This is a genomic window from Aquimarina latercula DSM 2041 (genome assembly GCF_000430645.1).
In the GTDB taxonomy this organism is placed as follows: Bacteria; Bacteroidota; Bacteroidia; order Flavobacteriales; family Flavobacteriaceae; genus Aquimarina; species Aquimarina latercula.
In genome coordinates this window covers 576715-684544 of the sequence record NZ_AUMK01000004.1, presented here as the reverse complement: position 1 = coordinate 684544, position 107830 = coordinate 576715, and the positions used below count along the sequence as shown (strand labels likewise).

General features: G+C 31.8%; 97 protein-coding genes and 1 tRNA gene (1 of these 98 cut by a window edge). 49 read left to right on the top strand and 49 right to left on the bottom strand.

What is annotated here, in order from left to right:
- The 9 genes from H526_RS0107085 to H526_RS0107045 form a co-directional block, all read left to right on the top strand.
- The coding region (locus H526_RS0107085) for a DUF7507 domain-containing protein (RefSeq protein ID WP_027392360.1) at positions 1 to 1078 on the top strand (1078 nt) is incomplete at its 5' end.
- Positions 1079 to 1133: 55 nt separating this feature from the next.
- Positions 1134 to 2093: a PorP/SprF family type IX secretion system membrane protein gene (locus tag H526_RS0107080; protein WP_027392359.1), complete on the top strand. Its 960-nt coding sequence runs from the start codon at positions 1134 to 1136 to the stop codon at positions 2091 to 2093.
- 80 nt (positions 2094 to 2173) lie between these two features.
- Positions 2174 to 4132: an OmpA family protein gene (locus H526_RS0107075; protein WP_027392358.1), complete on the top strand. Its 1959-nt coding sequence runs from the start codon at positions 2174 to 2176 to the stop codon at positions 4130 to 4132.
- 170 nt (positions 4133 to 4302) lie between these two features.
- Entirely contained in the window at positions 4303 to 4821 is a 519-nt protein-coding gene (gene idi, locus H526_RS0107070) for an isopentenyl-diphosphate Delta-isomerase (RefSeq protein WP_027392357.1), read from the top strand.
- Complete coding sequence (locus H526_RS0107065; RefSeq protein WP_027392356.1) at positions 4818 to 5228, top strand: 6-pyruvoyl trahydropterin synthase family protein; 411 nt, start codon at positions 4818 to 4820, stop codon at positions 5226 to 5228. The genes idi and H526_RS0107065 overlap by 4 nt, the downstream gene beginning before the upstream one ends.
- Positions 5229 to 5236: 8 nt before the next feature.
- Positions 5237 to 5698 carry a peroxiredoxin gene (locus tag H526_RS0107060; RefSeq protein WP_027392355.1) on the top strand — a complete coding sequence of 154 codons (462 nt, stop codon included), beginning with the start codon at positions 5237 to 5239 and terminating at the stop codon, positions 5696 to 5698.
- Positions 5691 to 6668, top strand: a complete 978-nt coding sequence (locus H526_RS0107055) for a type I phosphomannose isomerase catalytic subunit (RefSeq protein ID WP_027392354.1) — start codon at positions 5691 to 5693, stop codon at positions 6666 to 6668. Before H526_RS0107060 ends, H526_RS0107055 begins: the two co-directional genes overlap by 8 nt.
- A 59-nt stretch (positions 6669 to 6727) precedes the next feature.
- The gene (locus tag H526_RS0107050; RefSeq protein WP_027392353.1) at positions 6728 to 6994 is read left to right on the top strand and encodes a hypothetical protein; all 267 of its coding nucleotides are present in this window, start codon (positions 6728 to 6730) and stop codon (positions 6992 to 6994) included.
- Between the two features lie 57 nt (positions 6995 to 7051).
- Positions 7052 to 7125, top strand: a tRNA-Thr gene (locus tag H526_RS0107045).
- 221 nt (positions 7126 to 7346) lie between these two features.
- Here H526_RS0107045 and H526_RS0107040 read toward each other — a convergent pair.
- The 6 genes from H526_RS0107040 to H526_RS0107015 all read right to left on the bottom strand — a co-directional run bounded on the left by H526_RS0107040 (position 7347) and on the right by H526_RS0107015 (position 13575).
- Positions 7347 to 7592, bottom strand: a complete 246-nt coding sequence (locus H526_RS0107040; RefSeq protein WP_027392352.1) for a hypothetical protein — start codon at positions 7590 to 7592, stop codon at positions 7347 to 7349.
- 124 nt (positions 7593 to 7716) lie between these two features.
- Positions 7717 to 8451 carry a DUF4369 domain-containing protein gene (locus H526_RS0107035; RefSeq protein WP_027392351.1) on the bottom strand — a complete coding sequence of 245 codons (735 nt, stop codon included), beginning with the start codon at positions 8449 to 8451 and terminating at the stop codon, positions 7717 to 7719.
- Between the two features lie 60 nt (positions 8452 to 8511).
- A complete protein-coding gene (locus tag H526_RS0107030) occupies positions 8512 to 9816 on the bottom strand; it encodes a DUF819 family protein (protein ID WP_027392350.1) in 1305 nt (434 codons plus the stop codon).
- Positions 9817 to 9895: 79 nt separating this feature from the next.
- Entirely contained in the window at positions 9896 to 11791 is a 1896-nt protein-coding gene (locus H526_RS0107025) for a M61 family metallopeptidase (protein ID WP_051336027.1), read from the bottom strand.
- Between the two features lie 5 nt (positions 11792 to 11796).
- The gene (locus tag H526_RS0107020; protein WP_027392348.1) at positions 11797 to 12603 is read right to left on the bottom strand and encodes a Cof-type HAD-IIB family hydrolase; all 807 of its coding nucleotides are present in this window, start codon (positions 12601 to 12603) and stop codon (positions 11797 to 11799) included.
- Positions 12604 to 12639: 36 nt separating this feature from the next.
- Complete coding sequence (locus H526_RS0107015; protein ID WP_027392347.1) at positions 12640 to 13575, bottom strand: alpha/beta hydrolase; 936 nt, start codon at positions 13573 to 13575, stop codon at positions 12640 to 12642.
- Positions 13576 to 13730: 155 nt separating this feature from the next.
- Between H526_RS0107015 and H526_RS0107010 the strand changes: the two genes are divergently transcribed.
- Positions 13731 to 14513, top strand: a complete 783-nt coding sequence (locus H526_RS0107010; RefSeq protein WP_035084640.1) for a S1/P1 nuclease — start codon at positions 13731 to 13733, stop codon at positions 14511 to 14513.
- Positions 14514 to 14527: 14 nt separating this feature from the next.
- Here the strand turns inward: H526_RS0107010 and H526_RS0107005 are convergent, their stop codons facing one another.
- Positions 14528 to 15388: a helix-turn-helix domain-containing protein gene (locus H526_RS0107005; RefSeq protein ID WP_027392345.1), complete on the bottom strand. Its 861-nt coding sequence runs from the start codon at positions 15386 to 15388 to the stop codon at positions 14528 to 14530.
- A 207-nt stretch (positions 15389 to 15595) separates the two neighbouring features.
- Here H526_RS0107005 and H526_RS0107000 point away from each other — a divergent pair, with 207 nt between their 5' ends.
- Positions 15596 to 16009: a DoxX family membrane protein gene (locus H526_RS0107000; protein ID WP_027392344.1), complete on the top strand. Its 414-nt coding sequence runs from the start codon at positions 15596 to 15598 to the stop codon at positions 16007 to 16009.
- A 34-nt stretch (positions 16010 to 16043) separates the two neighbouring features.
- On the opposite strand, the gene H526_RS0106995 is transcribed toward H526_RS0107000, so the two are convergent.
- From H526_RS0106995 to H526_RS0106985, 3 genes are read right to left on the bottom strand one after another with little or no spacing between them, the layout of a single operon-like run.
- Positions 16044 to 16646, bottom strand: coding sequence for an alpha-ketoglutarate-dependent dioxygenase AlkB family protein (locus H526_RS0106995; protein WP_027392343.1), 603 nt, complete (start codon positions 16644 to 16646; stop codon positions 16044 to 16046).
- Between the two features lie 12 nt (positions 16647 to 16658).
- Positions 16659 to 17006 carry a DoxX family protein gene (locus H526_RS0106990; protein WP_027392342.1) on the bottom strand — a complete coding sequence of 116 codons (348 nt, stop codon included), beginning with the start codon at positions 17004 to 17006 and terminating at the stop codon, positions 16659 to 16661.
- Positions 17006 to 17467, bottom strand: coding sequence for a hypothetical protein (locus H526_RS0106985; RefSeq protein WP_027392341.1), 462 nt, complete (start codon positions 17465 to 17467; stop codon positions 17006 to 17008). Before H526_RS0106985 ends, H526_RS0106990 begins: the two co-directional genes overlap by 1 nt.
- A gap of 281 nt (positions 17468 to 17748) precedes the next feature.
- Here H526_RS0106985 and H526_RS28545 point away from each other — a divergent pair, with 281 nt between their 5' ends.
- The gene (locus H526_RS28545; RefSeq protein WP_245591191.1) at positions 17749 to 18906 is read left to right on the top strand and encodes a M12 family metallopeptidase; all 1158 of its coding nucleotides are present in this window, start codon (positions 17749 to 17751) and stop codon (positions 18904 to 18906) included.
- 68 nt (positions 18907 to 18974) lie between these two features.
- Here the strand turns inward: H526_RS28545 and H526_RS0106970 are convergent, their stop codons facing one another.
- The 8 genes from H526_RS0106970 to htpG all read right to left on the bottom strand — a co-directional run bounded on the left by H526_RS0106970 (position 18975) and on the right by htpG (position 28582).
- Positions 18975 to 19823: a DUF6503 family protein gene (locus tag H526_RS0106970; protein ID WP_027392339.1), complete on the bottom strand. Its 849-nt coding sequence runs from the start codon at positions 19821 to 19823 to the stop codon at positions 18975 to 18977.
- A gap of 233 nt (positions 19824 to 20056) precedes the next feature.
- On the bottom strand, positions 20057 to 20662 hold the full coding sequence (locus H526_RS0106965; protein ID WP_027392338.1) for a MarR family winged helix-turn-helix transcriptional regulator: 606 nt from the start codon (positions 20660 to 20662) through the stop codon (positions 20057 to 20059).
- A gap of 68 nt (positions 20663 to 20730) precedes the next feature.
- On the bottom strand, positions 20731 to 20994 hold the full coding sequence (locus H526_RS0106960) for a DUF2024 family protein (protein ID WP_027392337.1): 264 nt from the start codon (positions 20992 to 20994) through the stop codon (positions 20731 to 20733).
- 7 nt (positions 20995 to 21001) lie between these two features.
- On the bottom strand, positions 21002 to 21724 hold the full coding sequence (locus tag H526_RS0106955; protein WP_027392336.1) for a hypothetical protein: 723 nt from the start codon (positions 21722 to 21724) through the stop codon (positions 21002 to 21004).
- A gap of 70 nt (positions 21725 to 21794) precedes the next feature.
- Positions 21795 to 22028, bottom strand: a complete 234-nt coding sequence (locus H526_RS0106950) for a thioredoxin domain-containing protein (protein ID WP_027392335.1) — start codon at positions 22026 to 22028, stop codon at positions 21795 to 21797.
- A 172-nt stretch (positions 22029 to 22200) separates the two neighbouring features.
- The gene (locus H526_RS28540; RefSeq protein ID WP_035084636.1) at positions 22201 to 25464 is read right to left on the bottom strand and encodes a protein O-mannosyl-transferase family; all 3264 of its coding nucleotides are present in this window, start codon (positions 25462 to 25464) and stop codon (positions 22201 to 22203) included.
- Between the two features lie 99 nt (positions 25465 to 25563).
- Entirely contained in the window at positions 25564 to 26544 is a 981-nt protein-coding gene (locus H526_RS30695; protein ID WP_051336026.1) for a response regulator transcription factor, read from the bottom strand.
- A gap of 151 nt (positions 26545 to 26695) precedes the next feature.
- On the bottom strand, positions 26696 to 28582 hold the full coding sequence (htpG, locus tag H526_RS0106935; protein WP_027392334.1) for a molecular chaperone HtpG: 1887 nt from the start codon (positions 28580 to 28582) through the stop codon (positions 26696 to 26698).
- 257 nt (positions 28583 to 28839) lie between these two features.
- On the opposite strand from htpG, the gene H526_RS0106930 reads away from it, so the two are divergent.
- The 4 genes from H526_RS0106930 to H526_RS0106915 all read left to right on the top strand — a co-directional run bounded on the left by H526_RS0106930 (position 28840) and on the right by H526_RS0106915 (position 33710).
- Complete coding sequence (locus H526_RS0106930; RefSeq protein ID WP_027392333.1) at positions 28840 to 29505, top strand: TetR family transcriptional regulator C-terminal domain-containing protein; 666 nt, start codon at positions 28840 to 28842, stop codon at positions 29503 to 29505.
- A gap of 35 nt (positions 29506 to 29540) precedes the next feature.
- Positions 29541 to 30848 carry an ABC1 kinase family protein gene (locus H526_RS0106925; protein WP_027392332.1) on the top strand — a complete coding sequence of 436 codons (1308 nt, stop codon included), beginning with the start codon at positions 29541 to 29543 and terminating at the stop codon, positions 30846 to 30848.
- 1348 nt (positions 30849 to 32196) lie between these two features.
- Positions 32197 to 32478 (top strand): T9SS type A sorting domain-containing protein, encoded by a 282-nt coding sequence (locus H526_RS0106920; protein ID WP_027392331.1) that lies wholly within the window; start codon positions 32197 to 32199, stop codon positions 32476 to 32478.
- Positions 32479 to 32699: 221 nt separating this feature from the next.
- Positions 32700 to 33710: a 3-oxoacyl-ACP synthase III family protein gene (locus H526_RS0106915; RefSeq protein ID WP_027392330.1), complete on the top strand. Its 1011-nt coding sequence runs from the start codon at positions 32700 to 32702 to the stop codon at positions 33708 to 33710.
- A 265-nt stretch (positions 33711 to 33975) separates the two neighbouring features.
- Here H526_RS0106915 and H526_RS0106910 read toward each other — a convergent pair whose 3' ends face one another.
- A complete protein-coding gene (locus H526_RS0106910; RefSeq protein WP_051336025.1) occupies positions 33976 to 36396 on the bottom strand; it encodes a TonB-dependent receptor in 2421 nt (806 codons plus the stop codon).
- A 424-nt stretch (positions 36397 to 36820) separates the two neighbouring features.
- Here H526_RS0106910 and H526_RS0106905 point away from each other — a divergent pair, with 424 nt between their 5' ends.
- Positions 36821 to 37186, top strand: coding sequence for a CoA-binding protein (locus H526_RS0106905; protein ID WP_027392328.1), 366 nt, complete (start codon positions 36821 to 36823; stop codon positions 37184 to 37186).
- Here H526_RS0106905 and H526_RS0106900 read toward each other — a convergent pair.
- The 4 genes from H526_RS0106900 to H526_RS0106885 all read right to left on the bottom strand — a co-directional run bounded on the left by H526_RS0106900 (position 37163) and on the right by H526_RS0106885 (position 41906).
- Positions 37163 to 38620 carry a sodium:solute symporter gene (locus H526_RS0106900; protein WP_027392327.1) on the bottom strand — a complete coding sequence of 486 codons (1458 nt, stop codon included), beginning with the start codon at positions 38618 to 38620 and terminating at the stop codon, positions 37163 to 37165. The genes H526_RS0106905 and H526_RS0106900 overlap by 24 nt on opposite strands.
- Positions 38621 to 38691: 71 nt before the next feature.
- Positions 38692 to 39378, bottom strand: coding sequence for an ABC transporter ATP-binding protein (locus tag H526_RS0106895; protein ID WP_027392326.1), 687 nt, complete (start codon positions 39376 to 39378; stop codon positions 38692 to 38694).
- Between the two features lie 65 nt (positions 39379 to 39443).
- Complete coding sequence (locus H526_RS32315) at positions 39444 to 39983, bottom strand: hypothetical protein (RefSeq protein WP_027392325.1); 540 nt, start codon at positions 39981 to 39983, stop codon at positions 39444 to 39446.
- Positions 39984 to 40040: 57 nt separating this feature from the next.
- Entirely contained in the window at positions 40041 to 41906 is a 1866-nt protein-coding gene (locus tag H526_RS0106885) for an ABC-F family ATP-binding cassette domain-containing protein (RefSeq protein ID WP_027392324.1), read from the bottom strand.
- Positions 41907 to 42062: 156 nt separating this feature from the next.
- On the opposite strand from H526_RS0106885, the gene H526_RS30690 reads away from it, so the two are divergent.
- Positions 42063 to 43538: a C-type lectin-like domain-containing protein gene (locus tag H526_RS30690; RefSeq protein WP_155839633.1), complete on the top strand. Its 1476-nt coding sequence runs from the start codon at positions 42063 to 42065 to the stop codon at positions 43536 to 43538.
- A 40-nt stretch (positions 43539 to 43578) separates the two neighbouring features.
- On the opposite strand, the gene lnt is transcribed toward H526_RS30690, so the two are convergent.
- Both lnt and H526_RS0106870 read right to left on the bottom strand, forming a co-directional pair.
- Positions 43579 to 45165, bottom strand: coding sequence for an apolipoprotein N-acyltransferase (lnt, locus tag H526_RS0106875; RefSeq protein ID WP_027392323.1), 1587 nt, complete (start codon positions 45163 to 45165; stop codon positions 43579 to 43581).
- Positions 45166 to 45261: 96 nt separating this feature from the next.
- Positions 45262 to 46350 (bottom strand): putative type IX sorting system protein PorV2, encoded by a 1089-nt coding sequence (locus tag H526_RS0106870; RefSeq protein WP_027392322.1) that lies wholly within the window; start codon positions 46348 to 46350, stop codon positions 45262 to 45264.
- A 127-nt stretch (positions 46351 to 46477) separates the two neighbouring features.
- Between H526_RS0106870 and H526_RS0106865 the strand changes: the two genes are divergently transcribed.
- From H526_RS0106865 to H526_RS28525, 4 genes are read left to right on the top strand one after another with little or no spacing between them, the layout of a single operon-like run.
- Positions 46478 to 47257, top strand: a complete 780-nt coding sequence (locus tag H526_RS0106865; RefSeq protein WP_027392321.1) for a CDP-alcohol phosphatidyltransferase family protein — start codon at positions 46478 to 46480, stop codon at positions 47255 to 47257.
- An 8-nt stretch (positions 47258 to 47265) separates the two neighbouring features.
- Positions 47266 to 47814: a hypothetical protein gene (locus H526_RS0106860; protein WP_211237827.1), complete on the top strand. Its 549-nt coding sequence runs from the start codon at positions 47266 to 47268 to the stop codon at positions 47812 to 47814.
- A 12-nt stretch (positions 47815 to 47826) separates the two neighbouring features.
- Positions 47827 to 50298, top strand: a complete 2472-nt coding sequence (locus H526_RS0106855; RefSeq protein ID WP_051336023.1) for a DUF3160 domain-containing protein — start codon at positions 47827 to 47829, stop codon at positions 50296 to 50298.
- Complete coding sequence (locus H526_RS28525; protein WP_051336022.1) at positions 50292 to 51260, top strand: CapA family protein; 969 nt, start codon at positions 50292 to 50294, stop codon at positions 51258 to 51260. Before H526_RS0106855 ends, H526_RS28525 begins: the two co-directional genes overlap by 7 nt.
- 12 nt (positions 51261 to 51272) lie before the next feature.
- Here H526_RS28525 and lptB read toward each other — a convergent pair whose 3' ends face one another.
- The 4 genes from lptB to H526_RS0106830 form a co-directional block, all read right to left on the bottom strand.
- On the bottom strand, positions 51273 to 52013 hold the full coding sequence (gene lptB, locus H526_RS0106845) for an LPS export ABC transporter ATP-binding protein (RefSeq protein ID WP_027392318.1): 741 nt from the start codon (positions 52011 to 52013) through the stop codon (positions 51273 to 51275).
- Between the two features lie 73 nt (positions 52014 to 52086).
- Positions 52087 to 52443 (bottom strand): carboxymuconolactone decarboxylase family protein, encoded by a 357-nt coding sequence (locus tag H526_RS0106840; RefSeq protein WP_027392317.1) that lies wholly within the window; start codon positions 52441 to 52443, stop codon positions 52087 to 52089.
- On the bottom strand, positions 52440 to 53282 hold the full coding sequence (tatC, locus tag H526_RS0106835; protein ID WP_027392316.1) for a twin-arginine translocase subunit TatC: 843 nt from the start codon (positions 53280 to 53282) through the stop codon (positions 52440 to 52442). Before tatC ends, H526_RS0106840 begins: the two co-directional genes overlap by 4 nt.
- The gene (locus tag H526_RS0106830; RefSeq protein WP_027392315.1) at positions 53282 to 54247 is read right to left on the bottom strand and encodes a KpsF/GutQ family sugar-phosphate isomerase; all 966 of its coding nucleotides are present in this window, start codon (positions 54245 to 54247) and stop codon (positions 53282 to 53284) included. The genes tatC and H526_RS0106830 overlap by 1 nt, the downstream gene beginning before the upstream one ends.
- A gap of 230 nt (positions 54248 to 54477) precedes the next feature.
- On the opposite strand from H526_RS0106830, the gene H526_RS0106825 reads away from it, so the two are divergent.
- Complete coding sequence (locus tag H526_RS0106825; RefSeq protein WP_027392314.1) at positions 54478 to 56685, top strand: RecQ family ATP-dependent DNA helicase; 2208 nt, start codon at positions 54478 to 54480, stop codon at positions 56683 to 56685.
- 64 nt (positions 56686 to 56749) lie between these two features.
- Here H526_RS0106825 and H526_RS0106820 read toward each other — a convergent pair whose 3' ends face one another.
- From H526_RS0106820 to H526_RS0106795, 6 genes are all read right to left on the bottom strand, one after another.
- A complete protein-coding gene (locus H526_RS0106820) occupies positions 56750 to 56929 on the bottom strand; it encodes a hypothetical protein (protein ID WP_027392313.1) in 180 nt (59 codons plus the stop codon).
- 170 nt (positions 56930 to 57099) lie between these two features.
- On the bottom strand, positions 57100 to 58305 hold the full coding sequence (locus H526_RS0106815) for a hypothetical protein (RefSeq protein WP_027392312.1): 1206 nt from the start codon (positions 58303 to 58305) through the stop codon (positions 57100 to 57102).
- 147 nt (positions 58306 to 58452) lie between these two features.
- Positions 58453 to 58638 carry a hypothetical protein gene (locus tag H526_RS0106810; RefSeq protein WP_027392311.1) on the bottom strand — a complete coding sequence of 62 codons (186 nt, stop codon included), beginning with the start codon at positions 58636 to 58638 and terminating at the stop codon, positions 58453 to 58455.
- A gap of 186 nt (positions 58639 to 58824) precedes the next feature.
- Entirely contained in the window at positions 58825 to 59022 is a 198-nt protein-coding gene (locus H526_RS0106805; protein WP_027392310.1) for a hypothetical protein, read from the bottom strand.
- Positions 59023 to 59258: 236 nt separating this feature from the next.
- On the bottom strand, positions 59259 to 59447 hold the full coding sequence (locus tag H526_RS0106800) for a hypothetical protein (RefSeq protein WP_027392309.1): 189 nt from the start codon (positions 59445 to 59447) through the stop codon (positions 59259 to 59261).
- Between the two features lie 248 nt (positions 59448 to 59695).
- Positions 59696 to 60436, bottom strand: coding sequence for a LytR/AlgR family response regulator transcription factor (locus tag H526_RS0106795; protein WP_027392308.1), 741 nt, complete (start codon positions 60434 to 60436; stop codon positions 59696 to 59698).
- Positions 60437 to 60534: 98 nt separating this feature from the next.
- On the opposite strand from H526_RS0106795, the gene H526_RS0106790 reads away from it, so the two are divergent.
- Entirely contained in the window at positions 60535 to 62418 is a 1884-nt protein-coding gene (locus H526_RS0106790) for a tetratricopeptide repeat-containing sensor histidine kinase (protein ID WP_027392307.1), read from the top strand.
- On the opposite strand, the gene H526_RS0106785 is transcribed toward H526_RS0106790, so the two are convergent.
- Both H526_RS0106785 and H526_RS0106780 read right to left on the bottom strand, forming a co-directional pair.
- Positions 62415 to 65198 carry a CHAT domain-containing protein gene (locus H526_RS0106785; RefSeq protein ID WP_027392306.1) on the bottom strand — a complete coding sequence of 928 codons (2784 nt, stop codon included), beginning with the start codon at positions 65196 to 65198 and terminating at the stop codon, positions 62415 to 62417. The two genes, H526_RS0106790 and H526_RS0106785, sit on opposite strands and share 4 nt — an antisense overlap.
- Before the next feature lie 3 nt (positions 65199 to 65201).
- Positions 65202 to 65663: a hypothetical protein gene (locus H526_RS0106780; RefSeq protein ID WP_027392305.1), complete on the bottom strand. Its 462-nt coding sequence runs from the start codon at positions 65661 to 65663 to the stop codon at positions 65202 to 65204.
- 103 nt (positions 65664 to 65766) lie between these two features.
- Here H526_RS0106780 and H526_RS0106775 point away from each other — a divergent pair, with 103 nt between their 5' ends.
- From H526_RS0106775 to H526_RS0106755, 5 genes are all read left to right on the top strand, one after another.
- Entirely contained in the window at positions 65767 to 66333 is a 567-nt protein-coding gene (locus H526_RS0106775) for an RNA polymerase sigma factor (RefSeq protein ID WP_035084626.1), read from the top strand.
- Entirely contained in the window at positions 66330 to 67127 is a 798-nt protein-coding gene (locus H526_RS0106770; protein ID WP_027392303.1) for a tetratricopeptide repeat protein, read from the top strand. The genes H526_RS0106775 and H526_RS0106770 overlap by 4 nt, the downstream gene beginning before the upstream one ends.
- Before the next feature lie 149 nt (positions 67128 to 67276).
- Complete coding sequence (locus tag H526_RS0106765; RefSeq protein WP_027392302.1) at positions 67277 to 68209, top strand: peptidylprolyl isomerase; 933 nt, start codon at positions 67277 to 67279, stop codon at positions 68207 to 68209.
- 254 nt (positions 68210 to 68463) lie between these two features.
- Complete coding sequence (locus H526_RS0106760) at positions 68464 to 69264, top strand: hypothetical protein (protein WP_027392301.1); 801 nt, start codon at positions 68464 to 68466, stop codon at positions 69262 to 69264.
- Positions 69265 to 69273: 9 nt separating this feature from the next.
- Positions 69274 to 69795, top strand: coding sequence for a YfiT family bacillithiol transferase (locus H526_RS0106755; protein WP_027392300.1), 522 nt, complete (start codon positions 69274 to 69276; stop codon positions 69793 to 69795).
- Positions 69796 to 69809: 14 nt separating this feature from the next.
- Here the strand turns inward: H526_RS0106755 and H526_RS0106750 are convergent, their stop codons facing one another.
- The gene (locus H526_RS0106750; RefSeq protein ID WP_027392299.1) at positions 69810 to 70367 is read right to left on the bottom strand and encodes a thioredoxin family protein; all 558 of its coding nucleotides are present in this window, start codon (positions 70365 to 70367) and stop codon (positions 69810 to 69812) included.
- 90 nt (positions 70368 to 70457) lie between these two features.
- On the opposite strand from H526_RS0106750, the gene H526_RS0106745 reads away from it, so the two are divergent.
- A complete protein-coding gene (locus tag H526_RS0106745; RefSeq protein ID WP_027392298.1) occupies positions 70458 to 70922 on the top strand; it encodes an Mpo1 family 2-hydroxy fatty acid dioxygenase in 465 nt (154 codons plus the stop codon).
- A complete protein-coding gene (locus tag H526_RS0106740; protein WP_211237826.1) occupies positions 70909 to 71793 on the top strand; it encodes an alpha/beta fold hydrolase in 885 nt (294 codons plus the stop codon). The genes H526_RS0106745 and H526_RS0106740 overlap by 14 nt, the downstream gene beginning before the upstream one ends.
- 44 nt (positions 71794 to 71837) lie before the next feature.
- Here the strand turns inward: H526_RS0106740 and H526_RS0106735 are convergent, their stop codons facing one another.
- From H526_RS0106735 to H526_RS0106720, 4 genes are all read right to left on the bottom strand, one after another.
- Positions 71838 to 72488, bottom strand: coding sequence for a hypothetical protein (locus tag H526_RS0106735; RefSeq protein ID WP_035084620.1), 651 nt, complete (start codon positions 72486 to 72488; stop codon positions 71838 to 71840).
- 85 nt (positions 72489 to 72573) lie between these two features.
- Positions 72574 to 75087: a M14 family metallopeptidase gene (locus tag H526_RS0106730; RefSeq protein ID WP_027392295.1), complete on the bottom strand. Its 2514-nt coding sequence runs from the start codon at positions 75085 to 75087 to the stop codon at positions 72574 to 72576.
- Positions 75088 to 75192: 105 nt separating this feature from the next.
- Positions 75193 to 75588, bottom strand: a complete 396-nt coding sequence (locus tag H526_RS0106725) for a PUR family DNA/RNA-binding protein (RefSeq protein ID WP_027392294.1) — start codon at positions 75586 to 75588, stop codon at positions 75193 to 75195.
- Positions 75589 to 75666: 78 nt separating this feature from the next.
- On the bottom strand, positions 75667 to 77424 hold the full coding sequence (locus H526_RS0106720) for an ABC transporter ATP-binding protein (RefSeq protein ID WP_027392293.1): 1758 nt from the start codon (positions 77422 to 77424) through the stop codon (positions 75667 to 75669).
- Between the two features lie 141 nt (positions 77425 to 77565).
- Here H526_RS0106720 and H526_RS0106715 point away from each other — a divergent pair, with 141 nt between their 5' ends.
- The 4 genes from H526_RS0106715 to yajC all read left to right on the top strand — a co-directional run bounded on the left by H526_RS0106715 (position 77566) and on the right by yajC (position 80569).
- Positions 77566 to 78660 (top strand): Leu/Phe/Val dehydrogenase, encoded by a 1095-nt coding sequence (locus tag H526_RS0106715; RefSeq protein ID WP_027392292.1) that lies wholly within the window; start codon positions 77566 to 77568, stop codon positions 78658 to 78660.
- 163 nt (positions 78661 to 78823) lie between these two features.
- The gene (nusB, locus tag H526_RS0106710) at positions 78824 to 79735 is read left to right on the top strand and encodes a transcription antitermination factor NusB (protein ID WP_035084617.1); all 912 of its coding nucleotides are present in this window, start codon (positions 78824 to 78826) and stop codon (positions 79733 to 79735) included.
- Between the two features lie 49 nt (positions 79736 to 79784).
- Positions 79785 to 80264: a DUF1573 domain-containing protein gene (locus tag H526_RS0106705; RefSeq protein ID WP_027392290.1), complete on the top strand. Its 480-nt coding sequence runs from the start codon at positions 79785 to 79787 to the stop codon at positions 80262 to 80264.
- Positions 80265 to 80269: 5 nt separating this feature from the next.
- A complete protein-coding gene (gene yajC / locus H526_RS0106700; protein ID WP_027392289.1) occupies positions 80270 to 80569 on the top strand; it encodes a preprotein translocase subunit YajC in 300 nt (99 codons plus the stop codon).
- A gap of 78 nt (positions 80570 to 80647) precedes the next feature.
- On the opposite strand, the gene H526_RS0106695 is transcribed toward yajC, so the two are convergent.
- From H526_RS0106695 to H526_RS0106680, 4 genes are all read right to left on the bottom strand, one after another.
- Positions 80648 to 81526 carry a mechanosensitive ion channel family protein gene (locus H526_RS0106695; RefSeq protein ID WP_051336021.1) on the bottom strand — a complete coding sequence of 293 codons (879 nt, stop codon included), beginning with the start codon at positions 81524 to 81526 and terminating at the stop codon, positions 80648 to 80650.
- 130 nt (positions 81527 to 81656) lie between these two features.
- On the bottom strand, positions 81657 to 82892 hold the full coding sequence (pepT, locus tag H526_RS0106690) for a peptidase T (protein ID WP_027392287.1): 1236 nt from the start codon (positions 82890 to 82892) through the stop codon (positions 81657 to 81659).
- A gap of 159 nt (positions 82893 to 83051) precedes the next feature.
- The gene (locus tag H526_RS28520) at positions 83052 to 83798 is read right to left on the bottom strand and encodes an HmuY family protein (protein WP_027392286.1); all 747 of its coding nucleotides are present in this window, start codon (positions 83796 to 83798) and stop codon (positions 83052 to 83054) included.
- Between the two features lie 11 nt (positions 83799 to 83809).
- A complete protein-coding gene (locus H526_RS0106680; RefSeq protein WP_027392285.1) occupies positions 83810 to 85969 on the bottom strand; it encodes a TonB-dependent receptor plug domain-containing protein in 2160 nt (719 codons plus the stop codon).
- A 117-nt stretch (positions 85970 to 86086) separates the two neighbouring features.
- Here H526_RS0106680 and H526_RS0106675 point away from each other — a divergent pair, with 117 nt between their 5' ends.
- The 5 genes from H526_RS0106675 (at position 86087) to H526_RS0106655 (ending at position 92364) form a co-directional block, all read left to right on the top strand.
- Positions 86087 to 86998, top strand: a complete 912-nt coding sequence (locus H526_RS0106675) for a DUF6607 family protein (protein WP_027392284.1) — start codon at positions 86087 to 86089, stop codon at positions 86996 to 86998.
- 1 nt (position 86999) lies between these two features.
- On the top strand, positions 87000 to 88502 hold the full coding sequence (locus H526_RS0106670; RefSeq protein ID WP_027392283.1) for an ankyrin repeat domain-containing protein: 1503 nt from the start codon (positions 87000 to 87002) through the stop codon (positions 88500 to 88502).
- A 27-nt stretch (positions 88503 to 88529) separates the two neighbouring features.
- Positions 88530 to 89018: a DUF2271 domain-containing protein gene (locus H526_RS0106665; protein WP_027392282.1), complete on the top strand. Its 489-nt coding sequence runs from the start codon at positions 88530 to 88532 to the stop codon at positions 89016 to 89018.
- Positions 89019 to 89031: 13 nt separating this feature from the next.
- Positions 89032 to 91230 carry a PepSY domain-containing protein gene (locus H526_RS0106660; RefSeq protein ID WP_027392281.1) on the top strand — a complete coding sequence of 733 codons (2199 nt, stop codon included), beginning with the start codon at positions 89032 to 89034 and terminating at the stop codon, positions 91228 to 91230.
- Between the two features lie 96 nt (positions 91231 to 91326).
- Positions 91327 to 92364, top strand: a complete 1038-nt coding sequence (locus H526_RS0106655) for a quinone-dependent dihydroorotate dehydrogenase (RefSeq protein ID WP_027392280.1) — start codon at positions 91327 to 91329, stop codon at positions 92362 to 92364.
- Position 92365: 1 nt separating this feature from the next.
- Here the strand turns inward: H526_RS0106655 and H526_RS0106650 are convergent, their stop codons facing one another.
- Complete coding sequence (locus H526_RS0106650) at positions 92366 to 93277, bottom strand: spondin domain-containing protein (protein WP_027392279.1); 912 nt, start codon at positions 93275 to 93277, stop codon at positions 92366 to 92368.
- Between the two features lie 160 nt (positions 93278 to 93437).
- Between H526_RS0106650 and H526_RS0106645 the strand changes: the two genes are divergently transcribed.
- The 8 genes from H526_RS0106645 (at position 93438) to H526_RS0106610 (ending at position 102542) form a co-directional block, all read left to right on the top strand.
- Positions 93438 to 94064 carry a LysE family translocator gene (locus H526_RS0106645; protein ID WP_027392278.1) on the top strand — a complete coding sequence of 209 codons (627 nt, stop codon included), beginning with the start codon at positions 93438 to 93440 and terminating at the stop codon, positions 94062 to 94064.
- 49 nt (positions 94065 to 94113) lie between these two features.
- Positions 94114 to 94980 (top strand): hydroxymethylglutaryl-CoA lyase, encoded by an 867-nt coding sequence (locus tag H526_RS0106640; protein ID WP_027392277.1) that lies wholly within the window; start codon positions 94114 to 94116, stop codon positions 94978 to 94980.
- Positions 94981 to 94997: 17 nt separating this feature from the next.
- Positions 94998 to 95456: a heme-binding domain-containing protein gene (locus tag H526_RS0106635; RefSeq protein WP_027392276.1), complete on the top strand. Its 459-nt coding sequence runs from the start codon at positions 94998 to 95000 to the stop codon at positions 95454 to 95456.
- Between the two features lie 197 nt (positions 95457 to 95653).
- Positions 95654 to 96880, top strand: a complete 1227-nt coding sequence (locus tag H526_RS0106630) for a DUF4856 domain-containing protein (RefSeq protein ID WP_027392275.1) — start codon at positions 95654 to 95656, stop codon at positions 96878 to 96880.
- Positions 96881 to 96985: 105 nt separating this feature from the next.
- Entirely contained in the window at positions 96986 to 98101 is a 1116-nt protein-coding gene (locus H526_RS0106625) for an imelysin family protein (protein WP_027392274.1), read from the top strand.
- 18 nt (positions 98102 to 98119) lie between these two features.
- Positions 98120 to 99481, top strand: a complete 1362-nt coding sequence (locus tag H526_RS0106620; protein ID WP_027392273.1) for an HTTM domain-containing protein — start codon at positions 98120 to 98122, stop codon at positions 99479 to 99481.
- Entirely contained in the window at positions 99462 to 101933 is a 2472-nt protein-coding gene (locus tag H526_RS0106615; RefSeq protein ID WP_027392272.1) for a TonB-dependent receptor domain-containing protein, read from the top strand. The genes H526_RS0106620 and H526_RS0106615 overlap by 20 nt, the downstream gene beginning before the upstream one ends.
- Positions 101934 to 102029: 96 nt before the next feature.
- On the top strand, positions 102030 to 102542 hold the full coding sequence (locus tag H526_RS0106610; RefSeq protein WP_027392271.1) for a PAS domain-containing protein: 513 nt from the start codon (positions 102030 to 102032) through the stop codon (positions 102540 to 102542).
- A gap of 148 nt (positions 102543 to 102690) precedes the next feature.
- Here the strand turns inward: H526_RS0106610 and H526_RS0106605 are convergent, their stop codons facing one another.
- On the bottom strand, positions 102691 to 105939 hold the full coding sequence (locus H526_RS0106605; protein WP_027392270.1) for a S41 family peptidase: 3249 nt from the start codon (positions 105937 to 105939) through the stop codon (positions 102691 to 102693).
- Between the two features lie 320 nt (positions 105940 to 106259).
- On the opposite strand from H526_RS0106605, the gene H526_RS0106600 reads away from it, so the two are divergent.
- Complete coding sequence (locus H526_RS0106600; protein ID WP_027392269.1) at positions 106260 to 106592, top strand: hypothetical protein; 333 nt, start codon at positions 106260 to 106262, stop codon at positions 106590 to 106592.
- A 60-nt stretch (positions 106593 to 106652) separates the two neighbouring features.
- On the opposite strand, the gene H526_RS0106595 is transcribed toward H526_RS0106600, so the two are convergent.
- Positions 106653 to 107830 carry the 3' portion of a class I SAM-dependent methyltransferase gene (locus H526_RS0106595; protein WP_027392268.1) on the bottom strand. Its footprint extends 430 nt past the window's final position, so the window shows 1178 of its 1608 coding nt (coding positions 431–1608); the start codon falls outside the window, past its right edge; it ends in the stop codon at positions 106653 to 106655.

Sequence of the window (107830 nt, the reverse complement as noted above, 5' to 3'; positions counted from 1 at the left end):
TAGTGGTTCTAATGTAGGAGATGTTATTACATACACTTTTACAGTTACTAATACAGGAAATGTAACAATTGATAATATCTTCATAGATGATATGCTAACAGGAAGTATTAATCTACCAGTGACACCATCTATTTTAGCTCCAGGAGAAACAGGAACGGCAACTGCTACTTATGCAATTTCACAAGCTGATATTAACAATGGAGAAGTGATCAATAGTGCAACTGTAATTGGAGATGATCTTGATGATAATGATGTTATCGATATATCTGATAATGGAGATGAGACTGTTGATGATAATGGAGATAATGACCCTACAAATGATGAGACGATTACGGATATTGAACAGCTACCTAATTTAGCTTTAACTAAGACAGGTTTCTATGTTGATGTTAATGGTGATGATTTGCCAAATGTAGGCGATGAGATTCAGTATACCTTTACGGTAGAGAACACAGGTAATGTTGATGTTACTAATATTATTCTTACAGATCCATTACCAGGTATTGTTGTTACTGGAGGTCCAATAGATCTAGCAGTTGGTGAGATAGATATGACCACATTCACTGCTACTTATGTATTAACGGCAGAGGATATTCTATTAGGAGAAGTTATAAATCAAGCTACAGTGACTGGTCAGGATCCAAATGGAGATGATGTTATTGATCTTTCTGATGATCCTACAGATACAACAGATGTAGATCTTGATAATGATGGAGATGCAGAAGATGAAACGGTAACAATTATCGAAGGAGTATTTACAGATCCTGATGATCCAATCATAATCTATACTGGTATAACTCCTAATGGAGATGGAATCAATGATGATTTCAGGATTGTAGGGTTAAGAAACTTCCCAGATAATACATTACGAATTTATAACAGATGGGGAGTTCAGGTGTTTGAAGAAGATGGTTATGAACAACCAGGTGTAGAATTGTTTGCAGGAATAAGTAATGGAAGAGTTACTATTTCGCAGAATAATAAATTACCTGTAGGTACCTATTATTATGTTTTAGAATACATAAATGCTAGAGGAGTAAATACGTATAAAGCAGGTTACTTATATATTAACAGATAAATTTATATTTGGAATAGTATATATTTGTTATTCCCTAAATCAAATTATAATACTTATGAATAGACTATTAACAATATTTATGCTGATTGCGTGTAGCTTAATTTCCAATTATGCTGTTGCCCAACAAGACGCTCAGTATACTCAGTATATGTATAATACAATTAGTGTAAATCCTGCTTATGCGGGTAGTCGAGGAGTTATGAGTATAATGGGTTTACATCGTAGTCAATGGGTAGGACTTGATGGAGCTCCACGTACTCAAACATTAACTCTAAATACACCTATAGGAGATAATAATCGAGTTGGATTAGGTTTGTCAATTGTAAATGACGAGATTGGACCAACTGATGAAACATATTTTGATATTGATTTTTCTTATACGATTCCTACTTCGGATACCGGGAAATTAAGTTTTGGAATAAAAGCAGGGGGACATTTATTAAATGTGGATTTTGATCGATTGTCACAGTTCGATACTGGAGATCCTCTTTTTAATAATGGAAATATAGATAACAAATTCAGTCCTAATGTGGGTGCCGGTATTTATTATCATACAGATAAGTTTTATTTAGGATTAAGTGCCCCTAATTTATTAGAGACAGATCATTTTGATGAAAGTGCAGCGATAGATAGTAACGGGAACTCCTCATTTATAGCAGAAGAACGAATTAATTATTATTTAATAGCGGGTCATGTTTTTGATCTAAGTGATACCGTAAAATTTAAACCAGCTATTCTAAGTAAGTTAGTTTTTGGAGCTCCTCTGCAAGTAGATTTATCGGCTAACTTCTTGTTGTATGATAAACTTACTCTTGGAGTAGGATATAGATGGAGTGCAGCATTTAGTGCGATGGCTGGGTTCCAGGTATCAGATTCTTTAATGATCGGGTTTGCATATGATAAGGAGTCTACAGAATTAGGTAGAACACAGTTTAATGATGGAAGTTATGAAGTTATGTTACGTTTTGAATTATTTAGAAAATATAACAGAATGCTAACTCCTCGTTTCTTTTAATTAGAATTAATAGTTTTTCTGATTAATCATAGAGTTTAGATTAGTTATTTTTATAGTATACAATATATAGCCAAAATAAAATGAAGGGATTATTACACAAGTTAGTGTTTGTTTTTGTTGTGTTTTTCTTTGTAGGTGCTACATTTTCTCAAGAAAGAAAATTGAAGACCGCTCAAAGTCAATATGATAAATATGAATATATTAATGCGCAAGAGACATACCTTAAAGTAGTTAAGAAAGGATATAAAAGTGCAGATCTTTATAAGAATCTAGGGAATAGCTACTACTTTAATAGTCAATTCGAAGAAGCTTCTAAGTGGTATGAAGAATTGGTAAATTCCTATCCAAGCGAAGTAGAACCTGAATATTATTTCAGATATGCTCAAACGTTAAAATCTGTTGGAAGATATGATGATGCAGATGTATTTATGAATAAGTTTGTAGAAGCGAGTTCAGATGATCAAAGAGCGCAATTGTTTGAAGAAGAACCTAACTATCTTAAAAGAATAGATTTCCAATCAGGAAGGTTCGAAATTGAGAATTCTTCTATTAATTCTTCATATACTGATTTTGGTTCGGCTTTTTTCGGAAGATTTATAGTTTTTAGTTCCTCGAGAGATACTCTTTTATTTAAGAAAACGCTTCATCAATGGAATGAAGAACCATTTTTGGACCTTTATAGAGCAGAATATAACCCCACTAATGGAGAACTTTCTGAAATTGAAAAGTTTGATAGTAAGATAAATAGTAAATTTCACGAGTCTACACCTATTTTTTCTAAAGATGGTAATACTGTTTATTTTACTAGAAATAATTATGATGGTAGAAAATACGGTAGTGATAAGAAAGGAACGAATCGATTAAAAATTTATCGTTCTTATAAGAATACTCAAGGTAGTTGGACGACTCCACAAAATTTACCGTTTAATAGTGATCAATACTCCACAGCACATCCAACATTAAGTCTAGACGAGAAAACATTGTATTTTTCTTCAGATATGCCTGGAGGAGAAGGTCAATCAGACATTTACGAAATAGCGATTAATTCTGATGGGAGTTTTGGAGAACCTAAAAACTTAGGAAATAGAATTAATACAGAAGGAAAAGAAACTTTTCCCTTCGTTAGCATTAACAATGATTTATACTTTGCTTCGGATGGTCACATTGGACTTGGTGGTTTAGATGTTTATGTAACTCGATTAAATCCTCAAACAGATGAAGAAAAGTTAATTGTTAACATAGGTAAACCTGTGAACAGTCCTGATGACGATTTTGCTTTTATTGTAGATGATGAGTCTAAAAGAGGATATTTTTCTTCGAATAGAGAAGGAGGAAGAGGGAAAGATGATATTTATAGTTTTCTGCAGTTAGAAGATCTTAAAAGTTTCTGTGAGATTACTATTACAGGTGTTGTTAAGGATAAAGATACTCAAGAATTACTTTCCGGAGCGAAGGTTTCAATCTATGATAGTAGTAATAATTTATTAGAGAGTTTTATTGTCGGAGATGATGCATCATATAGTCATATAGTTAAATGTAGCTCTAACTACTTCGTACGTGCAGAAAAAGAAGAGTATTTAACATTAGAAAAGCTAGTGAGTACTCCAGGAAAAACAGAAACTTTAGATGTGCCATTATTGTTAGAGAAAAAGATCAAAACTGCTGATGTTGGAGATGATCTTGCTAAAGTATTATCGTTAAACCCTATTTACTTTGATTTTGATCAATATTATATTCGTCCTGATGCTGCTATAGAATTAGCAAAAGTTATCGAAGTAATGAATCAATATCCAGATATGAAAATCGATGTAAGATCTCATACCGATAGTCATGGAAATGATGATTACAACCTTTGGTTATCTGACGAAAGAGCAAAATCTACCGTAAAATATATGGTATCTAAAGGAATTGCAGCGAATAGATTAACCAGTAAAGGATATGGAGAAACACAACCTGTTAATGATTGTGGAAATGAATCTAATTGTAAAAAATCAGAATATCAGCTAAATAGACGAAGTGAATTTATAATCGTTAAATAATAGTATACTTACATAGATTACTAATAAAACTTAATTAAATTAAAAAAACACCTTTACGAGAGTAAGGTGTTTTTTTATTATACAGGTAAACAATTCTTTAATTTATGTCAAAAAATGCATAGATTATGAATTGCTATTACGATTTCGTAGCTTTGAGCCAATACAAAGCAATGAAAGAAGAAAAAGTCATTTTAGTTAACGAAAATGATGAGCAAATTGGGTTGATGCCTAAACTTGAAGCACACGAGAAAGCTATATTACATAGAGCATTTTCAGTATTTATTCTTAATGAAAAAAAAGAACTAATGTTGCAGCAAAGAGCTCATCACAAGTACCATTCGCCAGGTTTATGGACAAATACTTGTTGCAGTCATCAACGAGAAGGAGAAAGTAATATTCAGGCTGGAACAAGAAGATTAGAGGAAGAAATGGGATTTACTACACCTCTTAAAGAAACAATATCATTTATATATAAAGCACCTTTTGATAATGGACTTACAGAACATGAGTTGGATCATGTGTTAGTTGGTCAGTATGAAGAGGATCCTATTATTAATCCAGATGAAGTCTCGGATTGGAAATGGATGCATATAGAAGATGTTAAAAAGGATATTATTGAGAATCCTAATAGCTATACGGCTTGGTTTAAGATCATTTTTGATAAATTTTATGAACATATAGTAATATGAGAATAAAGGCTTGTAGAAAAGCGCATTTTAATGCCGCACATAGATTGTATAGGAAAGATTGGAGTGATGAAAAGAACACTCAAGTTTTCGGAAAATGCAGCAATCCTAGATATCATGGGCATAACTATGAATTAGTAGTAGCGGTTATAGGAGATGTAGATCCAGAAACAGGTTTCTTAATAGATTTGAAAATTTTAAAAGATTATATTAAGTCTGAAGTTGAAGATTATATGGATCATAAAAACCTTAATGAAGAGGTAAAAGAATTTGAAAAATTAAATCCAACTGCGGAAAATATCGCCTTTGTAATTTGGAATAGACTTCGTAAAAAGCTAGATTTAAGGTATGATATCGAGGTTACATTATTCGAAACTCCACGAAATTATGTAATATACGACGGTAAATAAAATCATTTATGGCCTTAGAATTAGGAAGCAAAATTCCCCAATTTTCAGCAATCAAAGATGATGGGGACGATTTTCATAGCGTTGATTATATTGGTAAAATTCCATTGGTAATTTATTTTTATCCCAAAAACTTCACTCCTGGTTGTATAAAAGAAGCTTGTGATTTTAGAGATAGTTACGAAGATTTTAAGAAAGAAGGAGTAGAAGTAATAGGGATAAGTGCAGATAATGTCAAATCTCACGAAAGATTTAAGACTAAATATAGTTTGCCTTTTATTTTTTTATCAGATACTGACGGTAGTTTAAGAAAGCTTTTTGGTGTTAAGTCAGGTTTGTTTGGAGTATTACCAGGAAGAGAAACATATGTTATAGATAAAGAAGGAGTGGTTAGGTTAAAATTTAATAGCATTAACGCTTCGAAACATTTAAAAGAAGCTATTAAAACTGTCAAAAAAATAATGAATGAGTAACGATTCACTTTACATGCTTAAGTTTCAGCCCATTTTAAAGGAAAAAATATGGGGAGGCTCCAAATTAAATAATCTTTTAGGAAAGAAGTCTGAGAGCTCTTTTGTTGGAGAAAGTTGGGAAATAAGTGATGTAGAAGGAGATTGTTCGGTTGTTATTAATGGTGAATTTGAAGGAAAAACACTAAAAGAACTTTTGGCTAATTATCAAGAAGAATTGATAGGACAAAAGAACTTTGATAGATTTGGAGCAAAATTTCCTTTACTAATAAAATTTATAGATGCTAAACAGGATCTTTCCGTACAGTTACATCCTGGTGACGAAATCGCTAAAGCGAAGCATAATTCTTTAGGTAAAACTGAGATGTGGTATATTACGCAAGCTGATAAAGAAGCAAACATTATAATAGGCTTTAATCAAAAAGTAAATTCTAAATTATATCAAAAACATGTTGCCGATAAGACCATCAAGGATATTTTACATTATGAGTCGGTTACCGAAGGAGACACCTTTTTTGTGTATTCAGGGTTGATACACGCAATAGGAAAAGGAGTGCTGTTAGCAGAAATACAGCAAACATCTGATATTACTTATCGAGTTTATGATTGGGATCGTAAAGATTCTGATGGTAACTACAGAGAATTACATCAACAAGATGCTTTAGAGGCAATTGATTTTAGTAATAATTCTGATTATAAAGTTGAGTATACTTCAAAAAAAAATCAAATAACTGATTTAGTTCAATGCCCACACTTTATTACGAACCTTGTAGAAGTGGATAAAGAAATTTCTATGTCACATACTAAACTAGATTCTTTTGTAATATATATGTGTGTAAAAGGTAAAGCTCAGTTAATAAATGGGCCTCAAAAAGTTACTATTGTTGTTGGAGAGACAATTTTAGTTCCCGCTTCGATAAAAGAAATTAATTTGATTTCTGAAGGGGCAAAACTACTACAAGTCTATATTTAAAAGTAAAACCGTTTGATAAATGGTTTAAAAGACTAATTTTGCATAAAATATTTTAGAAAATGGCAAATAAAAGAAATCTTAAGAAAGATATTAACTACGTATTAGGGGATATCATAGAAGAAGTATACATCTGGGAAGAGAATAATCCAGATAAAGATAAAAAGGCAGGAGAAGTTATTATAGATGAGGCAATCAATTCTTTTGATGCTTTTATGGCAAGAGTTAGTGATCGTAATGTAGAAAATGCGGCAAAGCACTTTAAATCTATCAAAGAAGATTTAGAAAAAACAGCGAAGTCTTTAGCTGAAAAAGTAAATTCATTATAATTTTTTTAAAAAAGTATTTGCAAATATGATTTCAGAAATTATATTTGCAACCGCTTTGCCGATGTAGCTCAGCTGGCTAGAGCAGCTGATTTGTAATCAGCAGGTCGTGGGTTCGAGTCCCTCCATCGGCTCTTAGTAGTGTAAGTCCCAATTCCTGAAGGAGTTGGGATTTTTTTTTATTGGATAAATTTCCAATTAGAATAGAAATTTAGTTCGAGTTAAATATCTTTCTTAATACGTTCTATTAAATAAACAACCCTAATCTTCTTTAGAAGTTTAGGGCTATTAATGTATTAAGTGATATCACTTACTATTTTTTATTAACGTTTAAAAAAAAATGTGAGATAACTTTTTAGATACAGCAGTTATAGTAAGGATAACTTGGTGTATTTGGATTAGCGGGATGAAAGTAACATCCAGGAATGTAAGTCGCTCCGCATGCTGGATTATTAACTAAGTCAGTAGTTGTACAACAAGACAATGAAGGATTACAGCATCCACCGCCTCCAGAACCAGGACGTCCTCCTCCAGAAATACCTTTTTGTTCTTTTCTATTTAATTGTTGAGCCCCTTTTAAGTTTAAAATTTTTTTTAACATAATTGTAGTTTAAAGAGTTAATTGTGAGTCAATTAAGTTAATAAAAATTGTTTTAAGTAGCTTGCGGTATTTCTGTCAATATTTTATGGTTAAATTCCGGTGTTATTGTTTTTAGAAAATATATTTACTGATCTTTTTCTACTCTTTCAGCTTCTTTTGTTTTTCTCTCTTTTAAGTAATCAGTTAGTTGTTTGCCATATATTGATTTTTTAACTTTTGGAGATAATGATTTTGCTACAGTATCTAGATATTTAATATTGGCGTCAAAAACTTCGTGAAGAGTTATGTATGGAGCTACTTCTAGTTTTCTATTATTGATGGCAAAATTGATAGTGTACAAATATTTTTGTCGAAGTAGATTTTTGTAAGCGATATCGTTTTTAGCTAATTTTTCATCATCATTCTGTTTCTTTGCCTCATAATCTTCTTTTATGATTCTTAGATTTCTTTCTTTGAATCTTTTATTCATTTTGTTGTACTCAATCAATTTAGTTTGATTTTTGCCACCGGCAATAATTGCCTCTTTTTCAAAACCATTCAGAGAAGTGTTGATCGTAATTACTCCAGGCTCTGCAAAAAAATCAATACGATCATTAAATTGAGTTCCATCATGTTTATCTAAAAATAAATAATGAATTTCAGGTTCTTGAACAGTAGTTTGAAATGTAAACTGAGGATCTCCATCGATAACTAAAGAATCTAAATTTATTAAGATAGTATCTTTAATTTTTTGAAGATATAATGTTCCTTTTTTAAGTCCTTTTACTGTTCCGTTTATAGAAACATTTCCTTCTTTTTTAGGAGAACTACAACTTAGGATGAGAGTAGATAACAATAATATGGTAAAAAATTGTCGCATTGATGGGTTTTTAATTTTGAAAAAATCGAATACAAAGATGCTATAAATTAGATTGAAAAACTAACTTCCAGAAGCAATTTGCATTAATATTGTACATAGAATTGCACCATAGGTTCCTACCACATAACCAAACACAGCTAAGAGTACGCCAACTGTTGCTAGTGATGGATGAAATGCTGCTGCCACGACTGGAGCTGATGCTGCTCCTCCTACATTGGCTTGGCTACCTACAGCAAGGAAAAAGTAGGGTGCCTTTATTAATTTAGCAACTCCAATTAAAAGAAGCGCATGTATGGTCATCCAAACCAACCCAATTCCAATTAATCCAGGATTTTCTAATATCATTTTCAAATCCATTTTCATTCCAATCGTTGCAACTAGAATGTAAATAAAAATACTACCGATTTTACTAGCTCCTGCTCCTTCATATTTTTTCGCTTTAGTGTATGATAATAGAATTCCAATAGCGGTTGCTATAGTAATCATCCAAAAGAATTGAGATGTAAAGGATGATAGGGCAGAGCTTTTGTCATTAAATACTTCGAAATTGTTCGATAAAAATCCAGACATTCCATTTGCTCCCCAATGTGCTAAGCCTACGGTTGTAAAAGCGATAGATAACATAATTATATAATCCGTTAACGTAGGGTTTCTATTAACGCTTTCTGCATAAGAGGATACCTTTTCTTTTAGTGATTCAATGGCACTACTATCCGCTTTTAGCCATTTGTCAATTTTTTTACTTTTTCCAATACCAATTAGTAAAATAGCCATCCAAAGGTTTGCTACTACGATATCTACTAGTACCATACCTCCATATTTATCAGGATTATATTCGTAAATTTCTAACATAGCGGCTTGATTAGCTCCTCCACCAATCCAACTACCAGCAAGTGTAGATAAGCCTCTCCAGACCGCATCAAAACCAGCACCTCCAACAGTTTCTGGAGAAATCAAAGAGATTAATAAAATAGCGATAGGTCCTCCTATTATAATACCTATAGTTCCTGTAGCGAACATAATTAAGGCTTTTGGTCCTAAATTAAAGATTGCTTTTAAATCTATACTAAGTGTCATTAATACTAGAGAAGCTGGTAATAAGTATCTACTGGCTATATAATATACATTGGATGATTTTTCGATAATCTCTCCGTCAGTACCTAGTTCTTTCCATTCAGGAGATATAATTCCTAAGGAGTTAAATATAGCTGGGAGTAAATAACAAAGTAATAGTGCAGGAACAAATTTATAAAACCCTTGCCAAAAACCTGTTTTAATTGATGAAGTGTAAAAAACAAGACCTAAGCATAGCATTAGAATTCCAAAAACAATGGTGTCATTGGCAAAAAAAGGAACATTTTCCATAGTGTGAGTTCATTATATTGTGAGATGCGTTGCAAAATACAATTTTTGGATTAAAATTAAATTAACTTCCTAATGTGAGTTAATCATTAATCCAGCTCTTTAAAATTTCTATCTGTCTTTCAGTAGCGTTAGGATTCTGTTTAAGAATTATTTTTTCTACTGCAGGGGGAATTACTTTAGAAGTAAGTTTTAAAATATTTTGATCTCGTTCGATTGTAAAAACAACATCATCACCAATATTCCATTTATTAGAATCACTAAAAAGATCATAAATGTTTTTTATGGTATATGTTTTACTATCTATGCTTAATAGAATATCTCCTCTTTTTATTCCTACTTTTTTTAGAAAGTTATTACGTTCTGCCCCAGCAGTAAAAACTACCTTTTTAGTAGTTTCAGAACCTTTTATAAAGGGTTCTTGTTCATGAATGAAATATTCAGAAGGAATTTCTACAGTATTGTATATCAATCCAGCTTTTTTTAAGTAATATCCATAATCGATAGGGGTATTATTAATAACATGAGATTTTAGAAAATCTGCTACTTCTGGATAAGAAAGTTCTTCTATCACCTTTATTAATTCATCATCTTTAAAAGGACTTTTATTTCCAAATCTTCCTGATAACCCTTTTATAAGATCAACAATACCATAAACTCCTTTACTTTTTTCTCGCATTATTATATCGATACACATGGAAATTAGAGCACCCTTTTCATAGACGTTGCCATAATTTTCTAAATATGGATCTTGTAATATGTTTTTACTCATTTCCGCAAAAGAAAAGCTTTGATCAAAATTTTTAGAATTATTTATTTTTTCTAAAATTCTTTCAAAAAATTCTTCTTTTTCAATGAGTGCTTGATTAATCTGAAATAATAAAGAAAAATATTCAACTGTACCCTCATACAACCATAAATGCTTTGACATTTTTGGATTATTGTAGTCAAAATCATGAATCTCTTCAGAGTGTATACTTAATGGAGTTATGATATGAAAAAACTCGTGCGAAACAACATCTGTCAGCGATTCATTCAGTTTTTGTAATGGTATCGATTCAGGAAGTACAACAACTGTAGAAGTATTATGTTCTAAGGCTCCAAAACCTTTAGCATCATCACTTTTAGAAGAAGAAAGGTAAAGTATAACACTATATTTTTTTGTCGTATTGATATATCCTAAAAAATTCTTTTGCGCTCTGATCATGCGTTCCATTTGTGGCATTAATTGCGCAGCACGATGAAGTTTGGTAGGAGAGTAAACACTTAATAAAACCTCAATTTCATTAATATTAAAAGTTATTTTGTCCGGAAAGGAATACATTATGGGAGAATCAGCTAAATCAGCATATCTCTTAAAAATAAAAACATCTGTATCATATAAAGCTCCTGCTTGAGGCTCTTTTGGTAGATATTCAGATAAAGAAGTTGAAGCTTCCATATCTATAGGATGTTTGATAAAAAGGTTGTACTTATTTTCTTTTTTGTTGTCAAAATATCCTACAAAAGCATATAGGTTAAGAACGAAATTTTTGTTTTGTAGAATATTTGTTCCTGTAGGAGAGAATATTTGATGGTCATTTTCTGTGTCAAAAGTATCGTTCACTAAATAAGTTATGGAACTTAATTGTTTTGCACTGTTTATTTTCCAGCGATTATCTCCGTGTTTTTTTACAGACAATTCATTGCCCTCATTATCGAAAGCTTTAAAATCTTCGATGTATTTTCCATAATTATTGTTTTGGTATGTTCCGGGAACAATTTTGGGCAGGTAATAACTGATTGTATCTGAGTTTATGCTATTGATTTTTAATTCTACCTTTACTTTATCATCTATTATATTTACTAAATCTAAGGATGCAATAATTGGTGTAGTATCTACTTTTATTGCAGATTTTGTTGGTTTGCAACCTGTAAAAGAGTAGATAATAAAAATGTGAAATATTAGAATTCTAATCAGAGTAATTTTTTTTAGCACAAGTATTAGATATTGTTTTTTATATATGTAGCAACACCATCTTCTTTTCCGGGTAGTGTTATTACATCAGCAATTTTTAATGTTTCAGGTTTCGCATTGGCAACAGCTACTCCGGTACCAACAGCTTTTATCATAGCAATATCGTTATAATTATCGCCAAAAGCTACTGCTTCAGATAGAGAAATTTTATAATACTTAGTAAGCAGTAATTCAATCGCAGTTAATTTTGAAATACTTTTATGAGCAATTTCAATATATGTAGGCTTTGATCTATATAAGTGTAATGTTTCGCTAAAATGTGTTTTTAAAAAAATAAATGCTTCTTCAATATATTTTTCATCCCCCATACACATGATCTTATGAGCTCCTTTATTTTCGACTTTCCATTCTTCTATAACTTTTTTTGTTGATTTTACAACTGGAGTTACTTTAGTATTTTGTGATTCTCTATTTGCCCAAAAATCCATTTCAGGAACAAACCAATCATCATTATGATATAAGCTTATATGAAATGAGTTCTTGTTATTAAAGTTGTTCAACTCCTGTATTATATCCGGATGTATAAAAGTAGAATGAATAGGTTTCTTGTCTACTAAAACTAACCCCCCATTATAACAAATTAGTGGAAGATGGGTAATATCCAATTCTTCTTGTAAATGTGTCATAGCACTTGGCATACGAGAAGAAATTAATATGACAGGGATAGTATCTTTTATTCGCTTTATTTCTGAAATAGTAAATTCAGAAAGTTCTCTTTCCGGGTTAAGAAGTGTTCCGTCAATATCAGAAAATACAATACGATGTGAATTCAATTAAATTAGCTTAGGGTTAATGATTCTTCTAATTGGTTAGTCTTTTACGAAGTTAACAATACTAGTGGTAACTTCTGGCATAATTTTAAGCCAGTATTCGTTATAAGATTTATGGTTTTCTAGTCTACTACCTTTTATTTCTCTAAGTATATGATTCATATTTTCTATGATCACATACTCCGCATTAGGAACAGCCTCTTTCAATTTTTCTGCTTCAGAGACTTCTACTTGTAGATCTTTATCACCTTGTAATATTAGAATTGGTATTTCTAGGTTCTGTATCTCTTCAGAAGGAGTATACTTAATCCAAGACTTCATAAAAGGCTGTAATTGATAACCAAATATAGATTCTAAAGCTGGATCGTAATCTGTAGCTCTTCCTTTTTCTTTTAATTCAGTAAAAGCTACCGCAGCACTTTTATCCAACCCAGGTGCTTGTTTTTCTAATTGTTGTATTACAATTTGGTCTACCGATTGTGCATTTCCAGCAATTGATATAAAACCATCAACGTTTTCCTGGCCAGCTACAATCCCGATTAAAGAACCTTGTCCATGACCCGCCAAAATGACCTTTGTGTAATTACCATTTTCCTTGAAGTATTTAACTATTGCTTGCGCATCTTGAATAAAATGTTCTAATAAAATTTCGTGCTCTCTAATTCCATAAGCATCAATTTTAAACAATCTTTTGTCATAACGATACGATGCTACGCCTTTCTTTGCTAGTGCTATAGCTAATAATTTAAAAGCATCATTTTTAGACATTCTGTCATTACCCTCTCTATTGATAGCTCCAGCATCCATAATAAAAATAACGAGAGGAACATTATCATCGGAGTATGGAGTTGTTAATGTACCTTCGATAAGACGGTTAACTCTAACGGTCGCAGAATTGTATTCTTTTTCTTCTTTCTCTTGAGCCAAACAAAATGTTGTAAAAGCAATCAGAAATAATGAAAATCTTATTTTCATATATATTGGGGTTTATAAGATATGTCTTTATGAAACGATAAATATGCTACCATATTTTTGATCTAAAATTCTTTAGGTAAAATATCTTTGTTAAAAATAACATTTAACGATTCACTAACATACCCTTTTTTATCTTTGCTTCAAAATATATACTAATGATTACTCGATACATTGCCTTTTTATTACTGTTTACTATTTCCTTTAATGCATTCTCATTTAATGATGATTGGGGTAAAACAGGTCATAGGGTTACAGGAGAGATAGCAGATAGCCACCTTACAGAAAAGGCAAAAAGAAATATTGCTAACATATTAAAAGGAAAAGGGTTAGCTTTTGTTTCAATTTATGCTGATGAAATAAAAAGTGATGATCGTTATAGAGGCTATAGTCCTTGGCATTATGTAAACTTTTCTTTTGATAAAAAATACGGAGAAGAAACTCCTAGTAAACATGGAGATTTAGTTCAAGGAATTCAAAAATGTGTAGAGGTTTTGAAAAGTGAGGATTCTTCTGAAGAAGATAAAGAATTTTATCTTAAAATGTTAGTTCATTTTATTGGTGATTTACATCAGCCTTTACATGTAGGAAGAGGAGAGGATAAAGGAGGGAATGATATCCAGGTACGTTGGTTTAGAGATGGGTCTAATTTACATAGAGTTTGGGATAGTGAAATGCTTGATTATTATGGAATGAGCTATACAGAATTAGCCAATAATACAGACGAATTATCATTATCAGAAATAGAAGCTATAAAAAAAGGTGAAGTATTAGATTGGATTTATGAGTCGCAAAGCCTTGCGAAAAAAGTATATGCCTCTGCAAATGTAGGAGAGAAGTTGGGGTACAAGTATATGTATAATAATTTTCCAATTGTAAGAGCTCAATTACAAAAGGGAGGAATACGTTTGGCTAAAGTATTGAATGATATTTTTGGTTAAAATAAAACAAGATTTTATTTACTAACTGTAAGATCCTTTCGATACTGCTTAGGAGACATAGAGAAATACTTTTTGAAGGTCTTAGTAAGATGACTCTCATCAGTGTATCCTAATTGATAGGCAATTTCTGCAATTGTAAATTCGGTATTCTGTAACCTATATTCTACGAGTTTCATTTTATATTTGGTTACATATTGATGTATAGATTCTCCCGTTGCTTTCTTAAAATAAGTGCTAATCGAACTCTGCGACATATTGAACTTATTAGCCATATAACTAATCTTGGTAAGGTCATTATCGTATACATGCTGTCTGATGTGACCTAGTATCTGATCTATCCTCGAATCACTTATTGAAACATTTCTATTATGAGAACTGTATTTGTCAGAAATATTACGGACTATAATACTTAATATAGTACTGATTGCATTCGAAATAATCTCTTGATAATATATCTTTTCGTTTTTAAATTCTTCCATAACTACATTATGGATATCCCAGATAATACTTCTATCTTCTTCATGTGAAATTACATCTCCAGGGATAATATTAGGATGATGTAGTAGTTGTTCAATTCGTTGTAACCAATATTTCCTATCGGGTAAGTTGACTTTACTAGAAAATAAAAGTTCGGTAAATTTAAAGTGTGTAAAACCAGAATGTTTTTCTATTTCAAAATGATGCGTGTCTTCTGGAGCAAGTAGAAAAATGTCATTTTTTTTATACCGAAATCGAATACCATTAATTGTGTGATAACCACTTCCTTTTTCAACAAAAATGATCTCAAAATAATTGTGATTATGAGGTTCCGCTTCCCATTTATCGAATGAATATTGATGTACAACAAAGGTCTCGTGTAAGGTATAACGATTCATAATCAATTTTTCTTTTGTTTTAAAGTTACAAAAATAAAATCAAACCTAATAACTGTTTTGTACAAGTGTTTTTGAATGTTTTTACTTTATTTAACTGATAATTAACTAATTATGTTTTAAAAGTACAAGTAGTTACTATAATTCTACAAGTAGACAGTAAGGAACACTTTATACTTTTGCCCTGCAAATTTTTCACACAAATCGGCAATGAAGTTTAGAGTTTATTTATATGCAGTGGTTCGGATACTGTTTGGAGGTTTTTTGGCACTACATAGTGCCTATAACGTAATTATTTATTCAGAATTTCTGAATGAAGTTGACACCTACTTTACAAAAACAACGGTATTTAAATACGACTTGGTTGAAGCATTAGCTCCGCTAGTTCCTTTTGAAGAGTTTGTTTTGGGGTTATTTCTAATTCTTGGTTATTTTACAAGAAAAGTCCTGATATGTGCATCGATTTTGTTTTTGTTTTTGGCACTTTTTTTATTAGACGTAAATTCAATAGGACTGTCGATATTACATATAGGATTATTTATCCTGACCCTAATATTATGGAAAAAAGATAATTACAATTTAAAATCTATGGATTATTCTCGAGATATGTATCTAATGATATAGATTTTATGTTTTATTCATAGGGATTAAAAGCCTTTTAATTAATAATCCTGAAGGTAAGATTAATTCGCGGATTTGTAATTCTCTTAGATTTTGGTAATTGATGTAACCAATTTTCTTGTGTTTTTCCACGCATTAGAAGTAGACTACCGTGTTGTAATAAAAGTTTTTGCTTTAGTTCTTTAGTTTTATGCTTAAAATGAAACCATCTTTCTTCGCCAAAACTTACAGATGCGATTATTGGTTCTGGACCAAGTTCTTTTTCATTATCAGAATGCCAACCATTACTATCTTGACCATTGCGATATAGATTTAGTAAACAAGTTGTAAAAATCTCCGAACTTACATCTTCTACCTTTTTTTTAATCTTTAATAAATTATCTGTAAATAAATGAGGTTGCATGGTGATATTAGAGTACGAATAGGTATTTTCATTATTAGCATATAAGGCAGTAAGGCGTGGCTGCTTATAGGTTTTACCAAAGACCTTTATGTCATCTTGTTGCCATTGAATAGACTCTTTTAATTGGTTAAATAATTGATCAGCTTCAACTTTTTCAAAAAGAAATGGATAATAATGTACATCTCCATCTGGCATTTTTAGCTGAATATGTTCGTTTTTAGAACTAAATAGATCCAATGATTTTGTTTTTTAAAGATATGATTGTGCCCAATAAACTAAGCCAAATTGAAGTAATAACCTAAATACTAGAATTGATTTTGGCAAATTTAAACCTGCTTTTTTATTTATAAGCATGTGTATATGAACTGGAAAAAATAAAATTAACATACATATAATAGACCAAACCGAAAAAAAACGTGTCTGAGTAAATAAAAGACCAATACCTGCAACAATTTCCGCGATACCACTTAGGTAGACCAGTTGCCTGTGATATGGAATATATAGCGGCATAATTCTCATAAATGCCTTTGGTTTAATAAGGTGAAAAATACCGGCGATTATAAAAACACCGGATAAAATATACAAATGCCAACTCATTAAATCCCAGTTGTTTTTACCTTACCAGCACTGCTGAGTGCAAAATCTTTACTTCTTTTCATATGTTTTATGAAACTTACTTTTCTAAAACGTAATGCACTCCAATCTTCATCAATAGCTACTTGTCTTACAGGCTCTAAGTTATAATCACCCAAAACTCCCCATCCATGATCTCTTGTGATCTCAGACTTATATTTTTTAGAACTTTTCTTAGGGTAAGCAAACCAAAGAATAGCATCACCAACTAATTTAGGAAAAATAGTTTCGATTCGGTTTTCGATTTGTTTTTGTTCCTTAACAAAGACTAATGCAAAATCAACTTCAGATACTTGTATCAAAGATTCTTTTACTATAACATCCTTTAGGCAATCTAGTTCTTTGCAAAATCCTTCCGGTTCATTCAATATTAATATCTCATCAAGTGATGGAGGTAGTTGTAATTTTTTGAATAATGGAGTCATGAGTTTGAATTTAAGTTTGGTTATCCTGTGTTTACTACAAGATACAAAAAATAGAGAAAGTATAATACAATTATCAAGTCCTTTTGCGCTGGGTAAACGAATACTTTTTTATATACGTCGTTTTTTAAAAGTTTTAAGGCACTTAGTATTTTCCATAAAATTAAAAGAAAAGTTATGGTTAATATAGTATTGTTTTTAAAGCCACACAAACTCACATTATGAATGATTATTTTAAAATTTTCAAACCCTTATGGATAGGATTGATGATAAGCATATTGCTAATGTCATGCGAATCGCAAGAATTACAGTCCGATGATCAACAAACTATATATGATGATTTTAGCTTAGAGCAGGCATATCCGAATGAAACAGGAGAATTATTGCAAATCATTTTAAATGGAAAAGAAATAAATGTTGAGAGTATTAATAAATATTACATTTTAGAAGGTGATATAAAAATAGAATTATCTGATACAAATAAAGGAGTAGGAAGAACTGGTGGGAGGTGGCCTAATAATATCGTGTATTATACTATCCAGAGTGGAATGCCTAATCAAGCTCGAATAACAAATGCAATAGCTCATTGGGAATCCAAAACAGCGTTAAGATTTGTACCACGTACAAACCAATCCAATTATGTGTATTTTAAAAATGGATCGGGGTGTTCTTCTTATGTTGGACGTATTGGAGGGCGCCAAGATATTACGTTGGCAAATGGATGTTCCACTGGTAATACAATTCATGAAATTGGTCATGCTATTGGATTATGGCATGAACAAAGTAGAAAGGATCGAGATCAATACATAAGAGTAGTTTTCGAAAATATTCAAAGCGGTAGAGAATTTAATTTTAAAACTTATATAGAACAAGATCAGGATGGTAATGAATACACTTCTGATCTGGATCTTGGGAGTATTATGATGTATGGATCATATGCTTTTTCTAAAAATGGTCAACCTACTATAACTCGGATTAATGGAGATACGTATAACGCTCAACGTAATGGTTTGTCTGATAGTGATGTTATTGGAATTAATAAAATGTATCCAGCGCAGGTTTCTAATAATATGATTGAACTAAAAGGGAGTAATGGTAAATATGTGAGCAGCGAAAATGGGAGTAAACCAATGAATTGTAATAGAACGAATCCACAAGTGTGGGAAAAATTTGAAATAGTAACACTGAGTGGTGGAAAAATAGCCATTAAAGGAAATAATGGAAAATATGTAAGCAGTGAGAACGGTGCTAAACCTATTACTTGTAATAGATCACAAATAGGATCTTGGGAACAATTTACATTAGTAAATAGAGGAGGAAGTACGTATGCATTAAAAGGTAATAATGGTAAGTACATTAGTTCAGAAGATGGCGGTCAACCAATGACTTGTAATAGAATATCAATAGGGAACTGGGAGGAATTCGTAATTTCGGGATTGTAAACTTTACTGAAGTTGTGAATAAAGAAAACACCGCTTTAAAAGCGGTGTTTTTTGTTTAATTAATATTTTTAGTCAATGATTTTAGAGTTTTCAGGATCATCAAATAGTTCGCCCTCGTTTTCCAAAAATGTAATATCACTAATAGTAGCTTCGCCTAACTTATCGGTCATTCCTTTTTCTGAAGTCCACCCATAAAACTCCCATCTTGTTGCAAAGGGGATAGAATCAATAGTAATAAAGTCTTTATAATGAATGGCATGCGGATCTGCCTCAGCGTTAGAAATATCACCATCACTTCCGAAAGTAACAATATAAGCAGCAGCTTGTAGTGATTTAGCAACTGGATCAGCATAAATTACATACCAATCATCAGGTGCATCTCCTGTTCCGGCTTCAAAAGTAAGTTTAGCAGTGCTGTGTATGGTATTATTAAGAGTTCTATCATCTTGCATTTCCCATTTCGTACCTGGATCACTTAATTTGTACGGTAACCCAAAGAAATAAGTCCAAGTAAACATATCGAAACGCGCTCCTTTATCATTTGCATCCGCAGGACAGAGATATACATTCTCCCCATCATAAATAAGCTTACTATCATCTTTTTTATCAATTCTTATTTTCGATGAATTTGTGAGCATCGTAACTTTACCCTCTAAATGCTCTTTTCCGTTGAAAAGAATTTTAATATAAAAACTAACTGCCTTGTGATTTAAAAACTTTTCTTTTTTATGCGCCTTTTCTATACTGCTAATAAAATGATCTGAGATTGATAAAGCTCCGTCACCTATTCCGCCATTAGGTTCCACAGGAATAGGGTCTTTAGTCTCAGTAACTTCTGGAGCAGGTTGTTTTTCTTTTTTATTTTGATTACAACTTAATATAGAGATAGTTAATAATATTATCAAGATTCTTTTCATAATGAGGTTATTTGTGTCAGTAAACTAAAATACTAAAAGCATAACTAGTGATGTAATCTTTATGAAAATTGTAACAGATAGATAACCTTATAAGGCTAGAATAGTAAAGTCATATTTGTTAAATACTAGAAATATAGTAACAAAAATCATTTATCGATTACTAATATATATATGCTTGTAGAGTAATGTATTATGTAGCAAAAACCTCCTGAAAACTTGGGTCAGGAGGTTTTTTATTTTTTTTCGAATTCAGGACAATCCAATCGGATATCGTTAGAACTTAAATCCTTTTGAATAAGATTACAGAAATCATTGGTTTCAGATTTCTTTTCATAAAATTTACACGCGAAACAGGTTCTCTGAACAGATAAAACACCAGATTTATTTAATTTATAGATTAAAGAACTAAGCGTTGAAAATAGCGATTGTTGCTCTTCAAAATTAAGGGTATCAATTTGTTTCCTAATTGGATTGGCAAAGTTCTCTGTTTCAGAAACACTCTTTTTTCCATTTAATGTTAAACTAATATGATAACTTCTGCTATCAGTGGATGTTTTGTTTTTGGAGATCAGTTTTTTTTGCTCCAAGACCTTAACAGCATCACTAATAGTAGGTTTGGTAAGATTAAATTCTTTAGCTAAATGACTAACTGTACATTGACTTTCCTTGTGATACGCTACAAAAATCAAGATTTGAATCTGTATAGGGCTTATTTTAAGTTCTTTAGAATATTCCCATAACAAAACACGGAAAATTTCAGAAATACGTTCTAAACCAATAACAATTTTAGCATTGATATCTTCATGTTGAAACGGTATATTGAAAATACTCTTATCCATATAAAACTAATAAGAAAGTTTTGCTTTCTTATTTGCAAAGTTAGTTATCCTAATTAGTTAATTCATTACTAATTACAATTTTCCATTTCGATTATAGCATAACCCTTAGTTTCTATAAGATTTACAATTTCTGGAGAAGCGGTTTCAATATGACAAAACCTACATTCTTTAGCAGTCAAACTAAGAGTTTTAAAAGTTTTAGTACTTAAGTACTTTTTTCCATATGCTAAAACCTGATCTTCATCCATGCTTTCATTTGAAACAAGGATGTCAAAATGCATTAGCAATCCATCTTTTCGATTTACATAAGTATCCCAAACAGCTATTTTCATTTTCTTTTTATTTGAATTCAACATTATACGGAAGTGAGAGATCGGTACTTAAAACACTATATACTTTATAAACACCGAGCATAGGAAACTCTTTTTTTTCAGTATTTACCTGCATATAAGCGGAAACTGCATCAAATTTGAAATTAGTTTGATTGCTTATTCGGTAATCGGGGATAACTACTTTGATTGAGTTTCCTTTAGTAATCACTTGAAAACCTGGAGAATCCATATACATTGGCATTCCCGGATTAGTAGGAGGAAGTTTAATAGTTTTATCATCTTTTTTAAATTGCTTTACTGATAATCCACCTTTGACTCTTTTGTCCGAATGCAGAACTACCCAATGTGGATGCCATACGATACCATCGTTATCATATCTCTTGTCAGAGTTTTCATCCCATAAAGGAGTGTCATCAAAATCGGGATGTGATGTTAATGCCAGGGCAATAATTCCTTCAGTACTACTAAAACCCACATCGGTAGGTTTTAATGTAGTTGGAAAAACATATCCCAAAACTGGAGCCCCATGAAGCTGCCCTACTGGTTCAGGAGTGGTTTCTCCTGCCTTTCCTTTTACTTTAATTTCCCAAATGGTACTGGATAGTTCCTCTAGATGAATAACACTAACTTCAATGATCTTTAAATTATCATTATCGTATTTTTTGCACTCGTCACAAGCAAATAATACATTACTTAATAGTATCAGTATTAAAAAAAACATATGTCTCATAATTTCTATTAGTTTTAGAATAGTTAGGATTCTTTTAATTAGGAATCCTAACTATGTAATTTAAATTTTTTTATTTTTTTACATCAGATAAAGATGCGCCAAAATTAATATGTAATACGTTGCCGTTAGCTGTCACTAGCGCTGGAACCGATTGAACACCTGCTTTTTCTGCGTTACTAATTAGTGATTGATCCTCTCCTAGATGAACAACTTCTACATTTGAAGCTCCGATTAGATGTATAAGGTCTTGTTCTGCACTTACACAAACGGGACATCCTGCATGATAAAAAATTGATTTACTCATTTTGATAATTTTTAAGGTTTAAAAAATTCTGAAACAAATATAGTAAGGAATCCTAATTAAATAATATTTTTTATAAATTTTAACATCAAAATAACTTTAGTCGTATCCATGATAAATAACGTATCGATGTTATAAAAGCATATTTTGTTATTAGTTTTAGTTTATTTATAAATCACCTAATTTCCTGTTCTGATTTTAATTCCTTTAATAAGTTTTCTTCATCTTCTAATGAAGGTTTTTCTCTTCTAGTAAAAAATCTTGGAAATAAGCCTATATACTTGTTAAATAAATCTATTTCTGTATCGATTAAGTCAGTATCTTCATTTTCAACAAGTGTGTCTATAAGATCTCTATAATATGTTACATTGTCCATAATACTTTCGAAATGTTCTTGTTGATTTTCATAGGATAGATTTGCAAAGTATTGTAATTGTTCCTGATATTTCTTAGCTACTTGTTTCCAAAGAGGCCTTGCTTTTTCATGCTTATTTATCTGATAATAACTATTTATAAAATCGTGTAAAGGAGTATAATATTCATAGAATTCCAAAGGCATTTTTTCTATTCCTAAATCCAAAATTTCTTCTGCTTTAATTAACTTATTTTCTTTTATTAATTGATTTGCGAGTCTACCTAAATTGGTCCTGTATGATATCCCATTTTTTCTAGTTTCGGGATCGTGATAAATCTCTGTACTATCTCCATTTCCCCAGTCCCAAGCTTTTACGTTTTGATACATAATATCCGTATTCACTCTTCCTAATTGATAAGGATTTTTTGGATTTACTTTTGTTTTAATAGGGACAAGTTTATAGGTCATTCCATCAAGCTGTAAATAATCTTTCATCCAGATGTAATCGTCATCGCCAAAACTACCTCCTGTAAAATAAATAGGACGTTCCCAGTTGTTATTCGCAATGATATCTAACATGACTAATCTATGTTTTGGGATGTAATTTCCTTTTAAATGAATATCTATATAAGGTACAATCTTATCGGCATCTTTTTCAGAAACGATACCATTTTTAAGGATTTTTTCTTTATCAACCGGAATCCTAATGTTTTTAGTAGGAAAGGTAGATACTGTTTTTCCATTCATAAGTTCACCCTTCGTTCTTGGATCATTAGAAGTTATCCATCTCATCCAGTTTTTAATATGCATGGTATCCTTTGTTACCTCTTTAAAGAAAACAGCATCGTTGTTTCCATATGCATAAAAATTGTGTTCTAATTGTGATGGTACAGGTTTGCCGTCATAGGCTGCCTTTTTCATTTGATCAACATACCAATCTGTAGCCAATAAATTCGTAATTAAAATTCGTATATCTGTCCGATAACCTTCTATCTCTTGTGTATACCATAATGGAAAGCTATCATTATCTCCAATAGAAAATAAAATAGCATCTTTCTGACAAGAAGATAGATACGTTTTTGCAGAAGATTGAGCAGTGTATCGATTGGATCGATCGTGATCATCCCAGTTTTGAGAAATTAATAATGAAGGTACTGCAAGTAATGAAATTGTAATAGCTAAATATGCAGCCTTTTTAGTATTAATCTGATTTTTTAAGATATCAAAAAGAGCATAGACTCCAAATGCAATCCAAATTGCAAATACATAAAAAGAACCCACCAAGGCGTAATCTCTTTCTCTTGGTTCAAAAGGTCTTTCATTAAGATATATTTTTAATGACAACCCCGTAAATAAAAAGAATACCAATAATACCCAGAAATTTTTTCTATCCATTTGGAAGTGAAAAACGAATCCTACTAACCCTAAAATTAAAGGAAGAAAGTAGTAGGTGTTTCTTGCTTTATTTTTTAATGTATCCGTTGGTAAATTGTTTTGAGAACCTAAACGAGATTCATCGATAATAGGAATTCCACTGAGCCAGTTTCCATGCAAAGAAGATAGTTTGCCTTGGACATCATCTTGTCTTCCAACGAAGTTCCACATAAAATACCTCCAATACATATAGTTGATTTGGTATTGAAATAAATAGGATACATTATCAAAGAAAGAGGGTGGTTTTATATCTAAAAACTGACCGAATGACTCTAAGAACTTGTGATAATCATCATAATCTAATTCGCCAGACGCATACTTTTTTCTAAAATCAATGACTGTGTCAATCAGTTCTTGTTGATCTTGATATTCATTTTTAACAGAGAACTCTAAAGGTCCACTGAATAACATATAATTACTAATATGTTCTGTGCTCCACATTCTTGGTAATAAAGTTTTATGAGTATTATCTAAGTTTTGTCGTGCATTTTTCCAATCATTAACAATCACATATTTTTTTGTATTTATGTCTTTTTCATATTTAGGTTTGTCGTCTAAATAGGGTTCTTGTTCATCTAAGTTTCCGTATATTTCAGAGAATTGAGGTCCGTAAAACAGATGAGTTTTTGGGTATTGTTCTAGATTGTAATAAGCTAATAATTCTCGAGCGTTATTTGGATTATTTTCATTTATAACAGTACCTGCATTTGCTCTAATCGGAATCATTAACCAACTAGAAAATCCTATTAGAATAAAAAGAATGCAGAGTAGAGAAGTATTCATCAAAGGATACCCTTTTTTTCTGGTATATCGAAGGCCCATATAAAAACAAATGATCAAGCTAATACCTGCTATTATAGTTCCTGAGTGAAAAGGCAATCCAATAGAATTTACAAAGAATATTTCCGAAGTTCCAAAAAATGCTAATGTGTAAGGTAGTAACATTTTAAAAATGAAAAGTAATGTAGCTACTACAATACTATTAGCAACAATAAAATTTTTGAACGTTACGGTTTTATAGTTTTTGAAATAATATAACAAACCTATTGCAGGAATAGAAAGCAATCCCATAAAATGAACACCAAAAGATAGCCCAATAATAAATGAAATTACAATGATCCATTTGTTTCCTTTAGGTGTATTCATATCCCGCTGCCATAAAAGCCCTAAATAGAACATAACTGATAGTATAAGAGTAGCCATGGCGTATACTTCGGCTTCTACTGCATTGAACCAAAAACTATCAGTAAAAGCAAATGTTAAGGAGCCAGTAAAGGCGCTACCTAGTATTGTTATGGCTGAGCTAGTTGTAAAACTTGATCTAGAAATTGCTAGATTTTTAAGAAGCAAGGTAATCGACCAAAACATAAATAATATAGTAAATGCACTTGCAATTCCAGAGGTAATATTTAAGGTGTATGCTATTTGCTCTGGAGCAGTAGCGAAAAGAGAAGCAAATGCACCGATCATCTGAAATAAAGGAGCACCTGGAGGATGTCCAATTTGCAGTTTAGAAGAAGCAGAAATGTATTCTCCTACATCCCAAAAACTATTTGTAGGTTCTGCAGTTATTATATATACTACCAAAGAAATAGTAAATACGGTCCAGCCAAGTACTAAATTCCATTTTTTAAAAAGAGAAATATTCATTCGTTTTGATTGCCTTTGTTTTGGTAATCAAAAGAAGTGTATATATTAAAAAAAGTGTGATTTTAGAAGTCGTAATAAAGTACTAGTACGGGTATGATTTTACTTTTTAACTAATAATTCTTTTCTACTACTTATATTTAACTTGCTGTAAATATTAGAGATATGAGTTTTTACTGTATTAATACTAATAAATAATTCATTAGCAATTTCCTTATTACTCTTTCCAGATATAATTAACTCCTTGATAGTGTTTTCTTGATTGCTTAATACTGTTATAGGAGTACTATTTCCTTTTTTTCGTTTTCTTATAATTAAAAAGATAAGTGTTAGTATAATTAACCCAGCAATCCCATTTAAGAACATACTTAAAGAATATTTTTTTTCGGTAATTCTTTTATCAACTAAAGAAAGCTTGTTCTCAAGATATATAAATAAAGAAGGATCAATTTCGCTAGATTTTAATTCTTTTAATAAGCTGTTATAATATGCAGTATTTTCTTTGATGTCTCTTTCTAGTAATTTTTTATCATCAAGTTTTTTAATACTGATTAATTTTACCAATAGTATTTGTAAAGAGTCTTTTATATATCCTTTTGTCCTCAGTAAGTATTCTTCAGTATCAAAGTTATCGTGTAAACTTTCAAATTTAGATTCAAATTTCTTTAACTGTTGCCATTCTTTATCAGCTTGGTTATTGGTAGAATAACTTGAAAATAATGTTTCTCCTTTTTCGAAATGAATAGAATCATTTTTTGATAAAATAAATAACTTTGAATTTTTAACTAATTCTTTATTTTTTGATTCTGATATAGGGTTGAGGTGGATTTTGTATATATGATCAGTAGTATTAAACCATTTTTGATCAAAAGCGAAGTATCCTTTTTCAGAAATATCTGATGACGCTATTGGAGTATATGTATAGCTGTTATTACTTTCATTTAATTCTACCTTACTTAGATATACTTCTTGTTCCCAATCTTTTGGGTTTTCTATATGTAAATAGCCTGACACGATTTCTTGTCCATTCGTATTAAAACCAATGCAGAGTATTAATATGAAAAGATAAATTTTAGTTCTCATTTTGTCTTATTATCTTAATAGAAAAGAGTGATGTTGTAAAAATAATAAAATATGTAATACATATATATATCAGAAATAAAAACCGCTTCTACTGATTAGACAGTGAAGCGGTGTTATAATCTATATTCTAAAAACGTTAGTATTTCTACAACTACTTTATCATATCAAAACTACGTTTGATGAATTCAGTTAATTCTTCACCTTTTAGTAAATTTTGAGAAAGTCTTGCTAAGTCAAGAGATTGCTTGATTAGGCGTTCTTTCTTTTTATCAGTTTTAGTGTCCTTTATTTCACTAATTAAATCATGATTAGTATTTACTATAAGGTTGTACATCTCCGGCATATTACCAAACATGTTCATTCCACCACCTCCAGTTTGTTGCATCTCTTTCATACGACGCATAAATTCTGGTTGTGTAATCATAAACGGCGAAGCATTACTATCCATAGCTTCTAGCTGTACTGTATACTTTTCAGCAGGAATAACCTTTTCCAAATCAGCCTTCAGGCTATCTTTTTCTTCATCAGATAATTTAGAGATAGTTTCTTCATCTTTTTTGATCAAATTATCAATATGATCACCATCTACACGAACAAAAGAAATATTCTCTTTGCTAGTTTCTAATTTTTGGATCAAATGAGAAACGATAGGAGAGTCTAGTAATAATACCTCATATCCTTTATCTTTTGCAGCCGATATGTACGCGTGTTGCTCATCTTTGTCAGATGCATATAAGACTACTAACTTATTATCCTTGTCTGTTTGACTATCTTTAATTTTCTCTTGTAATTCATCAAAAGTGAAAAAAGTATCATCAACAGTAGGATATAATGCAAATTTGTCTGCTTTTTCAAAGAATTTGTCTTCAGAAAGCATTCCATATTCTATAACTACTTTGATGTCATTCCATTTCTTTTCAAAATCTTCTCTATCATTTTTGAATAAAGAATTTAATTTGTCTGCTACCTTACGAGTAATGTAACTAGAAATCTTTTTTACAGCGCCATCAGCTTGTAGATATGATCTAGAAACGTTTAGAGGAATATCAGGAGAATCAATAACACCACGAAGCATCGTAAGGAATTCAGGAACGATACCTTCTACGTTATCCGTCACAAATACCTGATTTTGGTATAATTGAATTCTATCCTTCTGCATATTCATATCCTGACCAAGCTTAGGGAAATATAAAATCCCAGTAAGGTTAAATGGATAATCGACGTTAAGGTGAATATTAAATAAAGGTTCCTCGAACTGCATTGGATACAACTCTCTGTAGAATCCTTTATAATCTTCATCTTTTAATTCAGAAGGTTGTTTTGTCCAGGCTGGACTTGGATTGTTAATAATGTTGTCAACTTCTTCTGTAGGTGCAGGATCTTCTTCTTTTGCTCCTTCTGGTTTTGGTAAAGTCTCTGTTTTAGTTCCAAACTTAATCGGAACAGGCATAAACTTATTATATTTCACCAATAATTCACTGATTCTATTCTCTTCAAGAAACTCTGTATCTTCCTCTCCAATATGAAGTATAATTTCAGTACCTCTTTCGGTTTTGTCGTGAGCTTCTATAGTATAGGTAGGAGAACCATCACAAGTCCAATGAGCAGCTGGTTCATCCTTAAAAGACTTAGTAATGATTTCTACTTTTTCCGCAACCATAAACGCAGAGTAGAAACCAAGTCCAAAATGTCCTATTATACCAGAATCTTTGGCACTGTCTTTATACTTTTCTAAAAACTCTTCAGCGCCAGAAAAAGCAACTTGATTGATATATTTTTCAACTTCTTCGGCTGTCATACCGATTCCTTGATCAATAATATGTAATCGTTTATTTTCTTTATCTACTTTAACTTCAATCCTAGGATTACCATATTCTACTTTGGCTTCTCCTATATTAGTTAAGTGCTTTAATTTTAGCGTAGCATCTGTTGCGTTAGATATTAATTCTCTTAAAAAGATCTCATGATCCGAATACAAGAATTTTTTAATCAAAGGAAAAATGTTTTCTACCGATACATTAATACTTCCTGTTGCCATTTTTTTATGTTTTAGTTTTAATTATCACTATTGTGATTCTCTATAGTCAAAAAAAATACCAATTATATTTTGCTGACAAACTGACATTGAAATAAAATTGTGAATACAAAAACGTAAGTATATTAATACAATTTCGTCTATTAAAAAGAAAGGGAATTAAGTTTCATTTTTTATGAAACAACTTTAACAATTTTTTTGTTCAAGTTTTTTCTAAAAAAGTTAAACAATGATTATCTTTACTCTGTAAAATGAGAATTATGGCAGCATCTAATAAGAAACAAACTGTAGATAGTCAGTATATTATAACAAAGTACATGAACTATGTACTCGAACATGATATGTACCCTAAATCGGTATATAAATTTTGTAAAGAGTCAAAAATTAAGGAAGAAGAGTTTTATGAGTTTTTTGGTAGTTTAGATAGTGTAAATAAAGGAATTTGGAATACTTTTTTTAGTACTACTATAGATGCTATGAATGGAAATGAAGAATATGATTCTTTATCGAGTAAGGATAAAATGCTAACATTTTTCTTTACTTTTTTTGAATTACTAACGCTAAACAGGAGCTACGTTCTTTTAGTTTTGAAATATCATGAAATGCCGCTTAAAAATTTAGGGCAATTAAAAAGTTTGCGAAATCATATTAAAAGTTTTGCAAAGGAATTAATTGAGGTTGATAATGATGATAAAATGTTTAGGATAGCCAAAAATCCGGTGTCTATATATTCAGAGGGAGCTTGGTTACAATTTTTATTTCTATTAAAATTCTGGATGCAAGATGAATCTCCAGGATTCGAAAAAACGGATGTTGCTATAGAAAAATCGGTACATACAATTTTCGATTTATTCGATAATACACCTTTGAGTAGTGTGTTGGATTTTGGAAAGTTTCTATGGAAAGAAAAAACGATGTGGAACTAGATGTTTTAGAGTAAATTAAAGAATAGAAGAGGAATATGAAGACAATTGATAAAATACCTACATCAAAAATTGGACGAACTACCGAACTTGTAAAGACGGGAGTTAAAGTAGGTGGTAATTATCTAAAATATTATAGTAAAAAAGCGGTGAACCCTAATATAACAAGAGATCAATTAAATGAGAGTAATGCCGCTGATATCTATGATGGGTTAAAAAATTTAAAAGGTAGCGCGTTGAAAGTTGCGCAAATGCTTTCAATGGAAAAAAATATTTTACCAAGTGCGTATGTGGAGAAATTTTCGTTAGCACAGTTTAGCGTTCCTCCATTATCTGCGCCACTGGTAAGAAAAACATTTAAGAAATATCACGGAAAATATCCGGAAGAATTATATGATACGTTTGCAACTCAATCTGTTAATGCTGCCAGTATCGGACAGGTACATAAGGCATCTAAAGACGGGAAAAAACTTGCTGTGAAAATTCAATATCCTGGAGTTGCAGACAGTATAAGTTCTGATCTGGCGATGGTAAAGCCCATCGCCATCAGAATGTTTAATTTAAAAGGGAAAGATTCTGATAAATATTTTCAGGAATTAGAAGGTAAGCTACTAGAAGAAACCGATTACGTTTTAGAAGTACAGCAAAGCAAGGATATTACTGGTTCTTGTTCGCGGATTCCTAATTTAAGGTTCCCGAATTATTATGAAAATTTATCCAGTAAGCGGATCATCACTATGGATTGGATGGATGGTGTTCACTTAAGCGAATTTGCAAAAGAAAATACTGATCAAGAAAAAGCTGACAAAATTGGACAAGCACTTTGGGATTTTTATATGTATCAAATGCATGTACTGAAAGCCGTGCACGCCGATCCTCATCCAGGGAATTTTCTTGTAGATAAAGACGATAATTTAATAGCAATCGATTTCGGTTGTGTTAAAAAAGTTCCTTTAGAGTTTTATACTCCATATTTTGAGTTAGCTGATAAAGAAAATATCGAAAACCCAGATTTTTTTGCTCTAAAGATGTTCGAACTGGAAATACTCCGAGAAGATGATTCGGCAGAAGAGAAAGCATTTTTCTCGGAGTTGTTCTATGAAATGCTTAGTCTATTCACTAAACCTTTTAATGAAGAGGTTTATGATTTTGCGGATGAAGATTTTTGGAATAAAATAACAGATTTAAGTGAAAAATATTCAAAAGATACAGAGTTAAGAAAGATGAATGGTAATAGAGGAAGTAAGCATTTTTTGTATATCAATAGAACATTTTTCGGTTTATACAATTTATTGCACGATCTCAAGTCGACGATTCGTGTTAAAAATTTTGAAAATTACCTTTAGTCGGTCAATCGACTGACTTTGGTTTGTTTATTTATTGGTTAGGTTGTTAGAAAGGCATGCTGTGGTTGGCGTGCCTTTCGTTTTTTTTGGTATAAGATCAAGAATGATTCTGATATTTTTATAAAAAAAACCGGAAGCTATGGGGTTAGCTCCCGGAAAACACCTTTTAAAATTAAATTTGATGATTGTGTGTTAAGTTTAATTCAAAGATATTTTTTTGGTTGGGGACAAATTAAATCCGGAGGCTTATTATTTAATAATAGAAAACCTCCGGTAAAACGACAATACTAAATAACCCGCTGTGCACTTTAAAACACCAAAATAAAGTATTGCGTTTGTGATTTTTTAAAACCGGGAACTATTGTCTAGTTCCCGGAACCAATTCTGTGAAATATTGAAAATTGAGGCTGCTATCTTAACTAACAGATTTTCAGGGTTTACTAGATTGGTTTTTCTGTGTGTTATATATTAATGAATCATTATATGTGTTTTTAATCTTCTCTTAGTTTATTCTTAAAAAACTTGAAGAATGATGTAGACAATAAGTAAGACGATTATTAAGGCAATTAAGAATAAAGAGGTTTTGGTTAATACACGATGGAATTTATCAAATCTATTCATGATACATTCCATAGGATTGAATCCAGTGATTCCTGATTAAAATGGAATTGGATTTGCCTAAATAAAGATGGTAAAACTTTAATATAGTTTTCATAGTTTATGATTTAGAGTTGGTTGCTCTTTTTGAATTTTTACTATGATAACAGCCTCGGGTCAAATGTAGGAATTACACTTCGATAATAAATATGGTTTTACTTTAATTAAAATATGGTTTTAGCGTACTGTTATGTTTTTTAAATATTTTAATCACCTTTAATTAAGTTATTTAATGTGTAAAATTAACGATATTTTATATTTAATTTAACAAATAGTATTATGGGTTCAAACGGGGATTTTAACATTTTATAAACTCTTTTGTCGATATATCGTACTATTTGAAAGAAAGTAGTTTTGTGTTTCATAAGAGGTGTGAACTTTATTTCAAATTTTTAATGAGGGATTTTTCCAATGTTAGTATTATGATATGAAGTGTTTTATTAATTATCCTATTAGAAGCTAAAAATTATTTAATTTGTTTTTCTGTTTTTTTAGAAAAAGATAATTGAAGGTTGTTATTGATATACGTTTGTAGATTTTATTAGTCATTAGTCGAAAAAAGTGATTTTTCTAAAAAGTTTTCGCTCTTCTCAGATATTTTAAATCAGTAGTTTTAATCATGATGATTCTTAATATTAGTTCTGTTTAAAATACTAATAGTTATTGTTTTAAAACAAGAAAATAGTTTAATATGAATACACATTCTATATTTCAAAATGATTTAAAGGAAACTTTGGAGTATGCATTTTCGGTATATTTAGTTCAATCTTCCAATGCTATTTATATAGATTTAGATGAAGAGGATGCTAATGTTTCTTATGTTTTATATAATAAAGAAGGGCAAATTATAAAATCAAAAAATAATTTGTCTAGGAGATATAAATTGTCTTTAAGTCCTTTTCCTTCAGGAATGTATAGGGTTGAGGTTACTGATAATGTGAATAAAATATCGAAAGAAATATTAAAGTTTTGACTATTCTTTTTTGTGTTAGGTTTTGTCAATAAGCATATTATTTCCTGAGGCTACTTTTGATATATAAATGGAGAATATGGTGATTTTATTATGCGTGCATACAATAAGACTGCAGTTTCTTTTATCAAAAACATAAGAATACATATCTTGCTCTGCAGTTTTTTAGCAACTATAGTATTTAGCTATTATTGCACACAATACACACTCAATATTAAAAATATATGTATACTTCAAAAGTAACAGGATTAGGGAGCTATGTTCCTGAGAATGTTGTAACTAATGACGATCTTTCTAAAGTAATGGATACCAATGATGCTTGGATTCAGGAACGAACTGGAATAAAAGAAAGACGACATATCAAAAAAGGGGATGGAAATAGTACTTCTGTAATGGGAGTAAAAGCAGCTAAAATAGCTTTAGAAAGAGCAAAGTTGTCAAAAGATGATATTGATCTAATTATTTTTGCGACACTTAGTCCTGATATGTACTTTCCTGGAGGTGGAGTAAGAGTTCAGGATATGATGGATATGGGAACTGTACCGGCCTTAGATGTTCGTAATCAGTGTAGCGGATTTGTGTATGCATTATCTGTGGCTGATCAATTTATCAAAACAGGAATGTATAAAAATGTTTTGATTATAGGAAGTGAGAATCATAGTGGGGGATTGGATATGACTACTAGAGGTAGAGGAGTTTCTGTTATATTTGGTGATGGAGCAGGAGCAATGGTTTTATCTAGAAATGAAAAAGATGATGGAAGTGGCGTATTATCTACCCACTTACATAGTGAAGGAGCTCATGCTAAAGAACTTTCGTTAGAAGGTCCTAGTACTGATCATTGGGTACCAGAAATCATCGCAGAGAATGATCAAGAGAACATTCCTTATTATCCATATATGAATGGGCAATTCGTGTTTAAAAATGCAGTAGTTCGTTTTTCTGAAGTTATCAATGAAGGCTTACAAGAAAATAATCTTACTCCTTTGGATATTAATATGTTAATTCCACATCAGGCAAATCTCAGAATATCTCAGTTTGTTCAAAAACAGTTTAAATTATCTGATGACAAGGTTTATAATAATATTCAAAGATATGGAAATACTACTGCCGCTTCAATTCCAATTGCGTTAACGGAAGCTTGGGAAGAAGGTAAAATTAAAGAAGGTGATCTTGTAGTGTTAGCAGCTTTTGGAAGTGGATTTACTTGGGGGAGTGCTATTATTAAATGGTAGTATTATAAGGAAATATATAAAGTAAAAATCGCGAAACATCGTTTCGCGATTTTTTATATGTACTTGGGTTATTTTTTTTTAAAGGCTAATTCAAATAATTTATAACCAAATGGTACTACTATAATAGACGTAACAAATTGGATAGTGTTACAAAAACAGTACGTTTTTTAAGAATATTTAACTAACCAACGTTTTTTTAATTAATACTTAAATTTAACAAATATTATAGATATATTTTATGAATTTAACATATTAATTGATTTATTTAGAGGATTCCACCGCCACTTTTTTCATTTTTGTCTCTTCTCTTCCTTGAGACTTTTCTGTTTTTTCCACTACCAAAACGATAAGATAATCCAAGAAATATTGTTTGTGTCTCTCCTTGGAATTGTCCATTTTGTTCGAAAGGAAAATCACCTGAGAATCTAAAACGCATAGTGTTAAAAATATCATTGAAGTTTATACTTGCCGTTCCTTTCCCTTGTAAGAAATTGTATCTAGCACCAGTATTAATAAAATAGAAAGGTTTTGTCTTAAATTGGATACCTTCCTGTTCTCCGCGATAAAATCCGAATATTTGAAAAGTAAGGTTTTTGGTAGCTTTAAAATTATTATTCATTCTAAAATTATAGACAACAGCATCAACTTCACTAGCGACTTGTACAATCTCATCCATTCCATTTACTTCTACAATATCTTCCACAATTCCTTTTTGTGTTTGTGCGTATAAATCAAAACTAGCATTAAAATTCCACCATTTAGTAGGACGATAATTACTTGAAATTTCTATTCCATACGCAGAGTTATTGTCAAAATTTTCAAAAGTAAGTATCTGACCTTCTTCTACAGTTGGATCAGCTAGTAAGGTTTGATTAATTTCATCATTAATTAGACGATAAAATGTACCTGCTGTAATTGAGCCTCCAGTCAATTTACGTGTATAATTTAATTCGATTGAATTTGTAAATTGTGGATCTAATTCAGGGTTTCCTCTAGAGGTAATCCTTGGTGTACTCCATTCCCTTATAGGATTTACTTGATTAAGACCAGGACGATCCACTCGTCTACTATAACTTAATTGGTAACTGTTTTTTTCTCCAGGTGTATACGTTAAATATGCAGAAGGATATATTGTAAAAATATCATCTTCAAATACTTTTTCATTATTAAAAATTGCTTCTACTTGATAGTTTTCTAATCTAGCTCCCAATTGATATGACCACTTTTCATAATTTTTGCCATAAGTAGCATATATAGCGTGAATATCTCTATCATAACGATATTTAGAATCATCAAAAAGTGTAGAGCGATATTCATTGTCTGTACGTCTTAATCGCCCCTCATATCCTAGTTCTAATTTAGCTTTTTCTGATAAGGGATTTACATAATCAAGATTGATTGTTGTATTCGTTCTTTCATTGTCTAATATGTCATCATAATTGGGAGTTAATCCTCCTGCAAAATTAAAGTCATCATTGCTGTCACCTTCAAAAACATTATAATCAACTTCTAATTCTATATTATGCCCTTCTTTTTTAAAATCATGCTTATAATCAAAATTATAAGTAGATCCTAAATTGTCACTTTTATTAATTAGATCCTGAAAAATGTTATTTTCTGGGTTGTCAAAAAACAAAATGTCGGTGGTTCCAATAGTTTTTCCATCAAATATGTTTTGATTGGTGTATAATGATATGGTGTTTTTTTCATTTATATAATAATCAAAACCTACTTTGAATAAATGTGATTTGTTATTATCCTGAAAACGGAAATCGGTTCTATAATTTTGGTCACCTCTAAATACAAACCCTTGATTTAGATTTTTTGTAATATTTGCACCATAATTTCCATAGACATTTATTTTTCCACTTCGGTAATTTAGGTCTATAGAACTGTTAAATCTAGCATTTTTATCCCAGTTTACTCCAAGATTTATGTTTCCATTAAATCCAATATTAGCGTTTTTACGCAATACAATGTTGATGATTCCACTCATACCTTCTGGGTTATATTTAGCAGACGGATTCGTTATAAGTTCAACTGATTTAATAGAGGTTGATGGTATTTGTTTCAATAATTGAGTTGGCGAGATATTTGTTGGCTTGCCATCAATTAAAACTTGAACATTTGGGTTACCACGTAGTGCTATATTACCATCTTGATCTACGTTTACAGATGGGATATTTTGCATTATTTCTGCTGCGGTACCACCAGTAGTAGTTAGATCTTTTCCGATGTTAATTACTTTTCGATCTATTTTTTGTTCAATGGTTGTACGTTCAGCTATAATAGTTACGTCATCTAAAGCTTGTGCCTCTTCTTCTAATGAAACAGTGCCAACATTAATGTTTTTACTTTTCTTAGAAATTTCGATAGGTTGACTATGACTTTTATATCCTATGAACTGTATTTTTAAAATGTAATTTCCGTTGGGGATATCTGTAATTGAAAATGTGCCATCTTCTGTAGTGATACCTCCGCTGATTAATTTGTCAGCGCCGTCATTAATTATAATAGTCGCGTACGGTATAGGTTGGTTAAGATTTTTGTCAATTACTTTTCCTGAGATTGTTCCTAGTATTACATTATTACTGGGTTGCGCTATGACAAGAGAAAAGCAAAATAATAAAAATAATAAAATTGCTTTTTGGCCTGCCTGTTGGCTCGGTGGATTGATTGTTTTCATTTCGAACGTTTATTTGATTGATAATTATGCTAAGCATTGTACTTTGTATTGCATAATACAAAAGCATTTGTTTTCCCTGTTTTAAACACGTTGATTAATCGTGTGTTTGATATATGACGATTCATTCTAAATTCTGTTACACTAATATTTTTTTTTTAACAATAAATTATATAACCAAAAACCGCCCCTTAATTAGGGGCGGTCTTCTTATAATAATCAAATAGTAACACTAACCATCAACTATGAATAAAATTTGATTATTAAGTAACTAACTAACTAAATTTATGAAAAATCATATTTCTTTACCTATAAGACGTGAGTGGTAAGACTTATGTTACACCTGTTTTTTGTTTTTAACATTTTAGCCTTTATTTTTAACTTTTAATGGATAGATTAACTTTATTTTGCAATCAAATTAATACATATGACATCCAAAAAAACTTTAGTATTAGGTGCTTCTTTAAAATCCAATCGATATTCTAATTTGGCAATAAATAAGCTGGTGCGTTTTAATCATGATGTTATAGCAATTGGATTGCGTGAAGGGGAAGTATCAGGAGTTCAAATTGAAACAGATTTAGTAGATTTCGAAAATGTTGATACAGTTACTTTATATTTAAATCCTACCCGTCAGGAACAATACTATAAATATATAGTGGGCCTTAATCCAAAAAGAGTCATTTTTAATCCAGGAACTGAAAACCCAGAGCTTTATAAGGTTTTAAGACAAGCGAATATAGATATAGAAGTAGCTTGTACTTTGGTGTTACTTTCTACGAATCAGTATTAGTCCTAGAAATGTTAGTAATCCATTGAGCGGAAGTAATTCATAACCGATTTTATAACCACCAATGAATTCAGAAGGTATTTTCCATACTCCAATAATAATTAGAACAGATATTAAAGCTACAATCCACGTGTATTTATCTTTGATTTTATAATTAGTAAAAATTCCGAATGCGAATAAACCTAGAAGTGGACCATAAGTAAAAGTAGCTACGGTTAGTAAATTACTGATTACATTTTCCGTTAATACATGTTTAAAAACTATAATCACGATGATTAACAAGGCACTCATGGCAATATGAGTTTTTTTTCGAATCGCTACTTGATTTTGCTTTTCTTTTTTCTCGATACCTAAAAAGTCTACACAGAAAGAAGTTGTTAGTGATGTTAGAGCACTATCTGCGCTACTGTATGCAGCAGCAACTAATCCAAGTATAAATGCAATAGCTAATACGATGCCTAATCCGCCATTAATTGCGATTTCTGGAAACAACAAATCTGTTTTTACATTTCCATCTACAACTGGGGTGGCAATATTAAATTGATCAGCATATATGAATAATAAAGCGCCTAGTAAAAGAAAAATAAAGTTGACCACAATCAATACAAAACTAAAAGAAACCATGTTTTTCTGTGCTTCTTTTAAGTTACGACAGGTTAGATTTTTTTGCATCATATCTTGGTCTAATCCAGTCATACAGATGGCAATAAACATACCACCAATAAATGACTTGAAAAAATGATTCTTTTCTAAAAAGCTATCGAAGAAAAATATTTTATCATAATTTTTTAATTCCTCTGAAGAGAGAAATTCTGAAAAAGACCATCCTATTTGATTATTAATATAATAGATTGCGGTTCCTAAGGCGATTAACATAAATAATGTCTGTAACGTATCAGTCCAAACGATTGTTTTTATCCCTCCTCTAAAGGTATATATCCAGATTAATAGTATAGAAAGTATAACGGTAATTTCGAAAGGTACATTCCATTCGTCAAAAATATATTGTTGTAATACAATTGCCACAAGATAGAGTCTGAAAGAAGCACCTAAAACTCTAGATATAAAGAAAAAGAAAGCTCCTGTTTTATAACTTACTACTCCAAATCTTTCATCTAGATATTGATAAATAGAGGTGACGTTTAACTTATAGTAAATTGGCATTAAGATATATGCAATAACAAAATTACCAACCAGATATCCAAAAACTATCTGCATATAGCTAAACTGTGCCCCTTCAACCCATCCAGGAACAGAAATAAATGTAACTCCACTTAATGAAGCACCGATCATACCAAAAGCAACTACGTACCAAGGAGATTGTTTATTCGCTTTAAAAAAGGCTTCGTTTCCCGAACTTTTTCCTGTGAAATATGAAATTAAAAGTAATACACCAAAGTAAGCGGCGATTAAAAGTAGAATATGTATGGGTTGCATATAAAAATTCGAATTAGTAAAACACCAAAATACGAATTAATATTTTTACGATACCAACCTGAAATTATAAGTTATCTGTTTCTGGTATCACTCTCAATGACACCATCACGTAATCGTATTACACGATGCGCATGAGCAGCTACTTCTTCTTCATGAGTTACCAAAATTACAGTGTTACCAGCTCCGTGAATATCATCAAATAACTGCATGATTTCTAATGAAGTTTTAGAATCTAAATTTCCAGTAGGTTCATCTGCTAATATAATGGAAGGTTTGTTAACCAATGCACGACCAACCGCAACACGTTGTCGTTGACCACCAGAAAGTTGATTTGGTTTGTGGTCCATACGATCTGCTAAGCCTACATCTGTTAATACTTCTTCGGCTCTTGCATTTCTATCTTTTTTAGAGGTTCCAGCATAAACCATAGGCAGTGCTACGTTATCTAAGGCTGTAGTTCTTGGTAGAAGATTAAAAGTCTGAAATACAAAACCAATTTCTTTATTTCTAATATCTGCTAATTCGTCATCGGTCATTTTGCTAACATCATTTCCATTAAGGTTATAGGTCCCATCTGTTGGGGTGTCTAAACAACCTAAAAGATTCATAAGTGTAGATTTTCCAGATCCAGAAGGTCCCATGATAGCGATATAATCTCCTCGTTTTATTTCTAGATCAATGCCTTTAAGTACATACACTGTTTCTTGACCTAATTGAAAGTTTCTAATGATACCTTTAATATCGATAACGTTTTCCATGCGATGAATTAATTATAGCCGTAAGATACGATTTTAGCTTATATGACGCATCAATGAAGAAGTTGTTACACTCTAATTGTAAAATGTTCTTTTTCTTGTTCCTTTCTAAAAAAAATAAAGCCTAAATCAAAAGTGTCTATAGTAACTTTAACCTTGTAATGATCTTGTAATTTTTTCCAAAATAACTGATGTTCCTTCGATGAATGTATGGCCTGTAAAAGAAGTAGAGAATCATTATGAACTCTAGAGAATAATGTTTCTAAATATTCTGGATTTTCTTGCAGTTTGTTGATGTTTAGATATATGAAATCGTATTTTTTGTTGTTGGTTTCAGAATTAGAAATTGAAATGGAATTATTAAGGGTTAAAATCTCTGCAATATTATTAGAGGGTTTTTCAGGGATTAAACCTGATTTGTAATCTAGATACGGTATTAATCGGTTTATAAGTTTAGCATTTTTAAAATTTATATCAACAGTATTATTTTTAAGAATTAATTTTATTCTGGGATATGCGTCTTTTTTTTTTGAATCATAAAAACACTTGGTAACTAAATTATAAACAAAAGGGGAATGTACACCGTGTTGGTTAGTAGATTTAATCAAAAACCGAAAATATGACTTGATTTTAAAAAACATGAATGAAGTAATAAGTATAATTATTTATTCCATTTTTTCAGAAAGCTCTAACCATCGCATTTCTTTTTCTTCAATACTATCTATAATCTCTTTTAGCTTCGCAGACTCTTCATTAATTTTATCTCCTTCCAAAGAACCATTAGCGAAAAGTTTCTCTATATCTTTTTTCTGAATTTCTAATTTCTTTAGATCACGTTCGATACGGTTATATTCTTTTTGTTCATTATAAGACAAAGCAATCTTATTATCTTTTTTCCAAGATGTCTTTGTTTTTGGTTCCGTGTCAATCGATTTAGTTTTTTCTGGTGGTCGACTATTTTCGTAAATACGGTAATCGGAATAATTACCAGGGAAATCTTCTATTACTCCATTTCCTCTAAATACAAATAGATGATCTACTATTTTGTCCATAAAATATCGATCGTGTGATACTACAATTAGACAGCCAGGAAAATCTAATAAGAAGTTTTCCAAAACATTTAGAGTAACAATATCTAAATCATTCGTAGGTTCATCAAGTATTAAGAAATTAGGGTTCTGTATAAGAACAGTACATAGGTATAATCGTTTTCGCTCACCACCACTCAGTTTTTCTACAAAATCATATTGTTTTTTGCGGTCAAATAAAAAACGTTCTAATAGTTGTTGTGCAGAAATTTGCCTTCCTTTTTTTAAAGGGATATAATCACCAAATTCTCTGATCACTTCTATCACTTTTTGCCCTTCTTTGATAGTGATACCTTTTTGGGTGTAGTAACCAAATTTTACAGTGTCTCCAATTACTATTTTACCTTGATCAGGTTGGGTAGCTCCGGTAATCATATTTAGAAACGTTGACTTTCCGGTTCCGTTTTTACCAATAATTCCAACTCGTTCTCCTTTTCGAAAAACATATTCGTACTTGTCTAACAGAACAAGGTTTTCATAACTTTTAGAAACCTTATGAATTTCTAGGATTTTACTTCCTAGTCGTTCCATATTTATCTCTAATTGTATTTCGTGATCATTTCTTCTTTTATGAGCTCGTTCTTTTATTTCATAAAAATCATCAATTCTTGATTTTGATTTTGTAGTTCGAGCTTTAGGTTGTCTTCGCATCCAATCCAACTCCTTTTTATAAAGTTGTTTTGCTTTGTTGGTTTCAATTTCCTCATTAGCGACTCTAGCTTCTTTATTCTGAAGATAATAGGCGTAATTTCCTTTGTAGCTATATAGTTTTCCGTTTTCAAGCTCTACAATTTCATTACAAACGTTTTCTAGAAAATAACGATCGTGAGTCACCATAAAAAGAGTGAAGTTTTCTTTGGCAAAATACTCTTCAAGCCATTCAATCATTTCCAAATCTAAATGATTGGTTGGCTCATCCAGATATAATAGTTCAGGTTTACTGAGTAGAATATTAGCAAGTGCTAACCTTTTTTTTTGGCCTCCAGAAAGTAAACTTACTTTTTGATTTAGGTTTTCTAACTTTAGTTTAAAAAGAATTTGTTTGTATTGTGTTTCAAAATCCCATGCATTCAAAGCATCCATTTGCTCAAAAGCTTTTTGGTAAGCTTCAGTATCATCAGGATTTTGCAGCGCTTTTTCATAAGTGTTTATTACTCGTAACGTATCATTATCAGCAGCAAAAATAGTTTGCTCGATAGTAAGATTGGGGTCTAGATTAGGCTCCTGAGGTAAAAAAGCTACTTTTAGATTTTTTCTATATACGACTTGACCATTATCAGGCTCTTCATCACCAGCAACAATGTTGAGTAGAGATGTTTTTCCTGTTCCATTTTTTGCAATAAAACCTATTTTCTGACCTTCATTAATTCCAAAAGAGATATTCTGAAACAGTATGCGTTCTCCAAATGATTTAGCAATATTTTCTACTGATACGTAATTCACTTATTAATTTTAAAATTGACGCAAAGATAAATAGAAATAGATTCTATGAAAGGTTTTACTAGAGGTATAATATTTCTTTTGAATATAATTGAATATTCTTTTTTCTTTTTTTTTTTTGTATATTTTCAACCCCTAAGTCCAATTATAACTATGCCTATGAAGGAAAAACTACTTGTAATTCCCTTATTATTATTAAATATTCATTTCTTATTCGCTCAGGATACGTATCGTGATGAATTTAGTGCTGTTTCCTATGGTAATAACGATGGAAATTCCAATTGGGCGGCTAATTGGGATGAGAGTGATCCTTTTTCCGGTGGAGATAATATCCCTTCTAATGGTTTTGTGAGAGTAACAGGGAATAGATTACGATTTAGTTTCATGTTTGCTAATGAAGAACAAATTGAGAGAACTGCGAATCTTGCAGGATCAACTACAGCGACACTTTCTTTTGATTGGGAAACATCAAGCCTTGAGGCAGGAGAAATTATTAGTGTTCAGGTCTCTAGTACTGGAGGAGCTCCTTTTACTACGTTAGCTACTTTTGGGAATAATGTTAATACTACAGGTTCTTTTAGTCAAAATATTTCAACCTATATTTCGGCTAATACCACCATAAGGTTTATTAATGTTAATAATGATTGGAATCAAGGGAATGATCGCTTTTTTGTTGATAATATAGAAATAGAAGCTAATACTTTAGTAGATGACCCTCCGGTAATTACCGTTACAGGAGATAAACATTTTTGCCCTAATGGGTCAAATTCTATTCCAGTAGTAGAAACAGTTTCTATTACAGATCCTGATGATGTTAATTTGGAGCAACTTACTATTCAGATATCTACAGGATATCAAAATGGATCAGATTTATTAACATTGACAGGTGTACATCCTAATATTACGGATAGTTGGGATGTTACCGAAGGAAGATTAACATTAACTGGACCGGCTACTTTTGCAGAGTTTGAAGCTGCTGTTTTGGCTACAGTTTTTTCATCTACGCCTCCGATTGTTGCCGTTTTGAGAGAATTTTCTATTGTTTTGGGATCTCCTCTGTATTTGCCAGAAACAGGTCATTATTATGAGTTTATTCCGTCCTTAGGAATACGCTGGGATGATGCGAGAGATGAAGCAGAATTAAGAACCTTTTTTGGACTTCAAGGATATATGGCTACTCTGACAAGTAATATCGAAGCAACTTTTGCTGGAGATCAAATTACAGGAACAGGTTGGATTGGAGCTAGCGATAATTTTGGTTCGGGAGAAGGTGAATGGAGATGGGAAACAGGTCCAGAAGCTGGAACTATATTCTGGAATGGTGATGAAACAGGAACCGTGGTACCTGGCGAATTTGCTTTTTGGAATAATAATGAACCTAACGATTATCCTGACGATGCAATACCAGGTCAAGAAAATTATGCACATATAACGGATGATACAATTGGTATTCAGAATTCTTGGAATGATCTACCAATCACTGGAGGAGGAGGAGCTTATGTTGCTCAAGGATATATTGTGGAATATGGAGGCTTACCTGGTGATCCAGTACTTCAAATATCAGGAGTAACGAGATTGAGAATAAGTTGTACGGTTATTACTAACCGAAATAAAACATATAGGGTTAATTATTAGATTGGAAACGGTATGATTTCTTTTTTGACATCTTTACTTCCTAAAAAGTTATTTTTTTTCTTCGTCTGGTCATAGAAAATAGGAATATAAAGATCATCAGAAAAATAGCAACTCTTGCTAGGTAATCACCAGCTTTTACATAAAAAGTAATTTTTTCATTAGTTTTAAGACTTCCTTTTAGAACTCCTTGTTCATTGTACGCTAAAGAAGATACAATATTACCAGTCTGATCGATAATGGCGGAGATTCCAGTATTAGCACTTCTAGCGATACTTCTTCTGGTTTCGATTGCTCTCAATTTTGCATAGGCCAAATGTTGTTTATGTCCTTGTGTTACTCCCCACCAAGCATCATTAGTAATGATGGCAAGAAAATCAGCATCATTCCTTATATAACCAGTAACAAACTCACCATAAACGCTTTCATAACAAATGATTGGACCTGCGCCAAGACCTTCTTTAGTAAAGAAAACTTCTCGATCATCTTGTGTTGTTTTTTTGGCAACGGTACCTCCTAAATCTATCATGGCGTCGCCAACTAATGGTTTAAAAACACTTTGATAAGGAAAATTTTCTACTCCAACGACCAGTTTACTTTTGTTATAAATTTCTGTTGTTCCATCTTGTCTTACTAGGAAGGCAGAGTTGTAATCGTCATAGAATACACCACTTTTATGCTCATTTGTTTGTGGACGAACTTTAGCAGGATTTCTGAATACTTCTAATAGAGAAATTCCTGAAAGAAAATTAGCATTGGGATACTTATTAATAATACTACTAGCTGTTTTTCTTGCAATAGAGTTATTAAAATTCTTTAGTCTATTATTATCAGCAAAAACAGTTTCTGGAGCTATAATAAAATCTGTCTTTTGGGAAATTTCTTTAGCGGTAAGAGAGCTTAATAATGTGCCTACACGATCATCAGAAGTGTTATATTTTTCGGTATAAGGGTTTATGTTGGGTTGTAGTATAATAACTTCTACATCTTTACCTTCCTCCGTATAAGTTTTTAGAATTATAAATGAAATTACAATTGGAACAATTATAAGAAGTCCATTCTTTATCGCGGATCGATACAAAATAGACTTTTCTTTGTGTTCAATATAAAGTAAAACACTTTTATATAACCCAATATTTACTACCCAAATCCATAGTGTCCCTCCGAAAGTACCTGTGTATTCATACCATTGTATCCAAGAAGTGAAATTGGCAAATCCGTTACCCAGATTAAGCCAAGGCCAAGAAAACTGCCATTGCAGGTGTAGGTATTCAAAACTCATCCAAATGCATACTAAGAAGACTGCACCAATAGTAAATGATGATCTTCTGGCAATAATGTGATAGATAAGAAATACTAATGCCATTAATAATGTATTGACGATTTCTGCAAACCACATTCCAAAAGGAGTAGAGTTGTATATCCACCAAGTGGTAATCATATTCCATATAAAGAATGCTAGAAAAGCAAAGCCTAATACTTGAGTTTTATGACGTTTATTGTTACGTGTTTTGTATTCTATAATTAATAAAGGGACAAAGCCAAAAAATAGAAATAAAGGAAAACCATAGGTAGGCCATCCAATAGAAAGTAATAAACCAGATAAAATAGCAAGTAAAATGTTTTTCATACGGAGTGTTCTGTCTTAGTAACGAAATTAATCTTATTTCGTTACAAAACTTTAAGTCAAAGCTAAAAAAATGTTATGATTGAATATGTGATATTGTTATCTAAAAATACTCCAGTCTACTTTTATAGAAAATACATTAGAATAAATAGCGGCACTTTGATCTCCTATGTCTGTTAATGCATAATCTACTTGTATTCCTTTATATTGAAAACCAATACCAAAATTTGGTTGGAATCCTACGTTGTCAGAACCATCAAATTGTTCAATATTTTGAAAATTACCAACGCCTCCTCTCAGGTATACTATTTTAGAATAATCTAATTCAAAACCAAAAGCCGGGGTAATACTAATTGCAGATGAGGAAATGATATCGTTAGTCTCTGCAAAACGTACATTCATATCCAATTCAGTGTTTAAACCGAATTTTTTGCCTATGTCAAATTTTCTTGCAGCTCCAAATTGCAATTTGGGAATAGTAATTTCTGTTGTTTCCGGTAATTCTTGATCTCTAATTTGAGGTATTTGATCTTCATCAGGAATACCATCTCCGTTTAGATCACCAATAGCAAAATCTTCTACATTCCAAGCATTAAAAGTTGTAGTGATATCACGTACCATAATTCCAAATTGCCATTTGTTCCTTTGATATTGTAATGCTGCGTCAAAACCAAATCCCCAAGAAGAGGCAAAATCTCCAATAACCCTTCGTATTACCTTAGCATTCGCTCCATAACTCAACCCTTCTATAGGTAATTTTCTAGAATAAGAAAATGTAAAAGCATAATCTGCTGCAGAGAATAAATTGATTCTAGTGTAATCAATATTACCATCAGCATCTACAAGACTGGTTGTGTCTAAAATATCATCTACTCCAAAACGAATTAAGGAAAGAGCAATAGCGCTTTTTTCATCTAAAGGCATCGCAAAAGCTAAGTAGTCATAATTCGCAATATTTGCAAAATAAGCCGCGTGCATAAATGATACTTGGTTGTCTTCTAAATGGATTAATCCTGCAGGATTCCAATAGCCCGAGTTTACATCACCAGATGTTGCAACTACGGCATTCGCCATCCCTAAAGCACCAGCATCTACACCAATATTTAGAAATTCATTAGAATATTTTCTAGTTTGTGCCGAAGAAAACGATACAACTAAAAGTAGTAATGCAATTATAATTCTTTTCAATCCAAGCAATTTTTGACAAATATCTCACTATTTTTCAACATGATAAACTTTATTTGTGATTTCATATTGTGTAGCCTATGTTAATAGACGAAAATAGTTTGCTATTTTTACACAAAAATCAAATCATATGTGGCTTAAAAAGCAAATCCCTAATATTATTACATTACTTAATCTACTTTGTGGATGTATTGCAACCATCTTTGCAGTTCAGGGGGCTTTAGAATTAGCAGCACTTTTTGTGGCGCTTGGTATTGGTTTTGATTTTTTTGATGGCTTTGCTGCTAGAATTTTGAAAGTACAAAGCGAATTAGGGTTGCAGCTGGATTCTCTAGCGGATATGGTTACTAGTGGTTTAGTTCCGGGAATAGTGATGTTCCAGATGCTTGCTAAGATTTTTGGATACCCCTATCGGGGCGTTTCTGAAGGTTCTGGTCAAGTAATTTCTTATGACTTTATACTTAGTGATTTTGGGTTGAATTATTTGCCACTAGTAGGTTTGCTTATAACACTAGCTTCTGCATATAGATTGGCTAAATTTAATATCGATACACGTCAGACTACCTCGTTTATAGGTTTACCGACTCCTGCAAATGCGCTATTGATTTTAAGTTTACCATTAATCATCAGATATCAGACGCATCCATGGATGTCAGATGTTATTTTAAATCAATGGTTTTTGATCGGTTTAACTTTGATAAGTTGTTATTTATTAAATGCCGAAATTGGACTGTTTGCTCTTAAGTTTAAAACTTGGGGGTTTGCTGAAAATAAAGTCAGATATATTTTCTTATTGCTTACAATTGTTTTGTTTGTATTACTTCAGTTTATGGCAATACCTTGTGTTATCTTGTTGTATGTTTTGATGTCCCTAATTTTTAGGGAGAAAGATGTTGCGCAGAACAATTAATTAAGTAAATGAAAAATATTTGCAGAGTACTGTTTTCTATAGTTGGAATATCTTTTATGTTTTGCTGTTCTAGTAAAGTTAGAAATGAATCCATTGAATACGATAGTGGTATTACTTTAATCAAAAAACATGATTCTTTATTTTATATACAAATCAAATCAGATTCTTTAATAGATACTTGGGAGTTAAAATATCCAGTGTATCAATATATGATTGGAGACGTAGATGAAAATGGATCTAATGATATATTAGTAGGAGTTATTAAAACAACTCGATTTGATTCCATAAAAAGAAAACGACTTTTTATTTTTAAAAATTATGAAGGTTATGTCCGTCCACTATGGTTAGGTTCCAGGTTGGGTAAACCTTTGGTAGACTTTAATTTTATAAAAAATAAAGAAGGTAGTTTTATTAGAAGTGTTGAAAAAGAAAAGAGTGGAAAGGTATTAATAGCAGAATATAAATGGCGTAGATTTGGGTTGGAGTTCAAAAGGTATATACATAGAGAAATTGATAGTCTAAGGGCAACACGCATACTTAAAAACGAAAACATATAAATTAAAAGAATTATGAACAGACAAATACTATTTGCTAGTTTCTTTTTGTTTCTAATAGCTTGCGGAGGTGATAAAAAATCCGAAGAAAAAAAACAACTTGAAGTTTCTCCGGATATTGTAGAAGTAACTGAAAAGGATGATCAGATTATCGAGAATGTAGAGAATCCTGTTCTGATTGATGGAAAACTGGATATAGAACAGCTGGGAGAGGATATTAATTTAGAAATGGACATTTCTTCGTTTAGTCTTTATGAAATTAGGATTTTACGAAACAGTTTTGCTGCTAAACAAGGGTATTGCTTTATGAAAGGGGATCTTAGGTATACTTTTGGTGCTACTAGTTGGTATAACGAAAGAATGGAAAATCGATATTGGGCAGAAGAAGGAGGAAAGGATATAGCACCTATTTCGTATTCTGACCAAGAAACAGTCTTTATTGAGAAATTAAAGAAGAGAGAAGAAGAATTAAAATTAAAGAATTTAGTAAAAAAAGGTAATAGACAATTGGCGAACGTGAACAATGTTGTAAACCTTTTTCAATTAAATGATCCAGCACCCGAATTAATGAGTATGTTAAGTCAGAATGGGTTTGCTATAGTTCCTAATAATAATATTCAGTTATTTCATTTGTATGAACAAAATGATTATGCTGAGTTCCCAAATTTTGTAACTACCGATATGTATATGCAATTGTTTCATATGTATTTTGGTTACATACTTAGACAAATAGAAGAAGAACAATTTATTCCTATACTATCACAGATTTGTGAGTCTATGATAAAGGATATGCAAGAGATTGTAAAAACTACACCTAATGAATCAATAAAGGAAATAGCAAAATTTAATCATACCTATTATGCTATAGCCTATACTGTTTTAACTAACAAAAAAATAGAAGTGCCTTTGGGGTATGAACAACACTATGAAAATGAATTAGTTTCAATTAAAGGAGCAGAGGATAGTACTTCTAAATTTTTAGAATTTGAAGAAGTTAATTTTCCTTATAGCTTATTTAAACCGAGAGGACATTACACTCGTACAGAAACGTTAAAACGATATTTTAGTGCTATGATGTGGCTGCAATCTGCACCTTTTTGCCTCAATAATGATTTACAATTTAAAAGAGCTTTGGTTAATGCTTCTGTTTTAGGGAATAGTCCAAATTTTGAAAAAGAAACATTACGGAAATATAAAGCAATAATGGAACCTATTAATTTTATAATAGGTCAACCAGATAATGTGTCTTTTTTGGATTTAGTAGATTTAATTGAAAAGGAAGAGCTCCCTATAGAAGAGATTTTACAGAATACTACTGTTATTGAAAGCTTGAAAGAGGAAGTGAAAAAAATGGCAGAAATCAAAGATAAAATAAGATCAGGTGGCGGAAGTTGTAAAATTAAAATCAACTTTATTCCACAAAGATATTTATCAGATAATGATGTTCTTCAGAATTTAGTAGATTTAAAAAGTAAAGTTTCTAAACGCCCTTATCCTCAAGGTTTAGATGTCATGGCTGCTTTTGGGAGTGAATCTGCCGAAAATTTATTACTGAATGAATTGAAAGAAGGTGAGAAATGGAGTAAGTATCCGAAATTACTTTCTGATATGCAACAAGAAATGAAAGACTTAGACTGGAATGAAACTCTGTATACCAAATGGATACAAAGTTTATTAGAGTTGCAAAAGCCTGATGATAGTTATCCGTATTTTATGCAGACAACCGAATGGGATAAGAAAAACTTAAATGCATCATTAGCGTCTTGGGCAGAACTTAAACATGATTCTATTCTTTATGCAGAACAACCTATGGCAGCTGAGTGCGGATCTGGAGAAGAGGTACCTAGTCCATATACGGTTGGGTATGTAGAGCCTAATATTGGGTATTGGAATACGGTAATCGAATTAATAGATCTTACCAAATCTGTTTTAGAAAGAAATAAACTATTGAATTCTAACATTTCTAGAATTACAACAGGTTTAAGAGAAAATGCAGAGTTTTTGTTATCAGCTAGTACAAAAGAACTTGCTGGTAAAAAGTTATCTGTGCAAGAATATGGTCAGATAGAAATAATTGGGAGTACATTCGAATGGTTAACGTTGGATTTAGTCAAGCAAAAAGATCAATATCTTGATGGTTGGCATAATGTAAAAGGTGCAGATAAATCTGTTGCTGTTGTAGCGGATATTTATACCGCTAATGGCGAGAACAATCCAGATAAAGGAATCTTACACGTCGCAACAGGTAATGTAAATGATATATATGCAGTAGTAGAAATTGAAGGGTATTTATACATAACTAAAGGTGCGGTGTTTGGATATCATGAATTTCATTTACCAATGGGTAATCGTTTAACAGACGAAGAATGGCAAGAAATGCTAGAAAATAATGAAGCAACCGGAATACCAATTTGGATGAAAGATATTATTGTACCAATACCAGTTCCTAAAACGAATGAAAAAATATTCTACAGTTCCGGATGTTAACAGAATTTAGATATTACTTGATGTCTCAATATCGATTAGGTGCGTTTGTTTTTTATTTAATAACCTTTTTAATAGTAACCTCTTCTTGTAATACAGGTAGAGGAAAAACTGATGAAATTAGTATTGTTTTTGTTGGGGATTTATTGTTGGATAGAGGTGTACGGAATCGTATTGAACATTTGGGGATGAATAGCCTATTTCACTCATCCATAGATTCAGTTTTTCAAAAAAATGATATTGTTATAGCAAATTTAGAATGCCCGGCTACCGAGATAGAGGAGCCGATTAATAAAAAATTTATTTTTAGAGCAGAACCATCTTGGTTAAAGTCATTAAAAGATCATGGAATAACACATCTTAATATGGCTAATAATCATGCGATGGATCAAGGTAGAAACGGTCTCGTGGATACTAATAAAAATATAATAAACAATGGTTTGATTGCCTTGGGGTATGGAGAGAATACGGAAAAAGCCTGTCGACCGCAATTAATCGCTACTACTCCTAGGAATGTTTATGTGTTTTCTTCTCTTCAAGTTCCATCAGAAAATTGGACTTTTTTAGAAAACAAACCTTGTGTTTGCGAAGATTCTTTTGATGCTATTTCTTATAAGATTAAGGGGTTAAAAAGTAAAGAGCCTAATTCGGTAATTATAGTTCAGCTCCATTGGGGAGCAGAACATACTGTTGTTCCACTAACGTATCAAAAGCAACAAGCATATTTATTAATAGATGCTGGTGCTGACGGTATTATTGGGCACCATCCTCATACAATTCAGACGGTAGAGTCGTATAAACAAAAACCAATTTATTATAGTATTGGGAATTTTATTTTTGACCAAAATAAACCTATTAACTCTAAAGGGTTATTAGTGCAGTTACAAGTTCGCGAAAAAGATGTTGTTTTTAATCATTCAGAATTTAGCATAGAAAAATGTACACCAAAAATTTTAAACGACTAAGAAAAACTATATCTAAAAATCTAATTTCTTCTTTCTAAGTTCAAAATTCTGACCAAGATATACTTTACGAACCATTTCATCTTCTGCTAATTCCTCAGGAATACCTGCTTTAAGAATGCTTCCTTCGAACATTAAGTAGGTTCTGTCGGTAATAGCAAGCGTTTCTTGTACATTATGATCTGTAATCAGGATTCCAATATTTTTATTTTTTAGTTGTGCTACAATCCGTTGAATATCTTCTACAGCAACTGGATCTACTCCTGCGAATGGTTCATCAAGTAGAATGAAATTTGGATCAGTAGCTAGTGCTCTGGCAATTTCTGTACGTCTTCTCTCGCCACCACTAAGAAGATCACCACGGTTTTTTCTAATATGCCCTAATCCAAACTCTTCTATTAGAGATTCCATTTTATGAAGTTGTTCTTTTTTAGAAAGTTTTGTTAGCTGAAGAACACTTAGAATATTGTCTTCTATACTTAATTTTCTAAAAACGGAAGCTTCTTGAGCCAAATAACCAATACCATTCTGAGCACGTTTGTACATCGGGAATTTGGTGATATCGGTATTGTCCAAAGTGATTTTTCCACCGTTAGGTTTAACTAAACCTACAATCATATAAAAAGAAGTAGTTTTACCAGCTCCATTGGGCCCTAATAAACCTACAATTTCTCCTTGATTTACTTCCAGAGAAATCCCTTTTACTACTTTTCGACCTTTGTATGACTTAATTAAGTTGTCCGCTTTTAACTTCATAATCAGAATGACTTCTTTAGATGGTAAGTGTTGCTATAATGAGCAGGTAAATTTATAGTATTTCTTTTAAACCTTAATTTTCAGATGTATTTGCTTCTAATGCATCCCAGTACTCATATGCTCTACGAAGATGAGGAATTACAATTGTTCCACCAATTAAAGTTGCAATACTTAGGGTTTCTGCAACTTCTTCTTTGGTTAAACCTTCTTTATGACAAGTCTCTAAATGATAGCGGACGCAGTCATCACATCTTAATACTGCAGAAGCAACCAAACCTAATAGTTCTTTCGTTTTTACATCCAATGCTCCTTTCATAAAAGCATTCGTATCTAGATTAAAAATTCTTTTAATAATTTTATTATTATCTTCTAGAATACGAGAGTTCATTCTCTCTCTATATTCGTTAAATTCTTCAACTATAGTACTCATCTAGTTTGTGTTGTTAATTTTTTATTCTTTTTATTTTCTCTTCTGACAACCATTTTGGAAATAAAAATACTTATCTCATATAATATAAGTATTGGTATTGCAACAATTATCTGAGTAGAGATGTCTGGAGGTGTGATTACAGCAGCTAGAATAAGAACAATAACCAAAGCATATTTTCGATTACGTCTCATAAATTCGGGTGTTACTAATCCTACTTTACTTAAAAAGTATATGATTATAGGCAATTCAAAAATAAATCCAGATGCAATTACAGAAGCCCTAACTAATGATATATAAGATCCTATTTTGATCTGATTTTCTACAACTTCGGCAACGGAAAAAGTAGCTAAGAAATTTACCGAAAGCGGTGCGATAATATAATACCCAAAAAGGACACCAATAAAAAATAATATAGAAGATACTATAATAAATCCTCTGGAATGCTTTCGCTCTTTTTCATAAAGTGCTGGTGAAATGAATTTCCAAAATTCATGCAATATATAAGGGAATGCTACTACAAATCCTGTGGTAATAGATGTCCATATGGCAGCGCTAAATTGCCCGGCCATTTCTGTACTAATAAAATTAAAAGGCATTTCTTCTAGACAGCCTTTTTCCATTCCAAAGGTTTCAGAAATACCGCATAAAACTCTATAAGAGATAAAATTCGGATCTCTTAATGCAAAGATGATATCCGTAAAAATAGTTTTTATGAAAATAAAGGCAAAAATAGCGACCAAAACTATTGCTAAAGTTGCTCTTATTAAATGCCATCGTAACTCTTCTAGGTGATCAAGAAAGGACATGGATTGCGGATCTTTTGTTGTTTTATTTGCCATTATAAAATACCTTCTCTCATTAGATCATGAATATGCAAAAGACCTGCATAATTACCTTTTTCTTCTGCTAATAACTGCGATATTCCGTACTCCTCCAGTCTGTCTAGAGCATCTATCGCCATTGCATCTGCATCGATACGTTTAGGGTTTGGGGACATAATATCCTTAGCGGTTAAACCTGCAAAAGAAGTGTTCGTGGTGAGCATTCTTCGTAAATCGCCATCGGTAATTATTCCGATAATTTTATTGTCTTCGGTTACTGCGGTTGCCCCTAATCTTTTTTCTGTCATTTCTACAATAACAGCGTTGATATCAGAATCTGGACTTACTTCAGGTTTTTCATTTTTAGATACAATATTATTTACCCGCAGGTATAATTTTTTTCCTAAAGCTCCTCCTGGATGATATTTAGCAAAATCTGTACTAGAAAATCCTTTTAGATTTAATAAACTTACAGCGACTGCATCACCAATAACTAATTGTGCAGTGGTGCTTGTTGTAGGGGCTAGATTATTAGGACATGCTTCTTTTTCTACAAAAGCATTTAAAACAAAGTCAGCTTCTTGCCCTAAAAATGATTCTTTATTAGAGGTAATACCAATTAAAGTATTGTTAAAGTTTTTAATTAGAGGTACCAGCACTTTAATTTCAGGGGTGTTTCCGCTTTTTGAAATACAAATTACTACATCATCTTTAAGAATATTACCCAAATCACCATGAATTGCATCTGCTGCGTGCATAAATACTGCTGGAGTACCAGTGGAATTCATAGTTGCTACTATTTTTGAAGCTATAATAGCACTTTTACCGATTCCTGTAATAATTACACGACCGTTAGAATTATGAATCGTATTCACCGCTTCTGCAAATTCTTGATCTATAAGCTGTTCCAGATTTGCAATTGCTTTAGCTTCTTCACTAATTGTTTTTTGGGCAAAAGAAATAATCGTATCGAGGGTGTTCAAAATTTATAAAATTTGCGTGTTATAAATAAAGATTTTATTATCTTTAATTATGCAAAGGTATGTAATACCTTATGAATTTTAAATAGTGCCAGAAAAAAGCTTACTATTTTTAGTTTTCCTTATCTTTGGTAACTTTTAAAAAAAGAACAATCCACTAAATCTTTACTGGGGAAAAAGGTTTTAGTGATAGCGATTTTAATTTAATTGGTATATAAAAGTTAAACGATTTAATGAGTTTGAACGAAACCGACTTACAAGGAGCTTTAAAAAAGTACTTTGGTTTTAGTCAATTTAGAGGATTGCAGGAGAAGGTTATAGAAAGTATTTTAGGAAAACAAAATACTTTTGTTATTATGCCTACAGGTGGTGGAAAATCCCTTTGCTACCAGCTTCCTGCCTTAATGTGTGAAGGAACAGCTATTGTAGTTTCTCCGCTAATCGCACTAATGAAAAATCAAGTAGATGCTATTCGAAGTATTTCTTCTGAAGAAGGAATAGCACATGTGTTAAATTCTTCCCTCAACAAATCCGAGGTCAAAAGAGTAAAAGGAGACATTGTTAGTGGTGTAACAAAACTGTTATATGTGGCACCAGAATCTTTGACAAAAGAAGAGTACGTAGATTTCCTAAAAGAGCAAAAGATTTCTTTTCTGGCTGTGGATGAAGCCCATTGTATAAGTGAATGGGGACATGATTTTAGACCAGAGTATAGGAATCTAAGAAATATTATTAAACGAATAGGAGAAGATATTCCGATTATAGGATTAACAGCAACGGCAACGCCAAAAGTTCAAGAAGATATTCTTAAGAATTTAGCGATGAGTAATGCTAAAACATTTAAAGCGTCCTTTAATCGTCCTAATTTGTTTTATGAAATACGCCCGAAAACAAAAAATGTAGATGCTGATATTATTCGTTTTGTAAAACAAAATAGTGGCAAAAGCGGAATTGTTTATTGCTTAAGCAGAAAACGCGTAGAAGAGCTTGCTCAAACACTAGAGGTAAATGGCGTAAAAGCTGTTCCTTACCATGCAGGTTTGGATGCTAAGACCAGAGCAAAGCATCAAGATATGTTCTTAATGGAAGATGCTGATGTAGTAGTTGCTACAATTGCTTTTGGAATGGGGATCGATAAACCTGATGTACGTTTTGTAATCCATCATGATATTCCTAAAAGTATAGAAAGTTATTACCAAGAAACAGGTCGTGCAGGTAGAGATGGTGGAGAAGGACACTGTTTGGCGTATTATGCTTATAAGGATATTGAGAAGTTAGAAAAATTTATGAGTGGTAAACCTGTTGCAGAGCAGGAGATAGGACATGCCTTGTTACAGGAAGTAGTGGCTTTTGCCGAAACTTCTATATCCAGACGTAAATTTATATTGCATTATTTTGGTGAGGAGTTTGATGAGGTTACAGGAGAAGGAGCGGACATGGACGATAATGTTCGTAATCCAAAAAAGAAACATGAAGCTCAAGAAGAAGTACAACTCTTATTAAAAGTTGTAAATAGAACAGGAGAAATTTATAAATCGAAAGACTTAGTAAATACGTTGATCGGAAAAAGTAATGCGCTTATTATATCTCATAAAACTCATGAACAACCTTTTTTCGGAACAGGTAAGTTTAGAGAAGATAAATATTGGATGGCATTGATCCGACAAGTACTCGTTTCTGGGTATTTGAAAAAAGATATAGAGACTTATGGTGTGATAAGGATTACTCCAGAAGGAAGAAAATTTATCGAATCGCCTGTGAGTTTTATGATGACAGAAGATCATGTATATGATCAGACTAAGGACGATTCTATTATAACCGCTGCTAAAGGTGCAGGAAAAGCAGGTGGTACTGATGATCGATTAGTAGGTATGTTAAAAGATTTAAGAAAAACTGTTGCCAAGAAATTAGGAGTTCCTCCGTTCGTGGTATTTCAGGATCCATCGCTAGAAGATATGGCCCTTAAATACCCGATAAGTATCGAGGAATTAGGAAATGTTCATGGAGTAGGAGAAGGAAAAGCCAAAAAATACGGAAAAGAGTTTGTAGCATTAATCTCTAAATATGTAGATGAGAATGATATTATGCGTCCTGATGATTTTGTCGTAAAAAGTACAGGAGCTAATAGTGGACTTAAGTTATATATTATCCAGAATGTAGATAGAAAACTTCCGTTGGATGATATCGCTGCAGCTAAAGGAATGGATATGCCAGAGTTTATTAAAGAAATGGAAGCTATTGTATATAGTGGTACTAAACTTAATATTACATACTGGATAGATGAAATATTAGATGAAGATCAACAAGAAGAAATTCATGAATATTTTATAGAGGCAGAAAATGATAAAATAGATACGGCGATTGAAGAGTTTGATGGAGATTATGATGATGAAGAATTAAGATTGTATCGTATCAAATTTATTAGTGATGTAGCTAATTAAAGTAGATATTATAGAAATAAAAAAGAGAGGATGTTTTTACATCCTCTCTTTTTTTAGGAGTATTTTATTGATTTCCGTTTACGCATACCCCATTTTGAGGATACCAACCTAAACATAGACATAGAGTTCCATCTATAGAGATTGCTTGAGCGCAAGCAGGATTTCCATTACCTCCATTAATGGATTTTTGTTGATTTTTTTTAATTTCCTGAACTCCGTTTTCTTTTAAAATGTTCTTTAACATATTGTTAGTTTTAAGAATAATTTATAATGCCCTGAACATTTATAGACACTCAAGGTATATGTCTATTTAATATATTAAGAACGATTAATAATATAATTGTTGCTTAAAGAGATGTTAAATAAACAGGGAAAATTCAGTTTTTTATTTGAACTATTATAATTTTTTAAGGTTTAAAATAGATTCATAGAAAGATATAAGCTAGAAGTAGTTAACTCTGAGTCTGGTATAGAAGTGCTTTTTGATATGTTCTTAGCTGTATATTGTCTAAAACCAATTTTAAATCGACCTGATCCAAGACCCCCACCATAAAAGTAATCGGTGGTAGTATTTTCTATTTCATTCTCTGCAAAAACATTAGATTCTGTACCAATATTAAAATCGACAGTAAGACCTCCTTCTAGAAATAACTCAAACTTAGAACTTAAGTAAATATGAAATCGCGGTCCTACGGCTACATTGATACTTTTATAATCTAGTTCAAACTCACTATTAGAAATTTCGAAATCCCTACCGTCCATGGTAAAAGCCTTATACGTAGATTCTAGAAAGAAACTTAAATCTACCTTAGAAAAAGGTATAAAAGTCTCTATAAATATACCATATCGTGGCACAAAAACGTCATCATAACTTACATTACCAGCGCTGCCTATAATTGAATTGTGTGTAAAACCACTTACATCTGCTGCGGCAACGATACCTATTCTGGTTTGATTGATTTTTTTACGAATGCTATATTCTATTTCATTGCCTTTACATTCGTTATATTTTTTGAAGTATCTTTTTAAATCCCGTTGTGTGTAGGTAAGTTTAGAAACATCTTGATTCTCACAATTTATTTTATCCTGTAATTGCTGTTGATAGGTGTTGTTTTGCTGAGGGATAATCTTCTTTCCCGGTTTTTTACTTTCGTCTGGCGTATAAAATACCTTGTATAAAAGTAATTCTGGATATACGGTATTAGGATCCGTATAGAAAAAACGATTTACACCATTTTCAGAATATTGGTATAAGGTAGTTTTACTTTGTAATATAGTTCTTAAAAATATCTTTTGGTACCTAAGATTAGGATCTTTTGATTTAGTAGATTTGCCAACTGTATCTCCATTAAGATCAAATTGTAGGATATACCTTTTAAACCTATAATCTTCTCCTACAGCAAACTCCTTAACGTTTTCAATAGTTTCAGTTTTAGGGCTAGAAGAGATGGTTCGTTTCCATTCGAATTCTGTTGGGTTACTTCTCCATGACAATTTTTTGATTAAGCATTCTTTTCGGTTTCCATCGTTATCGATAAAATAACCAGCTTCATAAAGGCTTTGCGCGCTGCAAGTAGCTATACAAAATAGGCCTACTGCAAAATAAAGTAAAGATTTCATGTGTATGACGATCTGAGTGTGTGAAGCAGCAAATATAGCTTTTTTGTTAAAAATCAGATGGTTTGATATAGAAATAAGTTTGTTTTAAAAGAATTGTGGTTAAAGTTTATGAAAAGAGGTTATCGAATTCGATAACCTCTTTTCTAATTAATTTTCCTCATCCTGTGGGTCACATAATGGTAATCCATGAATGTTGCAATAAAATGGAGCGCCAGCAAAGCATCCTCCTGGGAAAAAGGTTGGACATTCTGGTAAATATCCTCCTTTAATAGATTGCTGTTTGTCTTTGTTAATCAATGATACTCCGTTTACATTTAGAATGTTTTTTAACATAATTTACGAATTAATAATTATTTTTTTCCTTAAACAATTATAGACACTTAAGGTGTATGTCTAATTAAATCTTAAAATTATTAGTATATGTTTATTTTAATGAGATTTTAAAAGTATAAGGTTGTCAAAACCAACAACCTTATACGATTATTCTTAGATCTATTCAATAAGTTTAAATAGATTTAATTAATTATCAGGTGTTCCGGCATCACAAGTCCAACAACCATCAGCATTATATCTTCCGTTTTGACATAATCTGTCTGTGTCTGCATCAATGCAGCTGTCAATGTCGAATCCACCTACATTAAAACCACCATTGATTAACTGTTGTTCTTGTTTGTTCATTGTTTGTACTCCTTTTACATTTAAAATGTTTTGTAACATAATTTTTAGTTTTAAATTTTTAAAAAATCTCTAAACTTTTATAGATATTTAGAGGATATATCTACTACCATGTTCAGTATATTATCAAAATGTTACTATCTGTTTTTTGTTTTTTTAATAAATTTTAAAACGTGGGTATTTTTAAGTTCTTTTAAAAAGATAAAGAGATTACTAATTTTAGTAATCTCTTTATCTTTTTATTTTTCGCATCGATATATTAAATACCTTCAATTATTTTAGTTATCAGGGGTCCCTGCACAACATATTAGAACTATCCCATTTCTGAATGTTGGAGTCCAATAGCCTCCATATTGACAACCTTGAATATCATCGCAGTTTGTACTTAAAACTCCTCCGTTTATACTTTTTTGTTCATTTTTTTTAATTTCTTGAACTCCATTTTCTTTTAAAATGCTTTTTAACATAATTTACGAATTAATAATTATTTTTTTCCTTAAACAATTATAGACATTTAAGGTATATGTCTAATTAAATCTTAAAATTATAAGTAAATCATTTAATCTTCATCATAGAGTTTTTAACTCAACGTTCTATATTATATGTATTACTAATGCTAAGAACTAATTAGTGTCAATTTATTAATGTATTATTAGAAATACTATAATAAATTGATAAGCGTAATGGATTATTTGATAAGCGTATATTAAATTGTTTAAGAGAATGTTCTTATGAGATCACCTAATTTAGATTTATTTCTAATTGAAACAATTATTTTTTCTTTATTACTTAAAATGATAGTTTCTTTTTTGTAGATAGAGGTGATATGTTTGGTATTTATTAATGTTTTTCTATTAGCTCTAAAGAAACCTTTAGTTATTAATAGATTTTCGTAATGTTTTAGTGATTTTGAAGCTAAATATTTTAAACTGTCAGTAATTAAAAAAATGGTATAATTACCATCTGCTTCACATTTGATTATATTATCAATATCAATTGCTATATGTTCATTTCCGATATTTATCATTAAACGAAATTTGGTCATGAATTCTTTGAGCAGATCGTATTTTTGTTCTGTAAAAATACGTTCTTTCAGGTTTAGGTATCGCTGAACAACATTTTTTAATTTATCGACATCTATAGGTTTTGATAAAAAATTGAAAGCATAATATTCCATTGCTTTTTCAATGTAGTTATTATACCCTGTAGTAAATATTATCTCAAACTCATGATTAGAAATTTCATCTAGAATTTGAAAAGAATTCCCATCAATAAGTTCAATATCCATAAATACTAATTCAGGCTTAGTTAGCTTTAAAATATTTATAGATTCTTGTATACTTCCAGAATTACCAACTATTTCTATTTCCTTAAAATTTTCAACTAACATTTCGGATAAGAATTCTAAAGAATCTTTTTCATCTTCAATAATAATAACTGAAATATTTTTATCCATTGAGATTTATGCGTTTTACTTCTTTTTTATTAAGCAATAGCTAAATTAATTAATTATACTTGTATTAACTTATATAATTTATTAAAAAAAAGACAAAAATGAGAACAACCATATTGCTAGTTATAATCATGTTTGGACTAAAAGGGAATGCGCAAAAGAATAGTTATACACAAAAAGAAATAGATACTTTTAAGATTTATCCTACGAATAGGGAAAACCTTTTAAAATATCAGAAGATGTTGGAAACAGATGAAAATTTGTTAGGATGGACTTATTATTATTCTAAAATGAGTGTGTTATATTTGGGTGAAGATAAATTAGATTCGTGTTATTTCTTTGCAAATAAAGCAATCTCGTCTTATGACACATCAGATAAGAAACGTAAAGAAGACGAAACCCAATTAGCAAGAGCATACTATAATGGAGGCAGAGCATTAAGGTTGCACTATAAGGATCATAATAAAGCATTAGATTATATGATGAATGCTTTAAGGGTGATTAATAAATATCCAGGTTTTTCAAAGTATCTTAAAGGTTATATTCTTAGAGATATTTCTAGTAATCATTTAGAAATGGGGGATAATAGTTTGGCTTTAATGTACTTGTTGAAAACATCAAAGGATACAAGCTATTTGAAAAACCCACTTAATTATGGCCCTTTGTATAACAGCATTGGTAATATGTATTTTGATTTAAAAAAAATAGATTCTGCAAAGTTTTTTTACAAAAAAGCATTGTTAGATACTATAATAGGTATAAAAGTAACTTCTCATAATCATTTAGGAAATTTATTTCATTCTGTAAATCAAAAGGACTCAGCTTTTTATCATTTTAAAAAATCTAAAGATATAGTAGATTTAAACTCGGAGAAAGTTTCGGACTATTCTAGATATAGCTCTCACATTAATTATGGTCAGATGCTGTTGAATAAAGGAGAGTATAGTGCTGCTATGTATTTGCTTAATAGGACTTTAGATAGTATTAATGCTTTAGGTAAATTAGATAAGCGCGATCGAGATTTGAAAGTGAGGAATATGGATTACCTTATTAAAACGTATCAAAAAAATGGTAAGCTAGAAGATGCTTTATCTGTTTCTATAAGAAAAAGTGATTTTCTACAAAAATTTCATCAACAAGTATTGGATGAAAAACTTAGAGAATTAAATATTGCATATGAAGTAAAAGAAAAAGAAGAATCAATAGAGCAGTTAGCGGCGATAACAGAAGAACAACAGATTATCATAAAGCAAAGAAATACTATAGCTATAGCGTTATTAGGAATATTAGTGTCGATTATCGGAGTTGGAATATTGTTGTTTAGACAACGTAAACTGAAGAGTAAGTATGAAACTGCTAATCTAAAACAACGATTATTACGATCTCAGTTAAATCCTCATTTCGTCTTTAATGCGCTAAATACAGTAAGTAATTTAGTAAATAAAAAATCGGGACATACCTTACAGTATATCTCCAAATTAAGTAGTTTAATTCGATTGATTCTCAAAAATTCCAGAGAAGAGTTCATTGTTCTCGAAGATGAGTTACAATCCTTAGAAGATTATCTGGAATTAGAATCTAATTTTTCTCAAAAGTTTACTTATTCGGTTTCAGTTTCAGAAGATATTGATATTGAAGAAACCTTTATACCTCCTATGTTTATTCAACCTTTTATCGAAAATTCAATTCAGCATGGTTTAAGAGGTGTAGACGACGGTTTTATTAAGATAGTATTATCCAAAAATGAAAAAGAAGGTTTGATACAGTGTCTTATTGTAGATAATGGAGCAGGGATTACAAAACCTTCAGAATTTAAATCTAAAGTTGATACAAAACATCAGTCTTTTTCTGGTAAAATTATTAAAGAACGCTTACAGATTTATGCAAAGTCATTAAATAAAAAAACAAATTTTACTATTGATCAAATTCCAGATGGAAAAGGCACTGAAGTTAAAGTGATATTACCTTACTTGATAGATACTTAATCTTTATTTCTTCTATAAAGAAATAAATATAATACTATCACAGCTACAATCCCAAATCCTAATAGAAACATCCATAAATTATTAGATTGTGGCAATAAAGTTCCACTATCTCCAATCAATACTAAAGAGGCCCAATAGTGAGGAGAGGCTTCCGCATCTTTATTGTTTTTAAGATAGTTTAGTTTTGCCGTACGTAGAGCTGCTGATTTAGTTCGTCCTTCGCTTAGATTTTTATAGAAATTAGCGGTGATGGTAGCAGTCGCTTTATCATTGGTGCTCCATAATGATGGAATCACAGTATTGGCTCCTGATTTAAAAAATCCTCTGGCAAGACTTAATATACCTTCTCCACGTCTAATTTCTCCTAAAGAAGTATTACAAGCACTTAATATTACCAATTCTGCCTGGCTTTGTAAAGAGTTCAGTTCTAAATCGGTTAATTTAGAATTTCTAAAAGCGATCCAAGGTACAATAGAATCAGAAGCATCTGCATGTGTTGCTAGGTGCAGTATTTTATAATCTTTTATTTTTTTGATAAAATTTTCTTTAGTGGCTTCTTGATCCACTAACAGCGTTCCGTCATATAATTTATTAGCATATGTGATTTCTTTAGCGCTATTTTTTAATGTGGTTAGGTTATTAGAAAAATTGATGGGCGCAACTCCTAAGAAATCCTGAGTAGCTTCTCTTTGGATGGATTTGTTTTTGTTTTGAAAAGTAAGAGAGAATGCGTAATCGATCTCATTTTCTTCTATGAAATAGGTGTTTCTATTGATGTCAATTATCAATGCCTCAAAAGGGATCATTCCTAGCATATGATCAGGTATGATTGTTACTTTTTTGTCTTTGAGAGATTTTCTAATATCTTTTGGAAACAAGGATTGATAAATAGCGTTGGAAACTTTAGTATAGGTCTCGATATCTTTTGTAGTAGTAAATGGTTTATTGAGTTGTTCTCTTAATGATGTAATGTTATTTAATAACGTATCTATTTGTTTCAATTTAAAAACCTTATTTCCTTCATTAGATAAGATCATCCCATATCCATAAGGAGTAGTATATCCAATACGTTCTGCCATAGTGTACTGAATAATTACTTCATTTTCCTTTGGTTTTATTTCTGATAATGATAGTACTCCAGGAATTTCTTTAGACAAGAAATGTTCTGGGTAAAACCCTTTTATAGAATCATTGAAGCGCTGTAGTTCCTCTTTTTTGTCAAATATTAATATGGATAAAGAATCTTTTTTTTTATCAGAACCCCCCTTTTTGTTTTCTTGTAATGAAGCGATATCGTTTTTAAATGCTAATTCTTTTTCTAAGATACTTTCTGGTAATGCTGTTTTACTTCTATTAAGATCTTGCATAAGCAATAATGCCTTGTTTTTTTCCATGAGGTAAAAGGCCTTGTCTAGTAAGTTAGCTCGATAACAAGCTTCTAGTCCAATAATATAAATCTCAGAAGCCAGATCGCGCCATCGTAGTTTTGTTTTGTAAGAGAGATCAGAGGTTAGCATGATCTCAATTAGTCGATCCGCAGTTTTTACTGTTTTTAAAGCTAATAAATAAGCACTTTTGTTATTTGAAGTATTTCCTTGATCAATGTAAGTGTTAATTTTTGTTTTTAAAATCCCTAGGAATAATGATTTTTTTTCTACTCCTTCTAATTGTTTTCGAGTTGATGACCAATTATAATCGGCTTTTTCTGGATTTAAAAACCCAGCTATTGATTTCTGGTAAAAATCAATAGCTTGATCATATTTTTTTTCTTTATAAGCAAGTTTACCAAATCCAAAATAAATAGACTTTAGTAATGTTGGTTTGTGCTCAACTAATGATAATGATGTATTAAAATATTCTTTGGCAATTATAGTATCTAAATCAATATTTGCTAATCCTAGATTATAGTTAGTAGAACATTCATAACCTTTGTTTTTTATGATTTTGGATATTATAAGGGCTTTTTTGTAATAATAAATAGCAATTATCAAGTTGTTTTTTGAGCCATTTTTAATGTAATCCATATTACCGAGGTCATGATATTGTATTGCTAAATTTGAGGTAATTAGATACTCATCTTCGATACTAGGTTTTTCTATTATTTTTACAAGGGAATCTGCTAGCAGTAAATGTCGAATTACTTGTTTGCTAGTCTTAATCTGTCCCATATTTCTATATGAAAAGGCTATATTAATATGACTATTTATGATTTTTTGTCGATCTTTTATTGGATCTAAGTATTGAAATACCTTCAAACGATGTTCGACCGAGTTATAGGGATCCTCTAGTTTAAGATAGATGTCAGCTAAATAGTTATAAGTTCTTATGTTCAAGGAGTTTTTTTTAAAAGGGGCGGCGTTTTTAAATGCTTTAATAGCTTTCTCGTAATTTTTATATTTGTTATGAAAATATCCAAGATTGATGTAGCTGTTTTTAAGTAATTCTTTATCAAAGGGGATTGCTTTTTTTTTAGCATCAATAGCAAGTTGAGTATAATATATGGTTTTTTCTTTATTTTTTTTTCGATAAAACCATTTTCCTAATTCGTGAGCATCTGCACCTAATTGGGTATAGTTGCTTTGTCTTTCATAGGTTTTGAAAAGGTCAGTATATAGGCATTTTTTGATAGTATCGCTCTCTTTACTAATTAGAATAGAATCTAATGTTGGGGATATCTTTTGACTATATAGTGATTGAGTATTGATTAGATATATTAAAAAAAATAAGAAAGGAAAATAGATTTCCTTTCTTATTTGAGTTTTTTTATCTATAATTTTCATACACTAAAGCTGTCCATGTAATGGAACATCATAACAATTATCGTAATAACCATTTTTAGCTTTAAGTGTATATATGATAGTAGGAACGCCCTCGTCATCATTTTCCGTCTTAGTTCCAGCATCAGTTGCATTGGCTGATGCAATATCTGTTTTAGTAACTTTTTCTAATTCAGAACATGGGACTCTCCATTCATCTACGGCGTAGCATCCATCTTCAAAAAGAACTAAGATGGAACTAAACCAGTTCTCTCTAGCCCAAATATGAAAATCATCTCTATCTTCTTGTGTCCAATCAACTGGATAACGCACAAAAAAGTTACAATGCGGAACCCAGTTAAATTTAGAGTCATTTTCTTCTAAGGTTTGTTGTACTTCTTCTTCAATAATAGAAGTTTCTTCTGTAGAACAGCTTTGTATTCCAATCACAAAAACTGCAGCTACCAATAGTAACGTGATTTTTTTCATTCTTAAATCTTTTTTTGTATTATTATTTATTAGTATGTTTCCCTAACCTAACAAATGTTACCACGCTAAAATAAAAAAAAATTAAATAGTTAAAGATATCTTAATGAAGATAACTGAAATAGACCAGTTAAAGCTGATTGTTTCTGGAGAAAAACAGGTGATACAAGATTTGTATACAAAAGAGTTTCCCAAGGTGAGAAGTTTTGTGCTTAATAATAATGGAAATGCTACGGATGCAGAAGATGTTTTTCAGAAAGCTTTGATGCAATTAATTGCTAGATATAAGGTAAAAGCATTTGTAATTGAGAGTAATTTTAATGCTTATTTTTATACAGTTTGCAGAAATTTGTGGCGTAGAGAACTAAATAAGCAAAAACGCATAGTAACAAATGATGAGGTTATAGAACATGTTAAAGAAGCAGAAGACATGACGATGTTAACTTTAGAACAAGAAAAATGGGAACTGTTTCAGGAAAAACTAGCGGAACTATCTGATAATTGTAAACAATTGTTACAATTGTTTTTTCAGAAAGTACCATATAAAGATATTGTGGAGAAACTAGGATATAATACAGATAATGTAGTGAGACAACGTATTTTTAATTGTAAGTCACAATTGACTAAATTGATTAAAAAAGATTCGAGATATAATCAAATCAAAGAATTATGAAAGATTACCCGATAGAAATTGATGATTATCTAAGCGGTAATATGTCAACATCAGAAAAACAAGCGTTTGAGGCAAGATTGCTTACCGATACAGAACTCTCTGAAGAATTGAAGTTGCAGCAAGATATGCAGACCATTTATGAAGATCAAAAATGGGTAGAAGGAAATAAAGATGCATTAAAAACAACAGAAGCTACCCAATTAAAAGCTTTTTATCAAAGTGATGAAGCAGCAACATTAAAATCAACGATTAACGAGGTGATTTCAGAAAATCGATCAAATTCTCAATCAAAGACTTTTTGGTTTATTGGAATAGCTGCATCTATTGCCGTTTTGATCACCGTTTCATTATTTGTTTTTAAAGAAACCAATTATGACGAGTTATATGCTTCGTATATACATTTAGATGAAATACCATCATTGGTAACTAGGGGAGAGGACACAAATAAAATGCTTGAAGACGCCCAGTTATTATTCGAAGAACAAAAATATCAAAAAGCTACAGAGTTATTTACCACCTATCATCAAAAAGAGAAATCTATTGATCCTTTAAGTTATATTTATAATGGGATCTCATATGTAGAACTTAATAAGTTTGATGAAGCTTTATCACAGTTTCAACTTTTGAGAGATTCTAACACACTACAGGCTAAAAAAGCCAATTGGTATAAAGCTTTGGTTTATTTAAAACAGAAGGATAAAAAAGAATTGATAGCGGTTTTACAAACTATTGTTTCTGATAGTAATGCATATAAGTATCAAGAGGCTAAGGAGCTTTTAACAGAGATTGATTAAATATACGACTCGCTTAGAAGTTTTTATCAGTATTGTTTTGTAGATTCGATGATTGTAAAGAGACAAACAATCATTCGTTTTATGTGTTAAACATTAAGCAATTACCTATCTTTGCAGCTTAAAATTTAACAAGCTTAAAATACGCAGTTATGCAAGACGGATTATACGCAAAATTTAATACCTCGAAGGGAAGCATTTTAGTAAATCTAGAGTATCAAAAGACTCCAGGTACAGTTGGGAATTTTGTAGGTTTAGCAGAAGGTAATATGGAGAACAAAGCAGTTCCTCAAGGAAAACCTTACTACAATGGATTAAAATTTCACAGAGTAATTCCTGATTTTATGATTCAGGGTGGAGATCCACAAGGCTCTGGAGCAGGTGGACCAGGGTATCAATTTGATGATGAAATTCATCCAGATTTAAAACATGATGGACCAGGAGTATTATCTATGGCTAATGCCGGACCTGGAACTAATGGAAGTCAGTTTTTTATCACTCACGTAGAGACTGCTTGGTTAGATGGTAAGCATACTGTTTTTGGTAAGGTAGTAGAAGGACAAGATATCGTAAATGCTGTTGCGCAAGGTGATACAATTGATTCTTTAGAGATAGTAAGGGTAGGAGCTGATGCTGAGAACTTTAATGCTGTAGAGACTTTTAGGCAGTTTAATGGAGCTAAAGCAGAAAGAGAAGCTGCTGCAAAAAAGGCTTCTGAACAATTATTAGAAGAATTAGCTGCTGGTTTTGATAAAACGGATAGTGGATTACGATATAAAATCATCCAAAAAGGTGATGGTGCTCAAGCAGAAAAAGGAAAAACTGTTTCAGTACATTATAAAGGAAGTTTAACAGACGGTACTGTGTTTGATTCTTCATACAAGCGTAACCAACCAATTGATTTCCCATTAGGAATGGGGCAGGTTATTCCTGGATGGGATGAAGGTATCGCTTTATTACAAATAGGTGATAAGGCACGTTTTGTAATTCCGCCATCTTTAGGATATGGAGCGCACGGAGCTGGAGGAGTAATTCCCCCAAATGCTACACTAGTTTTTGATGTAGAATTGGTAGGAGTAAAGTAAAACTCTTTTTAAAATAATTTTAAAACCTCTGGAATATATTTTCAGAGGTTTTTTGTTTTTTTAATGGTCAACCCTACATAAAAAAACCACTTTAACGCATAATTAACACTTGTTCTCCCTCTTTAAATGTTAATTTATTTATTAAAATAGAGAAGTTTTATAGAAAAAAGTAAACTTTTACGTCTATAATGCAGATATTTACACCCCTAGTTATAAGATAATAAACCAATACAAAAACCCCATTTTTGATGGTTATGAAGTGGAAGCTAACAGTGTTTTTAATATTTTTTTGTGTAAATTTTTCCTTTACTCAAGATAATGAAGCTGCAATGACTGCTATCAAAGATCAAATAGAAATCATTGATAGTTATATCGAATCCGATGTGTTTTCTTTGGATCCTGAGGAGTTCTTAGATCAGATTGCGGATCATGGAGCGGAGCTCAATGGATATTATGAGCACGAACGTTTAAAGAAAATCATAAGAAATATCGGGATGCCTAATGCAATGGTAATTACGGTATTTTATTTTTGGAATGATCAATTGATTCATGTGAATTATAAGCAACGCCAGTATATGGAAACAAAAAATAGCGATGGCTTTGTTGTAATGGATTACTCCAACGCATTTACAAAATTTGAGTCAAAACATTATTTTGATAAAGGGAATGAAATTTATAAAATAGTTTCTGGTCAAGCGGTAACTAACATAGAACCTGAAGAAACTTTTGTTTCTTATAGTTTAAGAATGAAATCTTTGTTAGATAATAAGTTTAAAAATAGAGGGACTTATGAAGCGCTACAGGGAAAATGGGTAAATGTTCAATTTCCTGATGAGCATATGATTTTTGAAGAAACTATACGTTTCAATTTTCGTGATGGAAAGTTTCTGAAAAGATTAAAGGTAAAAATTAAAGATGATGTTATGTATTGTTCATCTCCTAAAGATAAATATATTTATAAATATAAAATAGAGACTTTGAATGAACGAGAATTAGTTGTAAAGGATTTACAAAATACTTCTTCGAGTTTATTTTTGTACGTAAAAGTTGACTGAAATAATACTATGAATCTTCAATATCCAATAGGAAAGTTTAAAAGCCCTAATACTATTACTAAAGAACAAATTACTACTTGGATAAAAGATATAGAGGAACTACCTAAAAAAATAGAAAAATTAGTTTCCAATTTTTCTGAAGCCCAGTTAGAAACCCCATACCGACCTGATGGGTGGACTGCAAGACAGGTTATTCATCATATCCATGATAGTCATCATAATGGTTATATTCGTTTTAAATGGGCGCTCACCGAAGAACAACCAGTAATTAAAGCATATTATGAAGATAGATGGGCGGAATTATTTGATACTAAATCAGCACCAATTCACCTCTCTTTAGACTTAATAAAAGCGTTGCATGCTAAATGGGTGTATTTCTTAAAAGGTTTATCTGATGAAGATTTAGAAAAAGTATTTATTCATCCCGAAGGTGATGTTGCAATTTCTTTAGCAGAAGATATTGGAATATACGCTTGGCACGGAAACCATCATTTAGCACATTTACAGATTGTAGCGGGTACTTTTAAGTAATCTCTTTTATCTTATTATTGTTTCCATTTAATATTGCACCCTATACTTGGTTTTTGGATTTCGGAAACTGTAGCGTTTCTAAGTACCGCATCCAATGCTTGACGAAGGTCTCTACCATTTACAGGAATCCCGTTTCCAGGTCTCGAATCATCTAACTGCCCTCTGTAAATAAGTTTTAATTCTCCATCAAAAAGATAAAAATCCGGAGTACACGCTGCATCATAGGCTTTAGCTACTTCCTGTGTTTCATCAAACAAATAAGGAAATGTATAATTGTTTTTCTGAGCGGTTTTCCACATGTGTTCTGGAGCATCTTGTGGATAATTTTCGATATCGTTACTGCTAATAGCGACAAAACCAAATCCTTGTACCCTGTAGTCATTAGCTACTCTAGAAATTTCTTCATTTACGTGAATAACAAAAGGGCAATGATTGCATATAAACATAACTATAGTACCTTTTTCTCCTTTTATGTCATTCAGGGAAACTTTATTATTAGTGACAGCGTCTACTAAAGTGAAATCTGGAGCAACAGTACCTAATGGTAGCATGTTTGATGGAGTACGAGCCATAATGTTTAAATTTTATATTTTCGAAATTACAATATTATACTTTATAAGTATAAAAATTGTTATCTTAGTTACATTCCAAAAAATAAAATTATGAAAACTTTAGAGACTTGGTTTCAGGAATATGCTGTGAGCCATCAGAACAAAACAAATATTGCAATTCATTTTATATGTGTACCAGCTATATTTTTTTCTGTTGTAGGTCTAATTATGAGTATTCCTAGTGGTTTTTTAGCTTCTATAATACCTGGAGAAAACCCATTTATAGAAAATTGGGCGTTTGTCGTTGCTTTACTTATTTTGCTTTTTTACGTTAGGTTATCCGTAAAAATGGCGTTACAAATATTAGCTTTTGTTGCTTTTTGTATAATTGCTAATTACTACATCAGTCAATATGCACCATTATGGATGGTGTCTCTTATTATTTTTGTCGTTGCTTGGATCGGACAATTTTATGGTCATCATTTAGAAGGTAAAAAACCTTCTGCTGCGCAAGATTTACAATTTTTGTTGATTGGACCTGCTTGGGTAATCCAAAAAATGTTTGGAAAAAAATAATATGCAATTACAGAATTGGAAAGATTCAGGATCGTATTACACATATAAAAACTATCAAATATTTTATAAAGAAGAAGGGGTAGGGGATCCTTTGATTCTTGTGCATGGATTTCCAACATCTTCTTGGGATTGGAGTAAAATATGGGGCACACTTGCAGAAAAGTATAGCGTATATGCAATTGATATGTTGGGGTATGGTTTTTCGGCTAAACCAAGTGATTTTAAGTATACAATTGCGTCCCAGGTTGATATATGGGAAGCCTTTTTAAAACAAAAAGGAATTGTTTCTTTTCATATACTGGCGCATGATTATGGAGATACTGTGGTTCAGGAAATGTTAGCTAGATTAAAAGAGAACCCAGCATATGAATTTGATATTAAATCCGTTTGTTTTCTTAATGGAGGAATGTTTCCAGAAACTAATTTTCCTACATTAACTCAAAAAATGTTACTCACTCCTTTTGGTGCTATTCTTAAACATTTTATGGGTAGAAATACATTGGCTAAAAACTTCAAAAAAATATTTGGAAGCGATACACAACCTAGTGAACAAGAGATAGATGATTTTTGGGAAACAATAGCTTATAATTCTGGTAAGAATGTAATACCTAAGTTGATAAAATACCTAAAAGAAAGAGATACTTATAAAATTCGCTGGAGAGAAGCGATACAATATACCGATATGCCTAAACGATTAATTGATGGCGCTGTTGATCCTATTTCGGGTAAGCATATGGCAGAATTCTATAAAGAAATAGTGCCAAATGCTGATGTTGTGTTATTAGATGCTATTGGTCATTATCCACAAACAGAAGCTCCAAATGAAGTATTACATCATTATGAAGAGTTTAGAAAAATCATTATTTCTTAATTCTTCGTTTATGAAAATATCTTCGAATAAATACGGATTGTAATTTATTCATATTTACCCGAAGCCCATTGTATGGTAGGTTCTATCCATTCTTTTAATGGTTTGAAAAGAAATCCATGGCCCATTCCGGTAGTAAGTTCTATTTCTTTAAAATGGATAATACTACAGGTAGATTCTTTTTGTCTAGCTATGGCAGAGACTCCAAATGGATCTGTTTTTTCATAAATATTCAAAATATTTCCACAATAATTAATTTCAGGAATTTCTATAATATCATGATCCCTAAAACTTGCTATGAACACAAAATTGAGGTGAGGATTATTAGCTATAGTGGATACATATTGAGCGATGTAGCCACCTTTAGAAGTGCCTACAATAGTTATTTTTTCAGGGTTAATATTGTTTGCTAATAAACTATCTATTTGATTTACAATCTTATTTGCATACGTATTAGCATTGACATTGCTATTCCTTTTTTCGCTAATAACCTGGAAGCCACTTTTTTTAAATTCCGAAATGATTTCTTGATATTCTGTTCTTCCGAATTCTGGGTGAACTTCATGTAGTTCATGGGTTTCTAGAAATCTATTATGAATAAAGAAAATGTATCGGTCATTCTGGTCATTTTCACTTTTACAAGAGGATAACGATAATACCCATAAAAAAATAACTATACGTCCTAGATAAGTATTCATGGGTTTGATAAATTATATTTCTATAAAAATATTTTATTTATAATGTTCTTTTTCCTGGAAGTTACTCAAACAAATAGCTGTTTAGTTACATCTCATCACTAAAGAAAATAGCATTCATTAATAACTTATTAGTACCATACCAAAAAGCTCTAAAATTAGTGTTGTCGGTAAATAAAATAGTGTTCCCTCTTCCTAAACTTTGATGTCTAAATGGTACCGTATTAGCCAATGAATCCAAATTCTTTTTGCTGATATATCCGCTTAATAGTGGTGACTTTGTATATTGAATAGGGTTGTCGTAACTCTGTTTATGAGCTTTGATAAATAAGGTTGTGTTTCTAAAAAGTGATATTTCATCATTTTTATAACCAAAATTTATTGGATGTGATCTATCGGTTTTAGCTTGGAAAATCGCCCCTCCAATTACCTGAGCTCCAAAGAAATCTCTTCTTTGCTCAAACGAAATGTTTTTAGCATCGTTTTCTGGTTTAGAAAATTCGATTTTCATAAGCTCATTGTTTTTAAAGAATTGAGCTGCGTTTCTATATCCGATTAGTGTTCCTCCGTTTCTGATCCAAGATTTAATCTTGTCAATAACATTTTTACCCATTGTTTGATTCCAGCTGTTTGGTAAAATAATATGAGTGTATCTAGATAAGTTTCTTCTTTCTAGGTATTCAGTATTTAGTTTGGTGATAGGAATGTTGTAACGTTGATCCATTAAATGCCAGATTTCTCCAGCATCATATGGTGTGATTCCGCTTCCTGTTAACAATGCGATTTTTGGCAATGATAATGCTCTAAATTGATTACTTCCTAGATCAATTCCTGTTGTTAAACCAGTAGATACACCTGTAATATTTACATGATTTTCTGAAGCAAGATTTTGTAAAAATGCATGAATTTCCTGTGAGTTTAATCTTTGATTCTGAATAGGAATCATAATTGTTCCGTAGTCATAGTTTTTATTTTCAATAGAAAAAGGTTTCATGCCTACTTTAGCCCTCAATCCGCTATTTAAAATTTTATATAATACGGCAGGCGTATAATACTCATGCCATTCCATAAGGTATGCATAGTTGCTTTTATTAATGCTTTTAGGTTTTTTATAGTCCAACTCAGTAATTTTTGCTCCTAGGTCAGAGGTAGTTGTTTTTTCAGTATAATCTAAATTAAAGGCTAATGGGAATGTCCAAGCAGATACATCATAAAATAAACTGTCTTGAAATTTTGTTCTTTTTTCAAACATAGCCTTGATTAAACGGCTTTGTTTTTGATTTTTAGGAACTGCATAACTATATCCTTTTTTAAATTTTTTACCGTTTGCAGTGATATCATTTTTTAAATCATAAAACTGAACCTTATGACGTTTTAAGATTTCTGCAAGGTGATAGGTAGAAGCCGCATCTTTTTCATTTCCAAAAATGTAAGATCCTGTTTGCGCTTCTTTTCTAGCATTATTATAAAAGTTGTTTTGATATCTAAGTAATTCTGTGCGCATGGATTTTGCCGCTTCTAATGTAGAGAGTGTAGCAGTAAATTGATTTCTTACTGTAAACGGAAATGTCAATATTCCGTTGTCTGTTTCCTGCGCATGTCCTCGAGAGCTTCCTTGTTCAAATAAAATACCTATTCCTCCATTGATATCAGGGAAGGTGGATCCTTTTCCGTAATAAAAATCATCAAAATTTTCTTCTGTAAAATATAATGATCCTATTTTATTAAAGGCTTCTGCGTGATAGTTAGCAATTTTTTTAGTAAGCTCCTGATTTAATTTAGGTGTTAATGGGTGTGTTCTAGATTGTATTCCAGGTTGAAAGAAAAAACTACTATTAGAGCCCATTTCGTGATGATCTGTGAGAACGTTGGGATACCATTTATGGAAAGTCTCAATTCTAGCTCTTGATTCTGGTAATTGTACAGGTAACCAATCACGATTCATGTCAAACCAATAGTGATTTGTTCTACCTCCAGGCCATACTTCACTGTATTCTCTGTCTTGTGGATCTGTGCTTATGTTTTTACTTTTATTAGTATTTGCCCAATAAGCAAAACGCTGTAAACCATCAGGGTTAAGCGATGGGTCAAATAAAATTACAACATTCTCTAATAACTCATCAACTTGATTTCCTTGTCCAGCGGCTAAATAATAAGCAGCAATTAAACTTGCGTTTGAGCCACTTGGCTCATTACCGTGTATAGAAAAACCTTGGTATACCACTGCTGGCATGGATGCAATGTCGTTAGCGGTTTTGCTATTTTGGGTTAATTGAATATGTTGATTTCGTATTTGTTCTAAATTCTGATGATTTTTTTCTGAAGTAATAGTTAGTAAGATGATAGGCCGATCTTCATATGTTTTTCCTCTATCTTCTATGGTAATACGCGGAGAAGCTTTTGCCAAAACTTTCATGTATTCTACCAATTTATCGTGAGTAACGTGCCATTTTCCTGGAACGAAACCTAAAACACTTTGCGGTGTTGGTATTTCAGGATTATAGGAAACTCCTTTTGGTAAATAATATTCTAACGAAAGGTTTTCTTGAGCAAAAGAAGAAAAGAATAATAGTGATAAGATGATAGTAAAGAAGTGCTTCATTTTAGTTTGTTTGAGCGATTGTAGCGTTTAATAGTTTTCGAAAATAAAAAAAACCGCTTCAGAGACTGAAGCGGTTTGCATAAGTTTAACATAAGTTATTATGCCTTATATGTCGTCAAAGCTTACATCTGTAAAACTTTCTGTAGAAGCTGTAACTTCTTCATTTGCTGTTGCAGATACTTCTGTATTTTGTTCGTAAGATTTTTGATAATCTTTTTGATGTCTTTCACTGATCACTTCTTCACCTTTTTCATTAACTATGAAATCAGTCATTTCACTTAGTATTTCACTGAAACCAACAAAGTCTTCTTTGTATAAGTAGATTTTATGCTTTTTGTAGTGAAAAGATCCATCATCATTAGTGAATTTTTTACTTTCTGTAATAGTAAGATAGTAATCTCCAGCTTTTGTTGATCTTACATCAAAGAAATATGTTCTTCTTCCTGCTCTTAAAACTTTTGAGAAAATTTCCTCTTTCTCCAACATTTCATTATCGCTCATAATCCTTATTTCTTAATTAATTAGTCTGTTACGATGGAATCAAAAATCTAAAAAAATTGTTAATCGTACAACAAAATATCAAATTTCTTTTTCGCTTAGCTGTTTTAAATATAGCTCTTTGTAATATCCATCAACGTCTAATAGTTGATTATGAGTGCCTTGTTGGATGATTTCGCCTTCGTCTAAAACAATGATTTTATCCGCGTTCCTAGCGGTAGAAACTCGGTGACTTACTATAAAAGTGGTCTTATTTTTGGAAATTCTATTGAGATTATTGAGTATTTCTTCTTCTGTTTCGGTATCAACTGCAGATAAACAATCATCAAAAAGAAGGATGGACGGATCTTTGATAATTGCTCTGGCAATCGAAACACGTTGTTTTTGTCCACCTGATAAAGTAATTCCTCGTTCTCCTAACACGGTATCATATCCTTTACTAAATCCTTCAATGTTTTTGTGGACAGCAGAATTTTTGGCAGCCTGAATTACTTCAACTTCAGTGGCATCAGTTTTACCAAATTTTATATTATTTCTTATAGAGTCACTAAATAAGAAAGCATCTTGCGGCACGTACCCAATGGATTCTCTAAGATTTACTAAATTTAGTTTTCTAATAGATCTTCCATCAACTTTAATTTCCCCGTCAGAAACATCATACAATCTCCCTAGTAAATCAAGAATTGTTGATTTTCCTGATCCTGTTTTTCCAATTATTGCAATGGTTTGTCCAGAATTAATTTCAAAACTCACCTTTTTTAAGGCAGTAATATTGGTGTCGTCATAGGTAAAAGAAACATTGTTAAATGCTATATTTCCTGTTATGGGTGTTTGCTCAGTGACACTGTTTGTGATTTCTGGTTCTTGACTTAGGAATTCATTAATCCTTACTTGTGAAGCTTCTGCTTGTTGTATAATAGAGGTTACCCAACCCACGGTCGCTACCGGCCAGGTTAGCATGTTAACAAAAATAATAAACTCTACTATTACACCAAGATCTTGAATGGTTCCATCAATATATTGTTTTCCTCCAATATAGATTACCATGATATTACTAACACCAATAAGTAAAACCATTAGCGGAAAAAATAGAGCTTGCACTTTTACAAGATCTATATTTTTTTCTTTATTGGTGTTTGATAAATCTGTAAAGTTCGATAATGTCTGAGATTCTATTCCATAGGCTTTGATGACCGAAATACCACTAAAAGATTCTTGTGTGAATGTGGTTAGTTTAGCTAAAAATTGCTGAACAATTGTACTTCTTTTGTGTATGGCAACACTTAATTTATATATAGAAATAGATAAAATAGGAAGTGGTGCAACCGTGTATAGGGTTAGTTGGGGAGCAATACTAATCATATAACCAATAACTACGACAAATAAAGTAATGGTGTTAACACTATACATGATTGCAGGACCCACATACATCCTTACTTTGGATACATCCTCGCTAATACGACTCATTAAATCACCTGTTCTGTTTTTTTTATAAAAGTTAAGTGATAATATTTGGTAATGTTGGAAGACTTCATTTTTTAGATCAAACTCAATAAATCTAGAGACTACAATAAAAGTTTGTCGCATTAAAAAAGTAAAAAAAGCAGCGATCAAAACAGATCCAAGAATCAAGAGTATATTGGTGATTAATCCCGTTTTTACATCCTCTATATTGGTGATGCTATTATTGATGTATTGTTCTACTATATCTACCGAATCACCAACGAATTTAGGAACTGCAACTGCAAAAATTCTAGCAATTATGGTAATTACTAATCCAATAAGGAGGCGATATTTATATTTTAGGAAGTACTTGTTTAGATGGCGTAATGCACGCATAAAGTATTGATTTTTAGAAACTCAATTATTAACAAATTCTTAAAGTTTAACAACAAAAAATTTTAAATTCGTAAAAATACCGTATTTTAGCGCTTCTATTTTGACTATAATATAATTATAACATTTTAAAATTTCTGAAAAATGATAACCGAAGTGCTTACTGCGAATCAATTAAAAAAACAAGCTCCTGTATTTGGACAATTGTCTTTTAACGATCACGAACAAGTTGTTTTTTGTCAAGACAAAGATACAGGATTAAAGGCAATAATTGGGGTGCATAACACAATTTTAGGACCAGCTCTTGGAGGAACTAGAATGTATAATTATCAAACAGAATGGGATGCTCTTAATGATGTATTGAGATTGTCAAGAGGTATGACCTACAAGGCGGCTATTACAGGATTAAATCTTGGAGGAGGAAAGGCTGTGATTATAGGAGATCCAAAAGTAATGAAGACTCCAGCTCTTATGAGACGATTTGGAGAGTTTGTTCATACACTAGGTGGTAAATACTATACGGCAGAAGATGTTGGTATGGAAACATCAGATATGGATACTGTGCGAGAGGTAACACCATATGTAACTGGAATTTCTGAATCAAAAGGAGGAGCAGGAAATCCATCTCCTGTTACTGCTTATGGAGTTTATATGGGAATGAAAGCTTCGGCTAAGTTTTCTTACGGGACTGATAATTTAGAAGGTAAGAAAATACTAGTTCAGGGTATTGGTCATGTAGGAGAAGAGCTTGTACGTTTAACAGCAGAAGAAGGAGCTAATGTAATTATCACGGATATCAATCAAGAAAGACTTGAAGAAGTAAGTGGTAAATATGGAGTAGAAATATATAAAGGAGAAGATTTATATTCTGAAACTGCTGATATTTATGCACCTTGCGCATTAGGAGCAACAATTAATGATGAGACTATTAATAAATTAAAGGTAAAAGTAATTGCTGGAGCAGCAAATAATCAATTGGCTTCAGAAGATATACACGGTCCTTTATTACAAGAAAAGGGAATTGTCTATGCTCCAGATTTTTTGATTAATGCCGGAGGTATAATAAATGTATATGCAGAAATAGAAGGATATGGTAGAGACCAAATCATGAAAAAAACTGAAAATATTTATAATACTACCTTGGATATTTTGAATAAGGCAAAGGCAACAGGTATGACAACAAATGCTGCTGCTGTTAGTATAGCAGATGAAAGAATTGTGGCTAAAAAAAATCAATAGCCGAGAGAATCTAAAATTTACTGTATAAAAAGTGAATTTTAGAATTGGTAGATTAAAAATAATAGTATTTTTGCAGGGCGAAAGTGAGACTCACTTTCGCCCATTTTATTAATGTTCTTTGTAATTTCTTATGTTAACCAGAAGACATATTCGAGTTAAAGTAATGCAGTCCCTCTACGCACTAGAGCAGACGAAAAGTGATAATCTAGATAAAGAAGAAAAATTCTTGCTATTTAGTATTGATCAGATGTACGATTTGTTTCTTATAAATCTTCAACTTTTGGTAGAAATAAGAAAGCATGCTGTTGATTTTTTAGAAAAGAGTCAAAAAAAATATTTAGCAACTTCAGAAGAAAAGAATCCAAATCAAAAATTTATTAATAACGAAGTTCTTTTGTTATTAGAAAAGAATACAGAGCTTAAGGAAGCTATGGATCACAAGAAAATGAATTGTTGGGATCTGGATGATGAGTACGTTAAAATTCTTTGGAAAGAGATTAGTACAAGTGAGTTGTATTCGGATTATATGGATACTAAAATGAGTTCTTTTAAAGAGGATAAGGATTTTATTTTAGATGTTTTTAAAGAAATTATAGCTCCTAATGATAAATTATATGAATATATCGAAGATAAGAAGCTTACTTGGATAGATGATTTGCCATTAATTAATACGGGGATTATCAAGATGCTTAGAAAGGTAAAGCAAACTCATGATGAGCATATGTCTTTACCTAGACTCTATAAAGATGCTGATGATAAAAAATTTGCAAAAGATATCTTTAGGAAAACAGCGCTTAACGGAGTAGAATTTGCAAAAGAAATAGAAGGAAAGACTCCAAATTGGGATAAAGACCGAATCGCAGAGTTGGATAAAGCGGTCATTAAAATGGCAATTTGTGAGTTCCAAAGATTTCCGTCAATCCCTGTAAAAGTAACAATTAACGAATATTTAGAGATTGCTAAGGAATATAGTACCCCAAAGAGTAGTATCTTTATCAATGGAATTCTGGATAAAATATCTAAAGAATATCAAGAGAACGGTAAATTAAATAAAGTTGGCCGTGGACTTATGTAGTTCAAAAAAAATAGTATTTTTAACCCTCAATTAATTAAAAACCCAAGTAATGAAAAAAGGAATCTTAATTTTAGCTGGTGTTTTTGCTTTGACATTTATGTCTTGTAAAGATAATGCAGCAGAAAAAGTTAAAGAAGAAAATGTAGCTGATGCTGCAGATCGTGATGCAAAAAACACAGATTTTCCTGTAATGAGCTTTTCTGAAACTGAGCACGATTTTGGAACAATCAATGAAGGTGATGTAGTAGAGCATACATTTACTTTTACTAATACAGGTAAAGCGCCTTTAGTAATTGTAAACGCAAAAGGAAGTTGTGGTTGTACTGTTCCTGAGTGGACAAAAGAACCAGTTGCTCCTGGAGCTACAGGATCAATGTTAGTAAAGTTTAACTCTAACGGTAAGCCAAACGCTCAGAACAAGCAAGTTACTATTACTGCAAATACTGAAGCAGGAAAAGAAATCCTTAAGATTAAGGCAATGGTAACTCCAAAAGCTAAACCAGTAAGCGGAACTCCAGTTAGCGAGTAATATCTATGGAAGGATTTGGAGGACAATTACCTTTTATACTTTTAATATTTGTAGTGATGTACTTTTTTATGATACGCCCACAAATGCAAAAAGCGAAAAAGGAGAAGAAATTTGCTGAAGAGCTTAAAAAAGGAGATCGTGTAGTTACCAAAAGTGGTCTTCACGGAAAAGTCTTTGACTTCAGCGAAAAAAATAATGCAGTTGTTATAGAAACTGGAGCTGGTAAATTAACATTTGATAAATCTGCTATTTCTTTAGAAATGAGCCAGAAATTAAATGCACCACCGGCTGAAAAGAAAAAATAACAAATGCTCTTATTACACAAAAAAGCGCCGTATTTAAATACGGCGCTTTTTTGTGTAATATATATAAGTATAGGTTGATTAAGATTTCATAGTGACGATTCGTTGTGGTAGTGGAGCTGCATATCCAGCGGTACCTAAAGCTTCTACAATTCTTTGTCTAGTATCCCAGTATACATCCCAATAGTCATCACAGGTAGAATAAGGTAATGCTAATAATTCTACGCCATTTGCACCTAAATTATTTACTGCTACTCTAGGAGCTGGATTTTCCATTACATTATTATCGCCTTTCATTACATCCATCACAATTTGTTTTGCTTTTTCGATGTCTGTACCATATTGGATTCCAAAAGGCATATCCACCCTTAGATTACCTATGGTTGTTAAATTTGTAATTGTACCGGCGGTGATAGCCCCATTCGGGATAATTTCCGTTTTATTCTGAAAAGTTTCTAAAATCGTAACGAAGACAGAGATTTCTTTTACAAAACCAAGTTTGCCTCCCGTTTCGATAAGATCACCAACTTTAAATGGTCTAAAAACAAGTAGCATTACTCCAGCTGCCATATGACCTAAAGATCCATTAAAAGCACCTCCGATGGCTAAACCTACTGCTGCTAGTAATGCTGCAAATGTAGCTGTTGGTATACCTACAATACCTGCTATAGAAATAAATAATAATACTTTTAATAGGAAGTTTACTAGAGTGACTAAGAATGGTTTTAGGGTACTGTCTACTTTGCTTTTATCGAAAGCTTTTTTAATGGCTTTCATAATCATTTTCACGATCCAAAGTCCGATAATTAATGCAACAATTCCTCCAACAATTTTGAGTCCATATTGGCCAACTCCTTCTTGTATAGAATTGAAAAAACCGCCTAGAGAGCTCATTATTGCACCTCCTGTTTCTGTAGTCGCAGATACGGCAGTATCTACGACCTTGTCTGTAGTTTGCATGATTTATGTTTTAAAGTGATTAAATAGTTATCACATAAATCTACTACTATAGTGGGTACATTGTTTTTATTCTTAGATAAGAAAAAAATGTAAAATCGTTAAAAGTTATTAAATCTCGATGAATTGCGAATTACCTTTTTGCTGTAAGTTCGGCGATCTTTACAATTACTTCTACGGCTTTGATCATACTTTCTACAGGAACATATTCATATCTTCCATGAAAATTATGCCCACCAGCAAATATATTAGGGCATGGCAATCCCATATAACTTAGTTGTGATCCATCAGTTCCTCCACGTATTGGTTTAATAAGCGGAGTAATGCCTAATTCTTTCATAGCTTCTTCTGCAATATCTACGATATGCATTACAGGTTCCACTTTTTCTTTCATGTTATAATACTGATCATTGATCGTTACATTAACTACATCTTTTCCATATTGTTTATTTAGTTCATCTCCCAATTTTGCCATCATCTCTTTACGAGCTTCAAAATGTTCCTTATCATGATCTCTGATAATGTATTGAAGTTTAGTTTCTTCAACCTCTCCATTCATAGAATATAAATGAAAGAAACCTTCTCGATCACTAGTATGTTCTGGTGTTTCTAATCTTGGTAAAGAATTAATGAAATCCTGTGCGATATACATACTATTGATCATTTTTCCTTTAGCATATCCAGGATGCACAATTTTTCCTTTTATCGTAACCACTGCACCTGCAGCATTAAAATTTTCATATTCTAATTCGCCGATTTGGCTACCATCCATAGTGTATGCCCATTCTGCTCCAAATGTTGAGACATCAAATTTGTGCGCTCCTCTACCTATTTCTTCATCAGGAGTAAATCCAACACGTATTGTACCGTGTTTGATTTCTGGATGTTGTACTAGATATTCCATCGCAGAGATAATTTCTGCGATACCAGCCTTATCATCAGCTCCTAAAAGTGTAGTTCCGTCAGTGGTAATTAATGTTTGTCCTTTGTATAGTTTTAGATCCTCGAAATAATCAGGAGATAATACGATATTTTCTTCTTCGTTAAGAACGATATCTTTTCCGTCATAGGTCTCTATAATTTGAGGATTTACACTTGCTCCTGTAAAATCCGGAGTAGTATCAAAATGCGAAATAAAACCTATGGTAGGTACTTCATGATTTACATTAGAGGGTAAGGTTGCCATGATGTATGCATTTTCATCAATAGTTACCTCTTGTAACCCTATTGATTTTAATTCTTCAACTAGTTTATTTGCTAGATCCCACTGTTTTGCTGAACTAGGAGTAGTATCACTATTAGGGTCACTTTCTGTGTCAATAGTTACATAACTAATAAATCGATCAATAATATGTTTTTTCGGAATCATAGCAACATTTTTTTATCAGAAGATTTCAAAAATACGGTATTATTATAATATGTTGTTTTTAAAAAATAAGAAAACCTTGCTTAGCAAGGTTTTCTACAAAAGAAGCGATAGAATTATTGCTTCTAGGGGTAATTAGTTGTAAATATTAATTCAGAATTTTTAAAATGTCGTGATGTTGTTATTAGGTTGGTATACATAATTGAATGTAAAAAATCTACTTTCGTTAACAAATGCATCAGGACTAGTCGGAGCATCTTTATAATAACTAAGAATTTCTATTTTAGCATACTTTCCTTCTGAAGTACGTATTACTAAGATTTTCCCTGGTAAAGGAGTAATTAAGAATAATGGAGATCCAGAATAGTTGTACCAACCTTCGTCACTTCCAGATGGTATAGCAAGTGCATCTGTTGCATCTTGAACAAATAGACTAGAATCTACAGAAGCGATATCCGACATTGTACCAGTAGCTATGTAAGCTGCTGCATTTCCGGTTCTGCTAGGTTCATCCGTAGTTCCTTGCGAGACGCCTCCGTTAACAATAATTGTTGTTGCTCTAAAAGCAATATCCCAATTATTTTCATCTGTGGTGATCGCTCCTGTGTCTAAATCAAATAGCGTAAAATCACCAGAAATTGGTTGTCCTTGTCCACCTTCTTGAGGTGCTGGTAAATTGCTAGTTGTTTCTGATATAAGATCAGCAAGGGCTTGCGTGTCATCATTATCATCTGAGTTTGAAACAAACCCTTCTGGAGCTGTACATGCAAGTTGTGATGTTGCTGCGTTACCTAATCCATCTCCATCCGCATCTTCAAAAAAGACAGTTTCTGCACATGAATCATCATCGCTGCTACATGAAGCTATGGTAAGACTAAACGTTAGTAATAAATAAAATCCTCTTTTCATTTTTATAAATATTAAAATTGGTAATTAACTCTTATGTATCCTCTGGTTCCAGGATTACCGGGGATATTGATATTTTGATAATTCAGTACGTTGTCTGCGCCTGCTTGTATTTCAAAACTTTTGAACAATTTCTTACTCGCGGCTATGTTTAGAGTTGCAAATCCATCAACTACTACAGCATCATCATCAAATGCATCGAATGTTCCATTTCCATTGGTATCACCTAACCCATATTTACTTCGGTAGATGGCACGAGCATTTACGTTTAATTTCCATTGTGGAATATCCCAAAACACTTTTAGATTTCCATTATGTCTTGATCTATTAAAAAAACCGTAATGATCTTCTTCTGCAAGTACGATGGATGTTAAGTTTTCGTCTCGTACGAATAGTTCTCCATTTTCTACTTGTTCTTTAATGTCTTTATTAAAGGCATATAGAAGCTGGTAACCACCACTAATTTCTAAGTTGTCAAAAATGTTGTAGGTTGCGCTAAACTCCATTCCTTCTGTGTATATTTCATCAAAATTTTGGTAGCTGAATACATTTTGGCCATTAGTTTTTCTTGCCAGTACGAAGGTGTCTATAAGGTTTCTAAAATCGTTTCTGAAGAAATTAATATCCAGAATGAGTTTTTTGGATTGTCTATAGTTAATTCCAATGTTGTATCCAATAGAACTTTCTGCTTTAAGATCTTTATCAAATGCTTGGATAAGTTCATCTACTCTGGCTTGTCCTTGAGCTGGAGTTAAATTTTCTCCCAATGCTAACTGACCTTGATCAAATAAAAGTTGTAATTCTCTTGGTACTGTTTGATAACCTAAAACAGAATAACCTACAGAAGGGTTTGTGAAGTTTAGATATAACTGCCTAAAATCTGGAGCTTTAAATCCATAACCAGTAGATCCTTTAATCGAGAGTTGATCAGTGATTTTATAGTTAAATGCAAACTTTGGGCTTACTTGGTTATTGTATTCAGAATGGTTGTCGAATCTAGCTCCAATGATAATATTAAGATTTTCTAAAGGATTCATGTCGAATTGCCCATATATATACTGTGAGTTAAAACTAACTTCGTTTTCAAATAAAGTACGATCTAGAAAATCATATTGATAACCAGCACCGGTGGTTATGGTTCCAGTATTTTTAATAATGTTGTTAGCACGTATTTCGCCTCTAAATAATTTTTGATCAAACAAATTATTGAATACGATATCATTAGTTTCAGTATTTCTACTGATATCTTCTGCAATGTAATTTGTGTAGTAAAATTCATAAGTAGTATTAAATTTTTCTGACCATTTTTGATCTAATTTTAATAGAGCATTTAAATCTCTTTCTACTGCTTCTCCTTGCGCATTTACTGTGATTTCTTGTCCATCTTCATTAGTATCCGTAAAAGTAAAGCCAGAATCTTGTAATTGATTAAAGTATCTCCCAGAAGCACTTAGTTTTAATTTTTCGTTCACATCATAATAAAACCTACCATTAACCGTATAGTTTTCAATAGGGTTAACTGTTATCGAACGCTCACTGTTATCTGGATTTAAGGTATATTGATCTCTAGAAAAACGATTTCCGAATAAAGCATATCTTACTTTTCCTTTCTTTTGCTGAAATGATAAGTTCATATCTTGGGCGGTAAATGATCCAATACGATAAGAAGCCTGTCCTTTAAGTTTTTCGTTTTTTGGTTTTTCTGTGATGATGTTAATAACACCTGCTAACGCTTCGGATCCATAAAGACTGCTTGTAGGCCCCTTTACAACTTCAATTTGTTTGATATTACCTACTGTAAGTCGACTAAGATCAAAGTTTCCTGAACTTCTTCCTACTAAAGGAACACCATCCATTAAAATTAAAGTGTAATCGGAATCTATTCCTTGTATCTGGATACCTTCAAAACCGCTTTCATCGGTAGCAAGAATAAGCCCTGTTTGTTCTGCTAAAATGTCATCAATTCTAACACTTCCTGATTGTTTTATAGTATTTCCGGAGATTAAAGTAACCGGAAGCGGAATAGAGGATAATTGTCTTTCTGTTCTTGTTGCAGTAAGAATGACTTCTTCTAATTTTTCAGTTTTTAAAGAATCACTTTCCCTATGAGGAATATTTGTTTGACTATAGATAGTACTACTTAATAATAATATAAAAACAATGAATTTGTTCATTAATTTAGATTAATTAAAAATAATGATTAATTTTGGCAAATATATAATCTTATTTTAATTCAGTCTAAATAAGAGTAGTTAAATTTTTATATCTTAAATTTTTTAATAATTATTAAAATGAAAATCAGTCAATTAGCAATTGTTTCGTCACTATTTATGTCAAGTTTAGTTATGGGGCAAACAGACAAAAAAGAAAATGATCTTACCGCTATAAAGTCAATGTGCGGTTGCTATGAAGTCACTTTTAACTTTGCAGAGACATTTAATTACACGAATGATTCTTTATATAAGCCTTCTAAAAATAAAATATCAAAAGGATTAGAATGGGCACAATTAATTGTTGATGAAGATGATAAAATATCGATTCAGCATATTTTACAAGTTGGTAATCCTGCTGATCCACATATTGTAAAACATTGGAGACAAGATTGGGAATACGAAAATCTAAATTTTTATCTCTATGATGGGGATAATAATTGGAAATATGTGCAAAAACCAAAAAGCGAAGTATCTAGACAATGGTCACAAAAAGTTTTTCAAGTAGATGATAGCCCTCGTTATGAAGGTTCAGCTAGTTGGGTTCATGTTGATGGAAAAAGCTTTTGGGAAAACACAACACCCGCACCATTACCACGGAGAGAGTATACTACTAGAAGTGATTATAATGTTACCATTAGAGGAAACCGCCATGAAATCACAAAAACAGGATGGGTCCATGATCAGGACAATGATAAAATCATAAGAGAAAAGGGTAAAGAAGATGTGATTATTGCAAAAGAAAAAGGGTATAATGTATATAAGCGTGTGGATAATAAACGTTGTGAAGTTGCTGCTAATTGGTGGAAAGAGCATGGTGATAAGTGGGCGATGGTGCGTGGTAAATGGGATGAAATTTTTGCTAGAAATAAAGACCTGTCATTAGAGCAGAAAGTAGAAAATAAAGCACTATATAAACATCTTTTTACAGAAGATTATACAGTCGAAGCAGACATTAATTCTATCATAGAATCATTTGTAAAAAAACCATAATATGAAAAACATAAATAATATATGGTTGGTTACTATTTTTGTGCTGATCTGTTCGAAAATACAAGCACAAGAAAATGTTTTTTTAGACAGAACATACTGGAAGTCTAATCCTAGTATCGAGCAAATAGATAAGGATATAGCTGCTGGCAATGATCCAGCAGCGTTAAATAGGTTTGCTTTTGATGCTGTTTCATACGCACTTTTAGAAAAAGCGGGGAATTCTACTATAGAATATCTATTGACCAAGAAAGGGAATGATGTTAATAAGAAAACGCACGATGGTAGAACCTATATTTTTTGGGCAATTTATCGGGATAATCTTGAAATGATGCAGTTCCTACTCGAAAAAGGAGCGAGAACAGATATTATTGATAGTCACGGATACTCATTATTAAATTTTGCAGCGGTTACCGGTCAAAAAAACACAAAACTATATGATTTTTGTATAAAAAATGGTGCTAATCCGATGACAGAAAAAAATAACGATGGTGCCAATCCATTATTACTTGTAGCACCATTTCTGGAAGATGAAACTTTGATCACATATTTCGTTGATAAAGGCATTGATATACACAGTCAGGATGATAATGGTAATGGTATTTTCAATTATGCTGCAAAAAAGGGTAATACGAAGATTTTAGAGTTGCTTATTAAAAAGGGTGTGGCTTATAAAACTTTGAATACTAAAGGAGGAAATGCTTTTATATTTGCCAGTCAAGGTACTCGGAATAGTGCCAATAATTTAGAGCTTTATCAATACTTAGAAAATGTAGGTATTCGCCCAGGTGTAGTAACAACTGATGGAGTAAATTCGTTGCATGCATTAGCTTTTAAGAATAAGGAACAAGATATATTCGATTATTTTATAAAAAAAGGGGTAGATATTAATCAAGCAAATGGTAAAGGTGATACTCCTTTTTCAAATGCCGTTTCTAGAAATGATTTAAAGGCGATTAAATATTTGATTAAATACGTAAAAGATATTGATCAGTCTAATAAAATTGGTGTAACGCCATTGATGAAAGCCGTTGGAAGAAATAATATTGACGTTGTTAATTTATTACTAAATAATGGAGCAAATCCATTGCTAAAGGATACAGAAGGGAATTCACTAGCATATTATGCTTTGGAGTCATACGATAAAAAAACTTCAGAAGAGTTCGATCAAAAAATTACTTTACTATTAGAAAAAGGAGTTGATTTTACAGAACATCAAGCAGAAGGAGAAACATTATGGCATTTGGCAGTAAAAGAAAATGATGTAGCTCTTTTAGAAAAAATTGAGAAATTAAATATTCCATTAAATAGTAAAAACGATGAAGGTAACACAGCACTACATTTGGCTGCAATGAAGGCAAAGAGTATTGATGTGTTAAAATTTCTTTTAGAGAAAGGAGCTGATAAAAACATGCAAACGAGTTTTAATGAAACCGTTTTTGATTTAGCATCTGAAAACGAATTATTACAAAAACAAAACATTGAGTTAGATTTTCTGCAAGAGTAGATTGTTGGAAATAAAATATTTGAATAAATGAAAACACTTTTAAAAATAGTATTCTTAACAGCATTAGCTGTTTTTACTTTGGTCTCTTTTACTAATGAAACGAAGACTCAGAATCTTAAGTGTATGATTCAGATGGTTAATTATACAGGAGAAGCTGCCTATGTGGTAATTTCACTTATGAAACCAGATGGGGAGTATGATCAGACTTTATATGTGCAAGGAAAAGATAGTGAGTGGTATAGTGATATTACAGAGTGGTGGAAATTCTATGGAAAAAGGAGGCCAGATATAGATGCGATTTCTGGTGCTACCATAGCTGGAGGAGAAAGAACTATAAGTATTATTAAAATACCTAAGGATAAAATTGATGCTGGATATAAAATTCGTTTTGAAACTGCGGTAGAAGATCAAGAATATTATAAGGATGATGTTGAGTTTGAATTAACTACTGAAACTATTAAGTCTAAAGTGGCAGGGAAGGGTTTTATTAGATATATAAGAATGCTTCCTCAATAATATATAGAATATAATGACTATTTCGTTGTGGAGATATAGCCATCTTCTTTTGGCTATATCTTCTGCTATTTTTTTATTTATTGCTTCTGTAACGGGAGTAATTCTTGCCTTAGAGCCAATATCTGAAGTTGCAAAACCATATGTAGTAGATAACATTAAAGAGGTAACGATTTCTGAAACTATTGAGGCATTACGGGAAGAGTATGATGATATTATTGCAATTACCGTAGATGAAACAAATTTTGTAATTGCTTCTGTAGTAACGAAAGAGGGAAATGACGAAAGAATTTATATAAACCCAAGAACAGGAGAGAAGTTAGGTGTACCAAAACGTAAATCCGGAATTTTTAAGTTTGCTACGAACCTCCATCGATCCTTATTCCTCAAAAGTTTAGGGCGTTTTTTTGTTGGCTTTATTTCTTTCTTGTTAGTTGTGATTGCGATTACCGGTATTATTCTTATTGTTAAGCGACAAGGAGGAGTTTTAAAACTTTTTTCAAAGGTTAATAAAGAATACTCAAATCAATTTTATCATGTTGTTTTAGGAAGGTGGTTTTTTGTGCCAATTCTTATTGTAGCATTGACTGGTGTATATTTATCTATAGAAAAGTTTTCTCTACTCCCGAAATATACATCTCCCCACCAAATTAATTTTCAAGGAGATCAGAAAACTGATGTAATTGCTATTACAGATTTTCCAGTTTTTAAAAAAATATCTCTTGCCGAAGTTAAGAACATAGAATTTCCATTTTCTGATGATATAGAGGATTACTTTAGATTAGAATTGATTAATAAAGAACTTATTGTAAATCAATTTAATGGCAATGTGCTTAGTGAGCAAGAATACCCGTTTGTGAAATTAACAACATATTACGCACTTATCTTACATACAGGTAAAGGTAATGTTTTATGGTCTTTTGTCTTATTGATTACTTGTGTAGTCATTTTGTTTTTTATGTATTCAGGTTTTTATATGACTATTAAACGTCGTAACGGGAGTAAACTGGTATGTAATAAAGGGGGTAAGGATACAAGCGATTATATAATTTTAGTAGGATCAGAAAACGGTTCTACATATACGTTCGTTAATTATCTAAGAAATGCATTGTTTTCAGTAGGTAAAACAGTTTTTGTAGCAGAACTTAATTCATATACAACATATCAAAGAGCGCAACACATAATTGTTATTACTGCTACTTATGGCGAAGGAGAAGCTCCTACAAATGCTAAAAAATTTAATCAATTGTTCAATAGTGTTGCACCTATTAATGAACTTCGATTTTCTGTAGTAGGCTTTGGGTCATTAGCATATCCTGAGTTTTGCAAATTTGCAGAAGACGTAGATAAATTATTTAGAGAGCATTCTAAATTTACTATTAGTTTACCGATAGAAAAAATAAATAACAAATCAACAGATGATTTTCGGTATTGGATTCAAAAATGGAGTGTATATGAAGGGCTCACATTAGAGATTGAAGATTTTAAAGATTTTGCTGATAAAGAATATGATGCTTTTGAAGTCATCGATAGAACACCATTGAATATTGATGATACATTTTTACTTCGGTTACAATCAAAAGATTCTTCTATTGATTTTAGATCCGGAGATTTATTAGCTATTCGTCCAGATCAAAATACAGTAGAACGACTTTATTCAATAGGAAAAGTTGATGGAGGTATTGTATTAAGTGTTAAAAAGCATGATTTAGGTCTTTGTTCCTCATATTTAAGCCAATTAAATAAAGGAGATGTCTTAAAAGGTAGAATTAAATGTAATGAAAAATTTTATTTACCTACGAATACAAAGAATGTAGTTTTAATAGCAAATGGTACTGGTATAGCTCCTTTTTTAGGAATGATTGCGGGTGAGAATAAATATGCTAAAACACATTTGTTTTGGGGTGGAAGAACTCGAGAATCTAAAGAGATATATGAAGATTATCTAAAGCGAGGTAGATTAACAAAGCAATTGCATGCTTTTCAAGGGGTTTATTCTAGAGAAGATAATAATGAATATGTTCAAAATGTTATACAGAGAGAGTACAGTTTGATAGTGGATGTTCTTCAGAAAGATGGCCTGATCATGATATGTGGCTCTGTCAATATGCAAGACGAAGTTCTTGACGTTTTGGAAAGTATAACTGAAAATAAATTAAAAACTCCTTTAAGTACCTTTCAGAAAAATAAGCAGATCAGAATAGATTGTTATTAAATTCAAGAATGAATCTAATGAATATTATAAAAATTAAATATTTGTATGGTAAAATTTTTGTAACACGTATTTTTGCAAACCAAAAGAAGCTATTACATGTATAAATCCCTAGTTCGTCCAATATTATTTAAATATGATCCAGAAGGTGTACATCACTTTACCTTCAAAATGATTAGAACGGTATCAAAGTTTCCTTTTGTATCAGGTATTTTTAGAAGTTTATATCAAGTAAAAAACTCCAAGTTAGAAAGAGAAGTTTTTGGATTGAAATTTAAAAACCCTGTTGGACTAGCAGCTGGATTTGATAAAAATGCGGTATTATATAACGAGTTAGCTAATTTTGGGTTTGGTTTTATTGAAATAGGAACAGTTACACCGAAAGCTCAGGAAGGTAATCCTAAAAAACGGTTATTTCGATTAAAAGAAGATGCTGGGATCATTAATAGAATGGGATTTAATAATGAAGGATTAGAATCAGCGATTACTCAATTAAAAAAGAATAAAGGTAAACTCATAATAGGTGGCAATATTGGAAAGAACACAGATACAGCTCCCGAGGATTATACGAGAGATTACTTAGCTTGTTTTAATGCATTACACCCATATGTTGATTATTTTGTACTAAATGTTAGTTGTCCTAATGTTGGGAGTCATGCAAAACTTAATGACAAAGAATATTTAGAAGAGTTAATTAGAACTGTTCAAAAAGCAAATCTTACATTTTCGGCACAAAAACCAATTGTACTAAAAATAGCTCCCGATTTAAACAACACTCAATTAGATGAAATAATAGAACTAGTTAAGATAACAAAATTGGATGGTGTAATTGCTAGTAATACTTCTGTTAATAGAGAAGGATTACAGACTTCTAAGAAAAGATTAGAAGATATTGGTAATGGAGGATTAAGTGGGCTACCAATCAAGAGCAGAAGTACAAAAGTGATAAAATATTTATCAGAAAAAAGTAACCAAGCTTTTCCTATAATTGGAGTAGGAGGTATTCATACAGCTGCGGATGCAATTGAAAAATTAGAAGCAGGAGCAAGCCTAGTTCAGATTTATACTGGTTTTATCTATGAAGGGCCAAAATTGATAAAAAATATCAATAAAATGGTTGTTCAAAAAGGATTGTAAACTATCTCAGAATTATTTTTTGAGTTTCTGTTGTTCCCGAATTAGTATGAAGTCGCACTAGATAAATTCCAGCGTTTAGATTACTTAAGTTTAGATTAATATTACTATTACTCTGTTTAAAATTGTAACGTCTAACTTGTTTACCTAAAACATTATAAATTTCAATTTCTTTTAAGGTTGATGCATGGTTAGTCTGAATAGAGATATTACCATCACTAGGATTTGGCGAAATAGTGATGTCATCTTTTTGTGTGTTAAAATCTTGTACGTTAAGTTGTTTTTGGGTAAAAACTATAGTGCCAATTTTATCAGAATTAAATGGTGAATTTGATGGAGAAAGCATAGAAATAGCTTCGTGCGGGTTAGTAGCATTATTGTTAAGGCTATATCCAGTTCCTTCTTCAGTTCCGGCATCATATGGGAAAAGATCTATAGAAATCTCTGGAATCCATTGCCCTCCATTATCTATCAGAGATATGCTGTTTACAGCAATCATCCAGTCAGGACTAAGAGCAATCATAGAGGCAAGACTAACTAGCGGATAATCAGAACTAACAGTAAGATCATTAATTTTAATTGTTTGATTAGAAGAAGTAGGGAATAAATTCGGGCCTTCTATAAATTGGTCTGCATTATTTGCGGCAATTGCGGTGTTCACTTCGTTAGAGAAGTCACCGAAAAGACCTAATTCTGCAACGTCTTCAATTCCGGGAGTGGCTAAACCACCCATTTCTAAGAAAACAATGTTGTTATTATGTGTAGCACCTACTAATTCTGTAAAATGTGCGTTACCAGGTAAAGTTCCGTGAGATGCCCAATTGCTTGTGAAAACAATATCATATGTGGCAGTAGTTTGGCTATATGTTGTAAATACTAAGAGTAATATAATAGAGTTTAGTATACGTTTCTTCATTTGTGAGTTTGTTGGTTATTTTGATTTGTGTTATATATTCTAAACAGTTGATTACTAAATAACCCTAATTTTTAATTATGATTTATTAGGAACTAATTTAAAACGATATGCATATTTTTGAAGCATTTGTCAATGAAATGTAATCTCATAAAAATTAAGAATGAATTTTGACATCTTGTATACGTTTATAATTGCCACATTGGCCTTATCAATCTCTCCAGGACCTGATAATATTTATGTGTTGATGCAAAGTATTGTTAATGGAAAAAAATACGGTCTTGCTACTGTCGCAGGTTTGATGTCCGGATGTTTGGTTCACACAACATTGGTTGCCTTTGGTGTTTCTGTTATAATTAAACAAAGTGAGATATTGTTTTTTGGGATTAAACTAATGGGGGCTTTGTATTTATTCTTTTTAGCCTATAAAGTATGGAGAAGTAAAGGATCTATTCAGCTTTCTGAGGATTCGGTTGAGAAAAAGAGTGTTGGGCAATTGTTTAAGCAAGGTTTTATAATGAATGTACTGAATCCTAAAGTGTCTATATTCTTTTTAGCCTTTTTTCCTGGGTTTTTATTTAGTCAAGAGTTAAGTAATGTAACGCAGTTTTATGTTTTAGGTTTTTTGTTTATCGTAGTGTCTTTTTTTGTTTTTGGAGGGATAGCAATTATGGCTGGTTATATTTCGGATTTTGTTAAAAGTAATTCAAGGGTTGGAGAGTTCTTAAAATGGATGCAGATAATTGTCTTTATTGGAATAGGAATTTTTATCCTGTTTTCTGAAAAATAATCATATTTTTATACTCTTAATTGAATTTCTTTTAGATAGAAGCTGATAAATGGCCGAAAAAGTAAAAATCATTGAATGTCCAAGAGATGCTATGCAAGGCATCAAGGATTTTATCCCTACAGAAAAAAAAGTACAGTATATCCAATCGTTGTTGCGTTGTGGTTTTGATACTATAGATTTTGGTAGTTTTGTTTCTCCAAAAGCGATTCCGCAGATGGTAGATACAGCAGAAGTTTTATCAAAATTAGATCTTTCGGCAACAGAAAGTAAATTATTAGCGATAATAGCTAATGTTCGCGGAGCTAATGATGCAGTGCAGCATAAAGAAATTGATTATTTAGGATACCCCTTTTCGATTTCGGAAAATTTCCAGATGCGTAATACGCATAAGACCATTGCAGAATCTGTAGAAACTTTACAGGAAATTTTAAATATTGCTGATAAAGCTAATAAACAAGTAGTAGCTTATTTATCCATGGGTTTTGGGAACCCTTATGGAGATCCTTGGAATGTAGAGATTGTGGGTGATTGGACAGAGAAGTTAAGTAATATGGGAGTGAAAATTTTATCACTTTCTGATACTGTAGGTACTTCTAATCCAGAAATTATAGAGTATTTATACGCTAACTTGATCCCAAAATATCCCGATATAGAATTTGGCGCACATTTACATACAACGCCTACAACCTGGCATGAAAAAGTAGATTCGGCCTACAAAGCCGGTTGCAGAAGGTTCGATGGAGCAATACAAGGATTTGGAGGATGTCCAATGGCAAAAGATGAATTAACAGGTAACATGCCTACGGAGAGAATGCTTTCTTACTTTACCACTGTACAGGCTGATACTAATGTAAGAACTATGAGTTTTGAGTCTTCTCATAATGAAGCAACTAAGATATTTACGAAATACCATTAAATAGATAGAGTAATAAAATGAAAAATGTATTAAAAAAAGTAGGGCTGTTATTGTTAGTAGTATTAGTAATTATGCAATTTGTTAGACCAGATAAGAACGAGTCAGGATATGAATCGGTAGCTTATTTTGAAAATGATACAAAGCCAACAGAGAAGGTAAAGGAAATATTAAAAAGTAATTGCTACGATTGTCATAGCAATCAAACCATATATCCTTGGTATGCAGAAATAGCACCAGTTTCTTATTGGTTAGCAGATCATGTGGAAGAAGGAAAAGAACATTTTAATGTTTCTGATTGGGAAGGGTATTCTGATAAGAAAAAAGACCATAAACTGGATGAGTTGATTGAAGAGGTAGAAGAAGGAGAAATGCCACTTTCATCCTATACTTGGATCCACGGTGATTTAGAAAAAGAAGAAATGGAAGTTCTAATTAATTGGACAAGAGAACTTAGAAAAAAATACGCTACAAATTAACTACAGTAGTTAAACAATTTTGGAAACTGGTTTATGAATAGAACGGTTAGATAATCATTTAGGATTACTAGTTTTTTTATCTAATTGTTAAAAATTTAAATTTATTTAGATTTAGTATAAATAAAATTTGCCAGATATATTAGGTTGAATATATTTGCACTTTATTAATTATTTGTAATAAGTCTAAATAAAAAGCAATGAAAATTAAAAGTGTATTCAAAATTGTATGCATATCGGGAACTATCGTTTTAGGTTCTTGTTCTTCTGATGATGACGCAACTCCAATCACGCAAGTAGAAGTGCCTGCTACATATGAATTCCTACGAGAAGGAGAAAGTACTGTAAGCTTTAGTGGTCAAACTACGAGAATAGCAATGGCAGAGGTAATTATCAGCCAATTTGTTGATAATACAAATACCGAAGCTATTATAGATGCAATGTTTGATCATCAAGAAAATGCAGATGATTTTGAAGATGCGGATTTAAATGCTTCTGATAAAAGTGTAAGAAGTAAAACAGCAGCATCAAGAGATTATTTTTCTTCTAACGCTACAGAAGCTGCAGCGATAAAAGCTGATTTTGATGCTTGGATTAATGGTCAGGTTGATGAGGTTTTTCCTAACTGGGCGATAACTGCTACAGCTGGTAATCCAGGAGTTCTTCAAGAAGCTGGAGGTGGATCTAATAGATATGTAAATGCTAATGGATTAGAGTATAATCAAGCATTTGCTAAGAGTTTGATCGGTGCGTTAATGACAGATCAAGCATTAAATAACTACTTAGGTACGGCTGTTCTTGACGAAGCTGATAATGTAACAAATAATGATAATGGAATAGTAGCAGATGGTAGTACGTATACTACTATGGAGCATAAATGGGATGAAGCTTATGGATATGTTTACGGTGCTTCTGTAGATCCAGCGAATCCTAATGCAACTATTGGAGATGATGATAGTTTTCTTAATAAGTATGTTGGTAGAGTAGAAGATGATGCTGATTTTACAGGAATAGCTGATGATATTTATAATGCATTTAAACTAGGTAGAGCTGCTATTGTTGCTAAAAACTATACCGTACGTGATGAACAAGCGGCAATTCTTAGAGAAAAAATTTCTGAAGTTATTGCAGTAAGAGCGGTTTATTATTTACAACAAGGAAAAGCAGCATTAGAAGCTGGTACAGTGGATTATGCAAGTGCATTTCACGACCTTTCCGAAGGATTTGGATTTGTTTATAGTTTACAGTTTACAAGAAATTCAGATAGTAATACTCCTTATTTCACTAGAACAGAGGTACAAAGCTTGATAGACGATCTTATGGGAGGAACAAATGGTTTATGGGATGTAACACCAGAAACCTTAGATGCAATGTCAGAAACAATAGCATCTAAGTTTGATTTTACTGTAGCACAGGCTGGGAGCTAAAAATTAAACAAAATATAAAAATGATAAAAAAGAGGAAGGACTTTGTAATAATCCCTCCTCTTTTTTTACATTTGCAAAAATTTATTAAGAATAAATAAAAATAAGATGAAGAAGTTTGGGTTTTTGACAGTGGTTGTTTTGGTTCTTATTCTGGCTGCCTGCTCATCGAGTGATGATAGTGGAGAAACGACAGATAACTTTGATAGAAAGGCTATGTTAGAAAATGTGGCGGATAATATTGTAATTCCAGCATATCAAAATTTTTCTACAAATATGGCTGCATTAAAAGTAGCTACATCGGATTTTGTAGGTACAACGGATGAATCTAATTTGGTAGCTTTAAGACAGGCTTGGTCAACTGCATTTATCTCTTGGCAATCTGTTAGTATGTTTGAAATTGGGAAAGCAGAAGAGATTTCTTTTAGAAACTTTATGAATGTATATCCTGTTAGTGCTACAAATATAGAAGCAAATATATCTTCAGGAACTTATGATCTTACTTCTGTTTCTCAGCAAGATGAACAAGGTTTTGGTTCATTGGATTATTTAATTAATGGTCTTTCTGATTCTGATGCCGCTATTGTTGGTTTCTATACCGACGCCACTACAGGTACAAATTATAAAAATTACCTTACTGATCTTGTTACCAGAATGGATGATATGACATCTGAGGTGTTAAATGATTGGACAGGTACTTTTAGAGATTCTTTTGTAAATAATAATGGTTCATCTGCTACAAGTTCATTAGATAAGTTAGTAAATGATTTCATATTTCATTATGAAAAACATTTGCGTGCAGGTAAAATAGGTATTCCGGCAGGTGTATTTTCTGGGAATCCATTAGATGATAGAGTAGAAGCGATTTATAAAGGCGATTTATCAAAAACACTTTTTAATGCGAATCTTGACGCATTACAAGATTTCTTTAACGGAAAGGATTTTAGTAGTAATGCTACAGGTCAGAGTTTAAAGACATACCTAGATTTTCTTAATACTATTAAAGACGGTGAGGATTTAAGTAGTCTGATTAATAATCAATTTAATTCAGCTAGAACAATAGCGACGAACCTAAACGAAGATTTTTCTGAGCAAGTGAGAACAAATAATAGTTTAATGCTTAATACGTATGATGAATTGCAAAAGAATGTTGTTTTTCTAAAAGTAGATATGCTTCAGGCTATAGCTGTAAATATTGATTTTGTAGATGCCGATGGAGATTAAATGTAATCTCGTTCTCTTATGAATTTTCAATTAAACGAATATCTTAAAAAAAATACAGAGGCTGCACCACTTGCAGTCTTTCGTATTTTTTTTGGTTTAATGATGTTTATTAGTATTATTCGTTTTTGGAGTTACGGTTGGATAGATAAATTATATGTTCAACCAACTTTTTTCTTCTCGTATTATGGGTTTGATTTTATTAAACCCATTGGCAGTTATACATATCTGATTTTTATTTTATGTGCTGTTTCTGCTCTACTTGTCATGATTGGATATAAATATAGAATTGCAATCATAGTATTTTTTTTAAGTTTTACATATATAGAATTGATGGATAAGACTACGTATCTTAACCATTACTACTTTATTAGTATTCTAAGTTTTTTGTTAATCTTTTTACCAGCTAACGCTTATTATTCATTGGATGCTAAAATAAGAGGGATGTCTTTTCAGAAAATACCAGTTTGGACAATTGATACGCTTAAGTTACTTATTGGAATAGTGTATTTCTACGCTGGCCTTGCAAAGCTTAATTCAGATTGGTTATTAACTGCTATGCCGCTTAAAATATGGTTGCCTTCTAAATATGATATTCCTTTAATTGGTGATTTAATGCAACAAGAATGGGTACATTATACATTTAGTTATACTGGTGCTATTTATGATTTAACAATTCCATTTTTATTACTATCTAGAAAGACTAGAGTTTTCGGCTTTATAATGGTAGTTGTGTTTCATATTTTGACTAGAGTCCTTTTTCCAATAGGAATGTTTCCGTATGTGATGATTGTAAGTGCATTGATATTTTTTGGTGGGAATATACATCACAAGATATTACAATTCATTTCAAGAATATTCAATATTAAGAAAATAGGTTTTGATACTAATAGAGCTTTAATTATAAGATCTGTAAGAACAAAAATTATTGTGTCGATAGTAGGAATATTTTTTGTGATTCAATTACTTTTGCCGTTTCGGTATATGCTATATCCCGGAGAATTGTTTTGGACAGAAGAGGGGTATCGTTTCTCTTGGCGTGTGATGTTAATGGAAAAGGCAGGTTACGCTAATTTTAAAATCGTAGATCAAAAAACTGGAAAACGATTTTATGTTGATAATGATGATTTTTTAACTCCTTTTCAGCAAAAACAAATGGCAACACAGCCAGATTTTATATTAGAGTATGCAAACTACTTAAAAAAACATTTTGAAAAACAGGGGCATCAGAATGTGCAGGTATTTGTAGAAAGTTATGTGGCGCTTAATGGTAGATTAAGTAGTCAATATATTGATCCCACAGTGGATCTTGGAAAACAAAAAGAGTCATTTGAACATAAAACGTGGATTATTCCATTCAAGGATGAGATTAAGGGATTGTAAAGTAGTTGTGTTTTTTTTACTGTTAACTACAGTTGTATCGGCGCAATACAAGATTAAGGGGGTTGTTTTAAATGAAAATAATGGACCAATTCAAGGTGCGGAGGTGTATAATAGATCTACTGGAGAACAAACAATTACAAGAGGAGATGGTAGTTTCGAATTTGTGGATGTGGAGCAAGGGGATTACTATTTATCTGTTTTTAGCTTTGATTATGAAATTTTGGAGCGACAAGTAAAGGTGGATAATGACCTAGAAGTTAATTTTGTTCTAAAAACATTAGGAGAAGAGTTGTCTGAGGTAGTAGTAACACAACGAAGAGAAAAAGTATTTGGACTTAAACGTTTAAAACCTGTAGAAGGAACTGCAATATATGCAGGTAAAAAAAGTGAGGTAGTTTTACTAAGTAATGTTCAAGGTAATTTAGCTTCTAATAATGCAAGGCAAATTTATGCGCAGGTCGCTGGATTAAATATTTATGAGAATAGTACGGGGGGATTACAACTTAATATAGGAGGTAGAGGTTTAGACCCTAATCGTACAGCAAATTTTAACACCCGTCAGAACGGATATGATATTAGTGCTGATGTATTAGGGTATCCAGAAAGTTACTATACACCACCTGCAGAAGCTATTGAAGAAATACAAGTTGTGCGAGGGGCTGCTTCATTACAATATGGAACACAGTTTGGAGGTTTGTTGAATTTTAAAATGAAAAAGCCAAATCCAAACAAGAAAATAGAATTAGTATCTCGTCAAACGTTAGGTTCTTATAACCTTTTCACTAGTTTCAATAGTTTAGGAGGTACTGTTGGTAAGTTTAGTTATTATACCTATTTCAATTATAAGCAAGGTGATGGGTTTAGAGCTAACTCCGAGTTTGATTCTAAGAATGCCTATGTTCATTTGGGGTATCAATTATCGGATAGAACGAAGTTGATCGGGGAGTTTACTTATTTAGACTATTTGGCTAAACAACCGGGTGGTTTAACGGATACTCAATTTAACATAGATCCTACATTTAGTAATAGAACTAGGAATTGGTTTGATGTAAATTGGAAATTATTTTCTTTAAAACTAGAACATGAATTTTCTGACAGGACAGATTTTAGTCTTAATCTATTTGGTTTGGATGCTTCTAGATCTGCAGTAGGTTTTAGAGGAATTCCTGGTAGTCTTAATACAAACCCTATTACAGATGTTGATGAAGTAGATGGATCTGGCAATTTTGTGAATTCTAGAGATCTTATTGTTGATAATTTTAGAAATTGGGGAGCAGAGGCAAGATTACTTACTAGATATGATTTGCTAGATAAGGAATCTGTTTTTCTTATTGGTTCGAAGTTTTATAAAGCATCCAATGATTCTAGACAAGGATCAGGAGGTCTTGGGTCAGGGCCTGATTTTAACTTTCAGGATGAGACTTTTCCTGATTACCCTAATCAATCTTCTTTTGATTTCCCCAATGTTAACCTCGCTATTTTTGGAGAAAATATTTTCAAATTATCAGAGAAGTTTTCTATTACTCCAGGATTTAGATTTGAATATATTAAAACAGAGAGTGAAGGAACTTTTAATAATGTAGTGTTTGATAATGCTGGTAACCCTATTGCTAATAACACAGAGACGGATAATAGAGAATTGGATCGATCTTTTTTTCTTTTCGGAATAGGGTCTAGTTATAAACTTAATAATTCTCTAGAAACTTATGTGAATGTTTCACAAAATTATAGATCTATTACTTTTAGTGATATAAGAGTAGTAAGTCCAACATTTAGAGTGGATCCAAACATAGGAGATGAAGAAGGCTTTACCGCGGATATTGGAGTACGAGGTAGATTAAATAATATGTTGTCATATGATGTGAGTGTTTTTGGGCTGGTGTATGATGATAGAATAGGCATTGTTTTTAATGATAGGGCTGAACGCGTAAGAGGAAACATCGGAGATGCGTTTATTTATGGAGTAGAGAGTTTCGTAGATTGGAATATTTGGAATACATTTTCTGGAGATAATGAAAATTATAGATTAAATCTTTTTGCTAACACTTCTTTTACCAGTTCAGAATATACATCGTCTGATCTTTCGGGGGTAGAAGGAAACAAAGTAGAGTTTATACCAGAGATTAACCTAAAAACGGGACTTAAGTTTGGTTATAAGAATTTTCTAGCAAACCTTCAATATACATACCTTTCTGAGCAATTTACTGATGTTTCTAATGCTTCTGTAGCTTTAGATGGAGATAATAGAAATGGTATTATTGGTGAGATTCCATCTTATTCAATTTTAGATGTTTCTTTTTCTTTCACATATAAGAAGTTTAAATTAGAAACAGGAGTTAATAATCTTTTAGATGAGAGTTATTTTACGCAAAGAGCTACGGGATATCCAGGTCCTGGAATTATACCATCTGATCCTTTAACTTGGTATGCAACATTGCAATTTAAGTGGTAATAAGGATAAAATTTAACTTTTGTTTACTTGTATAATTAACTTTTGTTCAATCTATGGTTTTGGTTTTAATCTATAAATTTGCTTAAAACACAGGTTATGAAAGAGTTTGAGGGTTATGATACAATGATGGCAGAATATTACAATTCGATTCCGGCATTAGTTCTTCCGTTATCTAGTTGGGAATTCTATGGAGAACATAATTGGTTTTTGAATAATTTTAAGAACGATCTTGATTCTTTAAATAAAATAACAAAAAAATGGGATTTCGAGAACGTATATCATAATGAGCTTGTTCATAAAAAATCCGTTATAGTTATTACTAATGCGGATCTTAAAATAGTATATGCTACTCGTAATATTGAAAAAATGAGTGGATACACACCGCAAGAGGTTGTGGGTAATTCTCCAAAAATGTTTCAAGGTGAACAAACGGATCTAAAAACATCTAAGATTATTAGAGCCGCAATTGATAATCAAGAACCGTTCGAAGTTTCGATTGTTAATTATAAAAAGGATAGATCTACATATTTATGTCATATTAAAGGTTTTCCTGTAAGAGACAAAAAAGGAAAATTAGTTAATTATATAGCTTTTGAACAAGCGGCTTAGTTTAAAAATCAATTTTCACATTTATTGTTGTAAATACTTATCTATCGTTTTAGCTTAGAAAAATAATTTTATATAATAAAAAATAAGGTCAGTTAACGTTATGAATGTTGACTGACCTTTATTATGAAATACCTAATTCGGGTTAAAACTAATTACTTGCTCTTTTAGGATATGGAGGTCTTTTATGTTCTTTAGATGGATTATTTTTTAGTTCTTTCAAGGCTATTTCTATTGCTTTTTCTAATTGGGGATCCCTTCCTTTAATTACTTCAGACGGTAATTGATCTACTTCTATGTCTGGCGCTACACCAACATTTTCTACAATGAAACCATCTTCTGTCCAAATTGCTACATTAGGAGCGGTAACGCTTGCACCATCAATAAATTCTGGAAATCCTAAAACTCCAACTAAACCTCCCCAAGTTCGTTTACCTACCATTTGTCCTACTTTAAATTTTCTAAACATCCATGGTAACATATCTCCACCAGATCCAGCGGTTTCATCAATGATCATTACTTTAGGTCCTTGAATAGAAGCACTTGGTGTTTTTAGATCCTTTCCATACCTGAAATTCCAATGAGATTGATAAGGGTTTAGTAATAAATTGATATAATAATCCGCTATCTGACCACCTCCATTAAAACGTTCATCAATAATAATCGCTTTTTTATTGGCTTGTGGGAAGAAATATCTTTTAAAATATTCATGACCAGCACCAGCAGTATTTGGAACATATACATACGCTACCTCACCATTAGTAGCTTCGTGTACTTTTTTTAAATTTCCTTCTATCCAATCTCGATTACGTAATCGATACTCACTAGCTATAGGCGTTACTTTTACGACTCTAGAATTTTTATATGAGTTATTAGGACTTATGGTAATTTCGGTAATTTTATTTGCGGTATTCTCAAAAACACTAAAAAGGTTCATAGTACCTTCGATATTTGTTCCGTTTACAGCTAATAAATAATCCCCCTTATTCACTAAAACTCCGGGCTCTGTTAGCGGTGATCTTAAATCAGGAGTCCAATTTAATCCACCATAAATTTTCTTAAATCGATACCTATTGTTTGTTATTTCATAATCGGCTCCAAGAAGACCTCCAGGAATTCTTTCAGGAGTATTCAACTTTTCTCCACCTCCTTGTAGTCTATGATGACCTACAGATAATTCACTACACATCCATTGTATAACTCTGTTAAGGTCATTTCTGCAGGAAAGATGAGGTAAAAACTGTTGGTATTTCTTTTTCATTCCTTTCCAATCAGAACCGTGCATTCCTGGGTCATAAAAATAGTCACGATTAATCCTCCATGCTTCTTCGAAAATGTTTTCCCATTCCTTCATTGGGCTCATTTTTACCTCTATTTCATTAACTTTTAAGATTCCTTTTCCGGACTTTGGTTTTTTTCCTGTATCTGTGATTCCCCAAGTATCTCTTTTTTGGTAAAGCATTTTTTTACCGTTGGCAGAGATAACATAATCATCCAGATCCATCACCTTAGAATCTTTACGTTCTTTTAGATCATACTGATGAAGTGAAGAAGGTGCTGAACGATCTAATGGGTTCCGGGAAATATATAAGATTTTACTAGCTTCACCAGAATTTAATCCGTAATAATTACCAGCCCGTATGGGAAGATCAATTATTCTATTTTGAATACCATCTAGATCAATTTTTAATAATTTTTCTGCCTCTTCACTTTCTGATGATTTTTCTTCTTCTTTAGTTTCTTCTTCATCACTTTCTTTAGCAAAAGGAGAGATGATGTCTTTTCTAAGTGTAGCTAAATAAATAGAGTTGGTAGCTGTCATATCCTGGTTGGACTGATCAAACCAGTTAACAACGGGTCCGGCATCGGTAGAGGCAAAGAAATAAATATAATCTCCGCTTGGATCAAAAATAGGATTGGTAGCATTACTTAATCCATCACTTATAGGGTATGATTTTGATTCCTGTAAATTGTATAAAAATACTTGCTCAAAGTTAGAATCTATGATTTTAGAATAAACAATCCATTTAGAGTCATGAGACCAATCTCCAAAAATATTTCTAAAAGCCCCTGGAACATAGTATTCATCACTGGCAATTTTTGAAACTTTTTTAGAATCGACATCTAGAATATATAAATTTCTACCATTATCAGAAAAGCTAATTTTTTTGCTATCTGGAGACCAATTTGTATAAGCGTAAAAACCTGTGCCTGGGATTTTAAATTTTCGAGAATCTCCTTTTCCATCTTGCGATTTAATATGTAATTCATATTCTCCAGAATCATCAGAAAAATAAGCAATGTTTTTTCCGTCAGGAGACCAAGAAGGATATTTTTCATGACTTCCCGTGCTTTGAGTTAAGTTTCTAGAATCTCCTTTATTTTCAGGAACGGTTATAATTTCTCCTCTATAGTCAAAAACTGCTCTTTTTCCAGAAGGAGATATATCAACGGAACGCACGTATCGTGAACTCTTTACATATCTATCACGTAATTCTAAGAGATCTGTGGCAATACCTATAGTTAGTTTAGTACTCGTTTTTGTACTGATATTATATGTATGAAGATAACCGGCTTGTTCAAAAATTATTTTATTATTTCCTAAATCAGCATTTGTAATAGGGAACTTATCAAATTGAGTAAGTTGTTCTATTGTTTTTGAGTTTATCTGATAAGAAAATAGATTAAATTCCCCATTGCGATCACTTAAGAAGAATATAGTATCATCTTTCCACATAGGTTGTACATCATTACTTCCTCCTTTAGGTTGCGGGATTTTAACAATTGATTTATCATTAAATGAGAATAACCAAATATTAGCAGTAGTACCTCCACGGTAGTTTTTCCATTGCTGAAAACGTTCTCTTATTGGTGTATATGCCATATACTTTCCATCGGGAGAATAGGTGGCATGCCATGCATTCGGTATTTCTAGTTCTGTAGGAAAACCACCAGTAACCGGAACTGTATAAAGTTTAGAATATCGATTGGTATGAATAGCCCTTTGTGAATTAAATAGCACAGCATTACCATCTGGAGAAAAACCTAAAGTAGTATCCCTCATAGGATGCCAGGTCAGTCTTTTAGGAATACCTCCTTCTACAGGAATGATAAAAACATCGACATTTCCATCATATTCTGCATTGAAAGCAATGTGCTTGCCATCAGGCGAAAAAACAGGATTGGATTCTATTCCTTTATCTATGGTTAATCTACGAGGTTGAGAGCCATCAGAATTTGCAACCCATAGATCTTCTGCATAAATAAATGCGATATGTGATTGACTAATTGCTGGTGTATGCAACATTCTTGTATCCTTAGGATCTGTGGCATAAGATTTAAAAGAGTACAGAATTGCTAAAAAGAATACTGTGTAAAAGATTGAATTTAATTGTTTCATAAGCTTTATGATTGATGAAGATTTATGTGTTTTTATTTAATAAATGAAATTAAGTTTTTACGAATTGGATTCTGTTAATCATATTTTAAAATATATAGTTTTCAATCTTATAATTGGTATGGATGGATGTATTAAGATTAATGTTGAAAACCAATATAGTAGTTGTTTAGCCTAAATAGAATTAAGTTTTTTTGTTTGATTATAAATTCCGCAAACTATTGTTTGTTAGTTTGTTAATCTGTTGTTAAAGATGTTTTTGGGATGTAACAATCTTTGATGCCTAGTAGTCTTATAAGCATAAATCAATAAAAACGAATAGAATGAAAAAATTAAATGTTATGCTGTTAGCAGTAGCTTTTGCAATCAGTAGTGTTGCAACTGCAAGTACAAAACTAACAGAGTCAGAAACTAATTTCACGCAGGAAATTAAAGAATTATTAAAAAAGCCTTCTTTTAAAATAGAAGATGAGATTGAGGCTAGTGTTACTTTTACTTTAAACGATGAAGGTGAAATTGTAGTCCTTTCTGTTAACTCTGATAGTGATGTCATTAAAGGTTACATTAAAAACAGGCTAAATTATCAAAAGATAGAAGCTAAACCACGCACTGGAGTTAAATTTTATACGATGCCAGTGAGGGTAGTTGCCTCTTAAGGTATAAAAGTAAAGAAATAGAAAATCCTGGATTCATCAACCAGGATTTTTTTTATGCGTTTACTTTCCTGTAATATAGTGTATACTTACGGTTGCCAATTCAGAATTCGGGAATTTAGAAAAATGATTTGGATCGCTTTGTAATCCTACTTCTTCGATAACTTTAAGGAAGGAATTGATTTCTAAAATATATTGATCAGAAAATCCATGGGTGGCATCATAAGCTGTAGCCGCTGTGCTTCCGATATTATTAGAGACTATGTGTGGAGGTACAGTATGTAATTCTATAACGATTAAACCAAATTTAGCAATATGTGGTTCCCATTTTTTAAAATGATCCTTTAGATTACGTTCTACATCATCATTTTGTAGTAACTTTCCTCTATATGCAAATGCCCCTGTAGATTCACTAGACGTATTTAATGTAGATATTGGTTCACTCCATATTCTGTTATGATCTAGAAAAGTTCTAACAGATAAAAGATCTTTTAGCTCAATTTTGTAATTTTCTTTTAAATCCTTTTCGAGAAGATCAGGATCGCTAATATCACCCCAAATAACTTTTGCCCAGATATCTGCTTGAATTAAATTTGCTCTTGTAACTTTTAGTGCTGCTTTGTTATAATCTGCACCAACTAAAAATAAAGGATGGTCATCTAGGTGTTTACCTCTTAATGTTTTTGATTCAATGATTTCGAAAAGATGAATAAGAAATGCGCCATTTCCGCAACCCATATCAAGAATCCCTTTGGGTTGTTCTTCTAAAGGTTTATTGAATAGACTAATAATAATTTCATCAATTTTTTTAAAATAGGTGGTGTGAGCTCCTCCGCTGCCCCATACATTCATTTCGCGGTCTACATGGGATTCGTCAGAACTTTTCTCAGTGTTCCATAAAACGTTTGGATCACCAAATAATAATTGATCCATCTGTCTAAACATTGGGATGTAAGAAACTGTTACGCCATATGCTGTTGCTCTTTTAGCAAAAAACAAACCTTTGTTAGTAAAAGTGTAGTTGTCATTATTTTTGCTAAACCATCCTAGATTGCTTAAAAAAGAAAGGATCGTATCAAAACTTGCGGGAAATTTGTGATATTCATCTGCGCTAAAAGAAGCTTCCATAAAATATTTATGAAACATTCCGCCCATTCCAAGATGTACAATAGTAGGGCCTACTAAAATCCCTTCGATATGTTTTAAGATTTGATGCTGTATTCTATTTGTAGTGGCATCTT

Bases quoted from the DNA above. Each gene is read 5' to 3' on its own strand.
- H526_RS0107035 (WP_027392351.1), bottom strand. From the start codon at position 8,451: ATGCGACAATTTTTTACCATATTATTGTTATCTACTCTCATCCTAAGT.
- lnt (WP_027392323.1), bottom strand. From the start codon at position 45,165: ATGAAAAACATTTTACTTGCTATTTTATCTGGTTTATTACTTTCTATT.
- H526_RS0106745 (WP_027392298.1), top strand. From the start codon at position 70,458: ATGAAAACTTTAGAGACTTGGTTTCAGGAATATGCTGTGAGCCATCAG.
- H526_RS0107060 (WP_027392355.1), top strand. From the start codon at position 5,237: ATGGCCTTAGAATTAGGAAGCAAAATTCCCCAATTTTCAGCAATCAAA.
- H526_RS0106760 (WP_027392301.1), top strand. From the start codon at position 68,464: ATGAAGTGGAAGCTAACAGTGTTTTTAATATTTTTTTGTGTAAATTTT.
- H526_RS0106960 (WP_027392337.1), bottom strand. From the start codon at position 20,994: ATGAAAATAGCTGTTTGGGATACTTATGTAAATCGAAAAGATGGATTG.
- H526_RS0106780 (WP_027392305.1), bottom strand. From the start codon at position 65,663: ATGAAAAAAATCACGTTACTATTGGTAGCTGCAGTTTTTGTGATTGGA.
- H526_RS0106620 (WP_027392273.1), top strand. From the start codon at position 98,120: ATGAATTTTCAATTAAACGAATATCTTAAAAAAAATACAGAGGCTGCA.
- H526_RS0106920 (WP_027392331.1), top strand. From the start codon at position 32,197: ATGAATACACATTCTATATTTCAAAATGATTTAAAGGAAACTTTGGAG.
- H526_RS0106810 (WP_027392311.1), bottom strand. From the start codon at position 58,638: ATGTTAAAAAACATTCTAAATGTAAACGGAGTATCATTGATTAACAAA.
- H526_RS0106610 (WP_027392271.1), top strand. From the start codon at position 102,030: ATGAAAGAGTTTGAGGGTTATGATACAATGATGGCAGAATATTACAAT.
- H526_RS0106725 (WP_027392294.1), bottom strand. From the start codon at position 75,588: ATGAGCGATAATGAAATGTTGGAGAAAGAGGAAATTTTCTCAAAAGTT.
- pepT (WP_027392287.1), bottom strand. From the start codon at position 82,892: ATGATTCCGAAAAAACATATTATTGATCGATTTATTAGTTATGTAACT.
- H526_RS0106675 (WP_027392284.1), top strand. From the start codon at position 86,087: ATGAAAATCAGTCAATTAGCAATTGTTTCGTCACTATTTATGTCAAGT.
- H526_RS0106660 (WP_027392281.1), top strand. From the start codon at position 89,032: ATGACTATTTCGTTGTGGAGATATAGCCATCTTCTTTTGGCTATATCT.
- H526_RS0106755 (WP_027392300.1), top strand. From the start codon at position 69,274: ATGAATCTTCAATATCCAATAGGAAAGTTTAAAAGCCCTAATACTATT.
- H526_RS0106720 (WP_027392293.1), bottom strand. From the start codon at position 77,424: ATGCGTGCATTACGCCATCTAAACAAGTACTTCCTAAAATATAAATAT.
- H526_RS0106680 (WP_027392285.1), bottom strand. From the start codon at position 85,969: ATGAACAAATTCATTGTTTTTATATTATTATTAAGTAGTACTATCTAT.
- H526_RS0107065 (WP_027392356.1), top strand. From the start codon at position 4,818: ATGAGAATAAAGGCTTGTAGAAAAGCGCATTTTAATGCCGCACATAGA.
- H526_RS0106805 (WP_027392310.1), bottom strand. From the start codon at position 59,022: ATGTTACAAAACATTTTAAATGTAAAAGGAGTACAAACAATGAACAAA.
- H526_RS0106730 (WP_027392295.1), bottom strand. From the start codon at position 75,087: ATGAAGCACTTCTTTACTATCATCTTATCACTATTATTCTTTTCTTCT.
- H526_RS0106900 (WP_027392327.1), bottom strand. From the start codon at position 38,620: ATGCAACCCATACATATTCTACTTTTAATCGCCGCTTACTTTGGTGTA.
- H526_RS0106970 (WP_027392339.1), bottom strand. From the start codon at position 19,823: ATGAAAAGAATCTTGATAATATTATTAACTATCTCTATATTAAGTTGT.
- H526_RS0106965 (WP_027392338.1), bottom strand. From the start codon at position 20,662: ATGGATAAGAGTATTTTCAATATACCGTTTCAACATGAAGATATCAAT.
- H526_RS0106695 (WP_051336021.1), bottom strand. From the start codon at position 81,526: ATGCAAACTACAGACAAGGTCGTAGATACTGCCGTATCTGCGACTACA.
- H526_RS0107055 (WP_027392354.1), top strand. From the start codon at position 5,691: ATGAGTAACGATTCACTTTACATGCTTAAGTTTCAGCCCATTTTAAAG.
- H526_RS0106825 (WP_027392314.1), top strand. From the start codon at position 54,478: ATGAGTTTGAACGAAACCGACTTACAAGGAGCTTTAAAAAAGTACTTT.
- H526_RS0106985 (WP_027392341.1), bottom strand. From the start codon at position 17,467: ATGACTCCATTATTCAAAAAATTACAACTACCTCCATCACTTGATGAG.
- H526_RS0106750 (WP_027392299.1), bottom strand. From the start codon at position 70,367: ATGGCTCGTACTCCATCAAACATGCTACCATTAGGTACTGTTGCTCCA.
- H526_RS0106990 (WP_027392342.1), bottom strand. From the start codon at position 17,006: ATGAGTTGGCATTTGTATATTTTATCCGGTGTTTTTATAATCGCCGGT.
- H526_RS0106645 (WP_027392278.1), top strand. From the start codon at position 93,438: ATGAATTTTGACATCTTGTATACGTTTATAATTGCCACATTGGCCTTA.
- H526_RS0106650 (WP_027392279.1), bottom strand. From the start codon at position 93,277: ATGAAGAAACGTATACTAAACTCTATTATATTACTCTTAGTATTTACA.
- H526_RS0107005 (WP_027392345.1), bottom strand. From the start codon at position 15,388: ATGAATCGTTATACCTTACACGAGACCTTTGTTGTACATCAATATTCA.
- tatC (WP_027392316.1), bottom strand. From the start codon at position 53,282: ATGGCAAATAAAACAACAAAAGATCCGCAATCCATGTCCTTTCTTGAT.
- H526_RS28545 (WP_245591191.1), top strand. From the start codon at position 17,749: ATGTCATGCGAATCGCAAGAATTACAGTCCGATGATCAACAAACTATA.
- H526_RS0106630 (WP_027392275.1), top strand. From the start codon at position 95,654: ATGAAAATTAAAAGTGTATTCAAAATTGTATGCATATCGGGAACTATC.
- H526_RS0106795 (WP_027392308.1), bottom strand. From the start codon at position 60,436: ATGGATAAAAATATTTCAGTTATTATTATTGAAGATGAAAAAGATTCT.
- H526_RS0106820 (WP_027392313.1), bottom strand. From the start codon at position 56,929: ATGTTAAAGAACATTTTAAAAGAAAACGGAGTTCAGGAAATTAAAAAA.
- H526_RS0107030 (WP_027392350.1), bottom strand. From the start codon at position 9,816: ATGGAAAATGTTCCTTTTTTTGCCAATGACACCATTGTTTTTGGAATT.
- H526_RS0106600 (WP_027392269.1), top strand. From the start codon at position 106,260: ATGAAAAAATTAAATGTTATGCTGTTAGCAGTAGCTTTTGCAATCAGT.
- H526_RS0106770 (WP_027392303.1), top strand. From the start codon at position 66,330: ATGAAAGATTACCCGATAGAAATTGATGATTATCTAAGCGGTAATATG.
- H526_RS0106640 (WP_027392277.1), top strand. From the start codon at position 94,114: ATGGCCGAAAAAGTAAAAATCATTGAATGTCCAAGAGATGCTATGCAA.
- H526_RS0106790 (WP_027392307.1), top strand. From the start codon at position 60,535: ATGAGAACAACCATATTGCTAGTTATAATCATGTTTGGACTAAAAGGG.
- H526_RS0106705 (WP_027392290.1), top strand. From the start codon at position 79,785: ATGAAAAAAGGAATCTTAATTTTAGCTGGTGTTTTTGCTTTGACATTT.
- H526_RS0107075 (WP_027392358.1), top strand. From the start codon at position 2,174: ATGAAGGGATTATTACACAAGTTAGTGTTTGTTTTTGTTGTGTTTTTC.
- H526_RS28520 (WP_027392286.1), bottom strand. From the start codon at position 83,798: ATGAAAAGAGGATTTTATTTATTACTAACGTTTAGTCTTACCATAGCT.
- H526_RS0106665 (WP_027392282.1), top strand. From the start codon at position 88,530: ATGAAAACACTTTTAAAAATAGTATTCTTAACAGCATTAGCTGTTTTT.
- H526_RS30695 (WP_051336026.1), bottom strand. From the start codon at position 26,544: ATGAGAACTAAAATTTATCTTTTCATATTAATACTCTGCATTGGTTTT.
- H526_RS0106815 (WP_027392312.1), bottom strand. From the start codon at position 58,305: ATGAAATCTTTACTTTATTTTGCAGTAGGCCTATTTTGTATAGCTACT.
- H526_RS0106930 (WP_027392333.1), top strand. From the start codon at position 28,840: ATGGCAGCATCTAATAAGAAACAAACTGTAGATAGTCAGTATATTATA.
- htpG (WP_027392334.1), bottom strand. From the start codon at position 28,582: ATGGCAACAGGAAGTATTAATGTATCGGTAGAAAACATTTTTCCTTTG.
- H526_RS0106905 (WP_027392328.1), top strand. From the start codon at position 36,821: ATGACATCCAAAAAAACTTTAGTATTAGGTGCTTCTTTAAAATCCAAT.
- H526_RS0106925 (WP_027392332.1), top strand. From the start codon at position 29,541: ATGAAGACAATTGATAAAATACCTACATCAAAAATTGGACGAACTACC.
- H526_RS0106855 (WP_051336023.1), top strand. From the start codon at position 47,827: ATGAACAGACAAATACTATTTGCTAGTTTCTTTTTGTTTCTAATAGCT.
- H526_RS0107080 (WP_027392359.1), top strand. From the start codon at position 1,134: ATGAATAGACTATTAACAATATTTATGCTGATTGCGTGTAGCTTAATT.
- H526_RS0106775 (WP_035084626.1), top strand. From the start codon at position 65,767: ATGAAGATAACTGAAATAGACCAGTTAAAGCTGATTGTTTCTGGAGAA.
- H526_RS0106735 (WP_035084620.1), bottom strand. From the start codon at position 72,488: ATGAATACTTATCTAGGACGTATAGTTATTTTTTTATGGGTATTATCG.
- nusB (WP_035084617.1), top strand. From the start codon at position 78,824: ATGCAGTCCCTCTACGCACTAGAGCAGACGAAAAGTGATAATCTAGAT.
- H526_RS0106635 (WP_027392276.1), top strand. From the start codon at position 94,998: ATGAAAAATGTATTAAAAAAAGTAGGGCTGTTATTGTTAGTAGTATTA.
- H526_RS0106765 (WP_027392302.1), top strand. From the start codon at position 67,277: ATGCAAGACGGATTATACGCAAAATTTAATACCTCGAAGGGAAGCATT.
- H526_RS0106895 (WP_027392326.1), bottom strand. From the start codon at position 39,378: ATGGAAAACGTTATCGATATTAAAGGTATCATTAGAAACTTTCAATTA.
- H526_RS0106800 (WP_027392309.1), bottom strand. From the start codon at position 59,447: ATGTTAAAAAGCATTTTAAAAGAAAATGGAGTTCAAGAAATTAAAAAA.
- H526_RS0107040 (WP_027392352.1), bottom strand. From the start codon at position 7,592: ATGTTAAAAAAAATTTTAAACTTAAAAGGGGCTCAACAATTAAATAGA.
- lptB (WP_027392318.1), bottom strand. From the start codon at position 52,013: ATGAAGTTAAAAGCGGACAACTTAATTAAGTCATACAAAGGTCGAAAA.
- H526_RS0106865 (WP_027392321.1), top strand. From the start codon at position 46,478: ATGTGGCTTAAAAAGCAAATCCCTAATATTATTACATTACTTAATCTA.
- yajC (WP_027392289.1), top strand. From the start codon at position 80,270: ATGGAAGGATTTGGAGGACAATTACCTTTTATACTTTTAATATTTGTA.
- H526_RS28540 (WP_035084636.1), bottom strand. From the start codon at position 25,464: ATGAATATTTCTCTTTTTAAAAAATGGAATTTAGTACTTGGCTGGACC.
- H526_RS0106860 (WP_211237827.1), top strand. From the start codon at position 47,266: ATGAAAAATATTTGCAGAGTACTGTTTTCTATAGTTGGAATATCTTTT.
- H526_RS0106670 (WP_027392283.1), top strand. From the start codon at position 87,000: ATGAAAAACATAAATAATATATGGTTGGTTACTATTTTTGTGCTGATC.
- H526_RS0106605 (WP_027392270.1), bottom strand. From the start codon at position 105,939: ATGAAACAATTAAATTCAATCTTTTACACAGTATTCTTTTTAGCAATT.
- H526_RS0107015 (WP_027392347.1), bottom strand. From the start codon at position 13,575: ATGAAAATAAGATTTTCATTATTTCTGATTGCTTTTACAACATTTTGT.
- H526_RS0106950 (WP_027392335.1), bottom strand. From the start codon at position 22,028: ATGAGTAAATCAATTTTTTATCATGCAGGATGTCCCGTTTGTGTAAGT.
- H526_RS0106910 (WP_051336025.1), bottom strand. From the start codon at position 36,396: ATGAAAACAATCAATCCACCGAGCCAACAGGCAGGCCAAAAAGCAATT.
- idi (WP_027392357.1), top strand. From the start codon at position 4,303: ATGAAAGAAGAAAAAGTCATTTTAGTTAACGAAAATGATGAGCAAATT.
- H526_RS0107010 (WP_035084640.1), top strand. From the start codon at position 13,731: ATGATTACTCGATACATTGCCTTTTTATTACTGTTTACTATTTCCTTT.
- H526_RS0107000 (WP_027392344.1), top strand. From the start codon at position 15,596: ATGAAGTTTAGAGTTTATTTATATGCAGTGGTTCGGATACTGTTTGGA.
- H526_RS0106615 (WP_027392272.1), top strand. From the start codon at position 99,462: ATGAGATTAAGGGATTGTAAAGTAGTTGTGTTTTTTTTACTGTTAACT.
- H526_RS0106915 (WP_027392330.1), top strand. From the start codon at position 32,700: ATGTATACTTCAAAAGTAACAGGATTAGGGAGCTATGTTCCTGAGAAT.
- H526_RS28525 (WP_051336022.1), top strand. From the start codon at position 50,292: ATGTTAACAGAATTTAGATATTACTTGATGTCTCAATATCGATTAGGT.
- H526_RS0106715 (WP_027392292.1), top strand. From the start codon at position 77,566: ATGATAACCGAAGTGCTTACTGCGAATCAATTAAAAAAACAAGCTCCT.
- H526_RS30690 (WP_155839633.1), top strand. From the start codon at position 42,063: ATGAAGGAAAAACTACTTGTAATTCCCTTATTATTATTAAATATTCAT.
- H526_RS0106625 (WP_027392274.1), top strand. From the start codon at position 96,986: ATGAAGAAGTTTGGGTTTTTGACAGTGGTTGTTTTGGTTCTTATTCTG.
- H526_RS0107050 (WP_027392353.1), top strand. From the start codon at position 6,728: ATGGCAAATAAAAGAAATCTTAAGAAAGATATTAACTACGTATTAGGG.
- H526_RS0106955 (WP_027392336.1), bottom strand. From the start codon at position 21,724: ATGAGACATATGTTTTTTTTAATACTGATACTATTAAGTAATGTATTA.
- H526_RS0106655 (WP_027392280.1), top strand. From the start codon at position 91,327: ATGTATAAATCCCTAGTTCGTCCAATATTATTTAAATATGATCCAGAA.
- H526_RS0106785 (WP_027392306.1), bottom strand. From the start codon at position 65,198: ATGAAAATTATAGATAAAAAAACTCAAATAAGAAAGGAAATCTATTTT.
- H526_RS0106840 (WP_027392317.1), bottom strand. From the start codon at position 52,443: ATGAGTACTATAGTTGAAGAATTTAACGAATATAGAGAGAGAATGAAC.